The following is a 93318-nucleotide window of genomic DNA, read 5'->3' on the forward strand; positions in this document are numbered from 1 at the left end:
TCCGGCACACGGCATCGGTGTAGCGGAAGTTGTCTGCCAGCTCGGCCAGGGCCTTGCCGGTGCACTCAACGTTCAGCATCACGTAGTGAGCCTTGTGAACATTGTTGATTGCGTAGGCCAGTTGACGACGGCCCCAGTCTTCCAGGCGGTGGATCTTGCCACCATCTTCTTCGATCAGCTTGGTGTAACGCTCAACCATGCCGCCGACTTGCTCGCTCTGATCCGGGTGGACCAGGAAGATGATTTCGTAATGACGCATGAATGCTCCTTACGGGTTAGTAGTCTGCCAGCGAATCTGGTCAGACAAGGAGTGAATGACACTGTATGTCTTGCCTTGGACAGTAGGCACATGCGCGCCTGCCTGCTGGGCAAGGGGCGCAATTGTAGAGAAGGCCGGACGCACAAGCAAGGTAATTGGCGATTATTTGAACAACCGCAAACATATCCAAATGCCATCAACCACTGGGCCGCGTAAGCGGCCCCTTCTCGATCAGCGCTTGATCTGGCGCTGGCGAACGGCCTCGAACAGGCAAACGCCTGTCGCGACAGAAACGTTCAGGCTGCTGACACTGCCGCTCATCGGCAGCTTCACCAGAAAATCGCAATGATCGCGGGTCAGCCGGCGCATGCCTTTGCCTTCAGCGCCCATGATCATGACCAGCGGACCGGTCAGGTCCTGCTGATAGATCTCCTGCTCAGCCTCCCCCGCAGTGCCAACCACCCACAGGCCACGCTTCTGCAGTTTTTCCAGGGTGCGCGCCAGGTTGGTCACCGCCACCAGCGGAATCACCTCGGCGGCGCCGCAGGCCACTTTACGCACGACCGGGGTCAAGGTTGCCGACTTGTCCTTGGGCACCACGACCGCTGTAGCACCGGCGGCATCGGCGGTACGCAGGCAGGCGCCGAGATTGTGCGGATCGGTGACGCCGTCGAGCACCAGAATCAGCGGCGGCGTCTCGGTACGCTCAAGCAACTCCTCAAGCATCAGCTCGCCCCACACCTGGCTCGGGCTCACCTCGGCAACCACACCTTGGTGCACGCCTTCGACCCAGGTGTCCATCTCGCGGCGCTCGGCCTGGCCAACCGGCACGCGGTTTTCTCCAGCCAGCGCGAGCAGCGCTTGAACGCGCGGCTCGCTACGGCCTTCGGACAGCCAGATCTGCTTGACCCGCTTGGGGTGGTGCTGCAACAGCGCCTGCACGGCATGCACGCCGTAGATTTTTTCCAGCTGACTCATGACTTGCTCTTGCTCTTACGTGGCGCGCCCGATTTTGGCGGCCCCTTGCGGTGCTTGGTGGGCTTGCCGGAGGCCGACTTGCCGCCCTTGTCCGACTTGCTCGAGGACGGGGCGTTGCGCGCCTCGCCCATCAGCGCCTTCTTCATCTCGCGGCTCTTGCGCACCTCGGCGTTGCGCTGCACCGCGTCCTTGGGGAAGTAGGCATCAGCGGCTTCGCTCTTGCGACGACGTGGCGCCGGATCGATTTTCGCTTCGACCTTGGCTTCACGCTGCTCGCCGGGCTTGGCCTTGCTGGCAGGCGCTGCACCATCAGCAGCCGCACGCTTGCGGCCAACGGCTGCACTGGCGCTTGCCTGAGAGACTTCGAAATCGATCTTGCGCTCGTCGAGGTCAACGCGCATGACCTTGACTTCGATGGTGTCGCCCAGGCGGAAGCTGCGACCGCTGCGCTCACCCGACAGGCGGTGATGCACCGCATCGAAGTGGTAGTAGTCGCCTGGCAGGGCACTGACGTGCACCAAGCCTTCGACGTAGATATCAGTCAGCTCGACGAACAGGCCAAAGCCGGTAACGGCAGTGATCACGCCTGGGAAGATCTCGCCCACGCGGTCTTTCATGTACTCGCACTTGAGCCAGTTGACCACGTCGCGAGTGGCCTCGTCGGCACGGCGCTCGGTCATCGAGCACTGCTCGCCCATCTGCTCCAGGGTCGGCTCGTCGTACGGGTAGATGCGCGCCTTGGGGATGCTCATCGCGCCGGCCCGCTTGACGTGCGGGGTATCGACCTTGGAGCGGATCACGCTGCGAATGGCGCGGTGCACCAGCAGGTCGGGGTAACGACGGATCGGCGAGGTGAAGTGGGTATACGCCTCGTAGTTCAGGCCGAAGTGGCCGTTGTTCTCGGTGCTGTACACCGCCTGGCTCAGCGAACGCAGCATGACGGTCTGGATCAGGTGGAAATCCGGTCGACCGGCGATGCTCGCCAGCAGCGCCTGATAGTCCTTCGGCGAAGGCTCTTTGCCCTTGTGCAGGGACAGGCCAAGCTCACCGAGGAAGGCGCGCAGTTTTTCCAGACGCTCCGGTGGCGGACCATCGTGCACGCGGTACAGCGAAGGCACGCCATGCTTTTGCAGGAATTCGGCGGTGGCAACGTTGGCCGCCAGCATGCATTCCTCGATCAGCTTGTGGGCTTCGTTACGCACGGTCGGACGAATTTCGTCGATCTTGCGGTTATCACCGAAGATAATCCGGGTTTCCTGGGTCTCGAAGTCGATCGCGCCACGAGTATGGCGCGCCGCCAGCAATGCCTTGTACAGGGCATACAGGTGCTTGAGATCCGGGACAACCTCTTTGTATTCCTCGCGCAGGGCCTTGCCTTCGCGGGTACGGGCATGCTCGAGCATGCTGCTGACCTTGTTGTAGGTCAGGCGCGCGTGCGAGTGGATCACCGCTTCGTAGAACTGGTAGTCGACCATCTGGCCAGACTTGTTGATGGTCATTTCACAGACCATCGCCAGGCGATCGACGTGCGGGTTCAGCGAGCACAGGCCGTTGGACAGCTCCTCAGGCAGCATCGGCACTACCCGCTCAGGGAAGTACACCGAGTTACCGCGCTGCTGCGCCTCGATGTCCAGGGCCGAGCCCAGGCGTACGTAGCTGGAAACGTCGGCGATCGCCACATACAGGCGCCAGCCGCCGGAGAACAGGCGCAGTTTGCCCTGTGGCTCGCAGTAGACAGCGTCGTCGAAGTCGCGGGCATCTTCACCGTCGATGGTGACGAATGGCAGGTGGCGCAGGTCGATGCGCTTCTCTTTGTCCTTCTCTTCGACTTCGGAGCGGAACTTGCGCGCTTCCTTGATCACCTCTTGCGGCCAGACATGCGGGATGTCGTAGCTGCGCAGGGCAACGTCGATTTCCATGCCTGGAGCCATGTAGTTGCCGATCACCTCGACCACATCACCTTGCGCCTGGAAGCGCGGGGTGGGCCAGTGGGTAATCTTGATTTCGACGAACTGACCGATCTTGGCGCCGCCGTTACGCCCGGCAGTCACCAGCACTTCCTGCTGGATCTTCGGGTTGTCCGGGGTCACGTAGCCGATGCCGCCTTCTTCGAAGTAACGGCCGACCACGCTTTCGTGGGCACGGGAGATGATTTCGACCAGCACGCCTTCACGGCGGCCACGGCGGTCGGTACCGGAGACACGGGCAAGGCCACGGTCACCATCGAACGCCAGGCGCATCTGCGACGGACTGAGGAACAGATCGTCACTGCCGTCGTCAGGGATGAGGAAGCCGAAACCATCGCGGTGGCCAGAGATGCGTCCGCAGATCAGGTCCAGCTTGTCTACCGGGGCATAGGTGCCGCGCCGGGTATAGATCAGCTGACCGTCACGCTCCATGGCACGCAGACGGCGGCGCAGGGCTTCGATCTGGTCTTCCTCGTGCAGACCGAATTCCGCCGCCAACTGCTCTCGCGCAGCCGGTTCGCCGCGGTCGGCAAGGTGTTGCAGGATCAGCTCACGGCTGGGAATAGGATTCTCGTATTTATCCGCTTCGCGGGCGGCCTCGGGATCGAGGGATTGCCAATCGGCCATCAGAAGGGGTTCACCTTGGGGTATATAGAGTAGAAGTTTGGCATAGGCGTATTGAAACCGGAAATGTCGGCCTTGGACAGCCCCCGTCTGAGGGTCTTGTGCGCTGGGTAAGGCCTATGGAATCAACAAGTTGAATTTTTTGAATTTTTTTTGATTCGGGGGGTTTACAGCCTCATAGGGCGTCCGTATAGTGCGCACCACAACGACGGACACCCGACGTTGTAGTTGAGATGAACGATGTTGTAAAGCATCATGTGATTTCAACGAGTGTGCCCAGGTGGCGGAATTGGTAGACGCGCTGGTTTCAGGTATCAGTGACCGCAAGGTCGTGGAAGTTCGAGTCTTCTCCTGGGCACCAAATATTTCGAGTGATAGATAACAGGCTTATCTGTCAGTCAGCAAGAGATTCATCGCAGTACGCTGTAGATGTAAAGATTTGCCCAGGTGGCGGAATTGGTAGACGCGCTGGTTTCAGGTATCAGTGATCGCAAGATCGTGGAAGTTCGAGTCTTCTCCTGGGCACCATATAAAAACCCACTAGCTTGCTAGTGGGTTTTTTCTTGCCTGCGTTTTTTGTCCCCACCTTATTAGCTGCCTATGCGCATGCAGGTTCTGGCGGGAAATTGAACGATAGTCTGCTCATGAATTTCTCGTCACTCGGCCACTTGAGAAACAATTTCGTTTACCATTGTTTCCAAATATGTAGCCGTAAGCGAGGAAGTACCCGCATGACGATCCGTCCGCAACCGCTGATGCGCACCCTGGCCGCCGCTGTTCTGAGCCTGGTGATCGGCGCTCCGGCCGCCATGGCAGACGACCCGGTCAGCCTGACTTTGTACAACGGTCAGCACAAGGAAATCGGCGAAGCCATCGCCAAGGCCTACGAGGCCAAGACCGGCATTCATATCAACATCCGCAAAGGCAGCAGCAACCAGCTGGCCAGCCAGATCATCGAGGAAGGCGACCGCTCGCCTGCCGACGTCATCTATACCGAAGAGTCGCCGCCGCTGAACAACCTTGGCGAGCTGGGCCTGCTGGCCAAGATCGACGACGCCACCCTGAACATGCTGCCCAAGGAATACGTTGCTGCCAACGGCAGCTGGATGGGCGTGACCGCGCGCACCCGCGTGGTGGTGTTCAACCCGAAGAAGATCGACGAGAAAGACCTGCCGCAATCGGTGATGGACTTCGCCAACCCCGAATGGGATGGCCGCGTGGGCTTCGTGCCGACCAGCGGCGCCTTTCAGGAGCAAGCCGTGGCCATCCTCAAGATGCACGGGCGCGATGCCGCCGAAGAGTGGCTGACTGGCCTGAAAGCCTTCGGCAAGACCTACACCAACAACATGGTCGCCCTGAAGGCCGTGGAAAAAGGCGAAGTCGATGCCGTGCTGGTCAACAACTACTACTGGTATGCCCTCAAGCGTGAGCGCGGCCAGCTGGATTCGCAGCTGTACTACCTGGCAGACGGCGACGCCGGCGGCCTGGTGACCATCTCCGGCGCCGCCGCAGTCAAGGCCAGCAAGCACCCGAAAGAAGCCCAGGCCCTGCTCAACTGGATGGCCAGCGAGGAAGGCCAGCGCGTGATCACCCAGACCACCGCCGAATACCCGCTGCATAAAGGCATGGTCTCTGACCAGGGCCTGAAGCCGTTCGAAGAACTGCGTCCGCCGCAGATCACCCCAGCCGACCTTGGTAACGCCGAGGAAGCCCTTGAGCTTGAGCGCGAGGTCGGCCTGCTCTAATGACTGCCGCCCTGCCCCTCTCGGCCCAGGCGCGTTTCGTGCCGCGCCGCAAGCGCCCCTCGATCTGGGTGGTGCTGCCTGTCCTGTTCCTGGTGACGATGAGCTTGCTGCCGTTGCTGTACGTCGCGCTCAAGGCCTGGGAGGCCGGCTGGCGGGAAGCATTGCACCTGCTCTGGCGTCCCTTCGTCTGGGGCTTGATGCGCAACACCATGCTGTTGATGGTGGGGGTCACCTTGGTGTGCATGGTGGTCGGCCTGGCTTTGGCCTGGCTGCTCGAGCGCAGCGACCTGCCAGGGCGGCGTTTGTGGGGCGTGGTGCTGTGCCTGCCATTTGCCGTGCCGTCGTTCGTCAGCAGCTTCACCTGGGTGTCGCTGAGCTCGGACTTCGAAGGGCTGGGCGGGGCGATCCTGGTCATGGCGCTGTCCAAGTACCCGCTGGTATTCCTGCCAGTAGCCGCCACCCTGCGCAATGTCGACACCTCCCTGGAGGAGTCGGCGCGCACCCTGGGTTGCAGCCGTTGGGGGGTGTTCTTCAAGGTCACGCTGCCGCTGCTGTGGCCGTCGATGCTCGGCGGCGCCCTGCTGATCGCCCTGCACATGCTGGTGGAGTTCGGCGCCCTGTCGATCCTGGGCTTGCAGACGTTCACTACGGCGATCTATCAGCAGTTCGAGCTGGAGTTCAGCAACGCCAACGCCGCCATGCTATCGGCGGTGTTGCTGGCGCTGTGCCTGGTGATGCTGACCCTGGAGCTGCGCGTGCGCGGCAAGGCGCGGCATGTGCGGATTGGCCAGGGCGTTGCGCGTCGCGCGCAGCCGGTGAAGCTGCGTGGCTGGATGCCGTTGGCGCAGGTGTTTTGCCTGGCTCTGGCGATTCTAGGCAGCGGGATTCCCCTGGCCATGCTCGGCTACTGGCTGAGCGTCGGCTCATCGGCGGCGTTCCCGGTGGGTGAAATCAGCAAAGCGCTGTTCACATCACTGTCGGTATCGCTGGGCGGAGCTGGTTTCTGCGTGCTGCTGGCGTTGCCGATCAGCTTCCTGGTGGTGCGTTATAAAGGTCGCCTGGCGATCTGGGCCGAACGGCTGCCCTATCTGCTGCATGCCCTGCCCGGGCTGGTGATTGCCCTGACCCTGGTGTTCTTCGCCCTGCATTATGTGCCGGCGCTGTACCAGACCACCGCTTTGCTGATCCTGGCGTATGCGCTGTTGTTCCTGCCGCTGGCCCAGGCGCCGGTGCGCACGGCGCTGAACAAGGCGTCGCCGACCCTGGAAGAAGCCGCTCGCACGCTGGGCGCGAGCAGCTTCAGCGCGTTCTGCCGGGTGACCTTGCCGATCATCTTCCCAGCGCTGGCGGCGGCGTTTGCGTTGGTGTTCCTGGATGCGATGAAGGAGCTGACAGCGACCCTGCTGCTTAGCCCGACCGGGATGACCACCTTGGCCACTGAGGTGTGGGCGCATACCGCCAATGTCGAGTTCGCGGCGGCCGCGCCTTATGCGGCGCTGCTGATTGTGGTTTCGGGGTTGCCGGTTTATTTGCTGACTACGCGGATGTATTTGAACAAGGCATAACCTGTTATGTCTTGCGCTTGAGCGTTTGGGGCTGCGCAACAGCCCCAAATTCGCTCAGGCCCTGAACTGCCCCAGGCTCGCGCGCAACTGCGCAGCCAAATCATCCAAGACCTTACCGCTGGCGGTGGTCTGCATCACTACCTGCGCCGACTGCTCGGCCTGCGCATGAATGGTCTCGACCCTCCCCCTGACCGCCTGCGCGCCATGCGCTTGCTGCTCGGCTGCGCGCGTAGCCAAACCAATCGCCGCATGCACCTGCTCGACCGCCGCCTGCACCGACCGCTGCCGACGCTCGTTATCGCGCAGCACCAGCAGCCCTTCGCTGGCTTGGCGCCCCGCCTGGCTGATGGTCGCCACGGCTTCCTTGGCCCCCTGCTGCAGGGCAACGATATGCGCCTGAATGTCGCCCGTCGAACTCTGGGTCTTGCTCGCCAGCGCCCGCACCTCATCGGCCACCACGGCAAAGCCGCGGCCAGTCTCACCCGCACGCGCCGCCTCGATAGCGGCATTGAGGGCCAGCAGGTTGGTCTGCTCGGCGATGCCATGAATCACGGTCAGCACCACCTCGATCTGCTCGCTCTGCTTGGCCAACCGCTCGATCACCTGCGAGCCCGCATCGACCTGGCCGGCGAGGTTTTCGATCAGGCCGGCCAGCTGGGTCGAGGTCCGACTGTTTTCGTCAGTGGCCTGGCGGATGTCCACCACCTGCTGCAAGGCCGCCTGCATCGCATGACTTTCGGCTTGGGCCTCATCGGCCATGCTCGATAGATCGCGCAGGCTCGCCGCCACCTCATCACGCTGCAGCGCGGCGGCAGCGTCAGCACCTGCGCTGCGCTGGGTCATGGCGCCGATTTCTACGCCGGTACGCTGGGCCACTTCGCCTGCTTCACGCACGATCGGCTGGAGCTTGTCGACAAAGCGGTTGACTGCCGAAGCCATGTCACCAATCTCGTCCCGGCTGTCGAGGGTCACCCGCTTAGTCAGGTCGCCTTCGCCGGCAGCTAGATCATTCAAGGCAGCAATCAGCAGGCGCAGCTTGTTGACTACACGCCTGCCGAGCACCACGGCCACCACCAGCAACACCCCTAGGCCGACCAGCACCAGGCCAAGGCCGATACGCCAACGCAACTCACCCGCGGCCTCACGAACGGTCTGGGCAGTATTGGCTTGCATGGCAGTAGCACTGTTCTGCGCCGTCTCCAGACGTGCGCGCAGGGCCTTGCCGCTGTCTGCCGCTGCAGCGCCCAGGCTGTCGCCGACCAGTTGCTCACCACTGCCGATCAGCGCCGCGAAACGCTGATCCAGCGCCTTGAGCTCCTGCTCGACACCCGCTGTCGAAACCCCCATCAAAACCTTGCCAATCTCTGCCCCGTTAGGGTTGATCGAGGCCTCGACGTAGTACACCGACGGGTCTTTACGCGCAGCGTCCAGCACTTTATCCAGCGCCCGCTCGCCCTGGCCCTTGTCCATCAGCGCCTGGTTGATCGGGTTTTGCCGGTTCAGATAGCGCGTCAGGTGCTGACCCTGGGCGTCGTCATAGATCACGAACAGTACGTTGGGGTTGCGCTGGGCACGCCGGGCGAAGTCCGAGAGCACTGGCACGTCGTTGTCCCAGATCGCCCGCGGGGCAACCGAGGCAAGCAGTTCGGCCATGTCGTTGGCCGAATCCTTGAGGTTTTTCTCCAGGGTCGCGCGCAGTTGTTGCTGCTCGCTTTCCAAGCGCGTGGACAGGCCACTGCTCAGACGCTGACGAGTGCTGGAGGAGAGGTTGTCGAGCCCACTGCGCACATCCTGGCCAGCCAGTTCCAGCTCGTTGGCCAGCTTGCGGCTGTCGGCACCCAGGCGCTCGCCAAGATCGGCTTCCAAGGCGGTGACCGTGCTCCGGGTCAGCGCAACGGCAACCAGCACCTGCACCAAAAGAGCGATACCCAAGGCAACAAACACAGGCCGCAAAAGGCGGCTTCGTAACAGTGAGAGGATGGCAGACACGGTGAAACCCTCGTGCTTCTGGCGCCATTGTTTTGATGGCATCTACAGAGCGTTTTTACAGCAAGGGTTGTGCCGGAGGCAGCAGGCATAAACGCCAAGTTTATGCTGGTCTGTGCAGGAGTGATTGGCGCGGCACTTATTTGGCAGCGCTGCGCGCTGCATCGCAGACGAGCCAGCGCCTACAAGGATTACGTGATTGTCTTTCAAAAAAAACGCCGCGCCCCTTGCGGGAACGCGGCGTTCGATCAGCCTAGACGGCGAATCAGGCGAACGGATGACGCAGAACGATAGTTTCGTTGCGATCCGGGCCGGTCGAAATGATGTCGATCGGCGCGCCGGTCAGCTCTTCGATGCGCTTGATGTAGGCGCGAGCAGCGGCTGGCAACTCTTCCAGGGTCTTGGCACCGAGGGTCGACTCGCTCCAGCCTGGCATCTCTTCGTACACTGGCTCCAGGCCGATGTAGCTGTCGGCATCGGAAGGCGCATCGATCACTGCACCATTCTCGTTCTTGTAGCCAACACAGATGTTGATGGTTTCCAGGCCGTCGAGTACGTCCAGCTTGGTCAGGCAGATGCCCGAGATGCTGTTGACGTCGATGGCGCGACGCAGGATGACGGCATCGAACCAGCCGCAACGACGAGCACGACCGGTGGTGGAGCCGAACTCATGGCCGCGCTTGGCCAGGGTGGCGCCAGTCTCGTCGAACAGCTCGGTCGGGAACGGACCGGAACCGACACGAGTAGTGTAGGCCTTGGTGATACCGAGGATGTAGTCCAGGTACATCGGGCCAACGCCGGAACCGGTGGAGATGCCGCCAGCAGTGGTGTTGGAGCTGGTGACGTACGGGTAGGTACCGTGGTCGATGTCCAGCAGCGAGCCCTGGGCACCTTCGAACATGATGTCCTTGCCGGCGCGACGCAGGTTGTGCAACTCGGCGGTGACGTCGAGCATCATCGGCTTGAGCTGCTCGGCGTAGGCCATGCACTCGTCCAGGGTCTGCTGGAAGTCGATGGCCGGCTCTTTGTAGTAATTGACCAGCTGGAAGTTGTGGTAGTCCAGCAGCTCACCGAGCTTGGCAGCGAAACGCTCGCGGTGGAACAGATCGCCCACGCGCAGGCCGCGACGGGCCACTTTGTCTTCGTAAGCTGGGCCGATACCACGACCGGTGGTGCCGATCTTGGCTTCGCCACGGGCCTTTTCACGGGCCTGGTCCAGCGCTACGTGGTAGGACAGGATCAGCGGCGCAGCCGGGCTGATGCGCAGGCGCTCACGTACCGGTACACCCTTCTCTTCGAGCTTGGTGATTTCACGCATCAAGGCATCAGGAGCAACGACCACGCCGTTGCCGATCAGGCACTGCACGCCTTCACGCAGGATGCCAGAAGGAATCAGGTGCAGAACGGTTTTCTCACCGTTGATCACCAGGGTGTGGCCCGCGTTGTGACCGCCCTGGTAGCGCACTACGGCGGCAGCATGTTCGGTCAGCAGATCAACGATCTTGCCTTTGCCCTCATCACCCCATTGGGTGCCCAGGACGACGACATTCTTACCCATAACACTTGTCCTCATTCACGCAAACTTGGTTGCCGGCCTACTGCCGACCGAAAAATCTCAATGGGTCAGCGGCAGAACCTGCCAGCGCCCGTCTTGCTGAATCAATTGCCGATCACAATCCGCCTCAAGGGCAGCACTCAGCGGCTGCCCAGGCAAAGCCTGAACCACACGCTGGCCCTCGTTGCGCAACTGGCAGACCATCTGCCAGAGGGTCGCGTCACCGCTGTCGGGCATCCAGATCCCGCCAGACGGCAATACGACCTCCGCTCGCCCCAGTGTGACCAGGGTCTTCAAATCCGTGGAGAAACCGGTAGCCGGGCGTGCCCGGCCAAAGTCGGCGCCGATGTCGTCGTAGCGTCCGCCCTGGGCGATCGACTGACCGACCCCTGGTACGAACACGGCGAACACCACGCCGGTGTGATAGTTGTAACCGCGCAGCTCGCCAAGGTCGAAGTACAGCGGCAGGTCCGGATAGCGCGCTGCCAGGCGATCCGCGATCGCCAGCAGGTCATCCAGGGCAGCCAGCACACTGGCCGGCGCACGGCCCAGGCGTACACGGGCCTCGGCCAGCACTTCGCGACCACCGCACAGTTCGGTCAGGGCGCGCAGCATGTTGCCGACGTCCTTCGGCAGGTCGGCAGTCAACGCGTTGACTTCATCGACCGCCTTGCGCTGCAGGGCATCGAACAGCTGCTGCTCGGCATCGCCCGACAGGTTGGCGGCGCGCGACAGGCCGCGGTAGATACCGACGTGGCCCAGGTCCATGTGCACATCCGGCACATCGGCCAGCTGCAGCATCGCCAACATCAGGCTGATGACCTCGACGTCGCTGGTCGGGCTGGCATCGCCGTACAGCTCGGCGCCCAATTGGATCGGGCTGCGCGAGGTAGACAACTGACGTGGCTGGGCGTGCAGCACGCTACCGGCATAGCACAGGCGGCTCGGGCCTTCGCGGCGCAGGGTGTGCGCATCGATACGCGCAACCTGTGGGGTGAAGTCGGCACGGAAGCCCATCAGGCGGCCAGACTGCGGGTCGACCACCTTGAAGGTATGCAGGTCCAGGTCCTGGCTGGCACCGGTGAGCAGCGATTCCAGGTACTCGATATGCGGGGTAACGACCAGTTCGTAACCCCAACTCTGGAACAGGTCCAACACCTGGCGACGCGCGATCTCGATGCGCGCGGCTTCAGGTGGCAGTACTTCCTCGATGCCATCTGGCAGCAGCCAGCGGTCTACCGTTGCCATTACGCCATTTCCCCTCTGGTCCGGGCGGCCTGCCAGTGGGCGAGCCGTCAGTGAAGCAGGCATTGGCCCACAGCAGCAGGCAGCACTAATCCCAGCGCTACCGCCGTGCCAATACCCTCAAATTACTAGCGCGCAGGCTGATCCCTAATGGGCAATCAACCTTGCAGACGCAAAAAAGCCGGGAAATTTCCCGGCTGACTCATCATACACCCCTTTTCTGTCAGGATGCACCCCGCCGGCAGTTTTAGCTGCCAGGCGGGGTTTACCCGAGTCAGGGCTTGCTCTTGTCCAGGTAGCGGAAGAACTCGTTCTTCGGATCCAGGACCAGCACATCGCTCTTGTTCGAGAAGCTTGCGCGATAGGCCTGCAGACTACGGTGGAACGCATAGAAATCAGCGTCCTGGCTGTAGGCCTTGGCATAGATGGCAGCCGCCTGGGCGTCACCATCACCGCGGGTTTCTTCGGACTCACGATACGCTTCGGCGAGCAGTACGCGACGCTGACGGTCGGCATCGGCGCGGATACCTTCAGCCAGCTCGTTACCCTTGGCGCGATGCTCACGCGCTTCACGCTCACGCTCGGTGCTCATACGATCGAACACGCTGCGGTTGACTTCCTTCGGCAGGTCGATGGCCTTGACGCGCACGTCGACCACCTCGATACCCAGCTCTTTGTTAGCCATGCGGTTCAGCGAAGCGGTGATGTCAGCCATCAGCGCGTCACGTTCACCGGAAACTACCTCGTGCAGGGTGCGTTTACCGAACTGGTCACGCAGGCCGCTTTCCAGACGACGCGACAGACGCTCATCAGCGATCTGCTTGAGGCCCGAAGTCGCGGTGTAGAAGCGATCGGAGTCCTTCACGCGCCATTTCGCGTAGGCGTCGACCATTACCGCTTTCTTCTCAAGGGTCAGGAAGCGCTGGGTCGGAGCATCCAGGGTCATCAGGCGGGCGTCGAACTTGCGCACCTGGTTGACGTACGGGATCTTCACATGCAGACCAGGCTGAACATCGGCCTGAACCACACGACCGAATTGCAGCAATACCGCACGTTCGGTCTGGGCCACGATGTAGAAGCTGTTCCAGGCCACGATAGCCAGCACAACTGCGGCGATCAGGGCGATCAGCGATTTATTGCTCATCAGCGGCTCTCCCTAGTACGCAGCGACTGTTGTTGCTGTTGCAGATCCTGCGCTGCACGCACGGCCGCATCGTTGACCGATGGCGACGTGCTGCTGGCGGCCGCGGCCGACGTATTGCGGCTGCCTTCGACCATCTTGTCCAGTGGCAGGTAGAGCAGGTTGTTCTGCCCGTCCTTGGTTGCCACCATGACCTTGCTCGAGTTGCTGTAGACCTCTTGCATGGTCTCCAGGTACAGACGCTGACGGGTGACGTCCGGCGCCTTGCGGTACTCGCTGACCAGCTTGGTGAAGCGGTCGGCCTCACCCTTGGCGCGGGCAATCACTTCATCGCGGTAGCCGTTGGCATCCTCGATGATGCGCTGGGCCTGACCACGGGCTTCCGGCACCACGCCATTGGCGTAGGACTCAGCCTGGTTGCGGGCACGCTGCTCGTCTTCCCGGGCCCGGATCACGTCGTCGAAGGCTTCCTGCACTTCACGCGGGGCTGCCGCGCTCTGTACGTTGACCTGGGTGACGGTGATACCGGTACGGTAGGTGTCGAGGAAGCGTTGCAGGCGTTCGCGGATATCCACGGCCATCTGCTCACGGCCTTCGGTCAGCACCTGGTCCATCGAAGTGGAACCCACCACGTGGCGCAGGGCGCTGTCGGTCGCATGCTGCAAGCTCACTTCCGGCTGGTCGACGTTAAGCACGAAGTCCTGCAGGTTGGTGATCTTGTACTGCACGGTCAGCGGCACCTCGACGATGTTCTCGTCTTCGGTGAGCATCTGCCCCTGCTTGGTGTACGCACGCTCACGCGTGACGTTCTCCATGTACTTGCGGTCGATCGGCGGGAAATAGATGTTCAGGCCTGGACCCACGGTCTCATAGTACTTGCCGAAGCGCAGCACGACTGCCTGCTCCTGCTCGTCGACCACGTACACGGCACTGTACAGCCAGATCGCAGCCAACACCGCCAGGCCTATGCCCAGCAGGCCGTAGCCGCCACCCTTGCCGATATTGCGGTCACCACCGCCGCGTTTTTTGCTGCCGCCGAACATGCCGTTCAGGCTGTCCTGCAGCTTGCGGAAGGCCTCGTCGAGATCCGGTGGTCCTTTCTTGTCGCCACCACCGCCGCCGCCACGGCGGCCGCCCCAGGGATCCTGATTGTTCGAGTTGCCACCCGGCTCGTTCCAAGCCATAGCGCTCTCCATCTGATAAAGCAAAGACGCGCCCACGGCGCGCCGTCCAATGCTACAGAATGCCTGTCACGGCTGCCCAGCGACCTCGACGGGCATTTATTGCAAAGTGTGTTGCGCAATGAACGCTTGCGGCTCCATGCCTTCGCGGCTGACCAGGCGATTGAGCTCGATCATGGGCAGGCGCACGCTCAACAAGCTGCTGCCTTCATCGTCGTGTTCCTCGCCTTGCACTGCCCCTAGTTCAAAGAATTGCGCGCGCAGGCGAGCAAAACGCTGTTCGAGGCGCAGGGTTCCGACAAACAGATCATCCCCCAGCAATTCGGCAATCGCCTGGCCTACCAACTCCAGGCCACGTCCATCACGTGCCGATACCCAGACCCGCTCCGGCTTGCCATCGGCATTGCGCTGGATCTGCGGCTCGACATCTTCGAGCAGGTCGAGTTTGTTATAGACCTCAAGGATCGGCAAGCCTTCAGCACCGATCTCGCCCAATACTGCCAACACCTGCTCGATCTGCTCCATGCGCTCTGGCTCATGGGCGTCGATCACATGCAGCAGCAGGTCGGAGTTGCTCGACTCTTCGAGCGTAGCCCGAAATGCCTCGACCAGCTTGTGCGGCAAGTGGCGAATGAAGCCCACGGTGTCGGCCAGCACGATCGGCCCCAGGTCATCGAGCTGCAAACGGCGCAGGGTCGGATCGAGGGTGGCGAACAGTTGGTCGGCGGCGTAGACGTCGGATTCGGTGAGGGCGTTGAACAAGGTCGACTTGCCGGCGTTGGTATAGCCCACCAGCGACACCGATGGGATATCCGCGCGCTTACGCCCGCGCCGCGCCTGCTCACGCTGACTGCGAACCTTCTCCAGGCGTGCCTTGATCTGCCGCAGGCGCACCCGCAGCAAGCGCCGGTCAGTCTCAAGCTGGGTTTCACCCGGACCGCGCAGGCCGATACCACCCTTCTGCCGCTCAAGGTGGGTCCAGCCGCGCACCAGCCGCGTGCTCATGTGCTCCAGCTGGGCCAGTTCGACCTGCAGCTTGCCTTCATGGGTACGCGCCCGTTGGGCGAAAATGTCGAGAATCAGCCCGGTACGGTCGAGCACGCGACACTCGAAGACTCGTTCGAGGTTGCGCTCCTGACTGGGCGTGAGGGTGTGATTGAAAATCACCAGATCTACCTGTTCGGCTTTGACCAGGTCGCGTAACTCTTCGACCTTGCCGCTGCCAATCAGGTATTTGGCGGTAGGCTGGTGCCGCGTCACTGTAGACAGCGAAACGATCTCAGCTCCGGCCGACAGTGCCAGTTCCTGAAACTCCTGCGGGTCTTCGCGCGCCTCAGGGTTCTGACCTTCCAAGTGAACGAGCAGCGCTCGCTCACCACCACCGTGGCGCTCAAAGAACAATGCAGGCTCCTATCAGGCGTTGCCTGGCTCGCTGTCGCCGCTCTCGGAATCGGACGGGCTTGGCAGGCGAACCGGACGAGCTGGGACCACGGTCGAGATAGCGTGCTTGTAGACCATCTGGCTGACGGTGTTCTTCAGCAGTACCACGAACTGGTCGAAAGATTCGATCGAGCCCTGCAGCTTGATCCCGTTGACCAGATAGATCGAAACCGGGACCTTTTCTTTTCTCAAGGTGTTCAAGTAAGGGTCTTGTAGCGAATGCCCTTTTGACATATGCCGCACTCCTGTAAGGATCAATAGTAAAAAACACGAAAATTCGATAATTACGCCGCCCATTCGCAAGAGTAGACGGCAATTGCAGGGACTCAGCTCAATATGGAGACGGACCCAAGGTATTTCAAGGTGCGGGACAGATTGTCGCAGGCCAGGCTGTCCAGCCAGTGTACGTCGGACCAGCCGCGCAACCAGGTGAACTGCCGTTTGGCCAGCTGGCGAGTGGCAATGATACCGCGTTCGCGCATCTCATTCTCATCTAGCTTGCCATCCAGGTAATCCCAGACCTGCCGATACCCCACTGCCCGTATAGACGGCAGCCCCGCGTGCAAGTCACTTCTGGCGCGCAGCTTTCGGACCTCGTCGACGAAGCCCTGTTCCAGCATCTGCGAAAATCGTAGCGCAATTCGCTGATGCAAAATGTGACGATCTGTAGGAGCAATCGCCAGACTGGCGACAGTATAGGGCAAATGTCCGCCCGCGCCTGCGTCTGCGCCGCTACTTTCGGCCAATTGCCGCTGGCGATGGGCCGTCATGCTCTCGCCGCTGACCCGATACACTTCCAGCGCGCGGATCAGCCGTTGCGGGTCATTGGGGTGGATGCGTGCGGCCGACTCGGGGTCGACCTCAGCCAACTGCCGGTGCAATTCAGCCAGGCCCAACGCACTGGCCTGGGCTTCAAGCTCGGCGCGCACCGCAGGGTCGGCGGCAGGCATATCGGCCAAGCCATCGATCAACGCCTTGTAATAAAGCATGGTGCCGCCGACCAATAGCGGGATCTTGCCGCGCGCGCTGATCTCGGCCATGGCGGCCAGGGCATCGGTACAAAATTGTGCGGCGGAGTAGCTCTGGGCCGGGTCGATGATGTCGATCAAACGGTGTGGATAGGCGGCCAATAGTTCCTTGGAAGGCTTGGCGGTGCCGATATCCATGTCGCGGTAGACCAGCGCCGAGTCGACGCTGATCAACTCGCACGGCAGGACCTTGGTCAGCTCGATAGCAAGGTCGGTCTTGCCGGCCGCTGTCGGGCCCATGAGGAATATTGCTGGGGGTTTACCGCTCATTTCATCGACCGCGCAGGAAAAGTTTGTCCAGATCGTCCAGGCCCATCTGGGTCCAGGTCGGCCGACCATGGTTGCACTGGCCGCTGCGTTCGGTGTTTTCCATGTCGCGCAGCAGCGCATTCATCTCGGGAATGGCTAGGCGCCGGTTGGCGCGCACGGCGCCGTGACAGGCCATGGTGCCGAGCAGCTCGTTGAGGTGCGCCTGGATGCGGTCGCTGGTGCCGTATTCCATCAGGTCTGCCAGTACGTCCTGGACCAGGCGATTGGCTTCAGCCTGCTTGAGCAGCGCCGGAATCTGGCGGATGGCCACGCTTTCCGGCCCCAGGCGCTGCAACTCGAAGCCCAAGCGCTGGAACCACTGCGCATGCTCTTCGGCGCAATCGGCCTCACGCTGGCTCAGTGCCAGAGACTCCGGCACCAACAGCGGCTGGCCGCTCAAGCCTTCGCTGGCCATGGCCACCTTGAGCCGCTCGTACATGATCCGCTCGTGGGCGGCATGCATGTCCACCAGCACCAGACCGACGGCGTTTTCGGCCAGGATGTAGATGCCCTTGAGCTGAGCCAGGGCATAGCCCAGTGGCGGAACATCACCCTGGCTTTCGGGCAAGGATGATGGTGCACCACCAGGCAGTGGCGCGAAGAACTCGCGGTAGGCTGCCTGGGCCTCGGCAACGGGCAACGGCTGCGATGGGCGCGGCGTGTACTGATACTGATAACCGGCGCCAGCACCGGAGCTGGAAAACTGCTGCGGTTGTGCCTGCGGCTGTTCCAATACCGGTGAGGCCAGGCGCATTTCACCTTGCGGGCCAAATTCGCCCGCCTGCTGTCCGCTGGGCCGGACCATCTCGCTGGCCGCCGCCGGGGCCGCCAGCTGGTCTTCCGGACGCACATCGGCCAGGGCCCGGTGCAAGGTGCCGTAGAGGAAATCGTGCACTGTGCGGCCTTCGCGAAAGCGCACCTCATGCTTGGTCGGGTGAACGTTGACGTCGACGCCGTTGGGCTCAAGCTCAAGGAACAACACGAAGGTCGGGTGGCGGCCATTGAACAGCACATCGCGGTAGGCCTGGCGCACCGCGTGGGCGACCAGCTTGTCGCGCACGGCGCGGCCGTTGACGAAGAAGTACTGCAAATCGGCCTGGCTGCGCGAGAACGTCGGCAGGCCAACCCAACCCCACAAGCGCAAGCCATTGCGCTCGACATCGATCGGCAGCGCCTGCTCGAGAAAGCCCGGTCCGCAGATCGCACCGACCCGCCGCGCCCGCGCAATCTCGTCGGGGGCATCGTGCAGGCTGAGAATGGTCTTGCCGTTATGGCGCAGGTGGAAGCCGACATCGAATCGGGCCAAAGCCAACCGCCGGATAACTTCCTGAAGATGGTCGAACTCGGTCTTCTCGGCCTTGAGGAACTTGCGTCGAGCCGGCGTATTGAAAAACAGGTCGCGAACTTCGACCGAGGTCCCCACCGGGTGCGCCGCAGGCTGCACCCGCGGGGTCATGTCGCGGCCTTCGGTCTCGACCTGCCAAGCCTCGCTGGCATCGGCCGTGCGCGAGGTCAGGGTCAGGCGCGCCACCGAGCTGATCGAGGCCAGCGCCTCACCCCGAAAGCCCAGGCTCAACACCCCTTCGAGGTCTTCCAGCTCGCGGATCTTGCTGGTGGCATGGCGCGCCAGGGCCAGCGGCAAGTCGTCAGGCGAGATGCCGCTGCCGTTGTCACGCACGCGCAGCAGCTTGACGCCGCCCTGCTCGACCTCGACCTCAATGCGCTTGGCGCCAGAGTCGAGGCTGTTTTCCAGCAGCTCCTTGGCCACCGAGGCGGGCCGTTCGACCACTTCGCCGGCGGCGATCTGGTTGGCCAGTCGCGGGCTGAGCAACTGGATGCGCGAACCACCACTCATTGTTGCGACGCCAGGGTCGTGCCGGGAATATCCAGGTGCTGGCCAACCTTCAGCTCATCAGTCTTGAGGCCGTTGCTGCTACGCAGGCTGGCCACGCTAACCTGGTAACGCACGGCGATCATCGCCAGGGTTTCGCCTGGACGCACAGTGTGGTCACGCGGGCCTTGGGCAATCTTGCCGCTGTCACGCAACCAGGCAATGTAGGTGCCAGGTGGCGGGCTTTGCTGGAAGTACTGGCGCACGCCGGTATGGATCGAGCGTGCCAGGGCCTGCTGATGGCTCCTGGTCGCCAGCTTGGCAGCTTCGTTGGCGTTGGAAATAAAGCCGGTCTCTACCAGGATCGAGGGAATATCCGGCGACTTCAACACCATGAAGCCTGCCTGCTCCACGCGTCGCTTGTGCAGCGAAGTGATGCGCCCCATGTTGCCCAGCACCTTCTGCCCCACATCGAGGCTGGAACTGAGGGTGGCGGTCATCGACAGGTCGAGCAGCACGCCCGCGAGCATACGGTCCTTGTCGTCCAGGCTGACGTTGCCCGCGCCACCGATCAGGTCGGAACGGTTTTCGGTGTCTGCCAGCCAGCGCGCAGTCTCGGACGTAGCACCCCGGTCAGACAGGGCGAACACCGAGGCGCCGAAAGCAGCCTTGGAGGGTGCGGCGTCGGCGTGGATAGAGACGAATAGGTCGGCGCCCTTCTTGCGGGCGATCTCGGTGCGCTTGCGCAGCGGAATGAAGTAGTCACCGGTGCGCGTGAGTTCCGCCCGATAGCCCCTCTCACTGTTGATCTGGCGTTGCAGCTCCTTGGCGATCTGCAACACGATGTCTTTCTCGTGCTGACCACGCGAACCCGAGGCGCCCGGGTCTTCACCGCCGTGCCCGGCATCGATGGCGATCACGATATCGCGCTTGCCGCTTGGCGCCGGTGGCAGCTTGATCGCAGGCTGGGTCGGCGTTACCGGAACAGCCGGAGTGGTAGCCGGAGTTTGTGCCGGTGGCGGCGTCGGCGTGCTGGCCGCGATGGCATCGGCTTCCTGGTCGTACAAATCGACCACCAGGCGGTTGCCGTATTGGGCATTGGGAGCCAGGGTGAAGCTTTTCGGCGTGACTGCTTTTTTCAGGTCGACCACCACGCGCAGATCGGTAGGCGTACGCTGGGCCGAACGCACACTGCTGATCGGTGTATTGGATGTGGAGACGTTGAGCGGCGCGGCCAAGGTCGCACCGTTGATATCGATGACCAGCCGATCCGGCGCGCTCAGGGTGAACACGCTGTGCTGCACCGGGCCGGACAGGTCGAAGACCAGCCGTGTGTTATCTGGCGCGCGCCACAGACGCATGCTCTTGACTTGCGTGGCGGCCAGAGCGTTGACGGTGACCGCTGTGAGCAGCAGACCGACAACGGCGACCAGTGCGCGTATGCGCATACCTATCCCCATTTACTGTTTGAATTGTTCGGCCAGCGCGGTGCACCAGGCTTCGCCGCGAGGCCCCTGCGGCGACAGATACAGCGAGCGCCCGCCCGCTTGCGGGCTTATGGTAATGGTCAGGTCAGGCTTTGGCAAAACGCCCGCACCTTTCTGGGGCCATTCGAACAGGCACAAGGCATCATCCTCGAAGTAATCGCGTATCCCCATGAACTCCAATTCTTCCGGATCGACCAGCCGATACAGGTCGAAGTGGAAAGCGCGCACCGCGCCAATCTCGTAGGGTTCGACCACGGTGAAGGTCGGGCTCTTGACCGGGCCGACATGGCCCAAACCGCGGATCAAGCCGCGCGACAAGGTGGTTTTACCGGCCCCCAGGTCGCCCTCGAGAAAAATCACGCCATGACCGCCGGTCACCTGGGCCAATTGCCCGCCAAAGGCCACGGTGGCCTCTTCGTCGGCCAGAAACAGGGTTACACCTGACACGCTGAATGCTCCTCCAATAATTCACGAATGACCGGCAGCAGATCACTGGCTGCCAGGCCTCTGCCTTTTACCCCCAAGCGCTCGCCGGCACAGGCATGCAGCCAGACGCCCAGGCAAGCCGCCGACCAGGCGTCCAGGCCCTGCGCCAGCAGCGCCGCCAGCACCCCGGTAAGCACATCGCCAAGGCCTGCGCCGGCCATCGCAGGATGACCTCGCCCGCACAGCGCCAACTGCCCCGCCGGGTCAGCGACCAGGGTGCCAGCGCCCTTGAGCACACAGACGCTGGCATATTTGCGCGCCAGCTTGCGCGCAGCGCCCGGTCGGTCGGCCTGCACGGCTTCGGTCGACACCCCAAGCAACCGCGCTGCCTCACCCGGGTGCGGGGTAAGAATGCTAGCGCTGGGCAGGGCCAAGGGTGTGCGGGCCAGCAAGTTTAGGGCATCGGCGTCCCACACTTGGGGGCGCTCGGCATTGGCAACTGCCGACAGCAAGCTGCGCCCCCAAGCCGCCTGGCCCAGGCCAGGGCCTACCACCAGCACCGATGCCCGTTCCAGCAGGGTCATCAGCTGATTGGCCGAATTCACCCCCAGGCACATGGCTTCAGGTAGACGAGCAAGGGCTGCGGGCACGTGTTCGGGCCGCGTGGCAATGCTCACCAGGCCAGCCCCACAACGCAGCGCTGCTTCGCTACTGAGCAACACCGCACCGCCGGTACCCAGGTCGCCTCCGACCACCAGCACGTGGCCAAAGTCACCTTTTTGGGCGTCTGGGCGGCGCGGCGGCAGGCTGTCCAAGCTGGCACGGCTGAGCAGTTTTACCGGGTTGGCAGGGTGTTTGGTCTGGGGCATGGGGTCAAAGGCTCCGATGTCTGGCAGAATTATACGCACCTGAGCCTGTAATGCCTGTCATCCATGTCCGCTTGTACTCCTGACCTCGCCGCGCTGGCCCAATCGATCAAGGATTGGGGCCGTGAACTCGGCTTCGCCCATGTCGGTATCGCTGGTGTAGACCTTGGCGAGCATGAGCAGCACCTGCAACGCTGGCTCGACGCGGGCTATCAGGGCGAGATGGACTACATGGCTGCGCACGGCAGCAAACGCGCCCATCCCGACCAGCTGGTGCCCGGAACCTTGCGCGTGGTCTCGCTGCGCATGGACTACCTGCCCGGCGACACGCGCATGGCGCAGCTGCTGGCGCAGCCAGACAAAGCCTATATATCGCGCTATGCCCTGGGTCGCGACTACCACAAGCTGGTGCGCAAGCGCGTGCAGCATCTGGCCGATCGGGTGCAGCAAGCCATTGGCCCGTTTGGCTTTCGCGCCTTTGTCGACAGTGCCCCGGTGCTGGAGAAAGCCATTGCCCAGCAAGCCGGGCTAGGCTGGATCGGCAAGAACACCCTGCTGCTCAACCGCAAGGCGGGCAGCTACTTCTTTCTCGCCGAACTGTTCGTCGACCTGCCACTGCCGGTGGATGAAGCGCAGGCCAGCGAGCACTGTGGGCGTTGCCAGGCGTGCCTAGACGTTTGCCCGACCCAGGCGTTTGTCGGGCCCTACCTGCTCGATGCGCGGCGCTGCATCTCGTACCTGACCATCGAATTGAAGCAGGCAATACCCGTCGAGCTGCGACCACTGATCGGTAATCGGGTGTTTGGCTGCGATGATTGCCAGATCGTCTGCCCGTGGAATCGCTTTGCCCGGCCAACCCAGGAGAACGACTTCAAGCCGCGCCATGGGCTGGATAATGCGCAGTTGGCTGCGCTGTTTCTGTGGGACGAGGCGACCTTCCTGGGCAACACCGAGGGCTCGCCGCTGCGCCGGGCCGGTTATGAGCGCTGGTTGCGCAACCTGGCGGTGGGGCTGGGCAATGCGCCTTCGACGATCCCAGTGCTGGAGGCGTTACAGGCGCGCCGCGAGTATCCGTCGGAGCTAGTCAGGGAGCATGTGGAGTGGGCGCTGGCCCAGCATGAGGCGCGCACAGCTCCACTCTGAACTCATGTGGAAGCGGGCTTGCCCCGCGACGAAATCACTGCTGGTCGTTGTAGTGGAACTTGGGCATTTCCCAATGGAAACGAATCGCCAGCAAACGCACCAGGAACCCGCCAAACAAGGTCAGCAGCATCGCCTGCTCCGCTGGCACCTGAAAGTGCACGCAGCCCAGATAGAACCACGCAGCGGCAAACGACACGCTGGCATACAGCTCGCGGCGGAACACCAAGGGAATGTCGTTGCAGAAGATATCCCGCAGAATGCCGCCAAACACCCCAGTGATCACCCCGCTGATCGACGCCACCAGCATGCCCTGACCCATTTCCAGCGCGGTCATGCAGCCAATCAGGGTAAAGGCCACCAGCCCCAGCGCATCGAGTACCAGGAACAGCGAACGCAGGTGGCGCATCAACGGCGCGATGAAGATGGTCAGCAGCGCGGCGAAGCTGGTCAGTACCAGGTACTCGGGGTGCTTCACCCAGGTCAACGGGTAGTGCCCGAGCAGCACATCGCGCACCGAACCGCCACCCAGGGCAGTCACGCACGCGATTAGCACCACTCCAAACCAGTCCATCCCGCGACGACCGGCAGACAAGGCACCGGTCATGGCTTCGGCGGTAATGGCGATGAGGTAGAGCATCAACAACATGGTGGCTGTCCGTGCAGGAAAGGCGCGCAGTCTACCCAGTTGTTCAGAGCACCAAAAGAGGGCGCGCCGAGTCTGATCGGCGCACGCGATGCTCAGACCTTGATGAAGTGCTCGCGGTAGTGACGCAGCTCGGCGATCGACTCGCGAATATCGTCCAGCGCCAGGTGCGTGCTGCCCTTCTTGAAGCTGTCACGCACATCCGGCGCCCAGCGCGCGGCAAGCTCCTTGAGCGTGGAGACGTCGAGGTTGCGGTAGTGGAAATAGCTTTCCAGGGTTTTCATGTGGCGATACAGGAAGCGCCGGTCCTGGCAGATGCTGTTGCCACAGATCGGCGACTTGCCCTTGGGCACCCATTGTTCGAGGAACTTGACGGTTTCAGCCTCGGCCTCGGCCATGCTGATGCGGCTTTCGCGCACGCGCTGGGTCAGACCGGAGGCGCCGTGGGTGCGGGTGTTCCACTCATCCATGCGCGCCAGCACTTCATCGCTGTGGTGGATGGCGATCACCGGGCCTTCGGCCAAGGTATTGAGGTTGCTGTCGGTGACGATGGTGGCCATCTCGATGATGACGTCGTTGTCCGGATCCAGACCGGTCATTTCCAGATCGATCCAGATCAGGTTCTGTGTGTTGTCCATGAAGGCGCTCCTCGAATAGGCCATCATCTTACCCTAGCGGCCGATGTCGATGCAGTCGCGCGCAAAAAGGTAACCGGATGGCACACAGGTGGAGCGTGCTAAACTGCCAGCCGTTTTCTTTCTGCCCCGCCAACACGGAACCTTCATGGCCAAACGCCAGCTCAATCGCCGCCAGAACTGGCGCATCGAAAAAATCCAGGGCGAGCGCGCCGCACGCGCCGCCAAACGCGAGCAACATGCCTTGCAGGAACTGGAGGGTGGCGACCTGGGGCCGGAGCAATTTGGCCTGGTAATCGCCCACTTTGGCGTACAGGTCGAGGTCGAGGCGCAGGACGGCGAAGTCGCCGGGCAGATCTTCCGCTGCCACTTGCGGGCCAACCTGCCGGCACTGGTCACCGGTGACCGAGTGGTTTGGCGCGCGGGCAACCAAGGGATTGGCGTCATCGTCGCGCAGCTGCCGCGCAGCACCGAGCTGTGCCGGCCGAACAACCACGGCCAGCTCAAGCCGGTAGCGGCTAACGTCGACCTGATCGTGATCGTCTTCGCGCCGGCCCCCGAGCCCCACGCCAACCTGATCGACCGCTACTTGGTAGCCGCCGAGCATGCCGGCATCCGCCCCTTGCTGCTGCTGAACAAGGCCGACCTGGTCAACGAGGAAAACGGCCCAGGGCTGAACGCCCTGCTTGAGGTCTATCGCGACCTGGGTTATCCGCTGCTGGAGGTTTCCGCGCATCAAGGCGATGGCATGCAGCGCCTGCAAGAGCTGCTCGATGGCCACATCAGTGTGTTCGTCGGCCAGTCTGGCGTGGGCAAGTCCTCGCTGGTCAACAGCCTGTTGCCCGCCGCCCAAACCCGCGTGGGCGATCTTTCCGAGTGGTCCGGGCAAGGCACGCACACCACCACCACCGCCCGCCTCTATCACTTTCCCAATGGCGGCGACCTGATCGACTCACCGGGCATCCGTGAGTTCGGCCTGGTGCACGTCAGCCGCGATGATGTCGAAGCAGGCTTCATCGAGTTCAGCGAGCTGCTCGGCAACTGCCGTTTCCGCGACTGCAAACACGACCGCGAGCCTGGCTGCGCGCTGCTCAAGGCGCTGGACGAAGGGCGGATCAAACCGCAGCGGATGCACAGCTATCGCTCGATCATCGCCAGCCTGGGTGAAGATACTTACTAGGTTTCCGTAGGAAAACTTACCGACTCAAGTAGGACGGCTCTCGTTTAATCGTCAGCTATTGTTCCGCCCCGGTCTTTCCTTGATGGTCATGGCTCAAGCCTCATCAGGGAAGAGCCGACTATGACCTCCACACCCGCAACATTCGCAAAGCGCCCGGCCCTCCATCACGGAGGGCCTAGCTGATGCCCGTCGTCATCTGCTACCGCCACAATGAACGGCTCGACGCCTTCATTCTCAATGAGCGCTTGCTGCTTGAGGATGTTCCAACTCAACTGGTGCAATTCGACAGTACCGGGCAAACCACCGAAGACCTGTGCGGCGGCCTTTGCCAGCAACTCAGTGATGCCACGCATCTGATTGGCGTGCTCTCCAGCGAGGGCGCGCAGCAATGGTGGACGGCATGGTTGATGGGCGCAGCGGTCATGGCCAGTCGGCGAGTCAGCCTGTACCAGAGTGGCACGCAGTCATTGCCAGAACATTTAGGTAAGTGGCCGGTGATGCGCAGCCGTGAGCACATCGAGCTGTTTGTGCGCGCCTACCATGATGAACGGACCTTTGAACGGGCGATGTCGCTGCCACCGGTGCGTTTGCACAGTGTCGACCGGAGTAATGCGGATTTCTTTCATGCCGATCTCAAGGCCAAGATTCGGCGGGGCTTTTGAATGAAGTGGGGCGCGTAGCGCCCCACTTGCCCTTATTCTGTGGGCTCATCCATCTTCAATGTGCCATCTTCGAAGATGTTCAGCTTCTGGCGCAGCTCGCGAGGCTGCATCGGCTCGGCGGCTGCTCCAGGCACTGCTGGCGCCGCAGCGCCCGGGGCGGCTGGCGCTGCCGGTGGCGCCTCAGGCGTACCCTGCTCGCCTTCGATGTTACGCTGGGCCTTCTTGGTCAAGACAATGATATCGATGCGCCGGTTGACCGGGTTGAACGGATCCTTGCGATCGAACAGCGACGACGAGGCATAACCGACCACGCGCGCCACCTGATCATCCGGATAACCACCCGCCACCAGTGCCCGCCGCGCAGCGTTGGCACGGTTGGCCGACAGCTCCCAGTTACCGAACTCGCCTGCGCCGGCATACGGCTTGGCATCGGTGTGGCCGCTGACGCTGATCTTGTTCGGCACCGCCTTGATGGTGTCGGCCATGGCCAGCAGGATGTCTTCGAAGTACGGCTGCAAGCGTGCGCTGCCGATGTCGAACATCGGCCGGTTCTCGGCATCCATGATCTGGATGCGCAGGCCGTCCTGGGTGATCTCGAACAGGATCTGGTCCTTGAACTTCTGCAGCTGCGGGTTTTCCTCGACCTTGTTCTGCAGCTCTTGCAGGAGCAGGTTCAAACGCTCCTTCTCGACCTGCTCGGCCATGGTCTCGACCTGGTCCTTGTCCAACTGAATGCTGGTGTCAGGGGTCGGCTCGGACTTTTCTTCCGGGTTGATGGTCTTTTCCGGCGCCAGCTGCGGCGAGCCGCCCAGGTCGATGACGTAGGGCGTACCGCTTTCGGAGAAGCCAATCGGATCCTTGAAGTAGCCGGCAATGGCGATCTTCTGCTCAGGCGTAGCGGTCGACAGCAACCACAGCACCAGGAAGAACGCCATCATCGCCGTGGCGAAGTCGGCAAAGGCGATCTTCCAGGCGCCGCCGTGGTGCCCGCCACCGAAGCGCTTGACGCGCTTGATGATTATCGGCTGATTGTTTTCCATGACTCAGCGACCGCGAACCGCTTGTTCCAGCTCGGCGAAGCTCGGACGGTGCTTGGGATAGAGCACCTTGCGCCCGAATTCGACGGCCAGCGATGGCGGCATGCCGGAGGCCGAAGCAACCAGCGAAGCCTTGATCGCCTCGTACAGGTTGACCTCTTCCTTGGCATCGTGCGCCAGGCACGTGGCCAGGGGGCCGAAGAAGCCATAGGCGGCCAAAATACCGAAGAAGGTACCGACCAGTGCCGCCCCCACGTGCAGGCCGATCGAGGCCTGGTCGCCTTCACCCAGCGAGGCCATGGTCACGACGATACCCAGTACCGCGGCGACGATACCGAAACCAGGCATGCCGTCGGCGATGCCGGTCACCGCATGGGAGGGGTGATCGAGTTCTTCCTTCATGCTCAGCAGCTCCATGTCGAACAAGCCTTCGAGCTCGTGCGGGGCCATGTTGCCGGTGGACATGATGCGCAGGTAATCGCAGATGAACGCGGTCATGCGCTCATCACCCAGCACTGCGGGGTATTTAGCGAAGATCGGGCTGGCCGCAGCGTCTTCGATATCGCTCTCGATTGCCATCATGCCTTCACGACGGCTCTTGTTGAGGATCTCGTAAACCAGGCCAAGCACCTCCAGATAGAAGGTGTGGGAGAAGCGCGAGCCGAACATCTTCATCGACTTCTTGATCACATGCATGGTCATGTAACCAGGGTTGGCCTGCAGGAACGCGCCAAAGGCCGCACCGCCGATGATCAGCACTTCGAACGGCTGGATCAGCGCCGCGATCTTGCCGTGGGAGAGTACGTAACCGCCGAGCACGCTCGCGAATACGACGATGATGCCGATAATTTTAGCCATAGGTTCAAAGCACTTGCTGTCGTGGTCAGGGTCGGGGACGGGAGCTTTAAAACTCTTCTTCTACTTATCGGCAGAACTGCGCCAGACTATAGCCACTCAAAGCGAAAAGCCAGTTTGGACTGATGTCAAAATGCCAATTGAAACCAAGGTACCAGGTCAAATTCCGCGCACCCTCGATGGCTGGATAAAGCTGCTCGACAGCGTCCGCCTGCCAGTGCCGAAAGAAAGCCACGACCGTGTTTTAGCCGCAATCAATGACAGCCGTAGGTCCCTGCGCGAAATCGCCGAACTGATGCAGGACAGCCCGGCCCTGGTGCTTTGCGTGATGCGTGAGGCCAATCATCCGGCCAATGCCAGCCAGGCCGAGCCCGCCGAAAGCCTTGAGGTGGCCGTCAACCGCCTGGGCCTGGAGCGCACCGCCCAGTTGCTGACGCGCCTGCCCGCGATGCCGGGCGACGATATCCCGCCTGTGCTGCGCCAATTTCTCCTGATCAGCCAACACGCCTCGCAGCAGGCCAGCGGTCTGTTCGCCAGCCGTCTGGCCCGGCTGTGGCAAGAAATCCACTGGGGTAGCCTGTTGTTCCTGTCGCCGCTGTGGCCATTGGCCCTGAGCCACCCCAAGCTGCTGGACGCCTGGGAGCTGCGGGTGATCCACAAGGGTGAAGATGCCACCGAAGTCGAACAGGAACTGTTCGGGGTACGCATCATGGAATTGTGCCAAGCTGTTGCCAGTCACTGGCGCCTGCCCGAGTGGGTGACCCAGGGCTATCGCCTGCTGACCAGCGAGCGCGAGTTGCTCGCCCAAGTACTGAACATCGCCCGCGAACCCGACAGCCTCACCCAGCAACACCGGCTGGATGAAGAGCCCGGCCTGCGCCGCTGGTTCAACCAGCCGGCCAATACCGTGCTGCTGGCCAACGGCCTGGCCCTGGCCGCCCAGGTTGGCTGGGACAACCCGCACCTGCTGCGCTGGCAATTGCTGACTGCGCTGTATTTGCAAACCGGCCTCGATGACGTGCAGCAGCAGGTCCACCAACAAGCGGCGGCCAGCGCCCGCCACCATGCGCGCCACGCCCTGTTCCACCCAGCCGAAGCGCTGATCTGGCCGTGGCAGCAACGCCGGCCGCACCCCGATATGCTCACCCCGCCGCCGCCACCCAGTGAAGACCTGGTCCGCTGGCGCAAGCTGTGCGGTGAACTGTTGGCCCAGCCAAGCCCGTTCAGCAACGCCGTGCATCTGGCTAGCCAGGCCTGCGAAGCGCTGCTGGCCTGCGGCATGCAGCGGATCATGCTACTGATGCACGATAAGCCCAATGACGCTTTGCTCGTGCAACGAGCGGCTGGTTTGCCCACTGAAGCCGCAGCCCTGAACTTGCCGGTTGCGCAAAACAAACTGTTGCAGCGCTTGACCAGTCAGGCCGGGCAACTGCGCCTGACCCCGGACAACCATGCGCAGTTTTCTGCCCTGCTGCCCGCAGCACTACGCGCGTTGTTCCGCAGCGAGCACCTGCTGCTGCGCTCGTTGGCCGTCGATGGCCAGGTGCAGATGCTGATGATCGCCGACCAGGGCGGCAAGCCGCTGGCTGATGTCGGTGTGCAAGCCTTTGGCAAAACCGCGCAGTGCGTAGAGCGTGCCCTGGCCACCTTCAGCAAGCCCAATCGTTAAGCCTTACGCTACAATCGCCCCCTCACGTTCCACCCTGGAGACTGTGGATGACTGACTTTTCCGGCTTGCCGCTGGTGATCGAACCGGCTGACTTGCTGTCGCGCCTGGATTCGCCACTGCTGATCCTGGTCGATCTGACCAGTGCCAACCGTTATGGCAGCGGGCACATTCCCGGCGCTCGCTTCGTCGACCCCAAGCGCACTCAGCTTGGCCAGCCGCCGGCCCCCGGCCTGCTGCCGGCACGTGCCGACCTGGAAAAACTGTTCGGCGAACTCGGCCACCGCGATGACGCCGTTTACGTGGTGTATGACGACGAAGGCGGCGGCTGGGCTGGGCGCTTTATCTGGCTGCTGGATGTCATTGGCCATAGCAAGTATCACTACCTCAATGGTGGTATCCAGGCATGGCCGGCTGACAAGTTGTCCACCGACGTGCCGGTCAGCGCTGGCGGCCCGCTGGGCCTGACCTTGCATGCCGAACCCACCGCCACCCGCGAATACCTGCAAAGCCGCCTGGGCGCTGCCGACCTGGCCATCTGGGACGCCCGCGCGCCCAGCGAATACCGCGGCGAGAAGGTCTTGGCGGCCAAAGGCGGGCATATCCCTGGCGCGGTCAACTTCGAGTGGACCGCCGGCATGGACATGAATGACCATCTGCGCATCCGCAAGGACATGGCCGAGATCCTCCAGAACCTGGGCATTACCCCGGACAAGGAAGTGATCACCCACTGCCAGACCCATCACCGCTCCGGTTTTACCTACCTGGTGGCTAAATCCCTCGGCTACCCACGGGTCAAGGCCTACGCCGGCTCCTGGGGCGAATGGGGTAACCATCCGGACACGCCTGTAGACGTTTAAGGAAATTCAATGAAATCCCGCTTGTTCATCATCAGCCAGTACCTGCTGCCGCACCATTTGCTGTCGCGGCTGGCCGGTTGCATTGCCGAGTGCCGTGCGTGCTGGTTCAAGAATGCCTTCACCGCCTGGTTCGCCAAGCGCTATCAGGTCGACATGTCCGAAGCGTTGGTCGAAGACCTCAGCGCCTACGAGCATTTCAACGCCTTCTTCACCCGCGCCCTCAAGCCCGGCGCCCGCCCGCTGGATGAAACGCCAGGCGCCATCCTGTGCCCGGCAGACGGTGCAGTGAGCCAGCTCGGCCCGATCGAGCATGGCCGCATCTTCCAGGCCAAGGGCCACGGCTACAGCGCGCTGGAGCTGCTGGGCGGTGACCCGGCCCTGGCCGCGCCGTTCATGGGCGGTGAGTTCGCCACCATCTACCTGTCGCCCAAAGACTACCACCGCGTGCACATGCCGCTGGCCGGGACCTTGCGCGAGATGGTCTATGTGCCGGGTCGCCTGTTCTCGGTCAACCAGGCCACCGCGGAAAACGTTCCAGAGCTGTTCGCTCGTAATGAGCGCGTGGTCTGCCTGTTCGACACCGAGCGCGGGCCAATGGCCGTGGTGCTGGTAGGGGCGATGATCGTGGCCTCGATCGAAACCGTCTGGGCGGGCCTGGTCACGCCACCGAAGCGTGAGCTGAAGACCTTCCGTTATGACGAAGCCAGCCGGGCGCCGATTCATTTGGAGAAAGGTGCCGAATTGGGCCGTTTCAAGCTGGGTTCGACGGCGATCGTGCTGTTCGGGCCAGAGCAGGTGAAGTGGGCCGAGAGCCTGGGTGCTGGGTCGGCAGTGCGCATGGGCCAGCAATTGGCTGTGCCTAGCCAAGCCTGACCGTAGCGCAAAGAAAAGGCCCCGCATGACATCAGTCATGCGGGGCCTTTTTCATTTTTAGGGCCGCTTTGCGCCCCTTCGCGGGCGAGCCCGCTCCCACAAGGTTCAGCGGCGCTGCAAAAACCTGTGGGAGCGGGCTTGTCGAGGCGTCGAACCGCCGCAAAGCGGCCCCATTACAGTATCGGATCAGCCGCGAGCGTCGCGATCGCGCAAGCCAAGCAGATACAGCACGCCATCCAAGCCAAGGGTAGAAATCGCCTGTTTGGCCGACTGACGCACTAGCGGCTTGGCGCGGAAGGCAACCCCCAGCCCCGCCAGCGACAGCATCGGCAAATCATTGGCGCCGTCGCCCACGGCGATAGTCTGCGCCAGTTGCAGGCCTTCCTTGCTCGCCAGCTCCTGGAGCAGATCAGCTTTGCGCTGCGCGTCGACGATCGGCTCGATGGCCACGCCAGTCACTTTGCCGTCGACCACTTCCAGCTCGTTGGCAAACACATAGTCGATGCCCAGACGCGCTTGCACCTGCTTGGCAAAATAGGTGAAGCCGCCCGACAGAATTGCCGTTTTATAGCCCAGACGCTTGAGCTCGGTGAACAGGTTCTCAGCACCTTCAGTCAGCCGCAGCGAGGCGCCGATCTCATCCAGCACGCCCACGTCGAGCCCCTTGAGCAGCGCCATCCGCTCCTTGAAGCTGGCGCGGAAATCCAACTCGCCGCGCATCGCCCGCTCAGTGATCGCGGCCACTTGTTCGCCGACGCCGGCAGCCTTGGCCAACTCGTCGATCACTTCGGCCTCGATCAGGGTCGAGTCCATGTCGAACACTGCCAGGCGGCGGTTGCGGCGGAACAGGTCGTCCTTCTGGAAGGCGATATCTACCGCCAGCTCTTGCGACAGGGCGAAGAACTCGGCACGCAGGGCTTGGGCATCGCTCGGCTCGCCGCGTACGGAAATTTCCAGGCAGGCCTTGCCCTTCTCTGTTGGCGCATCCAGCACCACCCGGGCGGAGAGACGCTCGATCCGCTCGATGGTCAGGCCATATTGGCTGATCACCGCACTGACCCGTTGCAACTGCTCCGGGGTGACCTTGCGGCTGAGCAAGGTAACGATCTGCCGCGCCTCGCCCTGGCTATCGGCCCAATGCTGGTAATCGGCCTCGGAAATCGGCGTGTAACGCGCTTGCAGGTTGAGCTCGTGGGCCTTGGCTTGCACGCTTTGCAGCAGCTGGGTGGCCACTTCGTTGTCAGGGATGTCGACCAGGATGCCGAACGACAAGGTGCCGTGCATGACCGCCAGGCCGATGTCGAGGATGTTCACACCGCCCTGGAGCAGGACGCCGGTGATGGCGGCAGTGAGACCGGGACGGTCCTCACCGGTGATGTTGATCAGGACGATTTCGCGCACAACCTGGCTCCGACTTCGATGAAAAATGCGCATTCTACCGATTTTCCATGACTATCGGGCGCCGCTGATACTTTGCCGACAAATCCCGGCTCGCTATACTGCGCAGCACTTTCTCGCCATAAAGAGCCGCGCTCTGTGAACCGGCCCACGCCCGTTAAACCCGATAACTTCTTCCTGATGATCTTCCGTGCCCTGCGCCAGCGTCGCGTTCCCCTGGCACTGCGTATCGCCAGCACCAACATTTTTTTGGTGGCGCTGGCGCTGGTGATCTATGCCTGCGTGATGGGCCTGCAGTTCAAGCAGGCCATGCACGAGCAGGCCGATGCGCTAGGGCAGAGCCTGACCATCCAGACCGCTACCTCGGCTACCGAGCTGCTGGTGTCCAACGACATCCTCAGCCTCAACGTGCTGCTGGGCAACCTGGTGAAGAACCCGCTGGTGGCTCACGCGGCGATCTACAGCGTCGACAACCGCATCCTTGCCGAGGCTGGCCAACGGCCGAAAAACAGCCTGCTGGGTGAGGCGGAAGGTCTTTATCAGACCAAGATCACATTCCAGGATGTCACTGCCGGGCAGCTGCGTATCAGCCTGGACATGAGCCAATTCCAGCAGCCCATGCTGATCAGCCTGCAAAGCATGGGCATTCTGGCGGCAATCCTGCTGGCGCTGGCGCTGACCTTGAGCCTGCGCCTGGGCCGCTTCATCTCCACACCGCTGTTGCAACTGCGGGTCTGGCTACGTGATCCGCACCCCTATACCCCGGCGATCGATCGCCAGGACGAAATCGGCGATATCGCCCGTCAATTGTATGCCCGCCTTGCCCCTCCTCCACCGCCAGAACCGGAGGAAGAGGACGACGACGAAGAAGCGTTCGACGATTTGCACGATACCCCCGTCGTCGCCAAAGCTGCGCCACGGGCAAAAGTGGCAGCGCATGATGACGACGAAGACGATGAAGCCTTTGCGGGCCTGATCGACATCGAAGAGCCGCGCGCCAAACCTGCGCCGGTCGAATCTGACGAGCCGCAATACACCGCCGTGCTCGCCGTGCAGTTGGGCTCGCAGGAGCAACTGCGGCGCCTGCCACGCACCCGCCTGACCGAGCTGCTGGAACGCTACACCGATTGCCTGGAACAGGCGGCGTCGCTGTATGAGGGAGAAACTCACACCCTCAACGATGGCAGCACACTGCTGCTGTTCCACAGCCGCGACAGCGGCGAGGACTACCTGACCAACGCTATCTGCTGCGGCGAGCTGCTGCGCGCCCTGGGCCATGCCCTGCAAATTGAAGTGGCGGACAGCGGGATTACCCTGCAGCTGCAATTGGGCCTGGTGTTGGCCGATGACCTGCAAGGCCTGGAGCAGGTCGATTTGCTGATGGCGGAGAAAGCCCAGGACGCCTTGGCGCTGTCGCAGCACAGCCGCAACCTGCTGCTGGTAGAGCGCCAGATCAGTGACGACACCCTGGTTCGTCAGCGCGCGCGTATCCGCCCAATCGCCAGCCCTGAAGGGGCTTGCTGCGTGGAGCGCTTGATGGAACCCTATCCGTCGATGCTGGAGCGGCAGTTGGCGCGGATGCACGAGCGGCGCGTCTGAGGTCAGCTAGACATCCCAATCGGCCGGCCACAAAAAAGCCCGCATCTGCGCGCAATGCTATTCACTTAAAATTTTGGGGCCGCTTTGCGCCCCCTTCGCGGGCAAGCCCGCTCCCACAGGTACGGCGCCTACCGTCACAGCGGCGCTGTATCTGTGGGAGCGGGCTTGCCCGCGAAGGGGCGCAAAGCGGCCCCAATGCATACGAGACGAGTCTTAAGTGAATAGCATTGCGCGCAGATGCGGGCTTTTTTGTGGCTGGAAGATCAGAACCGATAGACTTCCATATCGGTGCGAATTGGCGAAGCCATTGGAATCTTCGACTTCTCCCGCTCTTTCTTCACTTGAACCGGCGCGGCAGGCTTCTTCGGCGCCTCTTCAGCAATCGCCGGCTGGTTGGCCAACGGCTTGACGGCGCTGCTCAGCTGCTCGGCGAGCTTCTGCAGCAACTGGCCCTGGGCCTGCACCTGGGAAGACTCCGTGCCCTCATGCTGCTGCTCAAGGTGGACGATACGGTTGTCACGTACGTTGCCGCGACGATCAAGCAGACGCCACTGGGCATCGAGGATCGCCGGCTGGTTCTTGCCCGAATCGAGCCGGGTAATCGACAGCAATACCTGCACGTCCGGCGCAAAGCCAGTGCTCGCTGGGGCCAGCACGACCCGCTGACTGTCCAGACGCCAGGCCAGCTGACGGACCAGTAACTGGTCGATATCCGACGAAAGGCTGCCCGCCCAACGACCATCCGTCGCAGAAGTCAGGCTGCCATCAGCCTGGCGCTGCAAGAAGGTTTCGCGTTGCAGATAGTCGGCAACCGACACAGGACCGAGCACCACAGCCATGCCCGCGCTTTGCGAAGGCTGGCCAGGATCACCGCTGTCGAGCTGATACAGGGCAACCGGCTGGTGCATGCTGCACCCGCTCAGGCCCAACAGGCCAGTCATCAACAGCGCAAATGGAAGGCGCAGAAATTTCATCATCCCATCCAAGCGGCCGCCCTCGGCACACCGCAGTGATACACATGTAGATTCTTTTGGGCGCACAGCCACGCCGGCGCCACAGGGGCACTATCATCCGCGAATTAGCCGTCCGACTCCAGTGTTTCCGCCGGTAACAACGCCGAAATTGCCACTTCAGACAATTCGCACGGCTAGCTGGAAGTTTCCACCAGCAACCCGTCGACCCGCTGGAAGCCGCGTGGCAGCTTGCTGCCGCGTCGACCGCGCTCACCTTTATAGTGCTCCAGATCGTCAGGTTTCAGAGACAGGGTACGCTTGCCAGCCTGCAATACAAGGGTCGACCCCTCGGCAATCACGGCCAGATCGGTAACGTATTCCTCTCGGCTGGCCACCCGATCGCCTGGCACGCCGATAATCTTGTTGCCTTTGCCCTTGCCCAGTTGCGGCAGGTCGGCAACCTTGAACACCAACAGCCGGCCTTCGGTGGTCACCGCTGCCAGCCAGTCCTGCTCGCGGTCGGCCACCGGACGCGGGGTCATCACCTTGGCGCCGTTGGGTAGGCTGAGCAGGCCCTTGCCGGCCTTGTTCTTGGCCTGCAAATCCTCGCCCTTGACCACGAAGCCGTAACCGGCGTCGGAGGCAACCACGTACAGCGCATCATCCTCGGGCAGCAATACGCATTCGAACGTAGCCCCAGGCGGTGGCGTCAACCGGCCAGTAAGCGGCTCGCCCTGCCCCCGCGCCGATGGCAGGGTATGTGCCGCCACCGAGTAGCTGCGCCCGGTCGAGTCGATGAGCACGGCAAACTGGTTGGAACGGCCAGCGGCAGCGGCCTTGAAGCCATCGCCCGCCTTGTAGGAGAGACCGGTGGCGTCGATATCGTGGCCCTTGGCGCAACGCACCCAGCCTTTTTCCGACAGCACCACAGTGACCGGCTCGGTCGGCATCAGCTCGTTTTCCGAAAGCGCCTTGGCTTCGGCGCGCTCGACTATCGGAGAACGGCGCTCGTCGCCATAGGTTTCGGCGTCCTTGATCAGCTCGCTGCGCACCAGTTTGCGCAGTTTGGCGTCGCTGCCCAGCAGGGCCTGCAACTTGGCTTGCTCCTTGAGCAGTTCGTCCTGCTCGCCACGGATCTTCATCTCTTCCAGACGTGCCAACTGACGCAGGCGGGTCTCGAGGATGTAGTCGGCCTGGATTTCGGTCAGGTCGAAGCGGGCAATCAGCGCCTGCTTGGGGTGCTCCTCGGTGCGGATGATGTGGATCACTTCATCGAGGTTGAGGAACGCTGTGAGCAAACCGTCCAACAGGTGCAGACGTTTCTCGACCTTGTCCAAGCGGTGCTGCAGCCGGCGACGCACGGTGCCAATACGGAATTGCAGCCATTCTTGCAGCAGCACGCGCAGGTTCTTCAACTGCGGGCGGCCGTCCAGGCCAATGATATTGACGTTGACCCGGTAGCTGCTCTCAAGGTCTGTGGTGGCGAACAGATGCTGCATCAGCTCGTCGGCATCCACCCGGTTGGAACGCGGGATGATGACGATGCGGCACGGGTTCTCGTGGTCCGACTCGTCACGCAGGTCAGCGACCATCGGCAGCTTCTTGGCCTGCATCTGCGCAGCGATCTGCTCCAGCACCTTGGCCCCGGAGACCTGGTGTGGCAGCGCGGTAACGACGATGTCGCCATCCTCGACGCGGTAGACGGCGCGCATACGGATCGAACCACGGCCGCTCTCGTAGATCTTGAGAAGATCGGCGCGCGGCGTGATGATCTCGGCTTCAGTCGGATAGTCCGGACCCTGGATGTGCTCGCACAGCTGCTCGACAGTGGCCTTGGGCTCATCGAGCAAACGCACGCAGGCGCTGGCCACTTCGCGCAGGTTGTGCGGCGGCACGTCGGTGGCCATGCCCACGGCGATGCCGGTGGTGCCGTTGAGCAGAATGTTCGGCAGGCGCGCAGGCAGCACGGACGGCTCCTGCAAGGTGCCGTCGAAGTTCGGCACCCAATCGACGGTGCCTTGGCCTACTTCACTGAGCAGGACTTCGGAGTAACGTGACAGCCGTGCCTCGGTGTAACGCATGGCGGCGAACGACTTCGGATCGTCCGGCGCACCCCAGTTGCCCTGGCCATCGACCAGGGTATAGCGGTAGCTGAACGGCTGGGCCATCAGCACCATGGCTTCATAGCAGGCCGAATCGCCGTGCGGGTGGAACTTACCGAGCACGTCACCGACGGTACGCGCCGATTTCTTGTGCTTGGAATCGGCATCCAGCCCCAACTCGCTCATGGCATAGACGATACGCCGCTGGACCGGCTTGAGGCCGTCGCCGATGTGCGGCAGGGCGCGGTCCATGATCACGTACATGGAGTAGTTGAGGTAGGCCTGTTCGGTGAAGTCAGCCAGGGAGCGGCGTTCGACGCCGTCGAGACTGAGTTCCAGTGAGTCGCTCATGCGGGCCTCGTCATTTCAGGTTCTGGCGCAACAGCATGCTGCCGCCGCGCTGGGTAAATTCAAGTTGTTTGAGGGCGCTCATGCCCAGCAGCACGGTCTCGCCGTCCAGGCCTGGGACCACCAGGGCGCGCACGCCCTGCAGGCGGATATCGCCCAGTTGCAGGCTGTCCAGACGGGTCCGATAGCCTTCGGTACGACCGTTGGCGGTACTGAGGATCACCGGCGCGCCGCGCTGTAGTTGCATGTCCTTGGCCAACGACTCGGGAATCGCCACATCGGTGGCGCCGGTATCGAGCATGAATCGCACGCCTTTGCCGTTGATCGCGCCATCGGCGACGAAATGGCCCTGGCCGTTGCTTAACAGCCGTACTTCGATAAAACCTTCGCCGTGCTCGGACTGCGGCTGGGCATTGGGGTTTTGCTGGCGGTCTTCCCACTGGCCGAAAAAGCGCGTAGCCAGGAACATGGCCGCCGCCCAGGCGACCACCATCAGCACCCTGCCCGCGCGCTTGCCGGCCGGCTGGTTCATGGCTTGGCGCTCCAGCCGCCTTCAGGCGCCGCGAAGCGCCAGACGATCGGACGGGTTTCACCATCGGCGCGGTCGCCGTTGTTATTGTCCAAACCGATCCAGGCGCCCTTGGCATCGATCACCAGGGCTTCGGCGAGACCGAACGGTTGATCGTAGCGGCGTGAATCTTCCAGTGCCTCGACTGCGAACGACCAGCAACGCTCGACCTTGCCCGTATCGGCATCCCGGCGACAGACGCGGAAAGCGTTACGCTCCAGGGTAAACAGCTTGCCGTCGTACCAGGCGAGATCGGCGAAGTCGCGTGACAGCGCCCGGGGATTGGGCATCTGCGGCGGCTGCATTTCAACCCCGGCCTCGCTGAGCAGCACGCAACTGCGCCCGCACGTCCACACCGACTGCTGGCGATGGATCGCCACCAGGCCACGCCGCTCGCGCTCGGCAGCCAACCACAGGCGGTCGCCCGCCGGATTGATCGCCAGGCCCTCGAACAGCGCATTGAAGTGCAGCAGCATGCCGCTGGCCCGCGCCTGGCGGACCATGGCCGGGTCGATCTTCAACCAGTCAGGTTCTCCCTCGACCGGCACTTGCAGCACCGCCGCGTGGGCTTCGCTGACCAGATAGAAGTTGCCCGCCTGATCGCAAGTGATGCCCTCGTAATCGAGCTCGCCACCACGAATGTAGGAAACCGCCCAGTTGCGCGACTTCAAGCCCCAGGGCAAGCCACTTTCCGGCACTGGCGGCGGCGTGAAGGTCAGCGCCTGGGCACGCCAGACGCCGTTGTGCTGGTCCATGCGGTAAATGCGGTCGTCGTCGCGGTCCGAGACGCCCCACAGCGCGCCGCGGCACCAGGCCAGGCCAGACAAATTGCCGCCGCGCATGCCGTCGATCGGATGCTCGGCAGTCAATTTCAGCTCTGGCCAGTTGCCCGCGAAGCTTGGAAGCGCAACCAGCGCCAGCACCGCTGTCAGGAACAGACGGATCAAACCATGACCTCAGCCAGGTTACCTTTGGTTTCCAGCCAGCTCTTGCGATCGCCCGCACGTTTTTTCGCCAGTAGCTTATCCATCAGCTCGCACGTGGCTTGGACGTCATCCAGGGTCAACTGGACCAGGCGGCGGGTGTTCGGGTCCATGGTGGTCTCGCGCAGCTGCGGCGGGTTCATCTCACCCAGGCCTTTGAAGCGGGTGACCTGTGGCTTGCCGCGCTTCTTCTCGGCCACCAGGCGGTCGAGGATGCCGTCACGCTCAGGTTCGTCGAGGGCGTAGTAGATCTCTTTGCCCAGGTCGATGCGATACAGCGGCGGCATCGCCACGTAGACATGCCCGGCCTCGACCAGCGGGCGGAAGTGCTGGACGAACAGCGCGCACAGCAGGGTCGCGATGTGCAGGCCGTCGGAGTCGGCGTCGGCAAGAATGCAGATCTTGCCGTAGCGCAGCTGGGTCAGGTCGGTGGCACCTGGATCGACGCCAATGGCCACGGCAATGTTGTGCACTTCCTGGCTGGCCAGGACTTCACCGCCATCGACTTCCCAGGTGTTGAGGATCTTGCCGCGCAGCGGCAGGATCGCCTGGAACTCTTTATCCCGCGCCTGCTTGGCCGAGCCACCGGCCGAGTCACCCTCGACCAGGAACAGCTCGGAGCGCATCGGGTCTTGCCCGGCGCAGTCGGCCAGCTTGCCGGGCAGGGCCGGGCCTTGAGTGATGCGCTTGCGCTCGACCTTCTTGCTCGCCTTGAGGCGCCGGCCGGCGTTGCTGATGGCCAGTTCGGCCAATTGCATGCCCAGCTCTGGGTGGGCATTGAGCCACAGGCTGAAGGCGTCCTTGACCACGCCGGAGACGAACGCAGCGGCCTCGCGCGAGGATAGACGTTCTTTGGTCTGGCCGGAGAACTGCGCCTCCTGCATCTTCATCGACAGCACGAAGCTGATGCGCTCCCAAACATCTTCCGGAGCCAGCTTGACCCCACGCGGCAGCAGGTTGCGGAATTCGCAGAACTCACGCATGGCATCGAGCAGGCCTTGGCGCAGGCCGTTGACGTGGGTGCCGCCCTGGGCAGTGGGGATCAGGTTGACGTAGCTTTCCTGAACACTGTCGCCGCCTTCCGGCAGCCACAGCAAGGCCCAGTCGACGGCTTCCTTGTTGCCGGCCAGGCTGCCGCAGAACGGCTCGTCGGGCAGGCGCTGGAACTCGCTGACCGAATCGACCAGGTAGGAGCGCAGGCCGTCTTCATAGTGCCATTCGACTTTCTCGCCGCTGGCCTTGTCCTCGAAGCTGATCGACAGGCCTGGGCAAAGCACGGCCTTGGCCTTGAGCACATGCTTGAGGCGGCTGATGGAGAACTTCGGCGAGTCGAAGTACTTGGGGTCAGGGCTGAAATAGACGCTGGTGCCGGTGTTACGTTTGCCGACGCTGCCAACCACTTCCAGCTCCGTGGCCTTGAAGCCATCGGCGAAGGTCATCTGGTACTCGTTGCCGTCGCGCTTGACCCGCACGCGGACCTCGGTCGACAAGGCGTTGACCACCGAAATACCGACCCCGTGAAGACCGCCGGAGAACTGGTAGTTCTTGTTGGAGAACTTACCGCCGGCGTGCAGTTTGGTGAGAATCAATTCGACGCCAGAGACGCCCTCTTCGGGGTGAATGTCCACCGGCATGCCGCGACCGTCGTCGCTGACTTCCAGCGAGTGGTCGGCGTGCAGGATCACCTGGATCGAGCGGGCGTGCCCGGCCAGGGCTTCATCGACACTGTTGTCGATGACTTCCTGGGCCAAGTGGTTCGGCCGGCTGGTGTCGGTGTACATGCCCGGCCGCTTGCGAACCGGGTCGAGGCCGGAGAGGACTTCGATGGCGTCTGCGTTATAGGCGCTAGCGCTGGGATTGGCCATGGGTTCTCGTCGTCAGTCTGGTGAATGCGAAAAAATCAAAATACAGAAAAATCGAACGCCGCGTACTGCCCGCGGGCAATTCCGGCGAAGGCCAACAAGGCCGGCAGGCGCTGGCTGAAGCCCTGGAAGCTGTGATCGCCGCCGGCTTCGATACGCAAGGCGCAGGCCCGGTAATAACGCTCGGCCTGACGATAGTCCAGGGTTTCATCGGCCGTCTGCAACCACACTTGATAGCGCTCGGCGTCGGTTGGCGCCGGCACTTCCAGCTCGCCCAGCGCCTGTACGTGGTCCAGGGTCAGTTCCCAGGACTCATCGGTGTACAGGTTGCGCTGGGTGCCCAGATAGCCGTCGAACAGCCGGTGTGGGGCGACCGCCGGGTTGATCAGCAGGGCCTTGAGGCCATGCTGCTCGGCCAGATGGGTGGCATAGTAGCCGCCGAGCGAACTGCCGACCAGCAAGGGCGCGCCGAGCTCGGCGATAGCGGCTTGCAGTTGAGCGATCGCCTGGCGCGGGTGATGGTGCAGCGCCGGCACTCGCAGCTGCGCGGCCAGGCCCAACTGCTGCATCACTGCCTCAAGCTGGCGCGCCTTGGTCGACAGCGGCGAGCTGTTGAAACCGTGGATATAAAGGATCGAACCCGACATGCTGCCCCCGTGGCGATTGCGATGCACCCGTCAGTGTGGGAGCAGGACGCGCAGTGTAGCGCGTTCGCCGGGCGTTGGCGCAGCATCGGGATTTTCGCAACAAATTCTTCAAATCAAGCGCAACCCGCTCCTACAAATGTTGGGGGCGGTGTTCAGTAGCCGGGGCTGTCGAAATCCAGGGTCACGAGGAAATCCCGCGCCCGCTCCACGCCCGTCTCCAGCCGCCCATCGGCGTGCAGGCGCAACCAGCGATACCCCGGCTGCTCTTCGCTGACCTTGAACTCCTCGCTACCCGGCGCGAACTGGATGCAGGTGGACGGCGTGGCCAGCAGGCGCAACCCGTCGCGCTGCTCATCCCATGGCTGGTGGATATGCCCCCAGAGCAAGGCCTTCACCCGAGGCTGGCGCAGGCGTGCGAGCAACTCATCGGCGTTGCGCAGGCCGATCGGCGCGATCCAGGCGCAGCCGATGTCCACCGGCTGGTGGTGGCAGCACACCAGGCAATGCCGCTCGCCCGCGCCCGCCAATGCAGCATCGAGCGCTGCCAGTTGCGCAGGCTCGAGCAAGCCATGGGTCGCCCCGGCCACCGCCGAGTCGAGCATGACGATGCGCCAGGCGCCGATGTCGGTTACCGCCCGCACCAGTGCCGGCGCCACTTCGGCCATTACCCGCGCCTCGTCGTGGTTACCCGGCAACCAGCGGGTCGGCACGTCGAGCACCGCGGTCAGTTCGCGGAACGCCTCGTAGGACGCCACGCTGCCATCCTGGGACAGGTCGCCCGTGCACAACAACAGGTCGATACGCGGCTGCTCGCGGCGCACCTGGGTGATCACGTGACTCAGGCTGTCGCGCGTATTGAGGCCCAGCAAGGTGCCTGCCGGGTCAGCGAACAGGTGAGCGTCGGTCAGTTGCACCACATGGATGGGCGCGGGGGGATGGTTGGGCTGCGGCAACGGCCGTCTCCTCAAGCGGATTCAGCGCGATTATCGCCTGTGCAGGGTTTCGAGCAAACACTCGAAACCGACCCAGCTCACATTTTCAGCGTACGGCTGCCAGCTCATGGCCGCAGGCCAGGCAGTGACTCAGCCATTCACCGAGGAACAGGTTGAGCTGGGCCTTTTCGTCCGGCTGGTGCATGCCGGTATTGGGGTACGGATAAATGCTGCGCAAACGCCGCGCGTGCTCGGCGCTGACCACCTCGGCCATGCGCGCATCGTGGTAGACCTGCACTTCCAGCTGCGGCACCGGCAGCCACGGCAGGCTGTGCTCCTGGCGCACGCGCAGGGTAGTGGTATAGGGACAGGTCAGCACCACTTCGAGCACCAACACGCCAAGCATCTGGTCGCCCTGAGTCATGCCAATGCGACGCGAGCTCTGCGTGCTGCGCATATCGGGCAGCAAGCGCATCAGCCGGGCATAGTTGGCCTCGCAGGCTGATTGCAGCCCGACCAGGTCGACCCGATAACGCTCGCGCAACAGATTCACTTCCACATACCTCGTACTTCGTCACGGTTGAGCGCCAGCCATTGCAGGCCGATGATCGCTGCGGCGTTACAGATGCGGCCATCGCGCACCGCCTGCAAGGCGTCTTCGAACGACCAGACCGTTACCCGGATATCCTCGCCCTCTTCCTCCAACCCATGCAAGCCACCCGCGCCCTCGCTGACGCAGCGCCCCAGGTACAGGTGAACGTACTCATCGCTGCCACCGGGCGAGGGGAAGTACTTGGTCATTGGCCACAGGGCAGAGAAGGTCAACCCGGCTTCTTCTTCGGCCTCGCGGTGGGCGACCTCTTCCGGCTGTTCATCCTTGTCGATCAGCCCGGCGACCATTTCGATCAGCCAAGGATTGGCGACTTTGCCCATGGCGCCCGCACGAAACTGCTCGATCAGCACCACTTCATCGCGCTGCGGATCGTAGGGCAGCACGCAGACCGCATCATGGCGCACGAACAGCTCGCGGCTGATCTCGCGCCCCATGCCACCGGCGAACAGCTCGTGGCGCAGATGCACCTTGTCGAGCCGGTAAAAGCCTTGGAAGCAGTTCTCGCGCTTGACGATCTGGACCGCCTGGGGCAGCGAATTTGACGTATCTGTCATTGGAATCCTCATGACCTCGTGTACCGCATCGCGCCATCCTACTCTGCGTCCGGCTGGGTTTCATCCCTTTCAAGCGACCGTTCATGCGTTCGGGACAGGCAGTAATCTCTCTGATAGCTTAGTGGCGAACCGAAGGCTTTGCCGACGGTCCAAGGCCGACTATTGCTGTTCTACAAGGATCATCATGACGCTTGTCAAACTGACTTCCGTGGCTGTGCTGGCCGTGGCGCTGAGCGCCTGCCAGAGCCTGTTCACGCCCAACTATCGGGCCCCGCTCGAGGTCAAGCGCGACGCCTGGGAGCACGTCAAGCCGGGCTGCAGCGAAAGCGACTGCCCGCTGGTGAACATCGACACCATTCACTTCCCCGACCTGCCCAAGCTCGACGCCATCGTCGAGCGCCGCCTGCTGCAACTGACCGAGGACAACCAGCGCAGCAGCGCGCCGACCTCGCTCAAGGCCTATGAAGATCAGTACCTGGCCAGCGCCGACAAGCGCAACAGCAGCTATTTGCAAGCCAAGGTACGCGAGCAGCATGACGGGCTGGTGATCATCGAGCTGTCCAGTTATCTGGACAGCGGTGGTGCCCATGGCATGCCTGGGCGCGGTTTCATCAACTACTCGCGCAAGCAGGACAAGGTCCTGACCCTGCAAGACATGCTGGTGCCGGGCCAGGAAGAGACGTTCTGGAAAACCGTCGAAGAGTCGCACCGTGCCTGGATGATTAGTACCGGCATGGACAAGGACCCGGAATTCGTCAAGACCTGGCCCTTCAAGAAGTCCCCGCACATCGCCCTGACCTACGGTGCGGTCGTGGTGAAGTACGAGGTCTATGCCATCGCGCCCTATTCCATGGGCCACATCGAGCTGAAAATCCCTTACCCACGCCTGAACGGCGTGCTCAAGCCTGAGCTGTTTCCCGGACGCGGCTAAGGTTTAGCAGCCCGTATAGCACCCCTGCCAGCAGCACTGCTGGCAGGGTCGCGCCCACCTCTGGCGCCTGGCTGGCCATTACGTGATAGGCCGCCACTCCCACCACCCAGGCCAGCAGCGCCTGCCAGTGCAGACCTTCGACCCGCAGCGGCATCTGCCGACGGCGAATCACGAAGTGATCCATCAGCACCACGCCGAACAGCGGCGCGAACACCGAACCGATCAGCAGCAGGAAGTTCTCGTACTGGGCCAGGGGCGCCAGGTAGGCGATCAGCGTGCACAGCACACCAATGGCCAACGCCAGGTGCTCGACCTTCAGGCGCACCAGCAACCCGCTCGAGACCGCGCCGGAATGGATATCGGCGAAGGCGTTTTCGGTTTCATCGAGCAGAATCAGCAGCAGCGGGATACCAAGACCGGCACCGGCCAGCGCCAGCAACAACGCATTGGCTTCGCCACTTGGGGCGAACGCCAGGGTGTAGGCCACGCCCAGGCTCATCAACCAAGCGTTACCCAGCAAATAACCCAGCGCGGTACCGGCGAACACCCGGCTGGCGCGCTGGGCGAAGCGCGAGTAGTCGGCAATCAGCGGCAACCACGACAGCGGCATGGCAATCACGATGTCAAAACCCACTGCCAGCGACATCGAGCCATTGCCGGCACGGTTCCAGATCTGGGCCAGATCGGCCTTGGCGAACAGGTTCCAGGTCAGCCACAGGCAGGCGCCGAGCAACAGCCAGATGCCCCACTTGCGCAGGATCTTGCGCACGAACGTCAGCGGTCCGCAGATCGCCAACAATGTGGCCAGGGCGCCGAAGCACAGGGTCCATAGCAACGGGCTGGTCCAGGCACTGCCTTCACCGAAGGCGCGTGCCGAGAGCAGGCTGGCGGCGTCGCGCATGACGATGATCTCGAACGAGCCCCAGCCGATCAGTTGCAGCAGGTTGAGCACTGCCGGCAAGCGCGCGCCATGTCCACCCAAGGTCAGGCGCAGCGTGCCCATGGCCGACAGGCCGGTGTCGCTGCCGATCACCCCGGCAGCCGCCAGCAGCAACACGCCTGCCGCCGTGCCAAGGACGATGGCCAGGACCGCGCCAGCCAGGCCCAGGCCTGGGGCGAGCATGGCGCCGACTTGTAGCACCATCAAGCCGGTGCCGAGGGAGAACCACAGGACGAACAGGTCGCGAGCGCCGAACAGGCGTTGGCCGGCGGGAATCGGGTGATCGGGGGAAAAGTGGCTGGGGGTGCTCATGCGTTGACTCGCCGCAAAGGTGGGAGTGGGGGAACGCGGGAGCAGGCTTGCCCCGCGATAGCATCAGCAGGTGCAGCTTGGTTGCCTGCACTGACGCTATCGCGGGGCAAGCCCGTTCCCACGATTGATCAAGCCCTGAAAGCCACTAGACTTTCTGGTACAGCTGGCTACCTGCCTGGCGGAACCGCTCGGACTGCTCGCGCATGCCCTGCTCAACCGACACATCCACGGCATCGATCCGCTGGTTGGCAGCGTACTCGCGCACTTCCTGGGTGATCTTCATGGAGCAGAACTTCGGCCCGCACATCGAGCAGAAGTGCGCGACCTTGGCCGATTCCTTGGGCAGGGTCTCGTCGTGGAACGCACGCGCGGTGTCAGGGTCCAGACCAAGGTTGAACTGGTCTTCCCAGCGGAACTCGAACCGCGCCTTGGACAAGGCGTTGTCGCGAATCTGTGCGCCCGGATGGCCCTTGGCAAGGTCGGCGGCATGCGCGGCGATCTTGTAGGTGATGATGCCGGTCTTGACGTCATCCTTGTTCGGCAAGCCCAGGTGTTCCTTGGGCGTCACGTAGCAGAGCATGGCGCAACCGAACCAGCCGATCATCGCCGCACCGATACCGGAGGTGATGTGGTCGTAGCCCGGCGCAATGTCGGTGGTCAGTGGGCCGAGGGTGTAGAACGGCGCCTCGTCGCAGCACTCCAGCTGCTTGTCCATGTTTTCCTTGATCAGTTGCATCGGCACATGCCCTGGGCCTTCGATCATGCACTGCACGTCGTGCTTCCAGGCGATCTTGGTCAACTCGCCGAGCGTCTCCAGCTCACCGAATTGAGCCTCGTCGTTGGCATCGGCAATCGAACCCGGACGCAGGCCATCACCTAGCGAGAAGCTGACGTCGTAGGCCTTCATGATCTGGCAGATTTCATCGAAATGGGTATAGAGGAAGTTTTCCTGGTGATGCGCCAGGCACCACTTGGCCATGATCGAGCCGCCGCGGCTGACGATGCCGGTCACCCGCTTGGCAGTCAGCGGCACGTAGCGCAGCAGCACGCCGGCGTGAATGGTGAAGTAGTCCACGCCCTGCTCGGCCTGTTCGATCAGGGTGTCGCGGAACAGCTCCCAAGTCAGGTCCTCGGCCACCCCGCCGACTTTTTCCAGGGCCTGGTAGATCGGCACGGTACCGATCGGCACCGGCGAGTTGCGGATGATCCACTCGCGGGTTTCGTGAATGTGCTTGCCGGTGGACAGGTCCATCACCGTGTCCGAACCCCAACGGATGCCCCAGGTCAGCTTGGCGACTTCTTCCTCGATCGAAGAACCCAGGGCGCTGTTGCCGATGTTGCCGTTGATCTTCACCAGGAAGTTACGGCCGATGATCATCGGCTCGAGTTCGGTGTGGTTGATGTTGGCCGGAATGATCGCGCGGCCGCGGGCGATTTCTTCACGGACGAACTCAGGGGTGATTTCTTTCGGGATGCTGGCACCGAAGCTGTGGCCGGCATGCTGCTGGCTGAGCAGGCCGGCGGCGCGGGCCTCTTGCAGCTTCATGTTCTCGCGGATGGCGACGTATTCCATCTCGGCGGTGATGATGCCCTGGCGCGCGTAGTGCATCTGCGTGACGTTGGCGCCGGCCTTGGCCCGGCGCGGGTTACGCACGTGGGCAAAGCGCAGTTTGGTCAGCTCGGCGTCGTTCAGGCGCTGCTGGCCGAAGTTCGAGCTCAGGCCTTCGAGGCGCTCGGTGTCACCGCGGTCGTCGATCCAGGCCGAGCGCACATCGCCCAGGCCCTTGCGCACATCGATGATGACCTCAGGGTCGGTGTACGGGCCAGAGGTGTCATACACCAGCACCGGCGCGTTGCTTTCGCCGCCGAAATCGGTGGGGGTGTCATCCAGGCTGATTTCACGCATGGGTACGCGAATGTCGGGACGCGAGCCTTGGACATAGACCTTGCGGGAACGGGTGAAGGGTTGCACGGACTGCTGATCGACTTGCGCCGATTCGCTGAGGTTGATCGTTTTTTCTTGTTTGCTCATCACAGGCTCCAGACGGCTTCCTAGCGGCGGAATGTCGGGGAGAACCTGAATAACGCGGACGCAGCCCTAGAGGGGGTGCAGTGCCGGATACCTGGAGTGCCATTGAGCGTGTGAGCTGCTCGACAAATCCCGGACCTGGCACAAGAGACTCGCCGGGAAAGCGAGAAATCTTGTTCCCTACGCAGGCGTTAACCTGATCAGGTTCAACGGGATCCGCACCTATGCGATCTCAGCCTTTGCTTCAAGGCACCCCGACAAGAACATGCGCAGTCTAGACTGGAGTGGCAGCTCAAGCCAAGAGTGCTTGTGACACGGATGATGAAAGGCGCAACTGACCGATTGTTGCCGGCGGCGCGCGGCACTACACTGGCCCATCGCTCGAAACTCAACAGTTCAGTAATTAAAACTCGTACAAGGATTGCCCTATGCTGCGCAAACTTTCACTGGCGATTGCCGTGTCTTGTGCGTCCAACGGAGCGGTATGGGCAGCGGATGTGCCCATGACGATCAAGACCGACCTGGTCAGCGTCTACCAGGAGGCGGCCAGCAACAACGCCGACCTCGCCGCCGCCCGTGCCGACTACGGCGCCCGCCGCGAGGTGGTGCCGCAAGCCCGGGCAGGCCTGCTGCCGAATCTCTCGGCCGGCGCCGAGATGATGAACACCCGGACCAAGCTCGACGAGCCCTCGATCACCTCCAATCGCAGTGGCAACTCGTGGAGTGCGACCCTGTCGCAGCCGATCTTCCGCGCCGACCGCTGGTTCCAGTTGCAGGCGGCCGAAGCGGTCAACGAGCAGGCCGCGCTGGAACTCTCGGCCACCGAGCAGAACCTGATCCTGCAAACCGCGGAAAACTACTTTGCCGTGCTACGCGCCCAGGACAACCTGGCCTCGACCAAGGCCGAGGAAGCAGCCTTCAAGCGCCAGCTGGACCAATCCAATGAACGCTTCGACGTCGGCCTTTCCGACAAGACCGACGTGCTGCAATCGCAGGCCAGCTACGACACCGCAAGGGCCAACCGGATCATCGCCGAGCGTCAGGTGCAGGACGCCTTCGAAGCCCTGGTGACCTTGACCAACCGCGAATATGGCTCGCTGCAAGGGGTGGTCCACAGCCTGCCGATCCAGGTGCCGACCCCGAACGACGCCAAGGCCTGGGTCGAAACGGCAGCCCGGCAGAACCTCAACCTGCTGGCGACCAATCACGCCGTCACCGCCGCCGAAGAAACCCTGCGCCAGCGCAAGGCCGGCCACGCGCCAACCGTGGATGCGGTGGCCCGCTACCAGAAAGGTGACAACGACAGCCTTGGCTTCACCAACCCCGCGCCGCAAGCCGGGGTGCGCTATGGCGGCGATGTCGAGCAGACCAGCATTGGCTTGCAGTTGAATATCCCGATCTACAGCGGCGGCTTGACCAGCTCGCAGGTGCGCGAGGCCTATCAGCGCCTGAGCCAGAGCGAGCAACAGCGCGAAAGCCTGCGCCGTCAGGTGGTGGAGAACACCCGTAACCTGCACCGAGCAGTGAATACCGATGTCGAGCAGGTGCAGGCGCGCAAGCAGTCGATCATTTCCAACCAGAGTGCGTTGGAAGCGACCGAAATTGGCTATCAGGTGGGTACGCGCAACATCGTCGATGTGCTCGATGCGCAGCGTCAGCTGTATACCTCGGTGCGCGACTACAACAACAGCCGCTATGACTACATCCTCGACAACCTGCGCCTGAAGCAGGCGGCCGGGACCTTGAGCCCGCAAGACCTGCAGGATCTGGGGCGCTACCTGAAGGCCGACTACAATCCGGACCGGGATTTCCTGCCGCCGGACCTGGCGGCGGCAGCGGCGAAGAATTTCGAACGCAGGCCCTGAAGGCCAGGCAGGACCGGCCTCATCGCGGGGCAAGCCCGCTCCCACGCTGTCGACGCACCCTCATGAACGTGCAACACAACGTGGGAGCGGGCTTGCCCCGCGATGAGGCCCGAGAGGACCGCCTCGTTCAGCGAATCAGCGCGCCCAGCCCATCCAGCAACCGCTGCAACGCGCCTTGATTGGCCTGCATCACCGCCCGCCCCGCCTCGCCCATGCGCCGCGCATCCTGCGGCAACTCAACCAGCCGGCGCACAGCCGCAGCCAGCCCCTCGGCATCGTCCACCGCCTGCAACGCCCCAGCATCGCGCAGCATCGCGCTGATCTCCAGGAAGTTGAACACGTGCGGCCCCATGATCACCGGCAGCGCCAGCGCCGCCGGCTCCAGCGGGTTATGCCCGCCAGTGGCCACCAGGCTGCCGCCAACGAAGGCGACATCGGCCAGCGCATACAAAAACAGCAACTCACCCATGGTGTCGCCCAGTAGCACCCGCGTCTGGCCATCGACTGCATCGCCGCTCGAACGCCGCACCGTAGCGAACTGCTCACGACACAACTCATGCACCGCATTGAACCGTTCAGGGTGGCGCGGCACCAGGATCAACAGCGCATCGCCGTGCACTTCGAGCAACTGCCGATGGGCCTCAAGCACCAGGGCATCCTCGCCCTCATGGGTACTGGCGGCGATCCATACCGGACGCTGCTCGGCCTGCCACTGCTCACGCAATAGCCGGGCGCGCGGCAGCAGCTGCGCGTCGAGCTTGAGGTCGAACTTGATCGAGCCGGTCACCTGCACGCATTCGGGCCGCGCGCCCAGGCGGCGAAAGCGCTCGGCTTCGACCTCGGTCTGCACCGCAATCAGATTCATTTCGGCCAGCATAGGCCGGGTCAGGCCGGCGAAGCGCCCATAACCACGGGCCGAACGCTCAGACAACCGGGCGTTGGCCAAGGCCACCGGGATACCGCGCTTGGCGCACTGATGAATGTGGTTCGGCCACAACTCGGTTTCCATGATGATGCCCAGCCGCGGCCGCACATGATCAAGAAAGCGCCCTGCGGCCCACGGCAAATCGTAGGGCAGATAGCAATGCTGGACGCGCGGCTCATCGGCGAACATCGCGCGAATCCGTTCAGAGCCGGTCGGGGTCATGCAGGTCAAGGTAATGGGCAAGCCCGGATAGGCGTTGAGCAAGGCCCGCACCATTGGCGCGGCAGCGATGCTTTCACCGACCGAAACCGCATGCACCCAGATGCCGCCCGGCTGCATGGCCGGCAGCGCCAAGGCGAAGCGCTCGCCGATGCGCTGGCCATAAGCGGGCGCCTTGCGCGCCCGCAGGAACAGGCGCAGCGCAACCAGCGGCAGGCCTAGGTGAAACAGCAAGGTATAGAGGGTTCTGTTCATGGCGGCGCAGTTTACTAGGAACTGTATGAAAAGGCCTGCGCTTAGGCCTGTCCGGTAAAAAAACGCCACAAACCAACTTGCGCGGCCGCTTTTCCTACAGCCCTAGCCAATTGCCCGCAAGTGCACGGCGAAACGCTCCGCAAGCCATTGCGCTGCCGGCCCCAGCGGCTGATCGCGACGCCAGGCCAGCTCCACCACCAACGCAGGCGGGCGCCACTCACTGTCGAGCTCGACCATCTGCGCCTGATAGGTCGGGTACTGCACCACATGCCGCGGCAACCAGGCCCAACCCAGGCCGCGCATGAGCAGTTCGGCCATCGCATAGAAACTGTCGGCCCGCCAGATCTGCGGGCTGATCGCCTCACCGCCGGGATAACCGCTCTGTTGCGGGGTGATCAACAGCTGCCGATGGCGGGCCAACTGCTGACGATTGACCCGCCCCTCGCGGGCCAGCGGATGATCGACGGCGCACACCGTGACCATTTCCACGCTGCCCAGGGCACGCCGCTCCAGCGAGGCGGGAATGCGCTCGTGATGAAAGAACAAGCCCAGGTCGGAGTGGCGCTCGACTAGCTTACGCGCCACATCGCCCTGGGCGCCGCTGGCCAGCTGCACCTCCAGGAAGGGAAAGCGGCTGGCCAGCTCATCGAGGCTGTCGATTACCGGCTGGTAAGGCATCGCCTCATCCTGGGCCACCCGCAGCAATGCCTCCTGACCGCGCATCAACGCCAACGCCCGCCCCTCCAGGCGCTCACACTGGCGCAGCAATTCGCGGGCATCTTCGAGCAAGGCCGCGCCGCGTTCGGTCAAGTGCGGCTGACGCCCACTGCTGCGCTCGAACAGCGTCACGCCAAGGTCGGCCTCGAGCAGGGCGATGGCGCTGCTCACCGCGGACTGCGCCTTACGCTGTTCGCGGGCAACCGCAGAAAACGAGCGCAGCTCTGCCACCCGGACGAACAGACGCAGCTGTTCAAGGTTCCACTGCTCGGCCATCAGCCTATCTCCAGAAATGATAGGTAATGACTTTACCGCATCCCAGGAACGCCTAAAATGCCTGCCTAGCAACCGAGGATCACCGCATGAACGCCTACACCTACCTGGCCATCGCCATCTGCGCCGAAGTCATCGCCACCGCTTCGATGAAAGCCGTCAAGGGCCTGAGTACACCCCTGCCGCTGCTGCTGATGGTCTGCGGCTACGCCGTCGCGTTCTGGATGCTGACCTTGGTGGTGCGCAGCATCCCGGTGGGCATTGCCTACGCCATCTGGTCGGGCCTGGGGATCGTCCTGATCAGCATCGCCGCGTTGGTGATCTACGGGCAGAAACTGGATGTCCCGGCCATGCTCGGGATGGCCATGATCGTCGGTGGCGTGGTGGTGATCCAGGTGTTCAGCAAGACCGCTGGACATTGATCCAGCGCACGCTGATAAGCCCTCACGCCAGCCTCGATCGCAACACCCTGTATACTGCTCAACTGTCCCAGTATTCGAGGTGCCCGCATGCCATCTGCCATTTCCACTGACGTGTTGATCGTCGGCGCCGGGGTCGCAGGCCTCTGGCTCAATGCCCGACTGCGGCGCCTGGGCTACTCAACCGTGCTGGTGGAACGCGCCAGCCTCGGCGGCGAGCAGACCATCAAATCGCAAGGCATCATTCACGGCGGCATCAAATATGCCCTGACCGGCAGCCTGACCGGTGCTTCCGAAGCCATTGCCGACATGCCGCGGCGCTGGCGCGAGGCGCTTAGCGGCAGCGGTGAGCTGAACCTGGATAAGGTCCGCCTGCTCTCCGACGCCCACTACCTGTGGTCGCCCGGCAGCCTGCTGGGCAATGTCACCAGTTTCTTCGCCAGCAAGGCCATGCGTGGCCGAGTCGATCAGGTCAAGGGCGAGCAACTGCCGCCTGCCCTGCAAGACCGCGCCTTCAAGGGCAAGGTCTATCGCCTGGCTGAACTGGTCATCGACGTGCCCAGCCTGCTGGCCAACCTGGCCGAGCTGGCCGGTGACAGCCTGCTGGCCGGCGAGCAGATCGAACCGCTGCACGACGCTGGCGAACTGGTCGGCCTGCGCATCGACGGCCGCGATATTCGCGCCCAGCGCATCGTCCTCAGCGCCGGTGCCGGTACTGAAGAACTGCTCCACGCCCTGGGCTTGAGCCAACCCGCCATGCAGCGCCGACCACTGCACATGGTCCTGGCCAAAGGGCCGAACCTCAAGCCGCTGTACGCCCACTGCCTGGGTGGCGGGCCAAAGCCACGCATTACCGTGACCACCCACCCGGCCGCAGATGGCCAGTGGGTCTGGTACCTCGGGGGCGATCTTGCCGAAGCCCATGGTGTGGCCCGCGAGCCGGCTGCACAAATTGCCGCCGCACAGAAAGAAGTCGCCGACCTGCTGCCTTGGGTAGACCAGAGCCAGATCCGTTGGGCCACCCTGCGCGTCGATCGCGCCGAGCCTGCGCAATCGGGCCTGGTCCGCCCGGACAACGCCTTTCTCGCCGAACAACAGCGCCTGCTGGTTGGCTGGCCAACCAAACTGGCCTTGGCCCCGGACTTCTCCGACCGGGTGCTGGCAAGCCTTGAGCGTGACGGCATCCGCCCTGCAGCCCAACCTGATCTGGCCGACCTGCCGCGCCCCGCGCTCGGCGTTGCGGCTTGGGAGCAACTGCTGCCATGAGCCTGCCAACCTTGCATGACCTGCACCGCGCCTTGGGTAGCACCGGGCTCAAGGTTTCCCCGCTGGGCCTGGGCACGGTCAAGCTCGGCCGCGACCAGGGCGTCAAATACCCCAACGGCTTCACCATCCCTGGCGACGACGATGCGCGCCTGCTGCTGGCCCAGGCCCGGGAGCTGGGGATCAACCTCATCGACACCGCCCCGGCCTATGGTCGCAGTGAAGAACGCCTCGGTCCGTTGCTGCGCGGCCAGCGTGATCAATGGGTGATCGTCAGCAAGGTTGGCGAAGAGTTCGTGGACGGCCAGTCGCACTTCGATTTCAGCGCAGCGCACACGCGCTTTTCCGTAGAGCGCAGCCTCAAGCGCCTGGAGACCGACCACATCGAACTGGTGCTGGTGCATTCGGACGGCAACGACCTGGCGATCCTTGAGCAGCAAGAGGTCTATCAAACCCTCGCCGCCCTCAAGCAAGAAGGCAAGATCCTCGGCTTCGGCTTCTCCGGCAAGACCGCAGCAGGCGGGCTCAAGGCGCTGGAGCAGGGCGACTGTGCGATGGTCACCTACAACCTCAACGAACAAGCCGAACGCCCGGTGCTGGACTACGCTGCCGAGCACGGCAAGGCCATCCTGGTGAAGAAAGCCCTGGCCAGCGGTCACGTATGCCTGGCGCCCGGGGTCGATCCGGTGCAGGCCAGCTTTGAGCTGCTGTTCGCCCACCCGGGGGTGAGCAGTGCTATTGTCGGCACCATCAATCCGCTGCACCTGGCCCATAACGTGGCCACCGTCGCCCGCATCCTGGGCCAGCATTGAGCCGACCTGTCGGCAGTTCTGCGCAAGGAGGAGTCTCGTGCCGCGTACGCTGATTCGCAAGAACCCGAGCAACTTCAAGACCCTGCCGCTGCACGTCGAAGCTACCCCGGACGGCCTGACTTACCAGAGCATCGGCATGCCGCTGAACTTCGCCCAGACCCTGCAGCGGCGCAAGGCCGTGCAGTTGGCCGACAGCGAACGTTTCGTGGTCGAGTTGGCCAACCTGGGTGTTTCGGTACGCCTGACCCTGCACTGGCAGAATCGCGATTACTGGGTGCTGGTACGCCAGCGCCGCCAGGACCGTGGCGATGTGGTGCTCAAGCTGATCTCCGGCTACGTGCCGGCGCAGGAGCTCAACCTGCCGCTGCACACCGCGATCCAGGAAGTTGCCGAAGAGTGCCTGCTGGAGACGCCCGAAGGCTGGCTCGGCGGGCGCTTCAACGATACCTGGCTGCCCGCGCCGTATGCCGCGGCCCTGCACTACCGCGAAGCGCTGCCCTTTGTGCTCACCCCGCAGTCGGGTGCAGCGCGACCGGTGCACTGTGCCAACCTGGTTTTGATGGAACGGCCACGGGCCTATGTGCACCTGCCAACGGCGTCATTGCAGCTGATCTATGACCTGCGTTTGCAGGTGCCGAGGGAAGCCAAGTCGCTGAGCCTGTTTCATGTCGATGAACGGCTCGAAGGTGATCAATTGGTCGCCCGCCTCAATCGCAAACGGCCAGATCTGTACCTGATGCCGCTCAAGGACGGACTGCCGACCGCCGAGCTTTATACCTTGAAGAAAGATGAGCTGATACCGGCCAGTACCCGTGGCCTGTACCTGGCGGAGAGCTTTGCCCAGCAGGAAGGCTGGGTGGTGCGCGATGAGCGGATTCGTTGGAAGGATTGGGTGAGGCAGCAGGGGCTGCTGGAGCCCAAGCCGGATTCGCGGATGCAGCGCTTTACCGGTAAGGCGCGCGCGCTGCTGGAGCGAGCCAGGACAACCCTGCAAAAGTAGCTAGATGCATCGCGGGGCAAGCCCGCTCCCACGCTGCGCCCCACGTCTTTCTCGGCAGTGGAGTGTGGGCGTGGCAGCGGGCTTGCCCTGCGATGGACTCAACTCAGTTCTTGCGGATTTTCTCGACGATGGCCGTGGTAGAGCTGTTCTCCACCAAGCCAAGCACCTTCACCGTACCGCCGTAGCCTTTGACGATATCGGCCCCGACCACCTGGTCGATACCATAGTCGCCGCCCTTGACCAGCACCTCCGGCTTGACCTGGCTCAGCAGGTTCTCAGGTGTCCCCTCAGGGAAGCTGATCACCCAGTCCACCGCGCCAAGGCCTGCCAATACCGCCATGCGCCGGTCGACACTGTTGATCGGCCGACCCGGCCCTTTCAGACGGCTGACCGAGGCATCATCGTTGACCGCCACGATCAAACGATCGCCCTGGGCCCGCGCCTGCTCCAGGTAGGTCACGTGACCGGCATGGAGAATGTCGAAGCAACCGTTGGTGAAGACGATCTTCTCGTTGTGCGCGCGCGCGTCGTCAATCGCCAGCAACAGCTGGTCAAGACTCAGTACGCCGCGCTCGGAGCCTTCCTCACGCTGAATCGCCCGACGCAGTTCCGGAGCACTGATCGCCGCGGTACCCAGCTTGCCGACCACGATGCCGGCGGCCAGATTGGCCAGGGCCACCGCATGTGGCAGATCCTCGCCAGCGGCGATGGCAGCAGCCAGGGTCGAGATGACGGTATCGCCGGCACCGGTAACGTCGAACACTTCACGCGCTCGCGCAGGCAGGTGCAGGGCCGGGTGATCGGCGCGTATGAGGGTCATGCCATGCTCGCCACGGGTCACCAGCAGCGCGCCCAGCTGCAAGTCCTGCATCAGTTGCAGGCCCTTGGCGACCAGGTCGGCTTCATCGACGCAGCGGCCGACGATGGTCTCGAACTCGCTCAGGTTCGGCGTGATCAAGCTGGCGCCACGGTAAATCGAGAAATCCTTGCCCTTGGGGTCGGCCAACACCGGAATGCCCTTGGCACGAGCGGCCTGGACCAGGCTCTGGTGGTTCTTCAGGGCGCCTTTGCCGTAGTCGGAAAGGACCAGCACCTTGACCCCGTCGAGCAGGTTATCGACCTCTTCGCCCAGCGACAGCGGGTCGGTGGCGAACGGTTCTTCGAAGTCGATGCGCAGCAGTTGCTGGTGACGGCTCATGACCCGCAGCTTGACGATGGTCGGCTGGTGGGCAATGCGCTGGAAGATCGAGCGCACACCCGCCGCTTGCAGGCTGTTGGCCAGGCTATCGGCAGCTTCATCCTGGCCAGTCACGCCGACCAGCGATGCCGGGGCGCCGAGCGCAGCAATGTTCAGCGCGACGTTGGCCGCGCCGCCTGGGCGATCCTCGATCTGTTCGACCTTGACCACAGGCACTGGTGCTTCCGGCGAAATACGTGAAGTACCGCCATGCCAGTAGCGGTCGAGCATGACATCGCCGACCACCAATACCGGGGCTTGATCGAAACGCGGCATGGACAACTTCATGGGCAACCCATATGGAAAAATTAACAGGGGCAGGATATTAGCACAGGGTAGGCGATGGCTTTACGGCCAACCTGCGCCAGACAATCGCAGTGACAATCGGGGCCGCTAATGGCCCCGATCGAAGTGTTTCAGGTGATATCGACCTTTTCTGGCTCGTCCAGGCCCATGGCGTGCAGGCGGGCATAATAGCCATTAGCCTGCAACAACTGGGCATGGGTGCCGCGCTCGACCAATTTGCCCTGGTCCATTACCAGGATCATGTCGGCCTTCTCGATGGTCGACAGGCGGTGGGCGATGACCAGGGTGGTGCGGCCCTTCATCACATGATCCAGGGCTGCCTGGATGTGCCGCTCGGATTCGGTATCCAGCGCCGAAGTCGCCTCGTCGAGAATCAACAGCGGTGCGTTCTTCAGCAATGCCCTGGCGATCGCCAAGCGCTGGCGCTGGCCACCGGACAGCAGCACGCCGTTCTCGCCAACCTGGGTATCGAAGCCCTTGGGCAACTGATCGACGAAGTCCTTGGCATAGGCATCGGCCGCGGCAGCCTCGATGGCCTCACGCGGTGCGCCAGCCAGGTCGCCATAGGCGATGTTGTTGGCCACGGTGTCGTTGAACAGGGTGACGTGCTGGGTCACCTGGGCGACATGCCGGCGCAGGTTGCGCAGCTTGTACTCTTCGATCTCGACGCCATCGAGCAGGATCTGCCCTTTGTCGTGGTGGTAGAAGCGCGGAATCAACCCGGCCAGGGTCGACTTGCCGCTACCGGAGCGACCGACCAAGGCAATCATCTGCCCAGGCTCGGCGGTGAAGCTGATGTCGCTGAGCACCTCGCGCTCGGTACCTGGATAGGTAAAGCTGAGGTTGCGCACCTCCAGGCGACCCTCGACCCGCTCTTTTTCCACGGTGCCGGTGTCCTGCTCGGGCTTCTCGTCCAACTGCTCGAAGATGCTCTCGGCGCCGGCCAGGCCCTTCTGGATGGTCGAACTGACTTCCGACAGCTGGCGAATCGGCTTGGGCAGCAGGCCCGCGGCGGTGATGTAGGCGACCAGGTCACCCGCCGAGGCATCGCCACGCAGGAACAGCACCAGGAACATCAGCGAAGCCATGGCGCTGTAGATCACCAACTGCAGCATCGGCGTGTACAGCGCGCCGGTCTTGGTCATGCGCAGCTGTTTGTCGGTGTTGCTCTGGCTGGCGGCGCCAAAACGACGCTGCTCGTAAGCCTCGCCGCCGAAGCTGCGCACCACGCGATAACCCTGGATGGTTTCGGAGGCAACGTGGGTCACGTCGCCCATGGCCACCTGGATCTTCTTGCTCTGCTTACGGAATTTCTTGCTGGCGGTGCTGACCATCACGGCGATGATCGGCAGGATGGCGAGCATTACCAGGGTCAGTTTCCAGTTCATCCACAGCAAGTAGGCGAACAGGAACACCACGGTCAGGCCTTCGCGGATCACCACCTTGATCGCATCGGTGGCGGCACCGGTGACCATGGTCACGTTGAAGGTGATGCGGGAAATCAGGTGACCGGAGTTGTGGTTGTCGAAATAGCGGTTGGGCAATACCAGCAGCTTGTTGAACAACTCAACGCGCAAGTCGTGCACCAGGCCCAGGGAGACCTTGGCCAGGAAGTAGTTACCCAGGAACGAGCCCAGGCCCTGCCACGCGGCGATCAGGATGATCAACAGCGGCACTGCCTGCAGCAGCTGCAGGTCACGCAGATAGGGGACATTGGGGAACAATACCGCTTGCGGATTGCTCAACCCATCGACGAAATACTTGAGAATCCCCGCCAGCATCGGCTGAGTCGAGGCGAAGATTATGAAACCCACGATACTCAGCATGAAAATGCCAATGTAGGGTTTCACGTAGCTCAACAGCCGGAAATAGATTTTCAGGCTGGAGGTGTGCTCCGCAGGTAGCGGTGTTTCGGCCATCATCGAGCTCACTGTTCAGGTTGAACCGCAAATTTTAACACAGGCGTTTCCTTGCCAAAGTATCGGGCAACACCATCATGGTACTGCTGCCTGTTTTTCGGCATTATGGCCGGTCATTTTTGCTTGCCAGACGACAAGGCCCTATCCATGCAATGCTCCCGGCTCTCCCAGGTCGACTTCGATCAGCTGACACTTGGCGCCCAGGTGCTTGAGGCAGATAGCCACGGCGCCAAAGTCTACCTGCTTGAGGATGGAAATATCCTCAAGGTTTTTCGTCGCAAGCGATTGATTTCATCTGCGCTGCTGCGGCCGTACTCGCAACGCTTCGTCGACAATGCCGCGCGCCTGGCGCAATTGGGCATCCCCACCCTCGAAGTGATCAGCCAGCACAAGCTCGAGCTGCCAGGGCGCACCGCCGTGCTCTACCGCCCGCTGCCAGGGCGCACCTTGCTGCAGTTGTCACGCGAAGCGGGCTTCAGCTGGGACAGCTACCTGCCGAGGCTGGTCGAGCTGATTCGCCAGTTGCACCGCTCGGGGATCTACTTCCGCTCGCTGCACCTGGGCAATGTGGTTGAAACGCCTGACCAGCAACTTGGCCTGATCGATGTGGCCGACATGCGTTTTCTGCGCGCCCCGCTGTCATCACGCATGGTTCGGCGCAATGTGCAGCACATGGCGCGTTACATCGAACGGGAAAACCTGGCCAGCCGCTTCCCTCTCGCCGAGCTTGAGGCGGCCCTGCTACCGGGCTGAGCCCAAGCCACGCAGCAGCTCGGCCGAGCCTTGCTGGAAAGCCTGCCAGGCCTGCTCCGGCGCCAATGCCTGGCGCTGGCGCAGCGCCACCTCAGCAGCATCGAGCTGTGCACAGCGGGCGATTGCCTGGGCCCAGGCCTGGGTATCCCCGACCGGCAGGTAACACCCCCCCTCAGCCAACTGCTCGCGAAACACCGCAAGGTCGCTGCACACCACCGGCACATCGGCCATCACCGCTTCCTGCACCACCAGGCCCAAGCCCTCGGCGCGCGAGGGCACCAGCAGCCAGTCAAAGGCGCGATACAGCTGATGCAGGCTTTCCCGGTGGCCACACAGCCAAACATTGGCTGACAGCCCCAGCGCCGCGATTTGTGCCTGAAGGCTGGCCCGCAGCGGCCCCTCGCCCAGTATCGCCAGATGCAGATCGGGCTGGTCGGCATGGGCCTTGGCGAACGCCTCGAGCAGTACCTCGAAGCCTTTGCTGGCTACCAGGCGGCCCACCGCGCCGAAAATCTGCCCGTGTTGTGGCAAGCCCAGGGCCTGGCGGGCCTGATCCTGGGTCAGCAAGCTGGCAGAGAATGCCGCAGGATCCAGGGCCATGCGCAACGTCCGCACAGGGCGGCCAAGATCCTGCTCAAGCGACTGGGCCAAGGTCTGCGATACCGCCGCAATATCCAGCCGATCGAGCGGGACACTCAGCAACAGCTGAACATCGGCGCGGCTCAGGCGAGTTTCGCCATGAAACAGGATCGCCGCCCGCACGCCCGGCAATTGCTGCAGCAGCGGCAGCACCAGTCGGGCGACCCCGACCCCATCGAGCAACAGCACATCGGCCTGGGCAGCCAGCAATGCTCGGCGCAGCCGCCGGCGCAAAAAAGGTACCAGCAAGCGCCAGGCATGACGGCCCTTGAGCGCGCGCTGCGGCATGTTCCACTGGCGCGTGCTACCAATACCGCAGCTCAGTTCGCCGCCAAGCAGCAACCAGTTACTGATATGCGCGTGCGCCCCAGCCTGGCTCAGCACCTGATGGTGAACCTTGTGGATCGACATGTAGGGCGAGCCGCCGGCCCACATCATGTTGACGATATTCATGCGCATGACTCCGCGCGTGCGAGAAAGCCTGCCGTTACAGCGGAATCAATAAACAAAAACAGTGTTTCCCATTTCAAACACATCTTGAGGCGCGACCAGTGAACAACCCACTGCCGACTCAGAACCCCAGGCTCAAGCGCAGTCGCTGCCAGGCCGACACAGGTGCGCGCGGACGCAGCGGCGGGCGCATATGCTCGACGATATCTCGTCCAACTTGGGCGAAACTGAAGCGTGAAACGGCCAGTTCACGTCCGTTCACGGCAATTTTCCCGGCAAGCGCCGGATCGGCACGCAGCACCTTGAGCTTTTCCTGCAACGTCGGGATGCTGTCGTACAGCACCACGTTGTGCATGTCCTGCAAGCCTAGAGCACGGTTCTCGGCTTCGCCTTGATCGAAGGCGAACAACACGCAACCACAGGCCATCGCCTCGAAATTCTTGATCATGTATTCGCCCATGCCGACATCGGCACTGACGAAGAAACGAATACGGTTGAGCGTGTTGCAGTAGTCCTCGCCCGAATTGGTCCGAGTGACCACCAGGTTCTCGACCTGGCCCAATTGGTCGAGCAGCGCCTTGCGGCCACTGTAGGCGACACTTTTGGTGCTGCCAACGAAGGCCAACTCGATATCGCGCGCTCGCCCTTGGTCAACCAGCAACTGCTCGTCATAGCCCTTGGGCACGAACACCGCATCGAAGCCCTCCTGACGCAGACGCTCGCTGACCATGAAGCCCGAACTAATCACCCGCGCCCACGGCAGCTTGCGATAGTGCTCGCTGAATTTGCCGGTGTACTTGCAGGGGATGTAGTTCTGGTAGGCGTCGTGCTCAAGAATGACCAGGTTGGGCACTGTGCGAATGAAAGCGGCCTGGCGGATCTCCTGCTTGAAGCGCAGGAAAAAGACGATGCGGTCGTAACGCTCGACATCCACTTCGCGCTTGAAGTAGCGGCGCAGGTTGCGCTGATCATCGCTGCTCAACCAACGCAGGTCGCACTCGCAGTTGGCGGCAACGCCATCGTAGAGGCGGTCAAGGATCGCCCGCTGTTCCTTCTGCACCAGAAATAGGACTTTCATTGCGTTCCTTGGGCTCACTACGCCATCACGATCAATCATAGGTCAGGGTCTACAGTTCTCGGCGCCAGAACAGCTCATGACGGCGCACCGCCTTGCGGAAAAACTCGTTCTCGCCATAGGGCGATGGCTGGCGCCCGGCCAGATAGCGCTGGAGCAACCGACGCAGGCGGCGCTTGAACGGCGCGGGCGGCTGCAGGTCATGCATCATGCCCAGGGCCATCGCCTTGTCGCGCTGGGTAGGCAGATCAAGCGGCAGGCTACATGGCGCCCACGCCTGTTCAGCGCTCAACTGCGGCGGCAAGGCCACGCCATCGCCGCTGTCGCCCATCGGCCAGCGGTCGTTGTCATGCAGGTGGTTGGCGTAGCACAGCAACGTGCTGGGCTGCCAAGCTATGCCCTGCAACGCCTCGAGTACCGCGGCCTGGGCGCAGAGGTGATCGGGATGGGGGTCGAGGGTTGGATGCGGCATTACCAGGATTTCTGGCTTGGCCATTTCCAGCAGCGCCCGCAGGTCAGCCAACAGATTGTTCCAAGTCGGCTCGCCGTCGGCGTCGGCCGGCAGCGGGAAAGGGTTGAAGCAGCGGAAGGGGCGGATGTCGGCCATGTCGGCTTCACGCGAGGCGGCAGGCTGGTCTGGCGCGGCTTGCATGGCCGGCAACTGCAGGCAGAAGTAACCCAACTGCACGCAGCGCGACTCCGGCACCCCAGCCCAACGCGGCACGGCAATGCTGTCCCAAGCACGCAGGCGCCCTTTCAGGCGCGCGGCCTCGGCCTTGGCCAGGCCCATCTGCTGATAATGTTCGGCTTCGATCTCGCCAGCGGTCAGGGTCACCACCCAGGCTTCATCGGCCTGGCTGTAGAGCCCATAAGCGGCCAGCTCGGCATCGTCGGCATGCGGTGCGATGACCATGATGCGGCGACGGCGCAACTCGCTGTGCGCGGTTATCCACAGGCGCGGCGTGCCTAGCAAGCGGCAGTAGCGGCCGCGCAGCCGCAGGCGACCAGCGCTCAAGGCGCCGCCCAGGCCGGTCAGATTGAGAAAACGCAGGCCATCGGCGCCACGTTCGAAGGTTTGCTGATCGACCTGCTCGCCATCGAGCAGCTCGACCCGCGGATCGACGAAGCGACCGAGCCAGCTGCTCTTGACCCGGATTTCCAGGACCAGGGTTTCATCGCCGGCCAATTGCGCATCCGTCGCCAGCAGCCCATCGCTCAGGCTCGCCGAGGCCTCGCGGGTCTGCTCGCCAAAGCGATACTGGTAGTCCTCACCCGGCGAATAGAACAGGTGATCGGCAAACCAGGCTTCATGGGCCGCCCAGATCAACGGCAACAGCAGCAGCGGCAACCACCACCAGCTGACAACGCCCAATACCAGCAACAGCAGCAAACCTGCCAGCAGACCTAGGCGCTTGAGGCGCCGGTGGCGTTTGAGCAACTGCTGCTTGCGGTTCATACCTGATAGACCGGCACAGAGGTGCACCAACGATCCTTGTACTCGCGGTCAGCACGACCGAAAGAGAACCGCAGCGGCTTGTTGCGCGCCCGGGCATCTTCCCAAGCGGCCTGGGTGTTGAGGAAGCTCAGCACGCTACCCGGGCTGAACGCCTTGGTTTCGGGGTCTACCCCACCGTTAACGTATTCGACGCTGATCCACTCGGGCCCCTCGACCCGGTACACCAGCTGGATGGCAATCGGTGCGCCATCGAGCAGCAGCACCGAACCGATCAGCAGCTCGCGCAGCCGCTCCAGCACTTCGGCCATGCGCTCGGCGCCAGTGGCCGGAAAACCCCAGCGACGCTTGAACAGGTCGCAGTACATGGCGGCGATTTCCGTGGCGCTGAAGTCGCTGATCGGCCGCACCACGCCGCCCGCCTCTTCGAGCAGACGCAGCTCGCGGCGCTGGTTGTAGCGAAACTTCTTCGACAAGTCTTCATGGGCGCGGGCCATCGCCAACTGCTCGGCCTGAGCCTTGAGGCCGGTAAAGCGGCCTTGGTTAAGCTCGGACAGGTAGCGCCCCGCATGGCGCAACGGCGCGCCGGCATCAGCGGCCGCCGGCAGGATCAGCTCGGCGTTACCCAGGTCGAATAGGCCTTTCTTGCCATGACGCTTGAGCACGTCCTTGGACAAGGCCAGATGCCGCCCCCAGGTAGGAATCGCCGCTTTGAGCTCACCGCTGTGCTGCCAGCCCAGATAACGCACTGGGATCTGCGCCAGGTCCGCCAGTTGTTCGATCACCAAGGGGTGAGTCGCCACGCTGCCGCCGAAGCGTTGCCAGGCCTCGGCATAAGCCGATGCGTCGATGGCCTGCCAACCGCGTTCACGCAGCGCGCGGATATGATTGAGCATCACGGCTGCACCGCCAACGCCCGAACCTGCGGCAGTTGCCAGAAGGTGTCGCGTACCGCCTGGTCGCTGAAGCGCTCGTGCAGGCGTTGCAGCATGTGCGCGGCACACGCCTGGCGCTGCTCGGCATCCAGCCCGGCCATGTGTTTAAGACCCTGGGCCAACTGCCCGGCATCGCCGAGCGCGAATAACACCCCCACGCCTTCGACCACTTCCCGTGCGCCGCCGCAGGCGGTGGCCAGCAGCGGCACACCAGCGACCATCGCTTCGAGCAGGACCATGCCGAACGGCTCATGGTCGGAGCTCAGGGCAAACACGTCGAATGCCTGGAAGTAGCGCCGAGCGTCCGGCACCTGTCCCAGAAAATCGACCTGAGCGGCAATGCCAAGCTCGGCGGCCAAGGCCTTGAGCTGGTCTTCCAGGCGCCCGGTGCCGAGCACCGCCAGGCGTGCGCCAGCGGGCAGCTCCGGTAGCGCCTGGGCGAAGCCTTTGAGCAGGGTCGCTTGGTCCTTGTCCGGGTGCAGGCGACCGACGTTAGCGACAATCCACGCCTGCGGGTCCAGCCCAAGCGCACTGCGCGCTGCCTCCCGAGCGACCAGGCTGGCGCGCAAAGCTTCGACATCGATGCGATTGTACAGGGTCTGGATCCGCTCGGCCGGCCAGTTCGGCAGGCAGCGGCGCATGTCATCGCGCACTGCATCGGAAACCCCGAGCAGGCTCAGGCGCTTACTGAACAGATTGGCGAACAGTCGGCGGCCTTTGCGCTGGTAGTCGCCGAACGCGTGGTGCACGCCGATAACCGGCAATTTGGTGCCGAGCAAGGCGACGTAGATCGGCTTGAAGCGATGGGCGATGCAGAAACTGAAGTTGCGCTCGGCGGCAATTTTGCGCAAAGCAGCAATGGCGCCCAGCTTCAGGCCGCGAACGGCCTTGGAGCTGAACTCCAAAAATAGCACCTCATCCGACGCACAGCCGGCCGCCACCTGCGGGTCGGCCTTGCCGGTGAGGAACACCGTGGTCACTTGATAACCGCTGCCCTGGAACAGGCTGGCGTACTGACGGGCACAATCCAGGAAAGGCCCGTCATAGCCATGGCAGAACTGCAGGACGCGCGGTTCAGAGCGGCTGGTCATAAGGCGCGGCGCCATCCTTGACGACCAGAATGTCTTCCATGATCAGGTACTGCAGGTCCGAGCCGAAGAACATGTTCAGGGCATCGGTCGGCGAGCAGATCATCGGCTCGCCACGACGATTGAGCGACGTGTTGAGCGACACGCCGTTACCGGTCAGGTCTTCAAGCGCCTTCATCATGTCGTAGTAGCGTGGGTTGTACTCGCGCTTGAGCACCTGGGCACGCGAGGTGCCGTCTTCGTGGACCACTTCTGGCACACGGGTTTTCCACTCTTCAGCCACTTCGAAGGTGAAGGTCATGAACGGCGCCGGGTGATCGACCTTGATCATCTGCGGCGCGACGGTGTCGAGCATCGACGGGCAGAAAGGCCTCCAGCGCTCGCGGAACTTGATCTGGTGGTTGATGCGGTCGGCCACGCCTTCCACGCTCGGACAGCCGATGATCGAACGACCACCCAGCGCCCGCGGACCAAACTCCATACGCCCCTGGAACCAGGCCACCGGGTTGCCGTCGACCATGATCTTGGCGATTTGCTGCGGCATGTTGTCGAGCTTGCGCCATTTCGGCTGGCTCGGGTGACGGGCACAGGCAGCGATCACGTCCTCGTTGGAGTACGCAGGGCCGAGGTAGACGTGTTCCATCTTCTCGACCGGCACACCACGGGCATGCGACACGTAGGCAGCAGCGCCCACGGCAGTACCGGCGTCACCGGAGGCCGGCTGGACGAACAGCTCCTTGACGTCGGAACGGGCGATGATCTTCTGGTTGAGCTTGACGTTCAGGGCGCAGCCGCCCGCGAAGGCCAGCTTGCCGGTTTCCTTGAGGGTGTCGCCCAGATAATGGTCGATCATCTGCAGGGCGAGCTTTTCGAACAGCGCCTGCATGCTGGCCGCGTAGTGGATGTACGGCTCGTCGGCGATATCGCCTTCGCGCTTGGGCCCCAGCCACTCGATCAGTTTCGGCGAGAAGTAAAAGCCTTTGCCCTTCTCTTTATAGCGGCGCAGGCCGATGACGTTGGCGTACTCGGTGTTGATCACCAGTTCGCCGTTTTCGAAGCTGGCCAGGCGCGAGAAGTCGTACTTGCTGGCATCGCCGTACGGTGCCATGCCCATGACCTTGAACTCGCCATCGAGCATTTCGAAACCGAGGAACTCAGTGATCGCACCGTACAGGCCGCCCAGCGAGTCTGGATCGAAGAACTCCTTGATCTTGTGGATCTTGCCGTTCTCGCCATAGCCAAAGAAGGTGGTGGCGTACTCACCCTTGCCGTCGATGCCGAGGATCGCGGTTTTTTCCTTGAAGCCCGAGCAGTGGTAGGCACTGGAGGCGTGAGCCAGGTGGTGCTCGACCGGCTCGATCTTGATCTTCTTCGGATCGAAGCCCAGTTGCTCCAGGCACCAGACGATCTTCTTGCGGTAGCGCTTGTAGCGACGGTTGCCCATCAGGATCGCGTCGAGGGCGCGGTCCGGGGCGTACCAGTAGCGCTTGGCGTAGTGCCAGCGAGCCTTGCCGAACAGGCTGATCGGGGCGAAGGGAATGGCTACCACATCGACGTCCGACGGCTTGATGCCGGCCTGCTCCAGGCAGAACTTCGCCGATTCGTAGGGCATGCGGTTCTTCGCATGCTTGTCACGCACGAAGCGCTCTTCTTCGGCGGCGGCAATCAGCTTGCCGTCGATGTACAGGGCCGCGGAAGGGTCATGGCTAAGGGCGCCGGACAGGCCAAGAATCGTCAATGCCAAGGGTCTAGCCTCTTCATTCGGTAGAGATGCGCCATCGGCCTCGTGGGCGGAGGGCGGCTAAAGGGCGGGATTATAACGCAAAGATGGCCCGGCGCGATGGCGTGGGAGCGGGCTTGCCCCGCGATGGTGGTGGATCTGCTGACACCATCGCGGGGCAAGCCCGCTCCCACGGGATATGCAGAGCGCTTTACTCGGCGATCAGCCAGTCCATGCGGAAGCTGCCAGCAGTCTGCGCCAACTCCTTGGCCAACCAAGGCAGCAGCTCGCGCAGCTCTTCTTCCAGGCCCCACGGCGGGTTGGCGATGGCCAGGCCCGAGCCGTTCAAGCCCTGCGGGCTGTCCTGGTGATGCACATAGAGCTCGACCCGCAGCAGTTTCGGCGCGCCGGTGCTGGTCAGGTCCTGATAGAAGCGGGTCAGCGAACGCTGATCCTTGATCGGGTACCAAATGGCCGCGACCGTCTGGCGCATGCGGCCAATCGCCTCTTTCATGGCCACGGTGCAGCGCTTGAGCTCGTCAGCCTGCTCGAACGGCGGGTCGATCAGCATGATCGCGCGCTTTTCCTGCACCGGCAGCAGCGCCCGCGGCACATGCCAGCCTTCGCCCAGGTGAACCGTGACCCGTGGGTCTTTCTTCATGTTCTCTTTGAGCAGCGGACCGTCTTCGGGGTGCTTCTCATTGAGCAACGCGCGATCCTGCTGACGCATCAGCCGGCGAGCCAGTTCTGGCGAGCCTGGGTAGTAGCGCAGCTCGCCATCCTGGTTCAGACGCTTGATGACACGCAGGTAGTCGGCCGTGCTCGCCGGCAGATCATCGCGATTCCACAAGCGCGCGACACCTTCCAGGTATTCACCGGTGCGCGTCGCCTGATCGCCCTGCAAGTCGTACAGGCCGAGACCGGCGTGGGTATCGATGTAGGCGAACGGCTGCTCCTTGCGCGACATCAGGGCGATGAGGCGGGTCAGCACGATGTGTTTGAGGACGTCGGCGTGGTTGCCGGCGTGGAAGGCGTGACGATAGTTCATGGCAACTCCTGCAAGGCCGGCAAGTTTACCTTGTCGCGCCTGAGGAGTCAGGCCTGACGGTGATCAGCGGCTGCCCGCTGCCACCATGTAGCAACTACCAGGGAACGGGCCTGCCCCGCGAGGAGGCCAAACCCGACCCAATAAAAAACCCGCACCTGGAACAGGTGCGGGCCTTTCAGACAGCGATCAAACCCGCATCACTTACCGATATGGTAAGCCTGGTCGGCCTTCTCGAAGCGCGAAACCATGCTGCTCGATGGGCTACCCAGCTTGCTCACCACGAAGATCGCGATGGTCGCGAACAGGAAGCCTGGGATGATCTCGTACAGACCGGTATCCAGCTGTTTCCAGAAGATCACGGTCAGCGCACCGATGACGATACCGGCCAGGGCGCCGTTGCGGGTCATGCCCTTCCACAGAACCGAGATCAGCACCACCGGACCAAACGCTGCACCGAAACCTGCCCAGGCATAAGCCACCAGGCCAAGTACGCGGTTATCCGGGTTGGCAGCCAGGGCAATGGCGATCAGCGCCACAGCCAGCACCATCAGGCGACCGACCCAGACCAGCTCGACCTGCGAAGCATTCTTGCGCAGGAAGGCCTTGTAGAAGTCTTCGGTCAGGGCGCTGGAGCACACCAGCAGCTGGCAGCTCAAGGTACTCATCACCGCCGCCAGGATAGCCGACAGCAGCACACCGGCAACCCATGGGTTGAACAGGATCTTCGCCAGCTCGATGAATACCCGCTCGTGGTTCTCGGTGACCGGACCGGCCAGCTCAGGGTTGGCCGAGAAGTACGCGATACCGAAGAAGCCCACGGCGCAGGTACCGGCCAGGCACAGGATCATCCAGGTCATGGAGATGCGGCGGGCGTTGGCGATCGACTTGACCGAGTCAGCTGCCATGAAGCGCGCCAGGATGTGCGGCTGGCCGAAGTAGCCCAGGCCCCAGCCCATCAGCGAGATGATGCCGATGAAGGTCGCGCCCTTGAACATGTCGAAGTTGGCCGGGTTCTGCGCCTCGATGGCGAGGAAAGTGGTGTCGACGCCGCCGGTGGAGATCAGCACGATGATCGGCGTAAGGATCAGCGCGAAGATCATCAGCGAGGCCTGCACGGTGTCGGTCCAGCTCACCGCCAGGAAGCCACCGACGAAGGTGTAGGCGATGGTTGCCGCAGCACCGGCCCACAGGGCGGTTTCGTACGACATGCCGAAGGTGCTTTCGAACAGGCGTGCGCCGGCCACGATGCCGGAGGCGCAATAGATAGTGAAGAACACCAGGATGACGATCGCCGAGATGATCCGCAGCAGCCCGCTGTTGTCTTCGAAGCGGCTGGCGAAGTAGTCCGGCAGGGTCAGCGCGTCACCGTTGTGCTCGGTCTGCACACGCAGACGGCCAGCGACGAACAGCCAGTTCAGGTAGGCACCGACGGTCAGGCCGATGGCGATCCAGGCCTCGGAAAGGCCCGACATGTAGATGGCGCCCGGCAGGCCCATCAGCAGCCAGCCGCTCATGTCCGAAGCGCCAGCTGAGAGCGCGGTCACCACGCTGCCAAGACTACGTCCACCGAGGATGTAGTCGGAGAGGTTGTTGGTGGAGCGATAGGCCGCGAAGCCGATCAGCACCATTGCCGCGATGTAGATCACGAAAGTGATCGTGATTGGATTGCCCATGGTTGTGCCCTGGCGTTTGTTTTTATCTCTTGCGACCACCTGATAAGGCGGTTGCACCCAGGCGGCGCATCCTATGCAACAACATGAAGCGGGTGCAACCATTTTTCATTTGCAAGTTGCACCCCGTAATGCAATTTCGCCTAAAGCGTGTTTTTTGCTCCTTTTTGGAGCAAACACAGCGTTTTTCAGAAGAAAACGCACCTCGTATGACCATTCTTGCTGTGTAGGATTTGTCGTCAGACGAGTTGCACCTGATCCTACAAAAAATCGGGTTGCACCCGGTTGCACCCGGATTGTCCTACAGCTAATCTTGGCGCCAGCTTAGGCCACGCCCGTGGCAATAATGAGGATAAGAAATGGCGACGACCACCCTTGGGGTCAAACTCGACGACCCTACCCGTGAGCGACTCAAAGCAGCTGCGCAGTCCATCGACCGCACGCCGCATTGGTTGATCAAGCAAGCGATCTTCAATTACCTGGAGAAGCTCGAGGGTGGTGCCACCCTGACCGAACTCAACGGTCATGCCAGCAACCTTTCCGACGACGCCGGCGAAGTTCAGCCCGAGCACAGCCACCAGTGCTTCCTCGAATTTGCCGAAAGCATTCTGCCGCAGTCGGTACTGCGTTCGGCGATCACCGCCGCCTACCGCCGCCCTGAGCAAGAAATGGTGCCAATGCTGCTGGAGCAGGCGCGCCTGTCCAGCGCTCAAGCCGAAGCCACCAACAAACTGGCCTCCGGCATCGCCGAAAAACTGCGTAACCAGAAGAGCGCCAGCGGCCGTGCCGGTATCGTCCAGGGCCTGCTGCAAGAGTTCTCGCTGTCGTCCCAGGAAGGCGTGGCACTGATGTGCCTGGCCGAAGCCCTGCTGCGCATCCCCGACAAGGGCACCCGTGACGCGCTGATCCGCGACAAGATCAGCACCGGCAACTGGCAACCGCACCTGGGCAACAGCCCATCGCTGTTCGTCAACGCCGCGACCTGGGGCCTGCTGCTGACCGGCAAGCTGGTCTCCACCCACAACGAATCCGGCCTGACCTCCTCGCTCACCCGCATCATCGGCAAGAGTGGCGAGCCGATGATCCGCAAGGGCGTCGATATGGCCATGCGCCTGATGGGCGAGCAGTTCGTCACCGGCGAGACCATCGCCGAAGCCCTGGCCAACGCCAGCCGCTTCGAATCGAAAGGCTTCCGTTATTCCTACGACATGCTCGGCGAAGCCGCACTGACCGAGCACGACGCGCAGAAATACCTGGCCTCCTACGAGCAAGCGATCCACTCGATCGGCAAAGCCTCGCACGGACGCGGCATCTATGAAGGTCCGGGCATCTCGATCAAGCTCTCGGCCTTGCACCCGCGCTACAGCCGCGCCCAGTACGAGCGCGTGATGGATGAGCTGTACCCGCGCCTGCTGTCGCTGACCTTGCTGGCCAAGCAATACGACATCGGCCTCAACATCGACGCTGAAGAGGCCGACCGCCTGGAGCTGTCGCTGGACCTGCTCGAACGCCTGTGCTTCGAGCCTTCGCTGGCGGGCTGGAACGGCATCGGCTTCGTCATCCAGGCTTACCAGAAGCGCTGCCCGTATGTGATCGACTCGGTCATCGACCTGGCCAAGCGCAGCCGTCACCGCCTGATGATCCGCCTGGTCAAGGGTGCCTACTGGGACAGCGAGATCAAGCGCGCCCAGGTCGAAGGCCTGGAAGGCTACCCGGTGTACACCCGCAAGGTGTACACCGACGTCTCCTATATCGCCTGCGCCCGTAAGCTGCTGTCGGTACCCGAAGCGATCTACCCGCAGTTCGCCACCCACAACGCCCACACCCTGTCGGCCATCTACCATATCGCCGGGCAGAACTACTACCCGGGCCAGTACGAGTTCCAGTGCCTGCACGGCATGGGCGAGCCGCTGTACGAGCAAGTGGTAGGCAAAGTCTCCGAAGGCAAGCTCAACCGTCCGTGCCGCGTCTACGCCCCAGTCGGTACCCACGAGACGCTGCTGGCCTACCTGGTCCGCCGCCTGCTGGAAAACGGCGCCAACACGTCGTTCGTCAATCGCATCGCCGATCACTCGATCTCGATTCAAGAGCTGGTCGCCGACCCGGTCGCCAGCATCGAGCAGATGGCCACCCAGGAAGGCAGCATCGGCCTGCCACACCCACGCATTCCGCTGCCGCGTGAGCTGTATGGCAGCGAGCGGGCCAACTCGGCCGGCATCGACCTGGCTAACGAACATCGCCTGGCATCGCTGTCCTGCGCCCTGCTGGCGACCGCTCACAACGACTGGAAAGCGGCCCCTCTGCTGGGTTGCGCCAGCAGCCAGGAAGCGGCGGCGCCGGTACTCAACCCGTCCGATCACCGTGACGTGGTTGGCCATGTGCAGGAAGCGACCGTCGCTGATGTCGACAATGCCATCCAGTGCGCACTGAATGCCGCACCGATCTGGCAGGCCACGCCGCCGGCCGAGCGCGCCGCGATCCTTGAGCGCAGCGCCGACCTGATGGAAGCCGAGATCCAGCCGCTGATGGGCCTGCTGGTCCGCGAAGCGGGCAAGACCTACGCCAACGCCATCGCCGAAGTGCGCGAAGCCGTCGACTTCCTGCGCTACTACGCGGTGCAGGCACGCAACGATTTCAGCAACGACGCCCACCGCCCACTGGGCCCTGTGGTGTGCATCAGCCCGTGGAACTTCCCCCTGGCCATCTTCAGCGGCCAAGTCGCCGCGGCCCTGGCCGCAGGCAACCCGGTGCTGGCCAAGCCTGCCGAGCAAACGCCACTGGTCGCCGCCCAGGCCGTGCGCCTGCTGCTCGAAGCCGGCATCCCGGAAGGCGTCCTGCAACTGCTGCCAGGCCGCGGCGAAACCGTCGGTGCCCGCCTGGTCGGTGATGAGCGGGTCAAAGGCGTGATGTTCACCGGCTCCACCGAAGTGGCCCGCCTGCTGCAACGCAACATCGCCGGTCGCCTGGATGCCCAAGGTCGGCCGATCCCGCTGATCGCCGAAACCGGTGGCCAGAACGCGATGATCGTCGACTCCTCGGCGCTGACCGAACAGGTGGTGATCGACGTGGTTTCCTCGGCCTTCGACAGTGCCGGCCAGCGTTGCTCGGCGCTGCGTGTACTGTGCCTGCAGGAAGACTCCGCCGACCGCGTAATTGAAATGCTCAAGGGCGCCATGGCGCAGAGCCGCCAAGGCAACCCAGAGCGCCTGTCCGTGGACATCGGCCCGGTGATCGATGCTGAAGCCAAGGCAGGTATCGAGAAGCACATCCAAGGCATGCGCGAAAAAGGCCGCACCGTTTACCAGGTGGCCATCGCCGATGCCGCCGAGTGCAAGCGCGGCACCTTCGTCATGCCGACCCTGATCGAGCTGGAAAGCTTCGACGAGCTCAAGCGCGAGATCTTCGGCCCGGTGCTGCACGTGGTGCGCTACAACCGCCGCAACCTCGACCAGCTGATCGAGCAGATCAACGCCTCCGGCTACGGCCTGACCCTCGGCGTGCACACCCGCATCGACGAGACCATCGCCAAGGTTGTGGATAACGTCAACGCCGGCAACATGTACGTCAACCGCAACATCGTCGGCGCCGTGGTCGGCGTGCAGCCATTTGGTGGTGAAGGCCTGTCCGGCACCGGTCCGAAAGCGGGCGGCCCGCTGTACCTGTACCGCCTGCTATCGACTCGCCCGGCCGACGCCGTGGCCCGTCACTTCCAGCGTGCCGATGGCGAAGCCAAGGTCGATAGCGTCCTGCGCGATCAACTGATCAAGCCACTGCACGCCCTCAAGGCCTGGGCCGAGAGCAACCAACTGGCTGAGCTATCGAGCCTGTGCGAGCAGTTCGCCGCCCAGTCGCAGAGTGGTATCAGCCGCCTGCTGCCAGGCCCGACCGGCGAGCGCAACAGCTACACCATCCTGCCGCGCGAGCACGTGCTGTGCCTGGCTGACAACGAGGCAGACTTGCTCGCTCAGCTGGCCGCGGTATTGGCCGTGGGTAGCTCGGCGGTGTTCCAGGACGGCGAGCCGGCGAAGAGCCTGCGTGCTCGCCTGCCGAAGGAACTGCAAGCCAAGGTCAAGCTGGTTGCCGATTGGAACAAGGACGAAGTTGCGTTCGATGCAGTCATTCACCATGGCGACTCGGATCAACTGCGCGCAGTGTGCGAGCAAGTAGCCAAGCGCGCCGGTGCGATCGTTGGTGTGCACGGACTGTCCAGCGGCGACCATCAGATTGCCTTGGAGCGCTTGGTGATCGAGCGCGCGGTGAGCGTCAACACCGCTGCGGCGGGTGGTAACGCTAGCTTGATGACCATCGGCTGATAGGGCTGAGGTAAATGAAAAGGAGAGCTTCGGCTCTCCTTTTCATTGGGTATCGGATCTGTCAGGTGCTCGCCTTTGAGCTTCCAGTATTCTTGCGATCACACGCCGCCCGCAGCGCATCGCGGGATAAGCCCGCTCCAGTTTTCGGCCGTTCACAGGCACTGCGCCCAGCACAGATGGTGTAGGCGCGGGCTTGCCCCGCGATGCACCGCGCAGGCGGTGCTCGATCTTAACGGCGCCAGCAAAACCAGCCCCAGCCCGAGCACTTTTCTCACCCTATCACCCTCATCTATTTAGCTACCCCCTCCCCCCCGGCGCCGCCTAGACTGGTTCCAACCCGATTAGGACCACGCCCATGCCCGAGACCCTGCTCAGCTCCCGCAACCTCGCCTTCGAACTCTACGAAGTGCTCGACGCCCAAGCCCTGACCCAGCGTCCGCGCTTCGCCGAGCACAGCCGCGAGACTTTCGATGCAGCGCTGACCACGGCGCGCACCATCGCCGAAAAGTACTTCGCGCCGCACAACCGCAAGGGCGATGAGCACGAGCCGCGTTATGTCGACGGGCGCGCCGAACTGATCCCGGAGGTCAAGCCGGCGGTCGACGCCTTCCTCCAAGCGGGCTTTCTCAATGCCAACCGCGATTTCGAGGTGGGCGGCATGCAGCTGCCGAGCCTGGTCTCGCAGGCCTGCTTCGCACATTTCCAGGCGGCCAACGCTGGCACCACGGCCTACCCATTCCTGACCATGGGTGCGGCCAACCTGATCGAGAGTTTTGGCACAGAACAGCAGAAACGCCTGTTCTTGCAGCCGATGATCGATGGCCGCTACTTCGGCACCATGGCGCTGACCGAGCCGCATGCCGGTTCTTCACTGGCCGATATCCGCACCCGCGCCGAGCCTGCTGCTGACGGCAGCTACCGGATCAAGGGCAACAAGATCTTCATTTCTGGCGGCGACCATGAGCTTTCAGAGAACATCGTGCACATGGTCCTGGCCAAACTGCCGGATGCGCCTGCCGGGGTGAAGGGTATCTCGCTGTTCATCGTGCCCAAGTACCTGGTCAACCAGGACGGCAGCCTCGGGCCGCGCAACGATGTGGCGTTGGCCGGGCTGTTCCACAAGATGGGCTGGCGCGGCACCACCTCCACCGCGCTGAATTTCGGCGACAACGGCGAGTGTGTCGGCTACCTGATCGGCCAGCCGCACCAGGGTCTGGCCTGCATGTTTCAGATGATGAACGAGGCGCGCATAGGGGTCGGCATGGGCGCGGTGATGCTCGGCTATGCCGGCTACCTGTACTCCCTGGAATACGCCCGTCAACGGCCGCAGGGCCGGCTGCCGGACAACAAGGATCCGCACAGCCCGGCGGTGCCGATCATCGCCCACAGCGATGTGAAGCGCATGCTGCTGGCGCAAAAAGCCTATGTCGAAGGCGCCTTCGACCTGGGCCTGTACGCGGCGCGGCTGTTCGACGACACCCACACCGCGCCCAGCGAAGAGGGCCGACGCCAGGCCCAGGAGCTGCTCGACCTGCTGACGCCGATCGTCAAATCCTGGCCGTCGGAGTTTTGTCTCAAAGCCAATGAACTGGCGATCCAGATCCTCGGCGGCCATGGCTATACCCGCGAATATCCGGTGGAGCAGTACTACCGCGACAACCGCCTGAACCCGATCCATGAGGGCACCCATGGCATTCAGTCGCTCGACCTGTTGGGGCGTAAATTGGCGCAGAACGGCGGTGCCGGGCTCAAGCAGTTGATTCGCCTGATCGCCACCACCGGCGAGCGCGCCAGCCACCACCCACGCCTTGACACTCTGCGCGAGCCGCTCGAGCAACTGGTCAACCGGCTGCAGGCCGTCACCCTGGCCCTGCTGGGTGACCTGGCGCAAGGCAAGATCAGTGCCGCGCTGGCCAACTCGGCGCTGTACCTCAAGGCCTTCGGCCATTGCGTGATCGGTTGGCGTTGGCTGGAACAGGCGATCCACGCCGAGATCGGACTGCTCAACGGCCATCAGGCAGACCGTGACTTTTATCTGGGCAAATTGCAGGCCGCGCGTTATTTCCTGACCTGGGAAGTGCCGGGCTGCCATAATGACCTCGCATTGCTCGAGGCCCGCGACGATACTTGCCTGGGCATGCATGAGGGGTGGTTCTAGGGGGAGCCACCGCGCACACGGAGGTTCCCGCATGTTCGATTCCAGCGCCCTGCTGCGCCAGCGCTTCGCTGCGTTGCGCAGTACGGCCGAGTTGTTTTCCCTGCGCCATGTGAAACAGTCCTACCAAGGCCTGTCGGTGCGCCGCAATGTCGCCGAGCCGCCATTCTTCAGCCAGGATGAAGGCGCCATGCTCACGGTGCGCATCAACGGTGTCGAGGCCTACGCGGCCACCGCCGACCTGTCCCAAGCCGGTTTGCAACAGGCACTGCAACAGGCCGAGGCATTGGCGCGGCAGATCGCCGCGCACAGCCTGCTCGACCTGCGCGAACACGCCGTGCCCAGCGAGCGTCACGAGCATATTTCGCCAAACTTCGAGCAGTCCTTGCCCAACCTTGCCGATTGCCTCGACCTGCTCGCCGCCGAGTCGGCCAGCGTGCCCAAGGACAGCCGCCTGGTCGACTGGCAGGCGAGCCTGGGCATCAGCCGCGTCGAGCAGACCTACCTGAACTCCGCTGGCGCCGAGCTGCGCCATGCCCAGCGCTTTCTGTTCCCGGGCCTTGGGGTAACGGCCAGCGACGGCCAGGACAGCCAGAGCCGCAGCCTGGGGCGGGACAACTTCGGCCAGCAGGGCGGCTTCGAGATCATCCAGCGCTGTGGCCTGGTCGGCGCCGCCCGCCGCGTGGCCGATGAGGCCCTGCAATTGCTGCTGGCGCCCAACACCCCTAGCGGCCCGCGCGACCTGCTGTTGATGCCCGACCAGATGATGCTGCAAATCCACGAGTCGATCGGCCACCCGCTGGAGATGGACCGCATCCTCGGTGACGAGCGCAACTACGCCGGGACCAGCTTCGTCAAAGCCAGCGACTTCGGCCACCTGCAATACGGCTCGACACTACTCAACGTGACCTTCGACCCAACCATCGACGAAGAGCTGGCCAGCTACAGCCACGACGATGACGGGACCCGGGCCCGCAAGCAGTTCCTGATTCGCCAAGGCAAGCTGCTGCGTCCGCTGGGTGGCGCGCTGTCGCAATTCCGCTCGGGGCTTGACGGGGTGGCCAACAGCCGCGCCTGTAGCTGGAACCGCGCACCCATCGACCGCATGGCCAACCTCAACATCGAGCCAGGCGATCAGTCGCTCGAGCAGCTGATCGGCGGCATCGAGCGCGGCATCCTGATGCGCACCAACCGTTCGTGGTCCATCGACGATGCGCGCAACAAGTTCCAGTTCGGCTGCGAGTGGGGCCAGTTGATCGAAGAGGGTCAGCTCAAGGGCGTGGTGAAGAACCCCAACTACCGCGGTATCTCCGCGCAGTTCTGGAGCAACCTGGCGGCAGTTGGCGATCGCAGCACCTTCCAGGTCCTCGGCACGCCCAACTGCGGCAAGGGCGAGCCTAACCAGGTGGTCCGCGTGGGCCATGCTTCGCCGGCTTGTGTATTCCGCCAGATCGACGTATTCGGAGGAGACGCCTGATGAGCGCCACACCCCAGCAACGCTTCGAACAGCTGCTGAGCGCCTTGCGCGCTGCGCTGCAGGATGGCGAGCAGTTCACCCTCGGCTTCAGCGCCGAGCAGTCGCAATTTATCCGTTTCAACCATGCCAAGGTGCGTCAGGCTGGCGAAGTCAGCCAGGCCAGCGCGCAACTGCGGCTGGTGCGCGATGGCCGCCAAGCCGAGCAGCAGTTCACCCTGTGTGGCGACGCCGAGCTCGACCGCCAGCGCCTGCACGAGGCCCTCGAGCAACTGCGCCAGACCCTGCCACTGCTGGCGCTCGATCCTTACCTGAGCCTGGACGACAGCGCCTGGCAGTCGCACAGCCAGCAGCAACAAACGCTGCCTGACATCGCCGAGGTGCTGGCGCTGGTGGAACGCGAGGCGGGTCAGTTGGACCTGGTGGGTATCTACGCAGCCGGGCCGATCTGTCGGGGCTTTGCCAGCTCCTATGGCGCCTTTGGCTGGCATCAGGCCAATAGCTTCAACTTCGATTGGAGCCTGTTCCACGCCAATGGCCAGGCGGTCAAAGCCAACTACGCCGGGCAGTCGTGGGATGCTGCAGCGATGGTTGAGCGCCTGCGCATGAGCCGCGAGCAACTGGCGTTTCTTGGCCGGCCGGCGATTACCCTCAAGCCTGGCAGCTATCGCGCCTACCTGGCGCCAGCGGCCATGGATGAGATTGCCGGGATGCTCGGCTGGGGCGGCTTCTCGGCCCAGGCCCTGGCCACGGGCAACAGTCCGTTGCAGCGACTGTACAGCGGCGATGCGCAGCTCAGCCCGCTGGTCAGTTTCGACGAGCAGGTCAGCGGCTCGCTGAGCCCCGCGTTTTCCGATGAAGGCCTGCCGCGCCGCGATGTTCGGCTGATCGGCGAAGGGCGTGGCCTGGAGCGGCTGATCAGCGCGCGCAGCGCCGCCGAGTTCGCCCTGACGGCCAATGGCGCCGACAGCTACGAAGCGCCGTGCGCCCTGAGCCTGGCGCCGGGCAATCTGCCTTCGGCGCAGATTCTGCAGCGCTTGGGCACCGGGCTGTACATCAGCAACCTGTGGTACCTGAACTACTCGGACCTGCCAGCGGCGCGCATGACCGGCCTGACCCGTTTTGCCACCTTCTGGGTGGAGGATGGCCAGATCCAGGGGCCGGTCAGCACCATGCGCTTCGACGATACCCTGTACAACCTGCTGGGTAACCAGCTGGAGGACCTGACCTGTGAGCGCGAGTTGATCCTGTCGACCAGCACCTATGGCCAGCGGCACACCGGATCGAGTCATTTGCCCGGGGCGTTGGTCAAAGGGCTCACGCTTACCCTGTAAACACCTCTGATCGGCTTCGTGGGAGCGGGCTTGCCCCGCGATAGCGTCAGCCATTGTCGGCCCTGTCGATCAGGCTGACGCTATCGCGGGGCAAGCCCGCTCCCACGAGCCCCGCTCAGTTGCTCTCGACGCGAAGGTTGCTTATGTCCGAACGCCCGCCGCTGGACCCCGTCACCGCCCGCTGGATCCCCTGGGTCGTGGCCATCGCCTTCTTCATGCAGTCGCTGGACGGCACCATCCTCAATACCGCCCTGCCGGCCATGGCCCGTTCACTCGAAGAAGACCCCCTGCGCATGCAAGGCGTGATCATCGCCTACATGCTCACCGTCGCCCTGCTGATTCCGGCCTCTGGCTGGATCGCCGATCGCTTCGGCACCAAACGGATCTTCTTCAGCGCGATTCTGCTATTCAGCTTCGGCTCGCTGCTGTGCGCCATCGCCAACAGCCTGACCTTCCTGATCATCGCCCGGATCATCCAGGGCCTGGGCGGCGCACTGATGCTGCCGGTGGGGCGCCTGGTGGTCCTGCGCGCCTATCCGCGCTCGGAGCTGGTGCGGATCATGAGCTTCATCACCATTCCCGGCCTGCTCGGCCCGCTGCTCGGGCCGACGATGGGCGGTTGGCTGGTGGAGATCCTCAGTTGGCACTGGATCTTTTTGCTCAACCTGCCGGTGGGCGCCCTGGGCTGCTATGCGGTATGGAAGTTCATCCCCGACCTGCGCGGCACGGAACGGACCACCTTCGATGCCCCGGGCTTCATTCTGTTCGGCGCGGCGATGGTACTGATCACCATCGCCATGGAAGGCCTGGGCGAGCTGCACCTGCCGCACTTGCGCGTGATGTTGCTGCTGTTCGCCGGCATGGCGTGCCTGGCGGCCTACTGGCTGCGCGCCGGGCGCGATCCGGAGCCGCTGTTCTCGCCCAGCCTGTTCCGCGTGCGGACCTTTGCCATCGGCATCCTGGGTAACCTGTTCGCTCGCCTGGGCAGCGGCGCGTTGCCATTTTTGGTGCCGTTGTTGCTGCAGATCGCCTTGGGCTACTCACCCTCCCAGGCGGGAATGAGCATGATCCCCCTGGCGGCGGCGGCGATGCTCGCCAAGTCAATTGCCAGGCCGCTGATCGAACGCCTGGGCTACCGGATCATCCTCACCGGCAATACCTTGCTGCTGGGCATTCTGCTGGCCAGCCTGGGCCTGGTGGACGAGCAGACGCCTTACGCCCTGCTGCTGGTGCAGTTGTCCTTGCTCGGCGCGGTCAACTCGCTGCAGTTCACCGCGATGAATACAGTGACCCTGATCGACCTGGACGACGCCAGCGCCAGCAGTGGCAACAGCTTGCTGTCGGTGGTCGCGCAGCTGTCGCTGAGCCTGGGCGTGGCCTGCGCCGGTGCCTTGCTTGGCGGTTTCACCGCGGCTGGCAGCGCCGAAGGCGTGGAAACCACCCTGGGCGCGTTTCAGCTGACCTTCTTCACCATCGGCCTGATGGCCATGCTGGCGGCGGCGATCTTCCTGCAACTGGCGCCGACAGACGGAAGGCGTGCCCGTCGTCCGGAACCGGAGATCGAACCTTAGGGCGAATGGCCACGAGGCTGGTAGACTGTGCGGCATTTTTCGCTTCGCAACGCAGGCCCGCCTCGTGACCACCGAATCCACCGCATTTGCCACTCTGCCGCTGTCCGCCGCCATGCTGGCCAACCTGGACGCCCTCGGCTATGCCGCGATGACCCCGATCCAGGCCCAGAGCCTGCCGGTCATCCTCAAGGGCCAGGACCTGATCGCCCAGGCCAAGACCGGCAGCGGCAAGACCGCCGCCTTCGGCATCGGCCTGCTCAACCCGATCAACCCGCGCTACTTCGGCTGCCAGGCGCTGGTCCTGTGCCCGACCCGCGAGCTGGCCGATCAGGTCGCCAAAGAACTGCGCCGGCTGGCCCGGGCCGAGGACAACATCAAGATCCTGACCCTGTGCGGTGGCGTCTCGCTCGGCCCGCAGATCGCCTCGCTGGAGCATGGCGCGCACATCATCGTCGGCACCCCAGGCCGGGTGCAGCAGCACCTGGACAAGGGCACCCTGGTGCTCGACGGGCTCAACACCCTGGTGCTCGACGAAGCTGACCGGATGCTCGACATGGGCTTCTTCGACGCCATCGCCAGCATCATCGGCAAGACCCCGGCGCGCCGCCAGACCTTGCTGTTCTCCGCCACCTATCCAAGCGGCATCGAGCAATTGGCCGCAGACTTCATGCGCAAGCCGCAGCAGGTCAAGGTCGAAGCGTTGCACAGCGAAACCCAGATCGAGCAGAGCTTTATCGAGATCGACCCACAGCAGCGCCTCGAAGCGCTGACCCGGGTGCTTGGCCACTATCGCCCTGAATCGTGCGTGGCGTTCTGCTTCACCAAGCAGCAGTGCGAAGAGGTGGTTGCCCACCTCACCGCCAAGGGCATCGTTGCCCAGGCCCTGCATGGTGATCTGGAGCAGCGTGACCGCGATCAGGTGCTGGCCATGTTCGCCAACCGCAGCAGCTCGGTACTGGTGGCCACTGACGTCGCCGCCCGTGGCCTGGATATCGATGGCCTGGACATGGTGATCAACGTTGAGCTGGCGCGCGACGCCGAGATCCACGTACACCGCGTTGGCCGTACCGGTCGCGCTGGCGAGAAAGGCGTGGCGGTGAGCCTGGTGGCACCGGCCGAAGGCCATCGCGCCCAGGCCATCGAGCAGTTGCAGAAGCGCCCGCTGCGCTGGGAGCAACTGGACAGCCTGAAGAACAAAGGCGGCGAACCGCTGCTGCCGGTCATGGCCACCTTGTGCATTGCCGCCGGACGCAAGGACAAGCTGCGCCCAGGCGATATCCTTGGCGCGCTGACCGGTGATGCGGGGATTCCTGGCAAGCAGGTGGGCAAGATCGCCATCTTCGACTTCCAGGCCTTCGTGGCGGTGGAGCGGGCCTTGGCCAAGCAGGCCATGCAGCGGCTCAACAGCGGCAAGATCAAGGGCCGTTCGCTGAAAGTTCGTATCCTTTAAGCAGCACCACGTGCCCTGTAGGAGCGGGCTTGCCCGCGATAGCGGTCGACCAGGCAACGTCGTTGACCCTCCTCACGCTATCGCAGGACAAGCCCACTCCTACCAGGGTGGCGTCGACCTCCTATTTCATCGTTCGCAGGGAAACTATCTTGCACTCCACCGACGTGATCATCCTCGGCGCTGGCGCCGCCGGCCTGATGTGCGCTCAACTCAGTGCCCGACGCGGGCGCCGTGTGCTTCTGCTCGACCACGCCAACAAACCGGGCAAGAAGATCCTCATGTCCGGCGGCGGGCGCTGCAACTTCACCAACCTGTACACCGAGCCTGGCAACTTCCTCTCGCACAACCCACATTTCTGCAAGTCGGCGCTTGCCCGCTACACCCAGTGGGACTTCATCGAGCTGGTGGCCAAGCATGGCGTGCCATATCACGAGAAGAAGCTGGGCCAGCTGTTTTGCGATAACAAGTCCAGCGACATCCTCAACCTGCTGCTCGCCGAATGTGACGATGCCGGGGTCGAGCTGCGGATGGAAACCAGCATCGAGACCATCGACAAGACCGACAGCGGTTATCGCCTGCACACCAGCGCTGGGCCGTTTGCCTGCCAGTCGCTGGTGATCGCCACCGGCGGTCTGTCGATTCCGACCCTGGGCGCCAGCGGCTTTGGCTATCAGGTCGCACGCCAGTTCGGCCACAGCCTGCTGCCCACCCGCGCAGGTTTGGTGCCGTTCACCATCACCGAGCCCCAGCTCAAGGCACTGTGCAGTGAACTCTCGGGGACCTCGCTCGATTGCACCGCCAGCTGCAACGGCACCAGCTTCCGCGAGAACCTGCTGTTCACCCATCGTGGCCTGAGTGGCCCGGCGATCTTGCAGATCTCTTCGTTCTGGGAGGCAGGCGACACGGTCGAGATCAACCTGCTGCCGGACCGCGATGCCCTCGACTGGCTGCAACAGCAACAGACCGAGCGCGCCAACAGCGAACTGAAGACCGTGCTGGGCGAGGTGTTCACGCGCAAGCTGGCCAACCTGTTGGCTGATCAGTGGTTCGTCTCCAAGCCGATGAAGCAGTACACCCCGGCCGAGCTTGTGCAGATTGCCGAGAAGCTGGCGGCCTGGCAGGTTGTGCCGGCCGGGACTGAGGGCTATCGCACTGCTGAGGTGACGCTTGGCGGGGTGGATACCCGCGAGGTGTCGTCCAAGACCATGGAATCGCTGAAGAGCCCGGGGCTGTACTTCATTGGTGAAGTACTGGACGTCAGCGGCCATCTGGGTGGGTTTAATTTCCAGTGGGCCTGGGCCTCGGCTAACGCCGCCGCGCAGTTCGTGTAAGGTAGAATCCTTTCAGCACGGAACGCTTCTTGCTGGTCCGTGCCAGGATGCATCAAAGCTGGGTCCGCTGCGCGGCCCTTCGCGGGCAAGCCCGCTCCCACAGCGGCCAGCGCAAAACTCTGTGGGAGCGGGCTTGCCCGCGAAGGGCCGCGCAGCGGACCCCAGCTGCAATGGCATTCACTGAACAGGTTCTCATTCGATCACTGCCAGCAGGCCATCATGTCATCGAGCTCGTTTCGCCATTCTCTGCGTCGCCTGTGGGGCCAAGACAAGTTCAGCTACAGCATCCGGGTAACCGTCGCCCTCACCGGCAGCATGGCCCTGTGCTGGTACCAGGATGAAATGAACCTGTTGATCCCGCTGTTCCTGGGGATCATCGCCAGCGCCCTGGCCGAGACCGACGACGGCTGGCAGGGCCGGCTCAGCGCGCTGCTGGTGACCCTGGTGTGTTTTGCCATCGCCGCACTGTCAGTCGAGCTGCTCTTCCCCTATCCGTGGATTTTCGCCATCTCGCTGGCCTTGGCCGCGTTCTGCCTGACCATGCTCGGCGCCCTGGGCGAACGCTACGGGGCAATCGCCTCGGCAACATTGATTCTGTCGGTGTACACCATGATCGGCGTGGACCAGCGCGGTGGCGAAGTCACCGATTTCTGGCACGAGCCTTTGCTGCTGGTAGCCGGCGCCGCCTGGTATGGCCTGCTCTCGGTGCTGTGGCAGGCGCTGTTCTCCAACCAGCCGGTGCAGCAGAGCCTGGCCAAGCTGTTCAATGAGCTGGGCCGCTACCTCAAGCTCAAGGCCAACCTGTTCGAGCCGATCCGCAACCTCGACGTCGAGGCCCGGCGCCTGGAACTGGCCCAGCAAAATGGCAAGGTGGTGGCAGCGCTCAACGCAGCCAAGGAAATCATTCTGCACCGGGTCGGCAACAGCCAGCCGAACTCCAAGGTCAGTCGCTACCTCAAGCTGTACTTCCTGGCCCAGGATATTCATGAGCGGGTCAGCGCCTCGCACTACCCCTACAATGCGCTGGCCGAAGCGTTTTTCCACAGCGATGTGATGTTCCGTTGCCAACGCCTGCTACGCCAGCAAGGCTCGGCCTGCCAGCAGCTGGCCGAATCGATCCGCCTGCGCCAGCCCTTCGTCTATGGCACCGGCTTTGCCGAAGCACTGGAAGACCTGCACGCCTCGCTCGAACACCTGCGCATCCAGAGCAACCCCGCCTGGCGCGGGCTGCTGCGCTCGTTGCGCGCGCTGGCCGGTAACCTGGCTACCCTCGACCGCCTGCTCGGTGCTGCGAGCAACCCGGACAGCCTCGCCGACGCCAGCGACAGCAGCCTGCTCGACCGCTCGCCACGCACCTTCAAGGATGTCTGGAGCCGGCTGCGCACGCAGCTCACGCCCACTTCATTGCTGTTCCGCCACGCCCTGCGCCTACCGCTGGCGTTGTCGATCGGCTATGGCATGGTGCATTTGATCCACCCGACCCAAGGCTACTGGATCATCCTCACCACGCTGTTCGTCTGCCAGCCCAACTACGGCGCGACCCGGCGCAAGCTGGTGCAACGGATCTTCGGCACGGCCATCGGCTTGACGGTGGGCTGGGCGCTGTTCGATCTGTTCCCCAACCCGATCATCCAATCGATGTTCGCGGTGGTGGCGGGTGTAGTGTTCTTCGTCAACCGTACCACCCGCTACACTTTGGCCACCGCCGCAATTACCTTGATGGTGCTGTTCTGCTTCAACCAGATCGGCGATGGCTACGGGCTGTTCCTGCCGCGCCTGTTCGATACCCTGGTCGGCAGCCTGATCGCCATTCTGGCAGTGTTCCTGTTCCTGCCCGACTGGCAGGGGCGGCGCTTGAACAAGGTGCTGGCCAACACCCTCAGCTGCGCCAGCGCCTACCTGCGCCAGATCATGCAGCAATACGCCCATGGCAAGCGTGACGACCTGGCCTATCGCCTGGCCCGGCGCAACGCGCACAACGCCGATGCAGCGCTGTCGACCACCCTGGCCAACATGCTCATGGAGCCGGGGCATTTCCGTAAGGAGGCAGATGTCGGCTTCCGTTTCCTGGTGCTCTCGCACACCCTGCTCAGCTATCTGTCCGGGCTGGGTGCGCACCGTGATACGGCGTTGCCGGCCGAGGTGCATGAGCAGTTGATCGAGGGTGCCGGGCAGAGCTTGGCCAAGAGCTTGGAAGAGATCGCCAATGGCCTGGCAGCGCGGCTACCCGTGGCGATCCACAGTGATGAGGAAGAGGCCCTGGCCAATGCACTGGAGCAAATGCCAGAGGAGCTGGATGAGCATCAACGCCTGGTGCAGACGCAATTGGCGTTGATCTGTCGCCAGCTCGGACCGCTGCGGACCATGGCCGCTCACTTGATCAAGGAAGGCTCTCCCGCCTGAGGATTGGCGGCTGCCCATTCAGGCCTGATCAATTGTCCCCTCGGGCGCGGGCTTACAACCCTTCAGGGTGATCAATTGTTCTCGTGGCAGCGGGCTTGCCTCGCGATAAGGCCTGCACCGCCCCCTCAGAACCCATGCTGGCGTAACAGCCGGGCATAACTGCCATCGGCCTTCATCGCCACGATTGCGCGCTCGAACCGCTGCACGATTTGCTGATGCTGTGGATGCTTGAGGCTCACCAGGATATGCAGGCTGTTCTCCCCCAGCGGCGGCTCGACGAAGCTCACCGCATCGCGCACCTGCTGTGGCTCGCGCTGCAAGTTGTAGCGGGCCACATACTCGTCTTCCACTGCCAACTTCACCCGCCCTGCGGCCAGCATGCGTACGGCAGATGAGAAGTTACGCACAGGCACTTTGCTCAAGCGGGTATCACTGTCGAAATCCGGTGAGTAGGCATAATCGCGCACCACCGCAATCGAGTAGGGATACAGGTCGGCCTGGCGCTTGTAGCTAAAGGCATCTCCCTGGCGCTTGAGCAGGCGAATCCGATTGGTCAGGTAGGCTTTGGAAAATTGGCCGATCAGCGCGCGCGAGTCGTTGTACCAGGCATTCACCAGTACATCGTAGCGACCATCAGCCACGCCCTTGAGCGCCCTGGCCCAAGGCACCTCCTCGAACTCGCTGGCATATCCCGCACGCATCAGGGCGGTGGTGACGATGCTGGTGGCCAGGCCGCCGCCGGGCATGCCGGTATCGGTGAAAGGCGGCCAGCTGTCGGACACCAGGCGTAGCTTGTCCTGTGCCGATGCTGCGGGCAGCAGCATTACCGTCAGCAATCCAACAACACAAAGCAGTGGCCGCATGCTCAAGTCCTTTCGCAATTAGGGGCTCACGCGCGATCTCATCACTACAGGCTTGGCAGAGTACACAAAGGCGAAAGCCGGTCGCAGCCGACAATAATGTCAAATAGCCTCTATTTTGGCCGAATTCCATCAAGGGTGATTTGAAGCAATTGCCAGACTTGTCGCGAGCCATGGCTATCAACGTACGAGTTTCTCGAAAACGCTGCAGGCGATTTGTGCATCCTGCACGGCTACGCCGGTCAGGTCAGCCAAGGTCAAATGCTCATGTGCTTCTCGCCCTGGGGCATGTCCGGCGAGTACAACGCCGATTTCGGTCAGCTGGTCGTGGGTAATCAGCCCAGCCTTCAAGGCGTGAGATACCTCGCCGTACTGACTGCATTGGGCAGCAGAGTCGACGATGATTCGCTGCGCGCTGGCGACCACTGCCGGATCCAGCTCCTGCTTGCCGGGGCAATCGGCCCCGACCGCGGTGATGTGAGTGCCCGCCTGGAGCCACTCTGGGTTGAGCAGCGCTGCACGCGAGGGGGTCGCGCAGACGATCAGGTTAGCCGCTTCAGCAACTGCCTGCGGCTCACTCACAGCCCGTACCGCGAAGCCCAGGGTCTCGGCAAACGCATGATAGCGCTGCAGCCCTGGCTCACTACGCCCCCAGACCACAACCTGACGACAGTCAGTAACGCTCATCAGTTGTTCAAGCTGAAGCCGCGCCTGCATGCCAGTGCCCAGGATACCAATCGCTTCGACCTGGTTCGGCGCCAGCAGCTTGGCCACGATTCGACCGGCCAGCGCGGTGCGCATGCAGGTCAACCAACCTTGGTCGGCAAGCAGTGCCAACGGCTGGCCGCTATGAGCACTGAGCACCAGCATCAGCCCATCGTTACTGTCCAGGCCTTTGCCAGGATTATCGTAAAAACCGGTGGACAGTTTCACCGTGAACGTATCGCTGCCCTCGATAAAGGCCGACTTGATGCAACAATCACCATTGGCCTGGGTAAAACTGAAGGTCTGAACCGGCGGCACCTGAACTTTGCCCGCAGAGTAGGCAATGAAGCCTTCTTGTAGACGCTGCAGGGCCAGCTCGACGTCTAGCGCCGCCATGATCGCCGACTTGTCGAAAACCTTCATGCAATGGCCTCGAGGAATTTCTCCAAAACGATATTGCGTCCGCACAGCACCACCGCGACCTTCTTGCCACGATACTCCTCGGCAAGTTTTTTCATTCCAGCCAGGGCGACGCCCGCAGCACCCTCGATGATCCAGCGCTCACAACTGGCGGCATCCCGCATGGCTGCCTTGATTTCAGCCTCGCTGACCAGCACGGTCTGGCTCAACAGTTGCTGGCACAGGCCAAAGGTGATGCTGTCTGGCTCAACACCGCCTGCGGTACCGTCGGATAGGGTCTCCTGCTCTTGCATGTCGATGATCCGTCCCGCCTGCAGCGAGGCCTGCAACGTCGGCGCGTTGGCCGGCCAGCAGCCAATAATCCGGGTACGCGGCGCAAGACCTTGCAGCGCGGCGCCGATGCCCGAGATCAAACCGCCCCCCCCCACCGCTACGAACACGGCGTCCAACTCAGGCAGTTGCTCGAACAGCTCCATGCCGACGGTGCCTTGGCCGGCAATGATGTCGAAGTCGTTGTAGGGAGAGACGAACGGCTTGCCCTGCAAGCGCGCCTGACGCCCTGCCTCCAGTTCGACGCCAAGCGGGTCGAGGTCCAGGCAGCAAACTTCGGCGCCCAACGTGCGCATGGCCTCAAGTTTGTAGACCGAAGCGTCACGGGTGGTGAAGACCGTCACTGGTACTGCCAATGCGCGGCCCGCCAGGGCCAAGCCTTGGCCATGGTTGCCTGAGGACGCAGTGATCACGCCAAGCCGCCGCTGCTCGGCATCCAGCAAGCGCAGCTTGTTACTGGCGCCGCGGTACTTGAACGATCCAGTGTGCTGCAAATGCTCGCATTTAAGATACACCTCACACCCAGTCATGGCTGAAAGCCTGGCGCTATGGCTTAGCGGTGTAACCGCCACCTGAGGGCGCAGCACCTGGTGCGCTTGGCGGATCGCCTGCTGCAAGTCGGCAAGGGAAGGAACGTCGATCATCAGCAAAGCCTCTGGCACGTAGGAAGCCGCGCACACGGCACCCTTATATAGAAATTAAATCCACAGTAGAATTAATTTCTACAAAATACAAGCATGCACAGACAGACTGATTGAGTCCGTCAACTCTCGCGGATGAGCTTGACGTACTTGTATACCGTTGCACGGCCCATACCGAGAACGTTGGCCACGTAGTCATAAGCGCTTTTGCCGCGGAACGCTCCTTCCCCGTGCAGCGCTTCGACCAACTCACGTTTCTGCTCACGATCAAGCGAGTTCAGACTTTGATTTCGCTGCGCCAGCCAGGTATGCAGGAACGTGTTGATGCGCTCCTGCCAATCGTCCCTGAACAACGCTTCAGGCTGCGGCAGTAGGCGGCTTGATTGGAAAAAAAGCTCCAACGCGTGTTTGGCTTGCTCTAGCACGCCGATGTTGAAGTTGATGCACAGCAGTGCTTCCGGCCTGCCCGCCTCATCTACCATTACGCTACTGATCGAGCGGATCTTCTGACCGTTCCAGTTGAGTTTCTCGTAGGGGCCCAGGCGGTTCGCGCCATCGAGGTCTGCGGGCAGGTCCTCCAGGCACGAATCATCGCCCAGCTGACGCTTGGAGATATTGTTGGCAATGTGCACGATGGTCTGGCTGCCCAGGTCATGCACAACCACCTCGGCGTGAGGGAACAACAAAGTCGCGACGCCGTCGGCCATCGCGGCGTAGTTGATGAAGCGGGGGCCGAGGGCCTGGCGTTTTGCCGACATCTGGGAAATTCCTGAGCGTGAAGAGCAACATGCTAAACGAGCGAGAAAACGATGCGAAGCGACGCCACCCCAAACGATCAATAGCGCTCAGGGATACCGCAACACCTCACGGATCTTGCGCAGGTGCTGAATGATCCACTGCTTGTCGATCGCACCCCAGTCATGGATGCGGTAGTGCCCAGCATGGTTGCGCGCACCCGCTTCTTGCTCGAACTCGCAGACGATGTCCAGGTCGGCCAGGGCCGCGATGGTGTCCTGGGCGGTGCGCCGGGGCATGCCAGTGGCCTCCATCAAGGCGGGAACGCTGGTCGCGGTCTGGCTGTCGATCAGCCAGGCCACGTAGAGGCGACGGTAGAAACTGCTCTTGGTCTTGCTTACATCCATGCTGGGTGGTCCTTACGTGGTGCCCGGCAGCTCCCGGTAGGTCAGGTAGACGCGCAGGTCGAATTCCAGTTGATGGTAGTCCGGCTCCATGTGCTGGCACAGCTGGTAGAAGGCCTTGTTGTGGTCGTGCTCCTTGAGGTGGGCCAACTCGTGCACGACGATCATGCGCAGGAACTGCGGCGCGGCTTCCTTGAACAATGCCGCAATGCGGATCTCTTTTTTCGCCTTGAGCTTGCCGCCCTGCACTCGCGATACCGCGGTATTGAGCCCCAAGGCACGGTGGGTCAGGTCCAGGCGGTTGTCGAACAGCACTTTATCCAGGTTCGGCGCGCTGCGCAGATAGGCCTGCCTGAGCGCTTGGGCATAGAGATACAAGGCTTTGTCGTTCTGCACCTGGTGGCGCCCTGGATAGCGCTGGCGCAGGTAATCGCCCAGGCGGTCGCTGGCAATCATCTGGCGCACCTGCTCCTGCAGGTGCGGTGGGTAGGCTTGCAAGTAGCGTAATTCGGTCATGGCACGGCGGTCGCTGAAAGCAGAGGCGATTCTAGCCAATCATGACCGTGGCCAGGGGAAAATCGCCGGGAAGCCGCTGGCATCGGCGCAGGTCATCGGCCGCGCCACCAAGAAGCCCTGCACATAGGCACAGCCATTGGCCTTGAGCCAGGCGGCCTGGGCGGCGGTCTCGACGCCTTCGGCGATCACCGTGATGGCGTAGTCGGCGCACAAGCCGATGACACTGCGCACCAGCGCGGCATCACCCGCCGAGTCCGGCAATCGACTGACCAGATGACGGTCGAGTTTGAGGGTATCGATCGGCAAGTCGCGGACCATGCGCAACGAACACTCACCCGCGCCAAAGTCGTCCAGCGCCACCCGTACGCCCAGCTCGTGCAAGCGCTTGACCTGCTTGATCGCCGCATCGATGTTGTAGATCAGTGAGGTTTCCGCCACCTCGACCTCCAGCTGTGCAGGTTGTAGGCCGTGCTCCTCGATCACCCGGCGCAGCTCGTCGACCAGGTTGGGCATGGCGAACTGAATCCGGCTCAGGCTGATGCTCAGCACCAGCTCAGGCGCGAAGTGCTCATTCCAGGCTTGGCGCTGAGCGGCGCCCTGATCATAGATCCAGCTGGCCAGCCGGCTGATAAGACGGGTTTCCTCGAGCAAGGGAATGAACAGCGCAGGCGGAACGTCGCCGACGCTTGGGTGCTGCCAGCGCAGCAACGCCTCGAAGCCGCGCAATGTCCCGTCAGCGAACGCCACCTGAGGCTGGAACACCAGGCTGAAGTCCTTCTGTTCGATGGCCGATCGCACCCCGTCTTCGAGCATCAAGCGGGACCGGGCCCGCCCATTGAGCTCCTGATCGTAGAAGCGATACTGCTGGCGACCGGCTTGCTTGGCGGCGTACATCGCGGTGTCGGCCGCGCGGATCAAGCCTTCGACCGTGCCGCCGCAATCGGGGTAGGTGGCGATGCCGATGCTGACGCCAAGGCAGACATCCACACCCTCGACCTGATGAGAAATCGACAGGCGCTCGATCACCTGCTCGGCAAACCGCCCGGCCCGCTCCGGGTAGGGCAAGCCATCGAACAACGCGGTGAATTCATCACCGCCCATGCGCGCCAGCAAGGCCTCGCTGCCCAGGCAGTCCTTGAGTTGTTCGCCGACCCGGCGCAGCACCTCATCGCCGGCCTCATGACCTAGCGAGTCGTTGACCCGCTTGAAACCATCCAGGTCCATGTACATCAATGCCTGGGCTTTGTCCGAGCGCTCACTGCGCAGCAGCGCACCCTCGGCGGCCTGATAGAAGCCGCGGCGATTGAGCAGGCCGGTGAGCGGATCGGTGACCGCCTGGTATTCCAATTGCTGGTGCAGGCTGCGTACTACCGACATATCCAGCACCGTCACCACCATGGCGCGCTGCTCCGCCGGCAAGGGTGCACAGGACAGCGCTACCGGCACCAACTGGCCGCCGAGGGTACGCAGCTGGGCATCATGCACGCGGAAGATCTGCCGGGCCAAGTACGCCTGATAAAACTCTGACTCGCGCCACAGGCAGGCCGTTACCAATTGCACCAGGTCGAGCACATGCGCGCCTTGCAACTTATCCACAGGCGTTTCGAGCAAGCGCGAGATGGCCGGGTTGGCAAAGCCGATGGTGCCAGCCTCATCCACTACCAGAATGCCTTCGGCCGCGTTTTCCAGAATCGATGCATTGAACGCCCTGGCCGTTTCCAGCTCGCGGGTCAGGCGTTGCAGCATGCGCCGGTTGCGCTGCTGCTCCAGCAACGCCTGCACCTTGGGCTTGAGGATCTGCGGATCGAAGGGTTTGAACAGGTAATCCACCGCACCTGCGGCATAGCCCTTGAGCACCGCGGCTTGCGACTGCTCGTTGGCGGTCAGGAAGATAATCGGCGTCAGCCGGGTTCGCTGGCTGCCGCGCATCAGCCGGGCCACCTCGAAACCGTCCATTTCGGGCATTTGCACATCCAGCAGGACCAGGTCCACGTCATGCTGCAGCAATGCGCTCAAGGCTTCCATCCCCGAGCTTGCGGTGAGCACCTGCCAGTCTTGCCGGGCCAACAGCGCCCGCATGCTGATCAGGTTCTCCGGGTAATCGTCGACAACCAGCAGAACGGATCGGCCATCCGGGGCATTGGGTTGAGCTTCATCCATGCTGCTTCTCTTGTAAGCGCGACTGCCACTACCAATTGGATCCGATTAACTACTCTAGACGGGGGTTGGCCGGGTGCAATGCAATCAGAACGCTATCAGTCGGATATCTTCGCCCAAACCGACTAACGGTCGTGCCCGGTCTTGTTCCACGATGGCGCTAAACAGCAGCCATAAAAAAACCCGCATCTCTGCGGGTTTTTCCTGCACGGGTGCGGATCAGTTGACCTTGGCAGCCAGCTCGCCTTTCAGGTAACGCTGGTACATGCCTTCCAGGGAGATCGGTTTGATCTTGGAGGCATTACCGGCAGTGCCGAAGGCTTCGTAACGGGCGATGCAGACGTCGCGCATGGCTTTGACGGTTTCGCCGAAGAACTTACGTGGGTCGAATTCGCTCGGGTTGGTCGCCATCAGGCGACGCATGGCACCGGTCGAGGCCAGACGCAGGTCGGTATCGATGTTGACCTTGCGCACGCCGTACTTGATGCCTTCGACGATTTCTTCAACCGGTACGCCGTAG

The 93318-nt window shown here is 62.9% G+C and carries 75 protein-coding genes, 2 tRNA genes and 1 riboswitch; of the genes, 26 read left to right on the forward strand and 51 right to left on the reverse strand.

Annotated elements, in window-relative coordinates; all coding sequences use genetic code 11:
* From rpsF to rnr, 3 genes are all read right to left on the reverse strand, one after another.
* Positions 1-259, reverse strand: a 259-nt coding sequence (gene rpsF, locus ACI2JX_RS22810) for a 30S ribosomal protein S6 (protein ID WP_404691039.1), incomplete at its 3' end; no start/stop codon positions are given.
* Positions 260-490: 231 nt separating this feature from the next.
* The gene (gene rlmB, locus ACI2JX_RS22815; protein ID WP_264236769.1) at positions 491-1237 is read right to left on the reverse strand and encodes a 23S rRNA (guanosine(2251)-2'-O)-methyltransferase RlmB; all 747 of its coding nucleotides are present in this window, start codon (positions 1235-1237) and stop codon (positions 491-493) included.
* Positions 1234-3831 (reverse strand): ribonuclease R, encoded by a 2598-nt coding sequence (gene rnr, locus ACI2JX_RS22820; protein WP_186555594.1) that lies wholly within the window; start codon positions 3829-3831, stop codon positions 1234-1236. The genes rlmB and rnr overlap by 4 nt, the downstream gene beginning before the upstream one ends.
* 271 nt (positions 3832-4102) lie before the next feature.
* On the opposite strand from rnr, the gene ACI2JX_RS22825 reads away from it, so the two are divergent.
* The 4 genes from ACI2JX_RS22825 (at position 4103) to ACI2JX_RS22840 (ending at position 7138) form a co-directional block, all read left to right on the forward strand.
* A tRNA-Leu gene (locus tag ACI2JX_RS22825) sits at positions 4103-4189 on the forward strand.
* An 80-nt stretch (positions 4190-4269) separates the two neighbouring features.
* Positions 4270-4356, forward strand: a tRNA-Leu gene (locus ACI2JX_RS22830).
* 203 nt (positions 4357-4559) lie between these two features.
* Entirely contained in the window at positions 4560-5573 is a 1014-nt protein-coding gene (locus ACI2JX_RS22835) for an extracellular solute-binding protein (RefSeq protein WP_264236767.1), read from the forward strand.
* On the forward strand, positions 5573-7138 hold the full coding sequence (locus ACI2JX_RS22840) for an iron ABC transporter permease (RefSeq protein WP_264236766.1): 1566 nt from the start codon (positions 5573-5575) through the stop codon (positions 7136-7138). The genes ACI2JX_RS22835 and ACI2JX_RS22840 overlap by 1 nt, the downstream gene beginning before the upstream one ends.
* Positions 7139-7192: 54 nt before the next feature.
* Here ACI2JX_RS22840 and ACI2JX_RS22845 read toward each other — a convergent pair whose 3' ends face one another.
* The 12 genes from ACI2JX_RS22845 to ACI2JX_RS22900 all read right to left on the reverse strand — a co-directional run bounded on the left by ACI2JX_RS22845 (position 7193) and on the right by ACI2JX_RS22900 (position 21636).
* The gene (locus ACI2JX_RS22845) at positions 7193-9127 is read right to left on the reverse strand and encodes a methyl-accepting chemotaxis protein (RefSeq protein WP_404691040.1); all 1935 of its coding nucleotides are present in this window, start codon (positions 9125-9127) and stop codon (positions 7193-7195) included.
* Between the two features lie 262 nt (positions 9128-9389).
* Entirely contained in the window at positions 9390-10682 is a 1293-nt protein-coding gene (locus ACI2JX_RS22850; protein WP_012316474.1) for an adenylosuccinate synthase, read from the reverse strand.
* Positions 10683-10739: 57 nt separating this feature from the next.
* A complete protein-coding gene (locus ACI2JX_RS22855; protein ID WP_368971303.1) occupies positions 10740-11927 on the reverse strand; it encodes an ATP phosphoribosyltransferase regulatory subunit in 1188 nt (395 codons plus the stop codon).
* A 271-nt stretch (positions 11928-12198) separates the two neighbouring features.
* Positions 12199-13068, reverse strand: a complete 870-nt coding sequence (hflC, locus tag ACI2JX_RS22860; RefSeq protein ID WP_186555599.1) for a protease modulator HflC — start codon at positions 13066-13068, stop codon at positions 12199-12201.
* Positions 13068-14249, reverse strand: coding sequence for an FtsH protease activity modulator HflK (gene hflK, locus ACI2JX_RS22865; RefSeq protein WP_264236763.1), 1182 nt, complete (start codon positions 14247-14249; stop codon positions 13068-13070). Before hflK ends, hflC begins: the two co-directional genes overlap by 1 nt.
* A gap of 96 nt (positions 14250-14345) precedes the next feature.
* The gene (gene hflX / locus ACI2JX_RS22870) at positions 14346-15647 is read right to left on the reverse strand and encodes a ribosome rescue GTPase HflX (RefSeq protein WP_368971304.1); all 1302 of its coding nucleotides are present in this window, start codon (positions 15645-15647) and stop codon (positions 14346-14348) included.
* 12 nt (positions 15648-15659) lie between these two features.
* Positions 15660-15920, reverse strand: a complete 261-nt coding sequence (gene hfq / locus ACI2JX_RS22875; protein ID WP_028631835.1) for an RNA chaperone Hfq — start codon at positions 15918-15920, stop codon at positions 15660-15662.
* Between the two features lie 92 nt (positions 15921-16012).
* Positions 16013-16984 carry a tRNA (adenosine(37)-N6)-dimethylallyltransferase MiaA gene (gene miaA, locus ACI2JX_RS22880; protein ID WP_368971305.1) on the reverse strand — a complete coding sequence of 324 codons (972 nt, stop codon included), beginning with the start codon at positions 16982-16984 and terminating at the stop codon, positions 16013-16015.
* Position 16985: 1 nt separating this feature from the next.
* Positions 16986-18878, reverse strand: coding sequence for a DNA mismatch repair endonuclease MutL (gene mutL / locus ACI2JX_RS22885; RefSeq protein WP_186555603.1), 1893 nt, complete (start codon positions 18876-18878; stop codon positions 16986-16988).
* Entirely contained in the window at positions 18875-20314 is a 1440-nt protein-coding gene (locus ACI2JX_RS22890) for an N-acetylmuramoyl-L-alanine amidase (protein ID WP_264236759.1), read from the reverse strand. Before ACI2JX_RS22890 ends, mutL begins: the two co-directional genes overlap by 4 nt.
* Positions 20315-20788 carry a tRNA (adenosine(37)-N6)-threonylcarbamoyltransferase complex ATPase subunit type 1 TsaE gene (tsaE, locus tag ACI2JX_RS22895; RefSeq protein WP_186555605.1) on the reverse strand — a complete coding sequence of 158 codons (474 nt, stop codon included), beginning with the start codon at positions 20786-20788 and terminating at the stop codon, positions 20315-20317.
* A complete protein-coding gene (locus tag ACI2JX_RS22900) occupies positions 20776-21636 on the reverse strand; it encodes an NAD(P)H-hydrate dehydratase (protein ID WP_368971306.1) in 861 nt (286 codons plus the stop codon). Before ACI2JX_RS22900 ends, tsaE begins: the two co-directional genes overlap by 13 nt.
* Before the next feature lie 63 nt (positions 21637-21699).
* Here ACI2JX_RS22900 and queG point away from each other — a divergent pair, with 63 nt between their 5' ends.
* Positions 21700-22776 (forward strand): tRNA epoxyqueuosine(34) reductase QueG, encoded by a 1077-nt coding sequence (gene queG, locus ACI2JX_RS22905; protein ID WP_404691041.1) that lies wholly within the window; start codon positions 21700-21702, stop codon positions 22774-22776.
* Between the two features lie 34 nt (positions 22777-22810).
* Here queG and ACI2JX_RS22910 read toward each other — a convergent pair whose 3' ends face one another.
* Positions 22811-23422 (reverse strand): trimeric intracellular cation channel family protein, encoded by a 612-nt coding sequence (locus ACI2JX_RS22910; protein ID WP_186555608.1) that lies wholly within the window; start codon positions 23420-23422, stop codon positions 22811-22813.
* Positions 23423-23514: 92 nt separating this feature from the next.
* Positions 23515-24057, reverse strand: coding sequence for an oligoribonuclease (orn, locus tag ACI2JX_RS22915; protein ID WP_312154954.1), 543 nt, complete (start codon positions 24055-24057; stop codon positions 23515-23517).
* Between the two features lie 145 nt (positions 24058-24202).
* Between orn and rsgA the strand changes: the two genes are divergently transcribed.
* Together rsgA and ACI2JX_RS22925 are read left to right on the forward strand one after the other, a co-directional pair.
* On the forward strand, positions 24203-25234 hold the full coding sequence (rsgA, locus tag ACI2JX_RS22920) for a small ribosomal subunit biogenesis GTPase RsgA (protein WP_264236755.1): 1032 nt from the start codon (positions 24203-24205) through the stop codon (positions 25232-25234).
* Positions 25235-25416: 182 nt separating this feature from the next.
* Complete coding sequence (locus ACI2JX_RS22925) at positions 25417-25896, forward strand: molecular chaperone Tir (RefSeq protein WP_404691042.1); 480 nt, start codon at positions 25417-25419, stop codon at positions 25894-25896.
* Between the two features lie 32 nt (positions 25897-25928).
* Here ACI2JX_RS22925 and motB read toward each other — a convergent pair whose 3' ends face one another.
* Entirely contained in the window at positions 25929-26936 is a 1008-nt protein-coding gene (gene motB / locus ACI2JX_RS22930) for a flagellar motor protein MotB (protein ID WP_264236753.1), read from the reverse strand.
* A 3-nt stretch (positions 26937-26939) separates the two neighbouring features.
* Positions 26940-27791 carry a flagellar motor stator protein MotA gene (gene motA / locus ACI2JX_RS22935; RefSeq protein WP_186555613.1) on the reverse strand — a complete coding sequence of 284 codons (852 nt, stop codon included), beginning with the start codon at positions 27789-27791 and terminating at the stop codon, positions 26940-26942.
* A 130-nt stretch (positions 27792-27921) separates the two neighbouring features.
* Between motA and ACI2JX_RS22940 the strand changes: the two genes are divergently transcribed.
* The 3 genes from ACI2JX_RS22940 to asd are packed head-to-tail and all read left to right on the forward strand — an operon-like array spanning position 27922 to position 31187.
* Positions 27922-29457 (forward strand): HDOD domain-containing protein, encoded by a 1536-nt coding sequence (locus tag ACI2JX_RS22940; RefSeq protein WP_404691043.1) that lies wholly within the window; start codon positions 27922-27924, stop codon positions 29455-29457.
* A 47-nt stretch (positions 29458-29504) separates the two neighbouring features.
* On the forward strand, positions 29505-30314 hold the full coding sequence (locus ACI2JX_RS22945) for a rhodanese-like domain-containing protein (RefSeq protein WP_404691044.1): 810 nt from the start codon (positions 29505-29507) through the stop codon (positions 30312-30314).
* A 9-nt stretch (positions 30315-30323) separates the two neighbouring features.
* A complete protein-coding gene (gene asd / locus ACI2JX_RS22950; RefSeq protein ID WP_404691045.1) occupies positions 30324-31187 on the forward strand; it encodes an archaetidylserine decarboxylase in 864 nt (287 codons plus the stop codon).
* 186 nt (positions 31188-31373) lie between these two features.
* On the opposite strand, the gene serB is transcribed toward asd, so the two are convergent.
* Entirely contained in the window at positions 31374-32588 is a 1215-nt protein-coding gene (gene serB, locus ACI2JX_RS22955; protein WP_264236750.1) for a phosphoserine phosphatase SerB, read from the reverse strand.
* 135 nt (positions 32589-32723) lie between these two features.
* On the opposite strand from serB, the gene ACI2JX_RS22960 reads away from it, so the two are divergent.
* On the forward strand, positions 32724-34184 hold the full coding sequence (locus ACI2JX_RS22960) for a histidine kinase (RefSeq protein WP_404691046.1): 1461 nt from the start codon (positions 32724-32726) through the stop codon (positions 34182-34184).
* Between the two features lie 263 nt (positions 34185-34447).
* Here ACI2JX_RS22960 and ACI2JX_RS22965 read toward each other — a convergent pair whose 3' ends face one another.
* From ACI2JX_RS22965 to ACI2JX_RS23005, 9 genes are all read right to left on the reverse strand, one after another.
* Entirely contained in the window at positions 34448-35158 is a 711-nt protein-coding gene (locus ACI2JX_RS22965; RefSeq protein ID WP_264236748.1) for a membrane integrity-associated transporter subunit PqiC, read from the reverse strand.
* 173 nt (positions 35159-35331) lie between these two features.
* Complete coding sequence (gene parC / locus ACI2JX_RS22970) at positions 35332-37590, reverse strand: DNA topoisomerase IV subunit A (RefSeq protein ID WP_368971309.1); 2259 nt, start codon at positions 37588-37590, stop codon at positions 35332-35334.
* Positions 37591-37600: 10 nt separating this feature from the next.
* Positions 37601-38119, reverse strand: a complete 519-nt coding sequence (locus ACI2JX_RS22975; RefSeq protein WP_404691047.1) for a TIGR02281 family clan AA aspartic protease — start codon at positions 38117-38119, stop codon at positions 37601-37603.
* Positions 38116-39102: an esterase-like activity of phytase family protein gene (locus tag ACI2JX_RS22980; RefSeq protein ID WP_368971311.1), complete on the reverse strand. Its 987-nt coding sequence runs from the start codon at positions 39100-39102 to the stop codon at positions 38116-38118. Before ACI2JX_RS22980 ends, ACI2JX_RS22975 begins: the two co-directional genes overlap by 4 nt.
* Positions 39099-41003 (reverse strand): DNA topoisomerase IV subunit B, encoded by a 1905-nt coding sequence (gene parE / locus ACI2JX_RS22985; protein ID WP_368971312.1) that lies wholly within the window; start codon positions 41001-41003, stop codon positions 39099-39101. Before parE ends, ACI2JX_RS22980 begins: the two co-directional genes overlap by 4 nt.
* Positions 41004-41038: 35 nt before the next feature.
* The gene (locus ACI2JX_RS22990) at positions 41039-41647 is read right to left on the reverse strand and encodes a YqiA/YcfP family alpha/beta fold hydrolase (RefSeq protein WP_404691048.1); all 609 of its coding nucleotides are present in this window, start codon (positions 41645-41647) and stop codon (positions 41039-41041) included.
* A 152-nt stretch (positions 41648-41799) separates the two neighbouring features.
* A complete protein-coding gene (cpdA, locus tag ACI2JX_RS22995; RefSeq protein ID WP_404691049.1) occupies positions 41800-42600 on the reverse strand; it encodes a 3',5'-cyclic-AMP phosphodiesterase in 801 nt (266 codons plus the stop codon).
* A gap of 85 nt (positions 42601-42685) precedes the next feature.
* On the reverse strand, positions 42686-43138 hold the full coding sequence (locus tag ACI2JX_RS23000; protein WP_264236741.1) for a DUF1249 domain-containing protein: 453 nt from the start codon (positions 43136-43138) through the stop codon (positions 42686-42688).
* On the reverse strand, positions 43129-43746 hold the full coding sequence (locus ACI2JX_RS23005) for an NUDIX domain-containing protein (protein ID WP_264236740.1): 618 nt from the start codon (positions 43744-43746) through the stop codon (positions 43129-43131). Before ACI2JX_RS23005 ends, ACI2JX_RS23000 begins: the two co-directional genes overlap by 10 nt.
* 184 nt (positions 43747-43930) lie before the next feature.
* Here ACI2JX_RS23005 and ACI2JX_RS23010 point away from each other — a divergent pair, with 184 nt between their 5' ends.
* On the forward strand, positions 43931-44677 hold the full coding sequence (locus ACI2JX_RS23010) for an RsiV family protein (RefSeq protein ID WP_186555628.1): 747 nt from the start codon (positions 43931-43933) through the stop codon (positions 44675-44677).
* Here ACI2JX_RS23010 and cytX read toward each other — a convergent pair.
* Positions 44646-45929 carry a putative hydroxymethylpyrimidine transporter CytX gene (gene cytX, locus ACI2JX_RS23015; protein WP_404691050.1) on the reverse strand — a complete coding sequence of 428 codons (1284 nt, stop codon included), beginning with the start codon at positions 45927-45929 and terminating at the stop codon, positions 44646-44648. The two genes, ACI2JX_RS23010 and cytX, sit on opposite strands and share 32 nt — an antisense overlap.
* A 145-nt stretch (positions 45930-46074) precedes the next feature.
* Entirely contained in the window at positions 46075-47961 is a 1887-nt protein-coding gene (thiC, locus tag ACI2JX_RS23020) for a phosphomethylpyrimidine synthase ThiC (protein WP_264236738.1), read from the reverse strand.
* Positions 47962-48118: 157 nt separating this feature from the next.
* Positions 48119-48225: riboswitch (TPP riboswitch) on the reverse strand.
* Positions 48226-48386: 161 nt separating this feature from the next.
* On the opposite strand from thiC, the gene ACI2JX_RS23025 reads away from it, so the two are divergent.
* Positions 48387-49823, forward strand: a complete 1437-nt coding sequence (locus tag ACI2JX_RS23025) for a TolC family outer membrane protein (RefSeq protein WP_186555631.1) — start codon at positions 48387-48389, stop codon at positions 49821-49823.
* A gap of 127 nt (positions 49824-49950) precedes the next feature.
* Here the strand turns inward: ACI2JX_RS23025 and waaA are convergent, their stop codons facing one another.
* Together waaA and ACI2JX_RS23035 are read right to left on the reverse strand one after the other, a co-directional pair.
* Positions 49951-51222, reverse strand: a complete 1272-nt coding sequence (gene waaA / locus ACI2JX_RS23030; RefSeq protein ID WP_404691051.1) for a lipid IV(A) 3-deoxy-D-manno-octulosonic acid transferase — start codon at positions 51220-51222, stop codon at positions 49951-49953.
* A 102-nt stretch (positions 51223-51324) separates the two neighbouring features.
* Positions 51325-52215: a LysR family transcriptional regulator gene (locus tag ACI2JX_RS23035; RefSeq protein WP_404691052.1), complete on the reverse strand. Its 891-nt coding sequence runs from the start codon at positions 52213-52215 to the stop codon at positions 51325-51327.
* A gap of 86 nt (positions 52216-52301) precedes the next feature.
* Between ACI2JX_RS23035 and ACI2JX_RS23040 the strand changes: the two genes are divergently transcribed.
* The 4 genes from ACI2JX_RS23040 (at position 52302) to ACI2JX_RS23055 (ending at position 55706) form a co-directional block, all read left to right on the forward strand.
* Positions 52302-52634: a multidrug efflux SMR transporter gene (locus ACI2JX_RS23040; protein ID WP_010221561.1), complete on the forward strand. Its 333-nt coding sequence runs from the start codon at positions 52302-52304 to the stop codon at positions 52632-52634.
* A gap of 87 nt (positions 52635-52721) precedes the next feature.
* Positions 52722-53897, forward strand: a complete 1176-nt coding sequence (locus tag ACI2JX_RS23045; protein WP_404691053.1) for an NAD(P)/FAD-dependent oxidoreductase — start codon at positions 52722-52724, stop codon at positions 53895-53897.
* Positions 53894-54706, forward strand: coding sequence for an aldo/keto reductase (locus ACI2JX_RS23050; protein ID WP_404691054.1), 813 nt, complete (start codon positions 53894-53896; stop codon positions 54704-54706). Before ACI2JX_RS23045 ends, ACI2JX_RS23050 begins: the two co-directional genes overlap by 4 nt.
* Positions 54707-54743: 37 nt before the next feature.
* Positions 54744-55706, forward strand: a complete 963-nt coding sequence (locus ACI2JX_RS23055; protein ID WP_264236732.1) for a metal ABC transporter ATPase — start codon at positions 54744-54746, stop codon at positions 55704-55706.
* A gap of 103 nt (positions 55707-55809) precedes the next feature.
* On the opposite strand, the gene hldE is transcribed toward ACI2JX_RS23055, so the two are convergent.
* Together hldE and msbA are read right to left on the reverse strand one after the other, a co-directional pair.
* A complete protein-coding gene (gene hldE / locus ACI2JX_RS23060; protein ID WP_404691055.1) occupies positions 55810-57231 on the reverse strand; it encodes a bifunctional D-glycero-beta-D-manno-heptose-7-phosphate kinase/D-glycero-beta-D-manno-heptose 1-phosphate adenylyltransferase HldE in 1422 nt (473 codons plus the stop codon).
* 128 nt (positions 57232-57359) lie between these two features.
* Positions 57360-59168 (reverse strand): lipid A export permease/ATP-binding protein MsbA, encoded by a 1809-nt coding sequence (msbA, locus tag ACI2JX_RS23065; RefSeq protein WP_368971325.1) that lies wholly within the window; start codon positions 59166-59168, stop codon positions 57360-57362.
* A gap of 147 nt (positions 59169-59315) precedes the next feature.
* Here msbA and ACI2JX_RS23070 point away from each other — a divergent pair, with 147 nt between their 5' ends.
* The gene (locus ACI2JX_RS23070; protein ID WP_186555638.1) at positions 59316-59921 is read left to right on the forward strand and encodes a toluene tolerance protein; all 606 of its coding nucleotides are present in this window, start codon (positions 59316-59318) and stop codon (positions 59919-59921) included.
* Here the strand turns inward: ACI2JX_RS23070 and ACI2JX_RS23075 are convergent.
* The 8 genes from ACI2JX_RS23075 to putP form a co-directional block, all read right to left on the reverse strand.
* Positions 59910-61013 (reverse strand): glycosyltransferase, encoded by a 1104-nt coding sequence (locus ACI2JX_RS23075; RefSeq protein WP_404691056.1) that lies wholly within the window; start codon positions 61011-61013, stop codon positions 59910-59912. The genes ACI2JX_RS23070 and ACI2JX_RS23075 overlap by 12 nt on opposite strands.
* Before the next feature lie 118 nt (positions 61014-61131).
* Positions 61132-62088, reverse strand: a complete 957-nt coding sequence (locus tag ACI2JX_RS23080) for a glycosyltransferase (RefSeq protein ID WP_368971320.1) — start codon at positions 62086-62088, stop codon at positions 61132-61134.
* A 49-nt stretch (positions 62089-62137) separates the two neighbouring features.
* The gene (locus ACI2JX_RS23085; RefSeq protein ID WP_404691057.1) at positions 62138-63541 is read right to left on the reverse strand and encodes a PIG-L deacetylase family protein; all 1404 of its coding nucleotides are present in this window, start codon (positions 63539-63541) and stop codon (positions 62138-62140) included.
* Complete coding sequence (locus ACI2JX_RS23090; RefSeq protein ID WP_404691058.1) at positions 63538-64434, reverse strand: antimicrobial resistance protein Mig-14; 897 nt, start codon at positions 64432-64434, stop codon at positions 63538-63540. The genes ACI2JX_RS23085 and ACI2JX_RS23090 overlap by 4 nt, the downstream gene beginning before the upstream one ends.
* Positions 64434-65564, reverse strand: coding sequence for a glycosyltransferase (locus ACI2JX_RS23095; RefSeq protein WP_404691059.1), 1131 nt, complete (start codon positions 65562-65564; stop codon positions 64434-64436). The genes ACI2JX_RS23090 and ACI2JX_RS23095 overlap by 1 nt, the downstream gene beginning before the upstream one ends.
* Complete coding sequence (locus ACI2JX_RS23100; RefSeq protein WP_186555644.1) at positions 65548-67305, reverse strand: carbamoyltransferase; 1758 nt, start codon at positions 67303-67305, stop codon at positions 65548-65550. The genes ACI2JX_RS23095 and ACI2JX_RS23100 overlap by 17 nt, the downstream gene beginning before the upstream one ends.
* Before the next feature lie 187 nt (positions 67306-67492).
* On the reverse strand, positions 67493-68329 hold the full coding sequence (locus ACI2JX_RS23105; protein WP_404691060.1) for a 23S rRNA (adenine(2030)-N(6))-methyltransferase RlmJ: 837 nt from the start codon (positions 68327-68329) through the stop codon (positions 67493-67495).
* 197 nt (positions 68330-68526) lie between these two features.
* Positions 68527-70002 (reverse strand): sodium/proline symporter PutP, encoded by a 1476-nt coding sequence (putP, locus tag ACI2JX_RS23110; RefSeq protein ID WP_264236721.1) that lies wholly within the window; start codon positions 70000-70002, stop codon positions 68527-68529.
* Positions 70003-70358: 356 nt separating this feature from the next.
* Here putP and putA point away from each other — a divergent pair, with 356 nt between their 5' ends.
* From putA to yccS, 8 genes are all read left to right on the forward strand, one after another.
* On the forward strand, positions 70359-74312 hold the full coding sequence (gene putA, locus ACI2JX_RS23115) for a trifunctional transcriptional regulator/proline dehydrogenase/L-glutamate gamma-semialdehyde dehydrogenase (RefSeq protein WP_404691061.1): 3954 nt from the start codon (positions 70359-70361) through the stop codon (positions 74310-74312).
* 355 nt (positions 74313-74667) lie between these two features.
* Complete coding sequence (locus ACI2JX_RS23120; RefSeq protein ID WP_404691062.1) at positions 74668-76470, forward strand: acyl-CoA dehydrogenase; 1803 nt, start codon at positions 74668-74670, stop codon at positions 76468-76470.
* Positions 76471-76501: 31 nt separating this feature from the next.
* Positions 76502-77944: a TldD/PmbA family protein gene (locus tag ACI2JX_RS23125; protein ID WP_264236718.1), complete on the forward strand. Its 1443-nt coding sequence runs from the start codon at positions 76502-76504 to the stop codon at positions 77942-77944.
* Positions 77944-79275 (forward strand): TldD/PmbA family protein, encoded by a 1332-nt coding sequence (locus ACI2JX_RS23130; protein WP_404691063.1) that lies wholly within the window; start codon positions 77944-77946, stop codon positions 79273-79275. Before ACI2JX_RS23125 ends, ACI2JX_RS23130 begins: the two co-directional genes overlap by 1 nt.
* Before the next feature lie 143 nt (positions 79276-79418).
* Complete coding sequence (mdtD, locus tag ACI2JX_RS23135; protein WP_186557527.1) at positions 79419-80846, forward strand: multidrug transporter subunit MdtD; 1428 nt, start codon at positions 79419-79421, stop codon at positions 80844-80846.
* Between the two features lie 112 nt (positions 80847-80958).
* On the forward strand, positions 80959-82296 hold the full coding sequence (dbpA, locus tag ACI2JX_RS23140) for an ATP-dependent RNA helicase DbpA (RefSeq protein ID WP_264082888.1): 1338 nt from the start codon (positions 80959-80961) through the stop codon (positions 82294-82296).
* Positions 82297-82445: 149 nt separating this feature from the next.
* A complete protein-coding gene (locus tag ACI2JX_RS23145) occupies positions 82446-83627 on the forward strand; it encodes an NAD(P)/FAD-dependent oxidoreductase (RefSeq protein ID WP_186557529.1) in 1182 nt (393 codons plus the stop codon).
* Between the two features lie 219 nt (positions 83628-83846).
* A complete protein-coding gene (gene yccS, locus ACI2JX_RS23150) occupies positions 83847-86030 on the forward strand; it encodes a YccS family putative transporter (RefSeq protein WP_404691064.1) in 2184 nt (727 codons plus the stop codon).
* Between the two features lie 125 nt (positions 86031-86155).
* On the opposite strand, the gene ACI2JX_RS23155 is transcribed toward yccS, so the two are convergent.
* The 8 genes from ACI2JX_RS23155 to ACI2JX_RS23190 form a co-directional block, all read right to left on the reverse strand.
* Positions 86156-86893, reverse strand: a complete 738-nt coding sequence (locus tag ACI2JX_RS23155) for a substrate-binding periplasmic protein (RefSeq protein WP_404691065.1) — start codon at positions 86891-86893, stop codon at positions 86156-86158.
* Positions 86894-87070: 177 nt separating this feature from the next.
* On the reverse strand, positions 87071-88018 hold the full coding sequence (locus tag ACI2JX_RS23160; protein ID WP_404691066.1) for an ornithine cyclodeaminase family protein: 948 nt from the start codon (positions 88016-88018) through the stop codon (positions 87071-87073).
* Positions 88015-88989, reverse strand: coding sequence for a threonine/serine dehydratase (locus ACI2JX_RS23165; protein WP_404691067.1), 975 nt, complete (start codon positions 88987-88989; stop codon positions 88015-88017). Before ACI2JX_RS23165 ends, ACI2JX_RS23160 begins: the two co-directional genes overlap by 4 nt.
* Positions 88990-89108: 119 nt before the next feature.
* The gene (locus ACI2JX_RS23170) at positions 89109-89744 is read right to left on the reverse strand and encodes a transcriptional regulator (RefSeq protein ID WP_264236708.1); all 636 of its coding nucleotides are present in this window, start codon (positions 89742-89744) and stop codon (positions 89109-89111) included.
* Positions 89745-89831: 87 nt separating this feature from the next.
* Positions 89832-90128 carry a winged helix-turn-helix domain-containing protein gene (locus ACI2JX_RS23175; protein ID WP_264236707.1) on the reverse strand — a complete coding sequence of 99 codons (297 nt, stop codon included), beginning with the start codon at positions 90126-90128 and terminating at the stop codon, positions 89832-89834.
* Positions 90129-90140: 12 nt separating this feature from the next.
* Positions 90141-90641 carry a M48 family metallopeptidase gene (locus tag ACI2JX_RS23180; RefSeq protein WP_264236706.1) on the reverse strand — a complete coding sequence of 167 codons (501 nt, stop codon included), beginning with the start codon at positions 90639-90641 and terminating at the stop codon, positions 90141-90143.
* A 39-nt stretch (positions 90642-90680) separates the two neighbouring features.
* Positions 90681-92801: a putative bifunctional diguanylate cyclase/phosphodiesterase gene (locus ACI2JX_RS23185; RefSeq protein WP_404691068.1), complete on the reverse strand. Its 2121-nt coding sequence runs from the start codon at positions 92799-92801 to the stop codon at positions 90681-90683.
* 216 nt (positions 92802-93017) lie between these two features.
* Positions 93018-93318 (reverse strand): class II fructose-bisphosphate aldolase (locus ACI2JX_RS23190; protein WP_404691069.1); only part of this gene is annotated, 301 nt, incomplete at its 5' end.

Source organism: Pseudomonas sp. NPDC088890, from assembly GCF_044900155.1.
GTDB lineage: Bacteria > Pseudomonadota > Gammaproteobacteria > Pseudomonadales > Pseudomonadaceae > Aquipseudomonas > Aquipseudomonas urmiensis.

Excerpts from the sequence above, each read along its gene's own strand:
- rnr (WP_186555594.1), bottom strand. The coding sequence starts at position 3,831 with ATGGCCGATTGGCAATCCCTCGATCCCGAGGCCGCCCGCGAAGCGGAT.
- ACI2JX_RS23165 (WP_404691067.1), bottom strand. The coding sequence starts at position 88,989 with ATGATCGACGTTCCTTCCCTTGCCGACTTGCAGCAGGCGATCCGCCAA.
- ACI2JX_RS23185 (WP_404691068.1), bottom strand. The coding sequence starts at position 92,801 with ATGGATGAAGCTCAACCCAATGCCCCGGATGGCCGATCCGTTCTGCTG.
- ACI2JX_RS23035 (WP_404691052.1), bottom strand. The coding sequence starts at position 52,215 with ATGGCCGAGCAGTGGAACCTTGAACAGCTGCGTCTGTTCGTCCGGGTG.
- thiC (WP_264236738.1), bottom strand. The coding sequence starts at position 47,961 with ATGAGCAAACAAGAAAAAACGATCAACCTCAGCGAATCGGCGCAAGTC.
- ACI2JX_RS23025 (WP_186555631.1), top strand. The coding sequence starts at position 48,387 with ATGCTGCGCAAACTTTCACTGGCGATTGCCGTGTCTTGTGCGTCCAAC.
- ACI2JX_RS22925 (WP_404691042.1), top strand. The coding sequence starts at position 25,417 with ATGCCCGTCGTCATCTGCTACCGCCACAATGAACGGCTCGACGCCTTC.
- yccS (WP_404691064.1), top strand. The coding sequence starts at position 83,847 with ATGTCATCGAGCTCGTTTCGCCATTCTCTGCGTCGCCTGTGGGGCCAA.
- ACI2JX_RS23090 (WP_404691058.1), bottom strand. The coding sequence starts at position 64,434 with ATGCTCAATCATATCCGCGCGCTGCGTGAACGCGGTTGGCAGGCCATC.
- msbA (WP_368971325.1), bottom strand. The coding sequence starts at position 59,168 with ATGGCCGAAACACCGCTACCTGCGGAGCACACCTCCAGCCTGAAAATC.
- ACI2JX_RS22855 (WP_368971303.1), bottom strand. The coding sequence starts at position 11,927 with ATGGCAACGGTAGACCGCTGGCTGCTGCCAGATGGCATCGAGGAAGTA.
- ACI2JX_RS22900 (WP_368971306.1), bottom strand. The coding sequence starts at position 21,636 with ATGCCCCAGACCAAACACCCTGCCAACCCGGTAAAACTGCTCAGCCGT.
- asd (WP_404691045.1), top strand. The coding sequence starts at position 30,324 with ATGAAATCCCGCTTGTTCATCATCAGCCAGTACCTGCTGCCGCACCAT.
- motB (WP_264236753.1), bottom strand. The coding sequence starts at position 26,936 with ATGGAAAACAATCAGCCGATAATCATCAAGCGCGTCAAGCGCTTCGGT.
- ACI2JX_RS23105 (WP_404691060.1), bottom strand. The coding sequence starts at position 68,329 with ATGAACTATCGTCACGCCTTCCACGCCGGCAACCACGCCGACGTCCTC.
- motA (WP_186555613.1), bottom strand. The coding sequence starts at position 27,791 with ATGGCTAAAATTATCGGCATCATCGTCGTATTCGCGAGCGTGCTCGGC.
- putP (WP_264236721.1), bottom strand. The coding sequence starts at position 70,002 with ATGGGCAATCCAATCACGATCACTTTCGTGATCTACATCGCGGCAATG.
- hldE (WP_404691055.1), bottom strand. The coding sequence starts at position 57,231 with ATGAAGTTGTCCATGCCGCGTTTCGATCAAGCCCCGGTATTGGTGGTC.
- ACI2JX_RS23050 (WP_404691054.1), top strand. The coding sequence starts at position 53,894 with ATGAGCCTGCCAACCTTGCATGACCTGCACCGCGCCTTGGGTAGCACC.
- mdtD (WP_186557527.1), top strand. The coding sequence starts at position 79,419 with ATGTCCGAACGCCCGCCGCTGGACCCCGTCACCGCCCGCTGGATCCCC.
- ACI2JX_RS22965 (WP_264236748.1), bottom strand. The coding sequence starts at position 35,158 with ATGAAATTTCTGCGCCTTCCATTTGCGCTGTTGATGACTGGCCTGTTG.
- ACI2JX_RS23095 (WP_404691059.1), bottom strand. The coding sequence starts at position 65,564 with ATGACCAGCCGCTCTGAACCGCGCGTCCTGCAGTTCTGCCATGGCTAT.
- parC (WP_368971309.1), bottom strand. The coding sequence starts at position 37,590 with ATGAGCGACTCACTGGAACTCAGTCTCGACGGCGTCGAACGCCGCTCC.
- ACI2JX_RS22850 (WP_012316474.1), bottom strand. The coding sequence starts at position 10,682 with ATGGGTAAGAATGTCGTCGTCCTGGGCACCCAATGGGGTGATGAGGGC.
- ACI2JX_RS22890 (WP_264236759.1), bottom strand. The coding sequence starts at position 20,314 with ATGGGGATAGGTATGCGCATACGCGCACTGGTCGCCGTTGTCGGTCTG.
- ACI2JX_RS22945 (WP_404691044.1), top strand. The coding sequence starts at position 29,505 with ATGACTGACTTTTCCGGCTTGCCGCTGGTGATCGAACCGGCTGACTTG.
- ACI2JX_RS23160 (WP_404691066.1), bottom strand. The coding sequence starts at position 88,018 with ATGAAGGTTTTCGACAAGTCGGCGATCATGGCGGCGCTAGACGTCGAG.
- ACI2JX_RS23005 (WP_264236740.1), bottom strand. The coding sequence starts at position 43,746 with ATGACAGATACGTCAAATTCGCTGCCCCAGGCGGTCCAGATCGTCAAG.
- cytX (WP_404691050.1), bottom strand. The coding sequence starts at position 45,929 with ATGAGCACCCCCAGCCACTTTTCCCCCGATCACCCGATTCCCGCCGGC.
- ACI2JX_RS23080 (WP_368971320.1), bottom strand. The coding sequence starts at position 62,088 with ATGAAAGTCCTATTTCTGGTGCAGAAGGAACAGCGGGCGATCCTTGAC.
- ACI2JX_RS23075 (WP_404691056.1), bottom strand. The coding sequence starts at position 61,013 with ATGAATATCGTCAACATGATGTGGGCCGGCGGCTCGCCCTACATGTCG.
- mutL (WP_186555603.1), bottom strand. The coding sequence starts at position 18,878 with ATGAGTGGTGGTTCGCGCATCCAGTTGCTCAGCCCGCGACTGGCCAAC.
- ACI2JX_RS23180 (WP_264236706.1), bottom strand. The coding sequence starts at position 90,641 with ATGACCGAATTACGCTACTTGCAAGCCTACCCACCGCACCTGCAGGAG.
- ACI2JX_RS22840 (WP_264236766.1), top strand. The coding sequence starts at position 5,573 with ATGACTGCCGCCCTGCCCCTCTCGGCCCAGGCGCGTTTCGTGCCGCGC.
- ACI2JX_RS22835 (WP_264236767.1), top strand. The coding sequence starts at position 4,560 with ATGACGATCCGTCCGCAACCGCTGATGCGCACCCTGGCCGCCGCTGTT.
- ACI2JX_RS22975 (WP_404691047.1), bottom strand. The coding sequence starts at position 38,119 with ATGAACCAGCCGGCCGGCAAGCGCGCGGGCAGGGTGCTGATGGTGGTC.
- rsgA (WP_264236755.1), top strand. The coding sequence starts at position 24,203 with ATGGCCAAACGCCAGCTCAATCGCCGCCAGAACTGGCGCATCGAAAAA.
- putA (WP_404691061.1), top strand. The coding sequence starts at position 70,359 with ATGGCGACGACCACCCTTGGGGTCAAACTCGACGACCCTACCCGTGAG.
- orn (WP_312154954.1), bottom strand. The coding sequence starts at position 24,057 with ATGGACAACACACAGAACCTGATCTGGATCGATCTGGAAATGACCGGT.
- miaA (WP_368971305.1), bottom strand. The coding sequence starts at position 16,984 with ATGAGCGGTAAACCCCCAGCAATATTCCTCATGGGCCCGACAGCGGCC.
- hfq (WP_028631835.1), bottom strand. The coding sequence starts at position 15,920 with ATGTCAAAAGGGCATTCGCTACAAGACCCTTACTTGAACACCTTGAGA.
- hflK (WP_264236763.1), bottom strand. The coding sequence starts at position 14,249 with ATGGCTTGGAACGAGCCGGGTGGCAACTCGAACAATCAGGATCCCTGG.
- ACI2JX_RS22940 (WP_404691043.1), top strand. The coding sequence starts at position 27,922 with ATGCCAATTGAAACCAAGGTACCAGGTCAAATTCCGCGCACCCTCGAT.
- queG (WP_404691041.1), top strand. The coding sequence starts at position 21,700 with ATGTCCGCTTGTACTCCTGACCTCGCCGCGCTGGCCCAATCGATCAAG.
- ACI2JX_RS22910 (WP_186555608.1), bottom strand. The coding sequence starts at position 23,422 with ATGTTGTTGATGCTCTACCTCATCGCCATTACCGCCGAAGCCATGACC.
- ACI2JX_RS23045 (WP_404691053.1), top strand. The coding sequence starts at position 52,722 with ATGCCATCTGCCATTTCCACTGACGTGTTGATCGTCGGCGCCGGGGTC.
- ACI2JX_RS23175 (WP_264236707.1), bottom strand. The coding sequence starts at position 90,128 with ATGGATGTAAGCAAGACCAAGAGCAGTTTCTACCGTCGCCTCTACGTG.
- rlmB (WP_264236769.1), bottom strand. The coding sequence starts at position 1,237 with ATGAGTCAGCTGGAAAAAATCTACGGCGTGCATGCCGTGCAGGCGCTG.
- ACI2JX_RS23070 (WP_186555638.1), top strand. The coding sequence starts at position 59,316 with ATGCAATGCTCCCGGCTCTCCCAGGTCGACTTCGATCAGCTGACACTT.
- parE (WP_368971312.1), bottom strand. The coding sequence starts at position 41,003 with ATGGCCAATCCCAGCGCTAGCGCCTATAACGCAGACGCCATCGAAGTC.
- ACI2JX_RS23040 (WP_010221561.1), top strand. The coding sequence starts at position 52,302 with ATGAACGCCTACACCTACCTGGCCATCGCCATCTGCGCCGAAGTCATC.
- ACI2JX_RS22990 (WP_404691048.1), bottom strand. The coding sequence starts at position 41,647 with ATGTCGGGTTCGATCCTTTATATCCACGGTTTCAACAGCTCGCCGCTG.
- ACI2JX_RS23120 (WP_404691062.1), top strand. The coding sequence starts at position 74,668 with ATGCCCGAGACCCTGCTCAGCTCCCGCAACCTCGCCTTCGAACTCTAC.
- ACI2JX_RS23085 (WP_404691057.1), bottom strand. The coding sequence starts at position 63,541 with ATGAACCGCAAGCAGCAGTTGCTCAAACGCCACCGGCGCCTCAAGCGC.
- dbpA (WP_264082888.1), top strand. The coding sequence starts at position 80,959 with ATGCTGGCCAACCTGGACGCCCTCGGCTATGCCGCGATGACCCCGATC.
- ACI2JX_RS23125 (WP_264236718.1), top strand. The coding sequence starts at position 76,502 with ATGTTCGATTCCAGCGCCCTGCTGCGCCAGCGCTTCGCTGCGTTGCGC.
- ACI2JX_RS23155 (WP_404691065.1), bottom strand. The coding sequence starts at position 86,893 with ATGCGGCCACTGCTTTGTGTTGTTGGATTGCTGACGGTAATGCTGCTG.
- waaA (WP_404691051.1), bottom strand. The coding sequence starts at position 51,222 with ATGAACAGAACCCTCTATACCTTGCTGTTTCACCTAGGCCTGCCGCTG.
- ACI2JX_RS23130 (WP_404691063.1), top strand. The coding sequence starts at position 77,944 with ATGAGCGCCACACCCCAGCAACGCTTCGAACAGCTGCTGAGCGCCTTG.
- hflC (WP_186555599.1), bottom strand. The coding sequence starts at position 13,068 with ATGAGCAATAAATCGCTGATCGCCCTGATCGCCGCAGTTGTGCTGGCT.
- ACI2JX_RS23010 (WP_186555628.1), top strand. The coding sequence starts at position 43,931 with ATGACGCTTGTCAAACTGACTTCCGTGGCTGTGCTGGCCGTGGCGCTG.
- ACI2JX_RS23170 (WP_264236708.1), bottom strand. The coding sequence starts at position 89,744 with ATGTCGGCAAAACGCCAGGCCCTCGGCCCCCGCTTCATCAACTACGCC.